The following is a 103,768-nucleotide window of genomic DNA, read 5'->3' on the forward strand; positions in this document are numbered from 1 at the left end:
CTGAAGGGCCGGACGTTTTCCGGCGGCGGACAGAAGGAGCGAGACCATGAGCGAGACCTTCAAGGCGATCCTGATCTCGCGCGACGCCGACAAGCGGCAGCGCGTCGAGACCGTGGACATGACGCCGGACCAGCTGATGGACGGCGACGTCGACATCGCGGTCGAGGCGACGACGGTGAACTACAAGGACGGCCTGGCGATCACCGGCAGGGGGCCCGTGGTGCGCCGCTGGCCCATGATCCCGGGCGTCGACCTTGCCGGCACGGTGCTGACGTCGACGCATGCAAGCTGGCGGGCCGGCGACAAGGTGGTGCTGAACGGCTGGGGCGTCGGTGAGGTGCATTATGGCGCCTTTGCCGGCCGGGCCCGCGTCAGCGGCGACTGGCTCGTGCCCCTGCCGGACGCTTTTTCGGCGAAGGACGCCATGGCCATCGGCACCGCCGGCTACACCGCGATGCTGAGCGTGATGGCGATCGAGGCGGCGGGCGTCACGCCGGCCGACGGCCCGGTGATCGTCACGGGCGCTGCCGGCGGCGTCGGCTCGGTCGCGGTGTCCCTCCTTGCCAGCCTTGGCTGGCACGTCGTCGCCTCGACCGGACGGACGGAGGAGACCGACTATCTGAAGCGTCTCGGCGCCGCCGAGATCATCGACCGGGCCGAACTGTCCGGTCCCGGCAAGCCGCTCGCCAGGGAGCGCTGGGCCGCAGGGGTCGACGCCGTCGGCAGCCACACGCTCGCCAATGTTCTTGCGCAGACGAAATATCACGGCGCCGTCGCCTGTTGCGGCCTCGCTCAGGGCATGGACCTGCCGGCCTCCGTCGCGCCCTTCATCCTGCGCGGCGTATCGCTGATCGGCATCGATTCGGTGATGGCGCCGAAGCCGCGCCGGCTGGGCGCCTGGCAGCGCCTGGCGACGGATCTCGATCTGGACAGGCTGCGGGCGCTCACGACCGAGATCGGATTTGACGATATCGTCGCCGCCGCGGCCCAGATCGTCGACGGCAAGGTGCGCGGCCGTCTGGTCGTCACCATGTGACGGTGTGGCAGGCTTGAAAACGCATTGCCGGCTGGCGGAGCCGTCAGCGGCCGCCACGAGGCAGGGTGCTCGTCACGAAAGCGTCGCGCAAAGATTATAATTCCGGTAAGATGATGACGTGTCGCACGCGTCTGACGCGGGGAGGGTTCATGAACCTATCGAGGATGGCGGAAGAGGCACCGGTCGTCCGCGCGCCCAATCCCTTCGGTGCCGCGGTGAAGGCGTTCGTTCCCGCGCCGGTTCGCCGGATGAAGGGCCGCTTCGACGTCAACGGGCAGGTGCTCGGCCGTCTCGGACAGCTCGAAGTGCGTCTGGCCCGCTCGCGCGACGAGGTGAAGGCGGCCCAGCAGCTGCGCTACCGCGTGTTCTACGAGGAGATGTCGGCGCAGCCGTCGCGGCTGCAGAAGCTGACGCGCCGCGACAAGGACGGGTTCGACCGCTACTGCGACCATCTCCTGGTGATCGATCGCGCCCGCGGCGGCTCGCTCGGCAACCAGATCGTCGGCACCTACCGCCTGATGCGGCAGGAGGGCGCCGAGATGGCCGGCAGCTTCTACACCGCCCAGGAATTCGATATCGCCTCGCTGCTGGCGCGCCATCCCCGCAAGCGCTTTCTCGAGCTCGGCCGCTCCTGCGTCCTCAAGGAGTATCGCGGCAAGCGCAGCGTCGAGCTGCTCTGGCAGGGGATCTGGGCCTATGTCCAGCAGCACCGCATCGACGTCCTGTTCGGCTGCGCCTCGCTCGCCGGCACCGATCTCAAGGCCGTCGAACTGCCGTTGGCCTTCCTGAAGACGCACGCCGCCGCTCCCGCCGAATGGCAGGTGAGGGCGCAGCCGCGCAGGGGCGTCCTGCGCGGCGAGAACGTCACCGGCGAGGCCGATCCCCGCCGCGCGCTCGCAGCCCTGCCGCCGCTCCTGAAAGGGTATCTGCGCATCGGCGGCTATATCGGCGCGGACGCGGTCGTCGACTACCAGTTCGGCACGACGGACGTGCTCGTGGTCCTTCCGGTGAGCAACATCCACCCGCGCTACGTCGAATATTACGGCGCGGACTCGCGCTTCGTCGCCTGAAAGGCGTATCCGGCGCATCGCGAGGCTTCGAGGAGGCGTTGCCGTTTCGGGACACAATAGCCCGGAACGGCATCAAGCGGGCCGCAGGAGTGTGACTTGGCGCCCTACTTCCCGACGCGCACGACGCTGCGGGTGCTCGTGTCGACGATCACCGGGTGGCCATTGTAGTAAAAGTAGGCGTAGGTCGCCTCGCCCTGGAGGGGCACGAGACTGATCGACTGCGGCACGGTCTCGCCGAGTGTGGGCGCGACGGGGAGCCGGGAATCGTCGACGGGATTGTCGACGGCGAACTGATAGACGTTCACCGGCGTATCCGCGGCCGTTGCGAGGCCCGGAGCGAGGCTGGCGGCAATCAGGAGCGCCGCCGTGAAGAGGGGCCGCGACCGACGATGGTTCATGCAATCCTCGCATTTGGACATCCGGCCAGGCTGGCCGTCCGTGTCCACCGCAGACATGGGTATGCGATCCTTGCAATGTAATGCCAAATTTTTGGCCGGGCCGCAATCCTCATGCTGCAGTGCGAATCGTCGCCGGCCTGTTGCAGGTCCGCATCTGCCGGAGGGCCAAAGCGCCGGTGGACAGGCGGTCCAAGCCCCTTTTCCCCGGCCGTCGCTGCCGCTATGCCGATAGGCTGAAGGGGCGGCCTCGCATCAGCGGGCCGGCCGAATGCGGGAGACGATCGATCGCTGTGACGAGGGGAGAACCGGAGAGCGGCCCGACGCCGATGATGGCGCAATATATCGAGATCAAGGCGGCCAATCCCGATTGCCTCCTGTTCTACCGGATGGGCGACTTCTACGAGCTGTTCTTCGACGACGCGGCCATCGCCTCGCGCGCCCTGGGCATCACGCTGACGAAGCGCGGCAAGCATCTGGGCGACGACATTCCGATGGCCGGCGTGCCGGTGGTGGCCGCCGACGACTATCTGCAGAAGCTGATCGGCCTGGGCCACCGGGTCGCCGTCTGCGAGCAGATCGAGGATCCCGCCGAGGCTAAGAAGCGCGGCGGCAAGTCGGTGGTGCGACGCGACGTCGTGCGCCTCGTCACCCCCGGCACGATCACCGAGGAGCGGCTGCTCGATCCCGGCCGCCCGAATTTTCTGATGAGCCTGTCCCGCCTTGGCGGCTCGGGTCTGCAGGCGGAGTTTGCGCTGGCCTGGGCGGATCTCTCGACCGGTCAATTCTCTGTCAAGACGACGTCGGCCGGCCAGCTCCTCACCGACATCCAGGCGATCGAGCCCTCCGAGATCGTCGTCGCCGACACGGTGTTTCACGACGCCGTGCTGAAGCCCGTCTTCCAGCGGCTGGGGCCCCTCGCGCGGCCCGAGCCGGCCGTGCTCTTCGACGGCGCGACGGCGGCAGCCCGGCTCTGCCGCTTCTACGACGTCGCCACTCTCGAAGGCTTTGGCGGATTCGGCCGGGCGGAGCTCTCCGCTGCCGCGGCCCTCCTCTCCTATCTGACCAAGACGCAGTTCGCCGCGCGGCCGGCCCTTGCTCGTCCGACACGCCTGGAGAGCGGCGCGATCATGCTGATCGACCCGGCGACGCGGGCAAGCCTCGAACTCACGCGCACCGGCGATGGCCAGCGCAAGGGCAGCCTCCTCGCCACCATCGACCGCACGGCCACGGGCGCCGGCTCGCGCCTCCTCGCCCAGCGCCTCGCCAGCCCTTTGACCCAGCCTGCCGCGATCCGGCGGCGGCACGATGGGGTCGCCTGCTTCGTCGCCGACGGCGCCCTGCGCGAAAACTTGCGCCAGCGCCTGAAACGACTGCCCGACACCGAGCGGGCGCTGTCGCGGCTGTCGCTGGGGCGCGCCGGTCCGCGCGACCTCGCCGCCGTCCGCGACGGCCTGATGGTGGCGGCCGAGATCGAGGCGCTCCTCGCCGGTACCGAATTGCCGGCGGAACTCCTGGAGGCCGTCGCCGGCCTGCGATCCCTGCCCATGGCGATGGCGGCGGATCTGACGGCGATGCTGGCCGATCCCGCGCCCCTCCAGAAACGCGATGGCGGATTCGTGCGCGACGGCGCGATCGAGGCGCTGGATGCCGCCCGCGCCCTGCGCGACCATTCGCGTCAGGTCATCGCCGAACTGCAGGCGCGGTATGCCGGCGAGACCGGGGTCCGCAATCTCCGGATCAAGCACAACAACGTCCTTGGCTACTTCGTCGAGGTGGCCGAGGGCCAGGCGGCGGCGCTGCAGGGAAGCGATGCCCTCAGGGCCGAATTCCAGCACCGCCAGACCATGGCCAACTGCATGCGCTTCTCGACGCTGGAGCTGTCGGATCTCGAAAGCCGCATCGCCGGGGCGGCGAGCGACGCGCTGGCGCTGGAACTCGGCGCCTTCGAGGCTGCGGCGGGCGCCGTCGTGGCGGCGGCCGGGGCGCTGCAGGCGGGCGCTGCGGCGCTGGCCGTCATCGACGTCGCGGCAGCACTGGCGGAACTGGCGGTCGCCGAGAACTGGTCGCGGCCCGAGGTCGACGACAGCCTCGCCTTCGTCATCGAGGGCGGCCGCCATCCCGTGGTGGAAGCTGCGCTGAAGGCCGGCTCGGGCACGCCTTTCGTCGCCAACGACTGCGATCTCTCGCCGCCGACCGGCGCCGGCAAGGCCGGCGCGATCTGGCTCCTGACCGGCCCGAACATGGGCGGCAAGTCGACCTTTCTGCGCCAGAACGCACTGATCGCGGTGCTCGCCCAGGCCGGCGCCTACGTGCCGGCGGCATCGGCCCATATCGGCGTCGTCGAGCGCCTCTTTTCGCGCGTCGGCGCCTCCGACGATCTGGCCGAGGGGCGCTCGACCTTCATGGTCGAGATGGTCGAGACGGCGGCGATCCTCAATCAGGCCGGACCGACGACGCTCGTCATCCTCGACGAGATCGGTCGGGGCACCGCGACCTATGACGGCCTGTCGATCGCCTTCGCCTCGGTCGAGCACCTGCACGAGGTCAACCGCTGCCGGGCGCTGTTTGCCACGCACTTTCACGAGATGACGGCGCTCTCGGCGCGCCTTAGCCGCTTGAAGAACGCCACCATGCGGGTGAAGGAATGGGAGGGAGAGGTGATCTTTCTGCACGAGGTGCGGCCCGGCGTCGCCGATCGCTCCTACGGCGTGCAGGTTGCCAAGCTCGCCGGCCTGCCCGCCTCGGTGATCGAACGCGCCCGGCAGGTCCTGGCCGAACTGGAAAAGGGCGAGCAGGGCGAGAAGCGCACCGCCTTCATCGACGACCTGCCGCTGTTTGCCGCGCTCGCCCGGCGCCCGGCGGACAAGCCGGCGGAGGCGTCGCCCGCGCTGGCGATGCTGGCCGAGATCCATCCCGACGAGATGAGCCCGCGCGAGGCGCTCGAGGTGCTCTACCGCCTGAAATCGCTCGCTTGACGCCGATCCGGCGACGTCAGGCCTCGCAAAGTCTGCCCCTTCATCCTTTGCCCGGTCGCGCTTAGCGCGGTATTTCCGCTTTCGGGAGTCCCCGATGCTGACGCAGGCTGATTCCGCCGGGGATCGAATCGACGAAGCCGGACGTTAGGGCACCGCTGCCCGTCCCGGCTCTGCGACCCATCAGCCTTCGGCATCTCGCCGTGTCTTTGGCCGGGACCCGAGATGCGACGGGGGGCCGTTTTCGACCTTCTGCCACCGGAGACCTCGGCTGATGGACGCCTATAGGCTTGACCGCTTCGTCGCGGCACAGGATCCGATCTTCGATCGGGTGCGAGAGGAACTCGCGCGAGGAAGGAAGCAAAGCCACTGGATGTGGTTCGTCTTCCCGCAAATCGCCGGCCTCGGCCGGAGCGAGATGGCGAGGGCCTACGCGCTCGGCTCGCTCGACGAGGCGCATGCCTACCTTTCTCACGAGGTGCTCGGCCCCCGGTTGCTGGAATGCACCCGGCTGGTCAACCGGATCGACGGGCGGAGTGTCGACGAGATCTTCGGCTCGCCGGACAACATGAAGTTCCACTCGTCGATGACGCTGTTTGCCAGGGTGCCCGGCGCCGGCCCCGACTTCTCCGCCGCTCTTGCAGAATATTTCGCGGGCATCGAGGATGAGGCAACGGTGGAGAGGCTGGCGTAAGACGCCCGGACTATCCCTCCCGACGCTCCGGGCGCTCGCCGGGGCCGCTGCTTCGACGACTTTCGGACACTGGGTTCCCAACGCTCCCCGCCTGCTTCGGACGGCGTTTCGGGCCGAGGGCGAATGCCCCGACCGCCGCGTCGCATCCGCTTCCCACCCTGCTGCCCGAAATCGGGCGGCGCGATTTGATCGACCCGGTAACCGTGCCGTGAACGTCTCCCCAATCCTTGCCCGCGCCGCCGGAGAATTTGCATGAGCAGCATTGCCCTGGAACCGGGCGGGCGTGTCGAACGTCCCAAAGCATCGCGGTCGGTGAAGGCGCTCAGCGCCGTGAACTTCTTCCTCGCCGACGTTCGCGACGGGCTCGGACCGTTCCTCGGCGTCTTCCTGATCGGGCAGGGCTGGGGCACCGATACGATCGGCTATGTCCTCACCATCGGCGGCCTCGCCGGCATGCTGGCGACGACCCCGCTTGGCATTCTCGCCGATGTCAGCCGCGCCAAGCGCTTCATTGTCGCCTTCTGCGCCGTCCTCGTGATCGTCGCCTCGCTGGTGATCCTGTTTCTTCCCAGCGTGCCGCTGGTCGCCGCCTCCCAGATCGCCACCGGTGTCGCGGGCGCAGCGATCGGCCCGGCCATCGCCAGCCTGACGCTCGGTATCGTCGGACAGAAGGGCCTCGCCCACCAGCTCGGCCGGAACGAGGCCTGGAACCATGGCGGCAACGTCTTCGCCGCGGCAGGCGCCGGCTTCTTTGCCTATGAATACGGGCTGACCGCCGTCTTCGTCCTGATGACGGTCATGGCCGCCTTCTCGATCCTTGCCGTCCTGATGATCCGTCCGGGGGACATCGACCACGACGCCGCCCGCGGCCTCGAGCGCAAGGCGGACGAGAGGCGGGAGGAGCCGTCGAGCTTCGCCATCCTCTTCCGCTCGGCGCCGCTGCTCATCCTCGCGGCAACGCTGCTGCTCTTTCATTTTGGCAACGGGGCGCTGCTGCCGCTGCTTGGCCAGCAGGTCGCTGCCGCCGGCATTGCGGACACCGGAGAGGCGTCCTTCCTGATGAACCCGGCCGTCTACACCTCGATGACGATCATCATCGCCCAGCTGACGATGATCCCGATGGCGCTATTGGCCGCCAGTATTGCCGGCAAGCGCGGCTACTATCTCCTTCTCGTCGCCGCGCTGGTCGCCATGCCCGTCCGTGCGCTGATCGCCGGGCTCTGGGTCCACCCTTATGCGGTGCTGCCGATCCAGATGCTCGACGGCGTCGGGGCAGGCCTCCTCGGCGTCGCGGTCCCCGGCCTCGTCGCGCGGATCCTGCGCGGCACCGGCCACGTCAATGCGGGCCTCGGCGCGGTGATGACGGTGCAGGGAATCGGCGCATCGCTGAGCCCCTCGCTGGCCGGCTATGTCGCGGCGACCTGGGGCTTTTCCGCCGCCTACCTCGTCCTCGGTGCCATCGCGGCGATGGGCCTTGTCCTCTGGCTCGTTTCGGCCGCACGCGTCTCCAAGGCCTGCGCCCCGGATGGCGGGACGGCGTAGGATCCCGCCGTGGCGGTGCCACCCTGCCGCGGGCACGCGGATTTCTCTCCTGACAGAAATGCTCTATAGCCGCGGACTCACGCCACAGACCGCGCGCCGCCGCCCCTTGAGGCCACCGGTGCCGGGAGGACAGACATGCCGCTCGACGCCCGCCGGATCGCCTTCAAGGCAAGGACCCCCTTCGAGGGCCCCGCCGCCTTGCGGCTCGGGGAGATCATCGACACCGCGGCGCTGGAGCGCGATCTTTCGGCGCTTGCCGGCAAGGCCCCCGGCGACGGCGCGCCGGCGAAGGTCCGCGATGCGGTGCTGGCACTGCTGAAGGAGCGGATCGGGGCCGGGCGCAAGTCGGCCGAGACGATGCTGTTCGAGGATGGCAGCGGGCTTCTCTGCGCCGCCCGTCTCTCCGCGCTGCAGGACGAGGTGATCCGCGCGGTCTACCGCTTCGCCCTCGACCACGTCTTCGCCGCCGCCAATCTCTCGACCGGCGAGCGCATGTCGGTCATCGCGGTCGGCGGTTACGGTCGCGGCACGCTGGCGCCGGGCTCCGACATCGATCTGCTGTTCCTCCTTCCCTACAAGCAGACGGTGCTGGGCGAGCAACTGGTGGAATATCTCCTCTATCTGCTCTGGGATCTCGGCTTCAAGGTCGGCCACGCCACCCGCTCGGTCGAGGAGTGCGTGCGCCTTGCGGGCGAGGATTTCACCATCCGCACGGCGCTGCTCGAGCGCCGGCTGATCGTCGGCGAGCCCCGGCTCTTCGAGGAGCTGTCGGCCCGCTTCGACAAGGAAGTGGTGGAGGGCACCGGCCAGGAATTCATCGCCGCCAAGCTTGCCGAGCGCGACCTCCGCCACACCAAGAGCGGCGACACACGCTATCTCGTCGAGCCCAACGTCAAGGAAGGCAAGGGCGGCCTGCGTGATCTCAACACCCTGTTCTGGATCGCCAAGTACCACTACCGGGTCGAGACTTCCGAGCAGCTCGTCGCCGCCAGCGTGTTCTCGCGGCGCGAGGCGCGGCTCTTCCACAAGGCCGAGGACTTTCTCTGGGCCGTTCGTTGCCAGATGCATTTCCTCACCGGCAAGGCCGAGGAGCGGCTGTCCTTCGACCTGCAGCCGGAGATCGCCGCCCGTCTCGGCTACAACGCCCATCCCGGCATGAAGGACGTCGAGCGCTTCATGAAGCACTACTTCCTGATCGCCAAGGACGTCGGCGATCTCACCGGCATCTTCTGCGCGGCGCTGGAGGAAGAGCAGGCCAAGGACATGCCCGGGCTGAAGGGTTTTGTCCGCGGCCTTCGACACCGTGCCAAGAAGATTGCCGGGACGCTCGATTTCCACGTCGACAACAACCGCATCAACATCACCGGCAAGGACGTCTTCCAGAAGGACCCGGTCAATCTCCTGAGGATCTTCAAGCTCGCGGCGTCGCTGAACCTCGAATACCATCCCGATGCGCTGAAGATGATCCGCCGCTCGCTGCGCCTCGTCGATGCCGAGCTGCGCGCCAATCCCGAGGCGAACAGCCTGTTCATCGACGTCCTGACCGATCGGGCCGATCCGGAACTGCATCTCAGGCGCATGAACGAGGCGGGCGTGCTCGGGCGCTTCATCCCCGAATTTGGCCGCATCGTCGCGATGATGCAGTTCAACATGTACCATCATTACACCGTCGACGAGCATCTCCTGCGCTCGATCGCCATCCTGTCGCGGATCGAGCGCGGCGAACTCGTGGAAGACCATCCGGCCTCGAGCGACCTCGTGAAGGCGCTGAACGACCGCGTGCCGCTCTATGTCGCGCTGCTCCTCCACGATATCGCCAAGGGCCGCCCCGAGGACCATTCCGTCGCCGGCGCCCGCATCGCGCGCACGCTCTGTCCGCGGCTCGGGCTCGACGAGCGCCAGACCGATCTCGTCGCCTGGCTGGTCGAGGATCACCTGGTGATGTCGCTGACGGCGCAACAGCGTGATCTCAACGACCGCAAGACCATCCTCGACTTTGCCGACAAGGTTCAGACGCTGGAGCGGCTGCGGCTTCTCACCATCCTCACCGTCTGCGACATCCGGGCCGTCGGCCCCGGCGTCTGGAACGGCTGGAAGGGCCAGCTCATTCGCAACCTCTATTACGAGACCGAGCCGGTGATCACGGGCGGCTTCTCGCAGTCCTCGCGCAAGCAGCGCTTCACTGAGGCCCGCGCACACCTCGCCGAGCGCCTGTCGGATTGGCCGGAGGCCGATCGCGACGCCTACATCGACCTCCACTACCAGAACTATTTCCTCACCGTGCCGCTCGAGGAGCAGCGCCGCCACGCCGACTTCATTCGCAAGGCTTCGGCCGGCGGCGAGTCCCTGGCGACCATGGTCCTCACCGACGCTTTCCAGGCGATCACGGAGATCACCATCCTGGCGCCCGACCATCCCCGGCTCCTGTCGATGATCGCCGGGGGCTGCGCCGCGACGGGGGCGAACATCGCCGATGCGCAGATCTTCACCATGGCCGACGGCCGGGCGCTCGACATCGTCACCATCAACCGGGAATTTGCCAGCGACGACGACGAACGGCGGCGCGCCGAGCGCATCGGCCGCCACATCCGCGATCTCCTGCAGGGGCGCCAGCACATGCCGGACATGATGGCGCAGCGAAAGCTCGGGCGCAGCGCGAAAATGTTCTCGTTCCGGCCGCGCGTCTTCGTCGACAACGCGCTGTCGAACCAGTTCACCGTGGTCGAGGTCGAGGGCCTCGATCGGCCGGGGCTTCTCTCCGATCTCACCGGCGCCCTGTCGGATCTCAGCCTCGACATCCGCTCGGCCCACATCGCCACCTATGGCGAGCGCGCCGTCGACGTCTTCTACGTCACCGATCTCACCGGCATGAAGATCGTCAGCCCGAGCCGAACCGAGCGCATCGAGAGCCGGCTGATCTCGGTCTTCGACAGCCCCGAGGGCGAGATCTCGTCGCGTGGGACGATGCCCTCGCCACAGGCTTTCGGCATTCCCGCCAAATGAGCCTCATCGGGAAGTTTGCCACCGTCGGCGGCGCGACGCTGTTCTCGCGCATCTTCGGTTTCGGCCGCGAAATGATGATGGCCTCGGCGCTCGGCATCGGCCCGGTGGCCGACGCCTTCAATCTCGCCTTTCGCTTTCCCAACCTGTTCCGCCGGCTGTTCGCCGAGGGCGCCTTCAACGCGGCCTTCATTCCGCTGTTCTCCCGCTCGCTGGAGGAGGATGGCGAGGAGGGCGCGCGGGCCTTTGCGACGGAGGTGTTCTCGACGCTGCTCGTCGTCCTGACCGGGCTGACGATCCTCGCTTTGGTCTTCATGCCCTTCCTGGTGTCGACGATCATCGCGCCGGGCCTGGCCGCCTGCGTCGACGATGCGGCGGCGGCGCAGGCGATCTCCTGTGCCGATCGCTTCGACATCACCGTCGCCTTCTCGCGCATCATGTTCCCCTACCTCGCCTCGATGTCGCTGATGGCGATGGTCTCGGGCATCCTCAACGCCTACCGCCGCTTCTTCGCCGCGGCCGTCGCGCCGACGATCCTCAATTTCGTCCTCATCGGCGTGCTCGCCTGGTGTTTCTGGACGAAGGCCGACACGACGACGATCGGCTTCTGGATGAGCTGGGGCGTGCTGTTTGCCGGCGTCGCGCAGCTCGCCATGGTGACGATCGCGATGCGGATGGCGGGCTTCGGCGTGTCGCTGCAGCGGCCGCGCTGGACCAAGGGGTTGAAGCGGCTCCTGATTCTCGCCGGTCCCGCGGCGCTGATCGGCGGCATCACCCAGATCAACCTCTTCGTCGGCCAGGCCATCGCCTCCTACAAGCCGGGCGCGGTGTCGATCCTGCAATATGCCGACCGGCCCTACCAGCTGCCGCTCGGCATGGTGGGCGTGGCCATCGGCGTCGTGCTCCTGCCCGAACTCTCCCGCGCGCTGAAGGCCGGGCGCCTCGCCGAGGCGCAGCACACCCAGAACCGCAGCCTGGAATTCGCGCTGTTCCTGACGGTGCCGGCCGCCGTCGCGCTTTTCCTCATCCCCGAGCCGATCATCCGCCTGATCTACGAGCGCGGCGCCTTCGACGCCGCGACGACGACGGCGGTGGCGGCGGTTCTCGGCCTCTACGCCCTGGGACTGCCGGCCTTCGTCCTCATCAAGGTGTTCTCGCCCGGCTATTTCGCCCGCGAGGACACGCGCACGCCGATGCTGATCACAGGCGCGTCGGCACTCGCCAACATCGTCCTCTCGGTGATCCTCTTCAACTTCTATGCTGAACAGGGCATTGCGCTGGCAACGACGCTCGCCGGCTGGCTGAACGCGCTGCTTCTCTTCGAAGGGCTTCGCCGCAAAGGACTCTGGCAACTCGACCGGCCGCTGGTGAAGCGCGGCCTCCTCGTCTTCGTCTCGGCCGGACTGATGGGCGGCGCGCTGATTTTCCTGGAACTCTGGCTCTCCCCCTGGATGCAGCCGGGATCTGGTCTCCTCCTGCAGATCCTGGCGATCCTCGTCCTCGTCGGCGTCGCCATGGCGGTCTATTTCGTCCTTGCTGTCGCGACCGGCGCGGTCGATCGAAGTCTCGTCATGCGCCTCGTTCGGCGGAAGGGCGCCTGACGATAGAATTTTAGCGAATTTCACCGTCCTTCGGTAACCTCTCATCGCAGCCGTTTCTTCAGATCTTCGTGCTTTCCTCTTGGGAACAAGAGGGAGGCGGTCGTGCAGGAGAAGACGAGGCTGCATTACATCGACGCGCTCAGGGTGTCTGCCTTCGGCCTGTTGATCCTCTATCACGCCTCCGTCGCCTTCTTCCCCGGCATGCACTGGCTGATCGAAAGCGCGGTCACGAGTTCCGCCCTCGAGACGGCGATGAACCATCCGCGCGCCTGGCGTCTCGCCCTCCTCTTCTTCGTCTCCGGCATGGGAGTCGCCTTCGCCTTCCGCACCGCTCCCCTCGGCGACCTTATCCGGCAACGGTTGATCAGGCTCGGTCTGCCGCTCGCCGCCGCGATGGCGTTGTTCATCGTGCCGCAGGTCTGGTGCGAGCGGGTGATGGAGGACGGCTACGAGGGGTCGCTCTGGACCTTCTGGCTGACGCGCTACTTCACGGAAGGCAAATATCCCGACGGGAACATCACCTGGGCGCACATGTGGTTCGTCGCCTATCTGATCGCGCTCGTCCTCACCGTCCTTCCGGTCCTGAAGCTTCTCGACCGCCCCGCCTTCACCTGGATGTCGCGGGGGATCGAGAGACTGGCGGGGACAGCCTGGATCTACGCCCTCTTCCTGATTCCCCTCGGCGCCAATCTGGCGCTGTCGCCCTGGTTTCCGCGCGAGACGAATGCGCTCTACAACGACGGCGCCTGGTTCGCGGTCTGGGCGAGCTGGTTCGCCTTCGGCTATCTCTTCGCGCGCTCGCACCAGACGCTGATCGGCGGCGTCATCGCCCGTCGCTGGACGAGCGCTGCCCTCGCCGCCGGGCTCTCCGCACTGCTCGCCACCATCGCCTGGGGCCCGGGTACCGGCTGGTCGATCGGCGGGTACGAGGAGATGACCATTTCGTTCAAGGGACTGACGCTGGCACTGGCCTGGACCATGATCCTGACCCTCGTCGGCTTTGCCGCCCGCCATATCGGCGCACCAAGCCGTCTCGTCCGCTATCTCAGCGATGGCGTTTTCGCCTTCTACATCGTCCACCAGACCCTCGTCGTCGCGGCCCTGTTCTATCTGCTGCCGCAGGGCCTCGGGCTCTGGACGACCTATGCGCTCGTGATCGCGGCGACGGTGGCCGGCTGCCTCCTGTTCTTCGAGCTTGCCCGGCGCCTTCCCGCGCCGCTCGCTCTGGTCTGCGGCGTCCAGCATCGCCGACCCGTCGCGGCTCCCGTCCCCATTCCGGCACAGGCGACGCCGGCCGTGGAAATGCCGCTCGAGCCGTTCCGCATCGCCGCCTGAGGGCAGGGGCCATGCCGCCTCGTCGCCCGCGCCGCTTGATCGTCGCCGGAGCGCCGTGCATATAGCCCGCGATTCCCGGCCCTTCGCCGGGGCGCGACGAAGGGCGAGCAGCATGCCGGGTGAGGGTCAGAACGGTTTCGAGCCGCGTGTGTTTTCCGGCGTGCAGCCGACAGGCAACCTGCATCTCGGCAACTATCTCGGCGCCATCCGCCGCTTCGTCGAGCTGCAGGAAACGCACCCTTGCGTCTTCTGCGTCGTCGACATGCACGCCATCACCGTCTGGCAGGATCCGGTCGAGCTCGAGCGCTCGACGCGCGAGGTGACGGCCGCCTTCATCGCCGCCGGTATCGACCCCGAGCGCCACATCGTCTTCAACCAGAGCCGCGTCGCCGAGCACGCCGAACTCGCCTGGGTGTTCAACTGCACGGCGCGCATGGGCTGGCTGAGCCGGATGACGCAGTTCAAGGACAAGGCCGGCAAGGACCGCGAGAACGCCTCGGCCGGCCTCTTCGTCTATCCCGCGCTGATGGCCGCCGACATCCTCCTCTACCGCGCGACGCACGTGCCGGTCGGCGAGGACCAGAAGCAGCATCTCGAGCTGACGCGCGACATCGCGGCGAAATTCAACAACGATTTCGCCGACAGGATTTCAGCGCTCGGCTTCGGCGTCCCCGGCGTCGGGGCTGACGGCGAGGCCGGCGCGTCGCAGGGGTATTTCCCGATGACGGAGCCCCTGATCGACGGCCCGGCGACGCGGGTGATGAGCCTGAAGGACGGCACCAAGAAGATGTCGAAGTCCGATCCGTCGGACCTCTCGCGCATCAACCTCACCGACGACGCCGACGCCATCGCCCGCAAGATCCGCAAGGCCAAGACCGACCCCGACGCTCTGCCGTCCGAGGTTTCTGGCCTCGCCGGCCGGGCCGAGGCCGACAACCTCGTCGGCATCTTCGCGGCACTGTCCGGACGCACGAAGGTCGAGGTCCTCCGCGACCACGGCGGCCAGCAGTTCTCGGCCTTCAAGCCGGCGCTGGCGGAACTTGCGGTCGAAAAGCTCGGGCCGATCACCTCGGAAATGCGCCGCATCCTCGCCGATCCCGGCGCGATCGACCAGGTCCTGTCGAAGGGCGGCGCGCGTGCCCGCGAGATCGCGGCGAAGAACATGGCCGACGTCAAGAAGATCATCGGCTGGCTCGCCGACTGACTGGCACTCATCTCTGTCGCGCGATAGGATGAGCCGCGTGATGGAGGCAGCCATGGCGAAAGCAAAGACCACGGTGACGATCGAGGGCAGGGCGGCGCAAAAGCTCGCCGAACTCGCCGCCGCGTCCGGCCGCAGCGAAGACTTCTACGCGGCCTACATGATCGAGGAATATGCCGCACGGGAAATGCAGCTCATCGCCTCGATCAAGGAGGCGCAGGCCAGCATCGACCGTGGCGAAGGTATTCCGCACGAGGAGGCCCGACGCCGCTTTCAAGCGACGATCGACCGCGCCAAGCGGCCTGCTGCCGAGTGAGCCGGGAGGTCGTCTGGCAGCCTGACGCGCTGGACGACTTCGATGCGGTGCTTGGCTTTCTGACGGACGGAAGCCCGGCCGCCGCAGCCGCCTTCGAGCGAAAAGTCAGTGATACGCTTATCCGTCTCGCCCATTACTCGATCGGCCGACCCGGCCGCGTCGGTCAGACCTTTGAGAAGCCTCTGACCGGAACCTGCTACACCCTCGTTTACGGACTGAGTGACACGACGGTGAGTGTCCTTCGCATCATCCACCAACGCCGCCAGTGGCCGGAGGACGGCTGGCCGCAGGGCTGACGCTTGCCCTTGGCAAAGCTCCCTGCCATGGTCCCGCGATGGTTTCCAAACGAATTGGCCGCGACGCCGGCGGCAAGCGAAAATTCCTCGCGATCATCGACGCGACGCCGGAATGCGGGCGGGCGGCGTCCTACGCCGCGCGTCGCGCGAAGGCCAGCGGCGGCGGCGCGGTCCTGCTCTACATCATCGAGCCCGCCGACTTCCAGCACTGGCTCGGCGTCGAGAAGATCATGCGCGCCGAGGCCGAGGCGGAGGCGCATTCGCGGCTGTCGAAGGTCGCCGAGGAGATCCGTGAATCGGTCGGCATCGAGCCGGAACTCGTCGTGCGCGAGGGCAAGACCATCGAACAGATCACCGCGCTGATCGAGGCCGACCGCGAGATCGCGATCCTGGTTCTCGCCTCTGGGGATTCCAGCGAGGGCCCAGGCCCCCTCGTCTCCTCGATCGCCGGCAAGGGCGCTGCCTTCCCGATTCCCGTGACGATCGTGCCGGCCACGCTGACGGACGACGAGATCGAAAGCCTCTGCTGAAGGTTTCGTTCGTTCCTGCGCCCCTTTCGCTGCGATGCCGTCATCGCTAGATAGGGAGGGACGCCCGACCGCTCGCATTTCAGGCGACCGTCGGCAAACAGTCTCATACCCGGCAGGGGCCGTCCGCAGTCTGCGGACGGCGAGCATCCCGAAAGGACGCGCCATGTTCATCCAGACCGAAGTCACGCCGAACCCCGCAACGCTGAAATTCCTGCCGGGCCGGGTCGTCCTGGCGGAGGGAACGGCGGAGTTCGTCAGCCGTGAGGACGCCGCGGAGCGCTCGCCGCTCGCCGCCAGGCTCATGGATGTGCCGGGCGTCACCGCCGTCTTCTTCGGCTACGACTTCGTCACCGTGTCCAAGGACGGGCCGGAATGGCAGCACCTCAAGCCGGCGATCCTCGCCGGGCTGATGGAGCATTTCATGTCGGAGCAGCCGACGATGGCGCAGGCCGGCGCCGTGTCGGACAGCGGCGAGGAGTTCTTCGAAGAGGGCGACGCCGATCTCGTCTCGACCATCAAGGAGCTTCTCGAGACGCGCGTCCGCCCGGCCGTCGCCCAGGATGGGGGAGACATCACCTTTCGCGGATTTCGCGAGGGCACGGTCTACCTCAACATGCGCGGCTCCTGTGCCGGCTGCCCATCGTCGACGGCGACGCTGAAGCATGGCATCCAGAACCTCTTGCGCCACTTCGTTCCGGAGGTCGAATCCGTCGAGGCGGTGTGACCGCTCTCGACTCGTCGCCCGCCAGCCGATAACCGGCTGACATGAGCGATCTTCTCCTGTGCATCGATACCTCGGGCGGGCGCTGCGCGGCGGCGCTGTATGACGGCGGCGGCACGCGGCTTCTCGGCATGGCCGCGCCCGACATCGGCCGCGGCCATGCCGAGGTGCTGATGGGCCTCGTGGCCGACATTCTCGCCGGGGCCGGAGCCACCTACGCGGCCCTCGGCAAGATCGCCGTCGTCGTCGGCCCCGGTTCTTTTACCGGCCTTCGCGTCGGCGTTGCCGCGGCGAAGGGCCTTGCGCTCGCGCTGGCGATACCGCTCGTCGGCGCCTCGACCCTCGAAATCCTTGCCGAACCGCATTGGCACGGGAATGGCGCCGTGCTCGCCGTCAACGACGCCAAGCGGGGCGAGGTCTATGCCGCGCTCTACGGCTTAGGCGGGATCGTGCTGGCAGAACCGCAGGCCGTTCGGCCCGAAAGCCTTGCGGCCCTCGTCGCCACTTCAGCCGGAAGCGGGCCGCTCGTGGCCGTCGGCACCGGCGCTGCCATCGCCCGCGAAATTCTCGCCGGGACGCTTGCCTGCATCGCCAATCCAGAGGGGCTTGTCGACATGGACGCCTTCGCCCGCCTTGCCGCGCCCCGGGCGCCGGAGGGGTCCTTGCGCCTCCTCTATCTCCGCGGTGCCGATGCCAAGCCGTCCGCTCCGACCGGGATCTTGCGCGCCACCGAGCCGTCCGCGGTTTCGTGACCGGCAAGCTTGTCGCAACACCTGTTTGATACGATCTTCGACGAGGACAGCGGGCGCAAAGACCCGCAGGCTGCACGACCGGTTCGGGAAGCAGGGGAGGAAGGGCGATGTACTGGTATCTGCCATGGGTCTGGACGGCCGCCTTCTGGAACGAATGGGCCGGAACCCTGCCGCTGGTCGTCGTGAGGATGCAGCCCGAGGACCTCGATTTCGCCGCCGACATCCACAGTGAAGCCTTCGACCGTTCCTGGTCGGGCGACGAGTTCGCGTCGCTCCTGTCTCAGTCCGGCGGCTTCGGCTTCGTCGCGCGGCGGGTCGGCACGCCGCGGGACGCGCCGGCCGGTTTCGTCCTGGCGCGGCTCGTCGCCGGCGAGGCGGAAATCCTCACCATCGCCGTGTCGCGCAAGTTCAGGGGGCGCGGCATCGGCCGCATGCTGATGGACCAGGTGCTGCAGCACCTGCACCAGGAGAGGGCCGCCTCGCTGTTCCTTGAGGTCGACGAGGAGAACGCCGCCGCGCTCGCCCTGTACAAGCGCCTGCGCTTTGCCGAAGTTGGCCGGCGTCCCGCCTATTACAGCGACGGGAAGGGCCGCAGGACCAGTGCGCTTGTCCTGAAGCGGACGCTTCGGTAAGCATCACGGACATTCCTCTGGCGAGGCCGACCGGCTCCATGCCCTTGCTCAATCCCATCATGCGGCGATTGCGGACGAGGCCCCCGTTCGCTCCACCCAAGTCCGGGGTCTCGCTCGGCATGGATCCGTTCGCTTGATGGCCTGGCTGAGGATTGCCCTCCTCGTCGTCGTGCTGACATTGACGACGCTGGTCCTGTTGCCCCTGCAGGCGCTGGCGATCTGGCTGAAATGGCCGGTCGCCCGCTACCTGCCGCTCGTCTGGCACCGAATCGCCTGTCCCCTGGCGGGACTGAGGGTCATCGTCCATGGCGTGCCGGCCAAGGGCCGCCCGATGCTGGTCGTGGCCAACCACCAGTCCTGGGCCGATATCATCGCGCTCGGCGGCGTGCTGCCGCTCTCCTTCATCGCCAAGTCCGAGGTCCGCTCCTGGCCGGCCTTCGGCCAGCTCGCGCGCCTCCAGCGCACCGTCTTTGTCGCCCGCGACGAGCGCCGGCGCACCGGCGAGCAGGCCGATGCCATTGCCGACCGGCTGAGCCACGGCGACGCGATGGTGCTGTTCGCCGAGGGAACGACTTCTGACGGCAACATGGTGCTGCCATTCAAGACGGCACTGTTCGGGGCCGCACAAGCCGCGCTGAAGCGCTCGGGGGCCGATGCCGTCGTCGTCCAGCCCGTCTCCATCGCCTATGTCCGCGCCCACGGCCTGCCGCTCGGTCGGTTCCACAGGCCGCTGGCCGCCTGGCCGGGCGACGTGACGCTGGGCCCGCATCTGGTCCGCTTTCTGCAGGAGGGGGCGATCGACGTCGAGATCTCGTTCGGAACGCCGATTCCGTTCACGCCCGAGAGCGACCGCAAGGCCGTCGCCCGGGACGCGGAGGTCGAGGTGCGCCGGCTGATGGGGCAGAGTCTCGCCGGACACACTCTCCATGCCGATCCCGCATCTTTGCCCGCAAACGTCAATCACCGCTTGCGTCCGATGCCTGCCGAGCCGATATAGGAGATTGGCAGACAGGTCTTCCAGAAGGGCGCATGACTTCAAGTCACGACGATGGTATCGCGGGGGAAGACAGCACCCCGGCTCTCCGGCCGGTCGCGGCCGAAACCCGCAAGGTCTTCATCAAGACCTATGGCTGCCAGATGAACGTCTACGATTCGCAGCGCATGGGCGACGCCCTGGCCAGCGACGGCTATGCGCCGACGGAGACGATCGAGGATGCCGACCTCATTCTTCTCAACACCTGCCATATTCGCGAGCGGGCTGCTGAGAAGATCTACTCCGAGCTCGGGCGCATCAGCGTCCTGAAGCGTGAGCGCGCGGCCGTCGGCAAGTCGCTGAACGTGGCCGTTGCCGGTTGCGTGGCGCAGGCCGAGGGGCGCGAGATCCTTCACAGGGCGAAGGTCGTCGACCTCGTCATCGGTCCGCAGACCTATCACCGCCTGCCCCAGGCGCTGGCGCGCGTCGCCGGCGGCGAGCGCGTCGTCGACACCGACTACGCCGTCGAAGACAAGTTCGCCCATCTTCCCGCGCCCTTGCCCCGGCAGATCCTCGCCCGTGGCGTCGCCGCCTTCCTGACCGTGCAGGAGGGCTGCGACAAGTTCTGCACCTTCTGTGTCGTCCCCTATACCCGCGGTTCCGAGGTGTCCCGGCCGACGGCCCAGATCATCGACGAAGCCCGGCGCCTTGCCGAGGCCGGCGTGCGCGAGATCACGCTGCTCGGCCAGAACGTCAACGCCTGGTCGGGCGAGGACGGCGGCGGTGCCATCGGACTCGGCGATCTCCTGCGCCGGTTGGCGGACATCCCCGGCATCGCCCGGCTGCGCTACACGACCTCGCATCCGCGCGACATGGGCGACGACCTGATCGAGGCGCACCAGACTCTGCCGGCGCTGATGCCTTACCTGCATCTGCCGGTGCAATCGGGTTCGGACCGCATCCTGAAGGCGATGAACCGCCGCCACAAGGCCGAGGACTATGTCAGCCTCGTCGAGAAAATCCGCCGCAGCCGTCCGGGCATCGCCCTCTCGGGCGACTTCATCGTCGGCTTTCCCGGCGAGACCGAGGAAGATTTCCAGGCGACGCTCGATCTCGTGCGCACCGTCTTCTACGCCTCCGCCTATTCGTTCAAGTATTCGCCGCGCCCGGGAACGCCGGGTGCCGACATGCCGGACCATGTGCCGGAGGCCGTGATGTCGGAGCGGCTGGAGCGGCTGCAGGCGCTTTTGCGCGAACAGAATCTCGCCTTCATGGGCTCGCTCGTCGGCGAGGAGATCGAGGTTCTGATCGAAAAGCCCGGCCGCTATCCCCATCAGCTCGTCGGACGCTCACCCTATCTCCAGCCCGTCGTCCTTCCCCTTTCGGCCGGCGCCATCGGCGACGTCGTCAGGGTCAGGATCGACAGCCTCGTCGCGAATTCGCTGGTGGCCGTGGGGGCCAATCCCCCGGACAGGCAGCCTGTAAGGATGATCGCATGAAGGCCATTCGCGGAGCGGTTCCCTCGTCCGGTGCGTCCGACATGGCGCATATCGTTCTCAGCTACGAGGACAATCGGCTGGCGAGTTCGCTTTTCGGACAGTTCGACGAGCATCTGGCGGTCATCGAGCAGAAGCTCGGCGTCGATGCCCGCACGCGCGGCAACCAGGTCGAGCTCCGGGGTGATCCCATGGCGAGCGAGCAGGCGCGCCGCACGCTCGACCATCTCTACGGCCGCCTCCAGGGCGGCGCCGAGATCCAGAAGTCGGATGTCGAGGGCGCGATCCGCATGGCGATCGCCCAGGACGACCAGCTGGTGCTGCCGACGCTGGAAAAGAAGGGCCGCATGTCGCTGGCGCAGATCTCGACGCGCAAGAAGACCATTCACGCCCGCACATCGACGCAGGACGCCTACATGCGCGCGCTGGAACGGGCCGAGCTGGTGCTCGGCGTCGGCCCGGCCGGCACCGGCAAGACCTATCTCGCCGTCGCCCATGCCGCCATGCTGCTCGAACGCGGCCAGGTCGACCGCATCGTCCTGTCGCGGCCGGCGGTCGAGGCCGGCGAGCGGCTCGGCTTCCTGCCGGGCGATCTGAAGGAGAAGGTCGATCCCTATCTGCGTCCCCTCTACGACGCGCTCTACGACATGATGCCGGCCGAGAAGGTCGAGCGGGCGCTGGCCGCCGGTGCGATCGAGATCGCGCCGCTCGCCTTCATGCGCGGCCGCACGCTGTCCAACTGCTGCGTCATCCTCGACGAGGCGCAGAACACCACGTCGATGCAGATGAAGATGTTCCTGACCCGGCTCGGCGAGAACGCCCGCATGGTCGTCACCGGCGATCCCTCGCAGATCGACCTGCCGCCCGGCCAGAAGTCCGGTCTCGTCGAGGCCATGCGGGTACTCGGCGACATTCCGAACGTCGTGACCGTGCGCTTCGAGTCGAAGGATGTCGTGCGCCATCATCTGGTGCAGGCGATCGTCGAGGCCTACGAAGCCGACAGCACGCGCAGCCGCATCCCCGTTTTGCCCAGCGAACGACAATGAGCCAGCCCGCTACCCAGCCTGCGATCTCGGCCGCTTCAGAGGACGAAGCGCCTTCCGGGCGACCCTATGCCGGTTTGACCCTTGCTCTGGCCATCGAGGACGAGGCCTGGCTGGAGCAGGGGCTCGGGGACCTCGAACTGCTCGTCTTCGATTGCCTGACGGCGACAGCCTTCCATCTCGCTTTGCCCGGGGATGTCGCCACCGAACTTGGCGCGACCTTTGCCGACGATGCTGCCGTCAAGCTCCTCAATGCCGAGTGGCGCGGCATCGACAAGCCGACCAACGTCCTGTCCTTCCCGCTGGTCGATCTCGCGCCGGGCGCCCTTCCGGGACCGATGCTCGGCGACGTGATCTTCGCCCGCGAGACGCTGCTGCGCGAGGCGGAGGCGGAGGACAAGGCGCTGCGCGACCATCTCTGCCATCTCGTTGTGCACGGCTTCCTGCATTGTCTCGGGTATGACCATGTCGGGAGCGACGAAGCGGAGGCGATGGAGCGCCTGGAGACGGCGATCCTCGCCGATCTCGGCATTGCCGATCCCTATGCCATGATGGTCCCCGCCACCCCGGCGGACAGCTTTGAAGCGACGCGGTGACAATGAGCCAGATGAAGACACCCCGAGACCAAGACGGGCCATCCGTGACGAGTTTCGAGACGCTCGGCGAGCGAACGCCGGACGACCGAAGTCCCGGCGCCCGGCAGAAGCCGCTGGCGCCCCCGCGGCAGAGTTTCCTTTCCGGATTCCTGGCGCGCCTGAAGCCGAGGGTCCCGGCGATGCTCCGCCAGGATCTCACCGACGCCCTGCAGGGGACCGGTGACGGCGTGTTTTCCACCGAAGAGCGCGCGATGCTCAACAACATCCTGCGCCTGCGCGAAGTGCGCGTCGAGGACGTGATGGTGCCGCGGGCCGATGTCGAGGCGGTCGAGATAACCGCGACGCTCGGCCAGCTGATGCGGGAATTCGAGGCCAGCGGCCATTCCCGCATGCCCGTCTACGGCGAGGATCTCGACGATCCGCGTGGCATGATCCATCTTCGCGACGTTCTCGCGCACATCACCCGCTGCGCCCAGACCGGCAATCCGGCGCCGGCGGCGCCGGGCTCGGCGGTGACACAAGGCGCCGCCGCCGATGCGCCGCTCGACCTCGGGCATATCGATCTCGACCGCAGCATCGAGGACCTGGGGCTCCTGCGCGATGTCCTGTTCGTGCCGCCGTCGATGCTCGCCTCCAACCTCATGGCGCGCATGCAGGCGACGCGCACGCAGATGGCGCTGGTGATCGACGAGTATGGCGGCACCGACGGTCTGGTCTCGCTCGAGGACATCATCGAGATGGTCGTCGGCAATATCGAGGACGAGCACGACGATGAGGCGGCGATGATCGTCGCCCGCGGCGACGGCAACTATGTCGCCGATGCCCGCGCCGATCTCGACCATGTCAGGACGATGATCGGCGACGACTTCGACTTTTCCGACTACGAGGAGGAGGCTGAGACCGTCGGCGGCCTTCTGTTCTCGAGGCTCGGCCGCGTTCCGGCGCAGGGCGAAGTGATCGAAGCCGTCAAGGGCTTCGAATTCCATGTCCTTGCCGCCGATCCGCGCCGGGTTCTGCGCGTGCGGATCCTGCGTCTGGCGCAGGGCGACGCGATGGCCGACGGCACGGCTCTGTCCTGACAAGGACGATCACCCGTGACGGGGTGGATGTCCTCCCGCGCGTCGTCTTGCGCGGGCTTCCCGGCCTGCGCCGAAGGACGCTCGCCAAGCCTGAGGAAAGCTTGCGGCCGGATGGGTAAAGCGGCAGGGTCCGCTCCGTTCGGTGTGCGGGTCGACGAGGTTCATGGAATGCGAGAGCTTGCCGCAAGGGTCGTGCTGATGGACGGCTGGCGCCGCGCGGTGCTGGCGATGCTGGCCGGTGCCATCACCGCTCTCGGACTGGCGCCTGTCGATTTCTTCGCCGCGGGCTTCGTCGGCTTTCCGCTTCTTGTCTGGATGCTCGACGGAGCGGCGGGCAATCCGGCGGCCGGCGCGCTTCGCCGTCTCGCGCCTGCCTTCCGCATCGGCTGGTCCTTCGGCTTCGGCTATTTCGTCGCCGGCCTGTGGTGGCTCGGTGCGGCCATGCTCAACGACGGCAATGCCTTCCTCTGGGCCATCCCCCTCGCCGTTCTGGTTTTGCCCGCGATCCTCGCCGTCTACTACGGGCTTGCCGCCGCCCTGGCGCGAGCCTTCTGGGTCGACGGGCCGTGGCGGATTCTCGCGCTCGCCGTCAGCTTTTCCCTCGTCGAAATCCTGAGGGGCATGCTCTTCACCGGCTTTCCCTGGAACGAGATCGGCGTCATGGCCGCGCCCGTTCCGCTGCTGATGCAGTCGGTCTCCGTGGTCGGCCTGCATGGCATGACGCTTGCCGCCGTCTTCGTCTTCGCCGCGCCGGCGCTCTGGGTGGCGCCGCGCGATCGCGCGCCCGCCCTTGTCCTCGCGGCGCTTTTGGCTGTTGCGCATGCGGGCTTCGGCGCCTACCGCCTGGCAACCGCCGAAAATCCGACCGATGCCGGGGTGGCCGTGCGGGTCGTGCAGCCCAACATCGCGCAGACCGAGAAGTGGGACGCCGCCGAAGCCGACCGCAACTTCGCGCGGCTCGTGCAACTGACCGAGACCCGTCCGGAGACGCCGCTGGCGGCGAAGACGCTGATCATCTGGCCGGAATCCTCGGTGCCGTTCCTCCTGACGGAGAGGCCGGACGCGATCGCCCGCCTGGCGACGGCCCTGCAGCCGGGGGAGACGCTGATCGCCGGTGCCGCCCGGGCGGAGCGGCGCGACGACGCTGCGCCGCGCTATTATAATTCAGTCTATGTCATCGACGAGGAAGGTGTCATCGTCGATGCCCGGGACAAGACCCATCTTGTTCCCTTCGGCGAATACCTGCCCTTCCAGAGCTTTCTGGAGGGTCTCGGCTTGCGCCAACTCGCCTCCCTGCCCGGCGGGTTTTCCGCGGGTGCGGACCGCTCGCCGGTAATGCTGGCCGGTATTCCCGCCTTCCTGCCGCTCATCTGCTACGAGATCATTTTCCAGGACGAGATCGATCGCTCCGCAGCGAAGCGACCCGGTTTCATCGTCAATGTCACCAATGACGCATGGTATGGAAACACCCCCGGGCCCTATCAGCATCTGCGCCAGTCAGGACTGACCGCCGTCGCGCTCGGGCTCCCGCTGGTGCGCAGTGCCAATACCGGGGTCTCCGTCGTCACGGACGCCTATGGCCGGACGATCGATGGATTGGCGCTCGGTTCGGCGGGGACGCTTGAAGTAAAGCTGCCGGTAGTGGCACCGTTCACAGTCTTTTCACGAGTTGGAAACCTTCCGTATTGGATTTTGATCGCGATGAGTTCACTCCTGCTATGCTGGCTTTCCGTAAAAAATGCCCGGCGGGATTGATTGACGCGTGTTGTCGCAAAGCATAACGAGCACACGGATGTTGCTGTTGCAAAATTTCCATATTGCACCTGCTGGGGCCAGGGGAGGCCGGCCATTGCCCGGAGGCGGAAAACGGGCGTTGTGGAAGGCGAAGGTTGAACGATGACCGAAAACAAGAAAAAGCCCAACCCCGTCGATACCCATGTCGGTTCGAGGGTGCGCCTTCGCCGGACCATGCTCGGCATGAGCCAGGAAAAACTCGGCGAGGCTCTGGGCATCACCTTCCAGCAGATCCAGAAGTATGAGAAGGGCTCCAACCGCATCGGCGCCAGTCGCCTGCAGCGGATCACCGAGGTCCTGAATGTCCCCGTCTCGTTTTTCTTCGAGGATGTTCCCGGCGCGCTGACGGACGGAGCAGGCGGGCTCGGCGAGCCTTCGGGCCCCGATTACGTCGTCGATTTCCTGTCGACGGCGGAGGGCCTGCAGTTGAACCGCGCTTTCGTGAAGATCAGCGATCCGAAGGTGCGGCGTCGGATCATCGATCTGGTTCGGTCGCTCGGCGACAGCGCTGACGGTGAGGTCACGAGCTAGACACCCGGCCCGTAACGGCATCGAACGCCGGTTTTGCGGTCGACCCTTGCCGTTTTCGCTTGACGTAAGAGTATTCCGCCTGCAAACCCGGCCGCCGACACGGTGTTGTCCAGGGGCGGGCGACCTGTGCGCGGCATCGTTTGACTGAATTCACCCGACAGATGACTGAATCCACCCTATAGACGAGATGCACTGGGCTTCCAGCGGCTGCAAGAGGCGGCCTGCGGCCCGTAGACTGGGGACAAACATGGCACGCGACGCATATCTTTTCACGAGCGAAAGCGTCTCGGAAGGACATCCCGATAAGGTCTGCGACCGGATTTCGGACGAGATCGTCGACCTGTTCTTCAAGGAAGCTAAGAAGGCGGGAATGGATCCCACCCTGGTGCGGGTTGCTTGCGAGACCCTGGCGACGACGAACCGGATCGTCATCGCCGGTGAAGTCCGCTGCTCGATGAGCGAGAAGGCCATGCGCTCGAAGGTCAAGGCGGCCGCCCGCAAGGCCGTCAAGGCGATCGGCTACGAGCAGGATGGTTTTCACTGGAAGAACGCCAAGATCGACGTCCTTCTTCATGCCCAGTCTGCTGACATCGCTCAGGGCGTCGACGCCTCCGGCAACAAGGACGAGGGCGCGGGCGATCAGGGCATCATGTTCGGCTACGCCTGCCGCGAGACTGCCGACCTGATGCCGGCCCCCATCTACTACGCCCACAAGATCCTCGAGCGCCTTGCCGGCGCCCGCAAGGCTGGCGAGGGTGACGCCGGCAAGCTCGGCCCCGACGCCAAGAGCCAGGTGACCGTGCGCTACGAGAAGGGCGTGCCGACCGAGGTGGTCTCGATCGTCCTGTCGACCCAGCATCTCGACGAGGAGCTTTCCTCCGCCGACGTGCGCGCCATCGTCGAGCCCTTCATCCGCGAGCAGCTCTCCGGGATCAGCATCGCCGAGGACTGCGCCTGGCACGTCAACCCGACCGGCAAGTTCGTCATCGGCGGCCCGGACGGCGATGCCGGCCTGACCGGCCGCAAGATCATCGTCGACACCTACGGCGGTGCGGCGCCCCACGGCGGCGGTGCCTTCTCCGGCAAGGACCCGACCAAGGTCGATCGTTCGGCGGCCTATGCCGCGCGCTATCTCGCCAAGAACGTCGTCGCTGCCGGTTATGCCGACCGCTGCACGATCCAGTTGTCCTATGCCATCGGCGTCGCCGAGCCGCTGTCGGTCTATGTCGACCTGCATGGAACCGGCACGGTCGACGAGGACAAGCTCGAGATGGCGCTGCGCCAGGTCATGAGCCTGACCCCGCGCGGCATCCGCGAACACCTGGAGCTGTCCAAGCCGATCTACGCGCAGAGCGCCGCCTACGGCCATTTCGGCCGCAAGCCCGGCCGTGACGGCTCCTTCTCCTGGGAGAAGACGGACCTCGCGCCGAAGCTCAAGGCCGCCCTTGCCGGTTGACGAACAGGGCCTGCCGCGGCCGGCTTTGGCCGACGCGGCAGCGCCATCCGAAGCCTTGCGCCCGGCGCGGCTCCGCGAGGCCTTCTATGGGAGGCTCCACGGCAAGACGTTGCGTCCGGGTCAGGCATCGACGCTCAGGACGTTGCTGCCGCAACTTTCCCTCGATCTGGCGCAGCCGGCGCCTGCCGACATCCGGCAGCTTTTCCCCGGCCCCATCGACGCGGTCCGCCTGGAGATCGGCTTCGGCGGCGGGGAGCATCTCCTGTCGATGCTGGGCCGCCACCCTCGCTCCGGCTTCCTCGGCGCCGAACCCTTCGTCAACGGCATGGCCAAGATGCTGGCGGCACTGGAGGCTGAGCCCTCCGACCGGATCCGGCTGTTTTCCGACGATGCCACCCTCCTTCTCGACTGGTTGCCGGACGGCTCGCTCGGCGGCATAGATCTCCTGTATCCCGATCCCTGGCCAAAACCGCGACACTGGAAGCGCCGCTTCGTCAGCGCGGCCAATCTCGATCGCTTCGCCCGCGTTCTCGCCCCCGGTTCCCTGTTTCGTTTCGCCTCCGATATCGATTCCTACGTCGCCTGGACGCTGAAGCACTGCGCGGCGCACGCCGCGTTTGACGAGCTGGCGCCATCGCCCGCGGACCGCCTTATTCCCTATGAGGGCTGGCCGGGAACGCGCTACGAAGCGAAGGCGCTGCGCGAGGGCCGGCAGCCGCGCTATCTCGTCTTTCGCCGCCTGCCGCACGCGGCGGGTTGATGCCGCGGCCAAATTGGCCTATATCGCATTCAAATTCTCAGCGATGCAGTCGTGAGAGTGGGTCCTGCCGGTCCCGCTCTTTTTTGTTACCGGGGTCCGGTTCCGCGCGCGGCATCGACGAGACGAAACGATCCTTCGTTTCGCCATGACCCTGTGCGGCAGCGCGACCAACGGGACTGCGACAGCGGTCCGCAACGCCGGAGAGCGCGTGACGAACGACGACGGGAAGTCCGAAGCTGATGCCGCCGATGCCCGCCTCATTGTCGAGGAGGGGCTCGAGGGAGCGATCGCGGCTATCGTGGAGCCGGTCATCGCGCAGCTCGGCTATCGGCTGGTGCGCGTCCGGATCTCGCAGCTGAACGGCATGACGCTGCAGATCATGGCCGAGCGTGCCGATGGCACGATGGCGGTCGAGGATTGCGAGGCGGTCAGCCGGGCGGTTTCGCCGGTGCTGGATGTCGAGGACCCGATCGAGCAGGAATATCATCTCGAAGTGTCGTCTCCCGGAATCGACCGCCCGCTGGTGCGCCATGCGGACTTTGCCACCTGGACGCATCACCTGATCAAGCTCGAGACCTCGCGCCTGGTTTCCGGGCGCAAGCGGTTTCGTGGTAAGATCGTCGAAGTGCTGCGCGACGCGATCCGCTTCGAGCGTGACCAGGCGCATCCGGAGGAGGAACTCGTCGTCGAGATCGCGCTCGATGCGATCACCGATGCGAGGCTGATCCTGACGGACGAGCTGATCGACGCGGCATTGAAGGCTGACAAGGCGGCCCGCAAGGGGCATGGCGAGAACGACAACGATCCGGCCACCGGGCAGGACCAGTAGACACAGCGGGCGCGCGGCGCCTGTCACGAACGAAAATCGCGGCGGCGCGAACGGGCCTGACCCGCAAGCGCCCGAACGCGGCTTTGGTTGAGGAGAGATTTGATGGCAGTCAGTGCGAACCGGCTCGAGCTTCTGCAGATTGCAGATGCCGTCGCGCGCGAGAAGTCGATCGACCGCGAAATCGTCATCGAGGCGATGGCCGAGGCCATCCAGAAGGCTGCCCGGTCAAAGTATGGCCAGGAGACGAACATCCGCGTCGACATCAACACCAAGACCGGTGAGATGAAGCTGCAGCGGCTCCTGGAAGTGGTGGAGGAGGTCGAGGACCCCAACACCCAGATCTACCTCGACCTGGCCCGCGACAAGAATCCCGACGCAGAGCCCGGCGACTTCATCGCCGAGCAGCTGCCGCCGATGGATTTCGGCCGCATCGCCGCCCAGTCGGCCAAGCAGGTGATCGTCCAGAAGGTTCGCGACGCCGAGCGCGACAAGCAGTTCGAGGAATACAAGGACCGGCTCGGCGAGATCGTCAACGGGACCGTCAAGCGCGTCGAGTATGGCAATGTCATCGTCGATCTCGGCAAGGGCGAGGGCATCATCCGCCGCGACGAGCAGATTCCGCGCGAGCTCTTCCGCTATGGCGACCGCGTCCGCGCCTTTGTCTACGACGTCCGACGCGAGCCGCGCGGGCCGCAGATCTTCCTGTCGCGCACGCATCCGCAGTTCATGGCGAAACTCTTCACCATGGAAGTGCCGGAGATCTACGACGGCATCATCGAGATCAAGTCGGTTGCCCGCGATCCCGGCTCGCGTGCCAAGATCGCCGTGGTGAGCCGCGATTCCTCGGTCGACCCGGTCGGTGCCTGCGTCGGCATGCGCGGCTCTCGCGTCCAGGCCGTCGTCGCCGAATTGCAGGGCGAAAAGATCGACATCATTCCCTGGTCGCCGGACGCCGCTTCCTTCCTCGTCAATGCGCTGCAGCCGGCGGAAGTGTCGAAGGTCGTCCTCGACGAAGATGCCGAGCGTATTGAAGTTGTCGTTCCCGATGACCAATTGTCTCTTGCGATCGGCCGTCGCGGCCAGAACGTCCGCCTTGCTTCGCAGCTGACCGGCTGGGATATCGACATCCTGACCGAGCAGGAAGAGTCGGAGCGTCGGCAGAAGGAATTCGCCGAGCGTTCGGATCTGTTCATGAACGCGCTCAACGTCGACGAGATGGTCGGCCAGTTGCTGGCCTCGGAAGGCTTCACCTCGGTCGAGGAAGTCGCCTTCGTCGGTCGCGACGAAGTGGCGTCGATCGAAGGCTTCGACGACGATACGGCGGAAGAGATCCAGTCGCGGGCGCAGGAATATCTGGAGCGCCGCGAAAGCGAGTTCGACACCAAGCGCAAGGATCTGGGTGTCGAGGACGCGCTGCGCGGAATCGACGGGCTGACGACGCCGATGCTCGTCGCACTTGGCGAGGACGGCATCAAGACGATGGAAGATTTCGCCGGCTGCGCCGCCGACGACCTCATCGGCTGGACCGAGCGCAAGGACGGCGAGACCAAGCGCTTTCCCGGGGCGCTTTCGGCCTTCGAGATCAGCCGCGTGGATGCTGACCGCATGGTCATGCAGGCCCGCGTCAAGGCCGGCTGGGTGACCGAAGAAGAATTGGCCGGACCGGCCGTGGACGAAGAAGAGGGTGTCGAAGCGGTTGCGGGCTGAGGAGGACGGAGAGAACCTCTTGGTGTCCGGTGACGAATCGGCGAACGAGACCGGCTCCGGCTCTGAAGTGCCGGAAGCCGGTGACGGGCTGGAGGGCGAGGTGAACACGCGCATGTGCATCGTGTCGCGCCGGACCTTCGAGCCCGAGGAACTGATCCGCTTCGTCGCGGCGCCCGACGGCTCCGTCGTTGCGGATTTCCGTCGGCGACTGCCGGGCCGAGGCGCACATGTCGAGGCCAACCGCGCGGCGGTGGATCTCGCCGTCAAGCGCAAGCTCTTCGGGCGGGCGCTGAAGAAAGACGTCAAGGCGGCCGAGACCCTGGGGGCCGAGGTCGATGAATTGCTCCGGCGCGGCGCGCTCGGCTTTTTCGGGCTCGCCCGCAAAGCCGGCGAGTTCGTCACCGGCGCGGCCAAGGTGGATATCGCCATCCGCACGGGCCGCGCGATCGCCGTCGTGCATGCGACGGATGCGGCGGCCGACGGCATCCGCAAACTGGACAATGCCCGCACCGCCGCCGTGGCGTTGGGGGACGCCGATCCCATCCCGGTTTTTCGTCCGTTTACCTCGGATGAAATGGGTTTGGCCTTCGGCGGCGAGAATGTGATACATGCTGCCGTCCTTGCCGGCGATGCGGGCGCAGCCCTTCTGAAGCGTTTGGAAGCGCTGTCGACATATCGGGGTCCCCGGACCCAAGCGAACTCCCCGGAGGCGGATGCGCCGACAGGCGGGGAGGACGCCACGAAGAAGAATTCGGATCATCCGCAGGCGGATGGTCCCGGCATGGATGGTGGGTGTGGGGTCGAACCTGCACAGGAAGCGGAAGTCTAGATGAGCGACACGAAATCCGGCGACGACAAGACGCTGAGCGTGAACACGAAGAAGACCCTGACGCTGAAGCGCCCGGGTGTCGAGCAGTCGACGGTCCGCCAGAGCTTCTCGCATGGCCGGACGAACAACGTCGTCGTGGAAACGAAGAAGCGCCGTATCGTCGGCCCGCAGGATGCCAAGGACGGGCCGACCCCGCCGTTGTCGGCCGACCGCGCCGCGGCGCTGGCCGCCTCGCTGCAGGCGGCTGCCCAGGCGCCCGTCGCCGAGGCGCCGAAGCCGGCTGCGCCGATCTCTGAGGCCGTCGTGCCGCCGACACCGGCATCGACCGCGCCGGTCGCGGCCGAGCCCGCCGCTGCATCGCCGGCGCCCGAGCCAGTTGCCAAGGTCGTCGAGCCGAAGGCCGAGGCGGCGCCCCTCGCCGCCACGGTCGAGGCACCCGTCGCCGAGACGCCCGCAGCACAAGCGCCGGCTCCGGCCGTCGTGGAGGCGAAGGCGCCCGCTGCGAGCCCGCCTGCTGCGCAGTCCGCGCCGGCTGCTGCCGTTTCGCCAGCCCCGGCAAAGCCGGCAGCGCCGTCGTCTTCCGCGCCGGCTCGTCCGGCAACGGGTTACCAGGGTGCGGGCCGCACCGGCGCGCCGCAGCCTTCGGGTCGCACGGGCCAGTCGCAGGGGCCGAACGCCAATCGGTCCGGTCCGTCCGCCCAACCCGTGCGCCCCGCGGCGCCGACGCCGCGGCCGGCGGCCGCCACGCCGGGCCGTCAGCCGCGCGGTGCCGTCCTCAACGACCTGTCGTCGCGCGAGATGGACGCCCGCCGCCGGGCGCTCGAACTCGCCAAGCAGCGCGAAGCGGAAGAGCGTCGCCTCTTCCTTGCCGATGAGGCGCGCCGCGTTGCCGACGACGAGCGTCGCCGCGCCGAGCGCGAGGAGAGCGAGCGTCGCCAGGCCGAGGAGGCCGCGCGTCTCGAAGCCGAGCAGGCCGCCCGCCGCAAGGCCGAGGAGGAGGCCTCGCGCCGTCCTGCCAATATCGCCCAGCCGCCGGTCAGCAATGTCCCCGGCGAGGATCCGCTGGTCCGTCCGGCGCGCGGCGAAGTCGTCAAGGGCACGCGCCGTGCCGATGGCGAACTCGAGGAAGTCGCCGGCCGTTCGCGCGGCGGCCCTGCCGGCGCACGCCGCTCGGTCAAGGTCGAGGTCGCCAAGCCGACCCGTGCCCGCACCGAGGAAGATCGCCGCAAGGGCAAGCTGACGCTCGACAAGGCGTTGACGTCGGAAGAGGGCGCCCGTGGCCGGTCGCTGTCGTCGATGCGTCGCCGCCAGGACAAGCTGAAGCGCTCGCAAATGAATCAACAGCGTGAGAAGATCGCGCGTGAGGTCACCATCCCAGAAACGATTACCATCCAGGAACTCGCCAACCGCATGTCGGAGCGGGCCGTCGACGTCATCAAGTTCCTGATGGCGCAGGGCCAGATGATGAAGCCGGGCGACGTCATCGACGCCGATCTGGCCGAGCTCATCGCGTCGGAATTCGGCCATACACCGAAGCGCGTCGCCGCCTCCGACATCGAGGAAGGCATCTTCAACGTCGCCGACAATGTCGAGAACCTCGTGTCGCGGCCGCCGGTCGTCACCATCATGGGCCATGTCGACCACGGCAAGACCTCGCTGCTCGACGCGATCCGCCACACCAAGGTCGTCACCGGCGAGGCCGGCGGCATCACCCAGCACATCGGTGCCTATCAGGTGGTCCACGAGGGCTACCCGATCACCTTCATCGACACGCCGGGCCATGCCGCCTTCACCGCCATGCGGGCCCGCGGCGCGCAGGCGACCGACATCGCGATTCTCGTGGTCGCGGCCGACGACAGCGTGATGCCGCAGACGATCGAATCGATCAAGCATGCCAAGGCGGCGGGCGTTCCGATCATCGTGGCGATCAACAAGATCGACAAGCCGGCGGCCGATGCCCAGAAGGTGCGCACGCAGCTTCTGCAGCACGAGGTCTTCGTCGAATCCATGGGCGGCGAGGTGCTCGACGTCGAGGTTTCGGCCACGACGGGGCTCGGGCTCGACAAGCTCCTGGAGGCCATCCAGCTCCAGGCCGAACTCCTCGAACTCCAGGCCGATCCGAACCGCACCGCCGAGGGCGTCGTCATCGAGGCACAGCTCGACAAGGGTCGCGGCCCGGTCGCGACCGTGCTCGTCCAGTCCGGCACGCTTGCCATCGGCGACATCGTCGTGGCCGGCGACATGTGGGGCAAGGTCCGCGCCATCGTCAACGACAAGGGCGCGCAGCTGAAGAAGGCCGAGCCGTCGATGCCGATCGAGGTGCTCGGCATGCAGGGCACCCCGCAGGCCGGCGATCGCTTCGCCGTCGTCAACGACGAGGCCCGCGCCCGCGAGATCTCGGAATACCGTCAGCGCCTGACGCGCGAGAAGCAGGTGGCGAAGTCCGCCGGCCAGCGCGGCTCGCTCGAGCAGATGATGTCGCAGTTGCAGGATACGGGGCTCAAGGAGTTCCCGCTCCTGATCAAGGGCGACGTGCAGGGTTCGGTCGAGGCGATCATCTCCGCCCTCGACAAGCTCGGCACCGACGAGGTCAGGGCGCGGATCATCCATTCGGGTGCCGGCGCGATCACCGAGTCGGACATCACGCTGGCCTCCTCGTCCAACGCCGCGATCATCGGCTTCAACGTCCGGGCCAATGCCCAGGCGCGGACGGCCTCGGAGCGCGAGGGCATCGAGATCCGCTACTACAACATCATCTACGACCTCGTGGACGATGTGAAACAGGCGATGTCGGGCCTCCTGTCGCCGGAGCGTCGCGAGACCTTCCTCGGCAACGCGCAGATCCTCGAGGTCTTCCACATCACCAAGGTCGGCAAGGTCGCCGGCTGCCGGATCACCGAAGGCAAGGTCGAGCGCGGTGCGGGCGTGCGCCTCATCCGCGACGGCGTCGTCATCCACGAGGGCAAGCTGTCGACGCTCAAGCGCTTCAAGGACGAAGTGTCGGAAGTGCCGTCGGGCCAGGAATGCGGCATGGCCTTCGAGAAATATGAGGACATGCGCCAGGGCGACGTCATCGAGTGCTTCCGCGTCGAGCATTTCGCCCGCACGCTCTAGGCGACCTTCGACGTTGCAGTCAGGCGGCCCGGATCAACCATCCGGGCCGTTGCCTATTTGGAAAAAGGCCGGATCGGCAGATCCTCGGGGCGCCGCCGCCCGGTGACATCGGCTTGCCGCTCGATCGTGGTACACTTCCGATGCGCATGGCTTCGAGCGGAGCCACAGCGCTGCATGACAGCGCCCGCGCGAAACGGGGATGACCTGCCCGCGAGATGCGAGGGCAGGCTGTCCGCCAGATCGCATGGAACCGGTCGACAGGCGCGGCGGGACTGCCGGAAACGGCAGTGCAGGCTTTTCGTCTCCGCCGCAGGCCCCACGTCTCGGCAGACGGGACACAACAGAAAAGACGAACACCATGGGACGCAGCCAGAATGGCCGGTAGGAAAGATGCCGGCCCGACAAACCGCCAGCTCGGCATCGGCGAGAAGGTCCGTCACGCCGTGACGGAGGTGCTGGCGCGCGAGTCGTTCAACGACCCGCTGCTCGACCGCGCGGTGATCTCGGTCACCGAGGTGCGCATGGCGACCGACCTGAAGCTGGCGACGGCCTATATCACCGTTCTCGGCCAGGCCGACGTCGAGCCCTATGTCGAGGCACTGAACCGCCACTCGAAGTTTGTCCGCGGCCGGATCACACCGGCGTTGCGGACGATGAAGTACATGCCGGATATCCGGTTCAAGACCGATACGTCCTTCGACAACTACGCCCGCATCGACGCGCTGCTGCGCTCGCCGGAAGTCGCCAGGGACCTTGCTGCAGAGACACGAGAAAAGGACGACGACCATGATTTGGACAGATGAGAAACTGGGCGCGAAATCCCCCGGCGAACGCTACCAGCTGTACGTGAATGCCCGCTCCATGGACTCCGACGACGCCCGCGCGCTCGTCACCATGATCGAGGAATCGGGCCTGCCCTATTCGCTCGACCGCTCGCTGCGCACGCCTGATCCGATCTCGACCAAGGTCGCCGAGATCGCCTATTCCGCCGAAGCCACGAAGGCGATGGAAGAGGCGATCCGCAACGAGCTGCCGCCGATGGCCGCTCTCGATCCGATGCTGATCCAGGCGCTCGGCGACGATTACGGCCCGCACAATTCCTCCACCACCTTTGCCGGCCGGATCTCGGCCGAGCGCATGATGCAGCGCGGCTATCAGAAGGTCGGGCGCAAGCAGAAGCTGCCCGCCGATTGCCGCGCCAAGACCGCGGAAGTCATGGTGAAGCGCTCGGAGGCGACCGAGTAGCATGACACCACGACGCGGCAAGAAGCCGAAGGGCCGGCCGGTTTCCGGCTGGGTGATCTTCGACAAGCCGAGAGGCATGGGATCGACCGAGGCGGTCTCGAAGATCAAATGGCTGTACTTCGCCCAGAAGGCGGGTCACGCGGGAACGCTGGACCCGCTGGCCTCCGGCATGCTGCCGATCGCGCTCGGCGATGCGACGAAGACCGTTCCCTACGTGATGGATGGCCGCAAGGTCTATCAGTTCACGGTGAAATGGGGCGTCGAGACGACCACCGACGACACCGAGGGCACGGCCGTGAACGTTTCCGACGCAAGGCCCAGCCGGGCCGACGTCGACGCGATCATGGCACGCTATACCGGCGAGATCAGTCAGGTGCCGCCGCAGTTTTCGGCGATCAAGATCGACGGCAACCGGGCCTATGACTTGGCCCGCGAGGGCGAGGTGTTCGAGATCGCCGCCCGCACCGTCACGGTCCACAGTCTCGATCTCGTCGAGATGGCCGAGGACACGACGGTCTTCGAGGCCGAATGCGGCAAGGGCACCTATGTCCGCTCGATCGCCCGCGACATGGGACGCGATCTCGGCTGCTTCGGCCACATCGTCGATCTCCGGCGCATCGTCGTCGGCTCCTTCGACGAAGAGGACATGGTGACGCTCGCCGATCTCGAAATGGCGGCCGACGAAGGCCGCGAGACGCTGACAGAGGAAGAGGTCGAGGCCGGTGCCAAGCCGCGCGTCGTCGATTTCTCCGGCCTCGACGAATATGTTCTCGATCCCGCGCTCGCCCTCGGCGATCTCTACGAGGTGCCGCTCACCGACGAGCAGGCGGGCAGGGTGCGCTCCGGCAATCCCGTGCTGCTGCGCGGCCGCGACGCACCCGCCTCCTGCGAGGAAGCCTACGCCACCGGCGGCGGTCGCCTCGTGGCGCTCGGCGCCGTCGAGGAGGGCGAGTTTCGGCCGAAGCGGGTGTTCGGCGGCCGGGGCTGATCGCAAGGCGGCCGTTGAAGCCGGCTGACTTCGCGGCATCAGCGGTATAGGCGGGTGTCAGCCAAGCTTGGCAACCGCCCGAGCGGGCGACCAGGGTTGGTCACTCGAAGGTGCGTTGCGCGAAGGCTCCGCGAATGGCCTCGGCCATGCCGTCGACGACCGCTCCGGTAGCCATGGAGTTGCGCAACAATCCGACCGATGAGCTGTCGACGATGCCGAAACCGTCGCCTTCGGTCAGCTCGCGGCACTTCGGCGGAATCTGGCTGCGACAGAGCGGCGCAATGGCAAGGCCCGACGTGACCGCAGCCTGCAGGGGGCTGCATGTGTCGGCGGTATAGGCCGCGCGAAACCGGATGCCGGCGCGGTCGAGCGAGTTGAGCGCGACCGCCCGGCACCAGCCCTGCGTCGCGTTCAGCGCCACCGGCACCGGGTCCTGTTCGTGAACACAGTGGACGGTGGAGGTGACCCAGACGGTCGGGTCAGTGGCGAGCCATTCCGCAGATCCTGTGCCGGCTTCTTCGAAGACCACGGCCAGTTCGAGCCCCTCCGCCGCGACGGCCTGGCGGTTGGCGGCCGAACTGGCATAGCTGACCGTCACTTCGACCAGCGGATGGCGCTTGGCGAAGGCGCCGAGCGCCTGCGGCAGGATGGTGTGGCTGTACTCTTCCGGCATGCCGATCCGCACCGGCCCGTTGAGCGGGCGGCTGCGCATGGCCGCGGACGTCTCGTCGAGAAGGGCGATGATGCGCCGGGCGTTGGGCAGCAGATATTCCGCCGCCGCCGTGCCGACCACGCCGCGCGGTCCGCGGGTGAAGAGCGGCGCTCCGACAAGTCCCTCGAGGCGTTTGACCTGCAGGCTGACGGCTGACTGCGTTCGACCGACGGCCTCGCCCGCCTTGGTGAAATTTCCCGCATCGTTGATGGCGAGGAAGGTGCGCAGAAGTTCGCTGTCCAGCGTCACGGCATGTCTCGCGATCGGCATGAGGAATTCTCATAGAAAATGGCGGAATAACTCGTTTGTCAAATGTTGGCTTCGGATCGAAGAAAGGGCGGTGCTCACAGGAGATGCCGAGATGTCCGAAATCCCCCCGAAGCGCCGCCTGGGCTGGTCGAAAAGCCTGTGGATCGCCATCGGCCGGCGATGGGCGACCAGACGGATGGAACGCGCGCGGCGAGCCGCCTTCGCGCAGTTGCTGGCGCGGCGGGACGACCGGATGCTGCGCGATATCGGAATCGATCGCTGCGGCGTGGAGCGACTTTCCTGCGGCTGTTGGACGGGAGACCGGCGGGAGGGCGATCCGTGGTGGGAGTGAAGGGTGCCTGCCGATTGTGAGGGGATCGGTCCCTTCCGGCACCAGACTGGCATTCCCCGCAAAATTGGACTATACCCCGCCCAGCGCCGACGGGCTTTTGGCCCTGTCCACGCGCTTCCATGGCCCAGGCTGGACGACATCCCTGCCTCGGGCGACCCAGAACCCATCATCAGAAAGGGCTAGACGATGTCGATCACGCCTGAGCGTAAAGCTGAAGTCATCAAGGAATTCGCGACCAAGGAAGGCGACAGCGGCTCGCCGGAAGTCCAGGTCGCGCTGCTCTCCGAGCGCATCAACAACCTGACCGACCATTTCAAGTCGCACAAGAAGGACAACCACTCGCGTCGTGGCCTTCTGCGCATGGTCGCCACCCGCCGCAGCCTGCTCGATTACCTGAAGCGCGTGGAAGAGCCGCGCTACACCGCGCTCGTCGCGCGCCTCGGCCTGCGCCGCTAGTATCCACTGCCCGGCGGGCGTCCCGAGGACGATCCCGCCGGTTCTCTATCAGGAGCTTCGCCTTTTCGGGCGAGGCCCTGCCCCGTCCGGCGGCCGAAAGGCGGCCGGGATGAACCGAAACGGTCATGGGGCAGGATTGCCGGAGGCTTCCCGGCATGGTCCGCGACGGCAAAGCCGTTCGGGCGCGATCGTGCCGAGAGGGACAGCCCTTTCCCGAAGCCTCCCGTCGTCTTGCCCATGACACGCTTCTGACAAGCGAATGCGACCGCGCAAGGCCCTCCGGCCGGCCGCGGCGCCCACCAAAGGCACACATCCAATGTTCAATACGCACAAAGTCGAGATCGAGTGGGCGGGCCGTACCCTCACTCTGGAAACCGGCAAGATCGCCCGCCAGGCCGACGGCGCGGTGCTCGCCACCTACGGCGAGACCGTCGTTCTGGCCACTGTCGTGTCCGAGAAGAAGCCCAAGGTCGGCTTCGACTTCTTCCCGCTGACCGTCAACTACCAGGAAAAGACCTTTGCCGCCGGCAAGATCCCGGGCGGCTTCTTCAAGCGCGAGGGCCGTCCGTCCGAGAAGGAGACGCTGACCTCGCGCCTCATCGACCGGCCGATCCGTCCGCTGTTCGCCGCCGGCTACAAGAACGACACCCAGGTCGTCCTCACCGTCCTGCAGCATGACCTCGAGAACGATCCCGACATGGTCGCGCTCGTCGCCGCCTCGGCCGCGCTGACGCTGTCGGGCGTGCCCTTCATGGGCCCGATCGGCGGCGCCCGCGTCGGCTACATCAACGGCGAGTTCAAGCTGAACCCGCATGTCGACGAAATGCCGGAGTCCGAGCTCGACCTCGTCGTCGCCGGCACGCACGACGCCGTCCTCATGGTGGAATCGGAAGCCCATGAGCTGTCCGAGGACATCATGCTCGGCGCCGTCATGTTCGGCCACCGTGGCCTGCAGCCGGTGATCGACGCGATCATCCAGCTGGCCGAGCACGCCGCCAAGGAGCCGCGCGAGCACGTCACCGCCGACAATTCCGGCCTCGAGAAGGACATGCTCGCCCTCGTCGAAGGCGAGCTGCGCGATGCGTACAAGAACACCGACAAGATGGCCCGCTACGCCGCCGTCGACGCGGTGAAGGCGAAGGTGATGGCGCATTTCCTGCCCGAGGGCCAGGATCCGAAGGCGCCGAAGGAAGTCGTCGGCGCGGTGTTCAAGGACCTGCAGGCGAAGATCGTCCGCTGGAACATCCTCGACACCGGCAGCCGCATCGACGGCCGTGATCTCTCGACGGTCCGCCAGATCGTCGCCGAGGCCGGCATCCTGCCGCGCACCCACGGCTCGGCGCTGTTCACCCGCGGCGAGACCCAGGCGCTCGTCGTCGCCACGCTCGGCACCGGCGAGGACGAGCAGTTCGTCGACGCCCTGACCGGGACCTACAAGGAGAGCTTCCTCCTCCACTACAACTTTCCTCCCTATTCGGTCGGCGAGACCGGCCGCATGGGTTCGCCCGGCCGCCGCGAAATCGGCCATGGCAAGCTCGCCTGGCGCGCCATTCGCCCGATGCTGCCCGGCAAGGAAGCCTTCCCCTACACGATCCGCGCCGTCTCCGAGGTGACCGAGTCCAACGGCTCGTCCTCGATGGCGACCGTCTGCGGCACGTCGCTGGCGCTGATGGACGCGGGCGTGCCGCTCGGCCGTCCGGTCGCGGGCATCGCCATGGGCCTGATCAAGGAAGACGAGCGCTTCGCCGTCCTCTCGGACATCCTCGGTGACGAGGATCATCTCGGCGACATGGACTTCAAGGTCGCCGGTACCTCCGAAGGCATCACCTCGCTGCAGATGGACATCAAGATCCAGGGCATCACCGAGGAGATCATGAAGGTCGCCCTCAACCAGGCCAAGGGCGGTCGCCTGACCATCCTCGACGAGATGGCCAAGGCCCTGTCGACCAACCGCGCCGAGCTCGGCGAGTTCGCGCCGCGCATCGAGGTGATGATGGTGCCGACCGACAAGATCCGCGACGTCATCGGCTCGGGCGGCAAGGTCATCCGCGAGATCGTCGAGAAGACGGGCGCCAAGATCAACATCGAGGACGACGGCACCGTCAAGATCGCCTCGTCCTCGGCCAAGGAGATCGAAGCGGCGCGGAAGTGGATCCACTCCATCGTCGCCGAGCCGGAAGTCGGCGTGATCTACGAGGGCACGGTGGTGAAGACCGTCGAGTTCGGCGCCTTCGTCAACTTCTTCGGCTCGCGCGACGGTCTCGTGCACATCTCGCAGCTGGGCGCCGAGCGCGTCTCCAAGACGACCGACGTCGTCAAGGAAGGCCAGAAGGTCTGGGTCAAGCTGATGGGCTTCGACGAGCGCGGCAAGGTCCGCCTGTCGATGAAGGTCGTCGACCAGGCCACCGGCGAAGAGATCAAGGGCGGCGAAGAGGCCGCGTAAGCGTCCTTTCTCCCGCATGTTCGATCGAGGCGCGCTCCGCAAGGGGCGCGCCTTTTTTCATGCGCCCGCTGGACGCGGGGCCCCCGGGCACGGCATGAAGGGCACGCGCTGCGGAAGCTTCGGGCGCAAGGGGAGGAACACATTGATTTACTTGATCGCGACACTGAAGATCCGGCCCGGCTCGCAGGCGGCCGTCGTCGCCGCGGCGACGCCATGCATTCACGCCACCCGGCTGGAACCGGGATGCCTGCGCTACGATCTTCTCGCCAGCGTGCTGGACCCGGAGACCCTCGTCTTCGTCGAGCAATGGGAGACGCGCGAAGCGCTGGCGAAGCACTTCACCATGCCGCATCTGCTCGCCTGGCGCGAAGGCCTTGCCCCACACAAGCTGGAGGGGCGGATCGAGGTCGTCCATCCCGAGCGCGTGGAGCAGCTCTGAAGCCCCTGGGGAGCGATATCGATGGCGGCGGCCGTCCGGCGGTGAGCGTTATCGCACGGGGCCACCGCCTTTCTTCCGTCCCGTCGACATGCCAGGCTGACGGGGCCAGGCTGACGGGGATCGAGAAGGACGGGGCATGATGATCCCGGATGAAACCGTGCGCCTCCGCGAGAAGACGACCTTCTGCCCTAAACCGACACCGTCGCAAGCATGGACACGGCCGGCATGAGCGCGCTGCTGATCCGCGTCGTCGCGGCACTTTTCTTCGGCGGTCTGGTGAGCCAGGCCAGCGAACTGACCCAGCAATATCTGCAGCGCCTGGGTGGGGCCGTGGATGCCCTGGCGAGCGTCGTCGAGCGTTTCGATGCGAGCGCGGCGACGGCGGGACTGTCGCGGGAGTCGGCCGTGGCCCGTTTGCGCGAGGCTTCAGACAGCTTCGTCGCGCGCCAGGGAGAGGATGCTGCGACGACCATCGCTCGGTATGCACAGTTGCGGCAGCGCTACGACATCCTGACGCGCAATCCGCCGCTGCTGCGGCCGTTCCTGGCGCTCGGCGACCCGGACGGGGCTCTGCTGCGCCGGACTCTCGGTGATTTTCGCCCGGCACTGCCGGTGACGGGCGACGGTCTGTTCCTCACCATTGCCGGCTTTGCCGGTGGCTGGGCGGCCGGTGCCGGAATCGCCGGGGCTATCGGCATGCGCCGCCGCCGCGCCGCACGCCGGGGGCCTTCGGCCTAGGGCGCCCGGCTAAAAAGCCGGACCCGGTTTTCGCACTATCCGGCGCGGCAGACTGAATCCCAGCCTCTCGGGTGATCTCGGCAATCGCCCGAACTCTCGCGGCAGTGATTATCCAGCGATATGCGGGGCATGACTGCCCAAGCGATATGCGGGGCATGACTGCCCCACGGGCACAGGAAGGCCGGCGGCGCGGCGCTGCCCGCTATTTCGCCGCCTGCGCTGCCGTCTCGTCGTCGACGATCGCGGCGCGGCGCTCCTGGATCTTCAACTCGTCGAGCGAGGGCATCGACATGATGCTGTAGCCGGAATCGACGTAGTGGATCTCGCCGGTGACGCCATTGGCGAGGTCCGACAGGAGATAGAGGATCGAGCCGCCGACCTCGTCGACCGAGACGCTGCGTCGGAGCGGCGCGTTCTTGCGCTGGTAGTTCAGCATCAGCCGCGCATCCGAGACGCCGGCGCCGGCAAGCGTCCTCACCGGGCCCGCCGAGACGGCATTGACGCGGATGTTGCGCGGGCCGTAGTCGGCGGCGAGATAGCGCACCGAGGCCTCCAGCGCCGCCTTGGCGACGCCCATGACGTTATAGTTCGGCATGACGCGGGTGGCGCCGCCATAGGTCAGCGTCAAAAGCGAGCCGCCCGAGGTCATAATGTCGGTGGCCCGCCGGGTGATCTCGGTAAAGGAGAAGCAGGAGATCAGCATGGTGCGGGCGAAGTTGTCGCGGCTCGTGTCGGCGTAGAGGCCCTTCAGCTCGTTCTTGTCGGAGAAAGCGAGGGCGTGGACGAGGAAGTCGATCGTGCCCCATTCGGCCTTCAGCGTCTCGAACACCCTGTCGACCGAGGCGATGTCCTCGACGTCGCAGTCGAGGAGGATCGTCGAGCCGATCTCCGCGGCGAGCGGTCTCACCCGCTTGCCGAACGCCTCGCCCTGATAGGTCAGCGCGATTTCCGCGCCTTGGGCGGACAGCGCCTTGGCGGCGCCCCAGGCGATGGAATTGTGGTTGGCGACACCCATAACGAGGCCGCGCTTGCCCTTCATCAGATCGCCCATCGAGCATTCCCTTCGCTAGTCTCGTCCGTCACATCGCCGTGTCTTGGCGACAGGCGATAGCATATCGGGCAAGCTGCTGATGACACGTGATGTTTCGCCCTATTACAGTCAGGGACGCGATCAGTCGTCCACTTTGCGGAAAACCAGCGTTGCATTCGTGCCGCCGAATCCGAACGAATTGGAGAGGACGGTCCGAAGACCGGCCTTGTCGACGCGCTCCCTGACGATCGGAAGGTCGGCAAATTCCGGATCGATCTCGTCGATATGCGCCGACTTCACGATGAAGTCGTTCTGCATCATCAGGATCGAGTAGATCGCCTCCTGCACGCCGGTGGCCCCGAGCGAATGGCCGGTCAGGGATTTTGTCGCCGAGATCTTTGGGATCTTGGCCCCGAAAACCTCGCGGATGGCCTGGATCTCCATCTTGTCGCCGACCGGCGTCGAGGTGGCGTGCGGGTTGATGTAGTCGATCTCGGTGTCGACGGTCTCGAGCGCCATGCGCATGCAGCGCGCCGCGCCCTCGCCGGACGGGGCGACCATGTCGTGGCCGTCCGAGGTCGCGCCGTAGCCGACGATCTCGGCGAGGATCTTGGCGCCGCGCGCCTTGGCGTGCTCGTATTCCTCGAGCACCAGGACGCCCGCACCGCCGGCGATGACGAAGCCGTCGCGGTCCTTGTCATAGGCGCGGCTGGCCTCGCTCGGCTTGTCGTTGAAGTCCGACGACATGGCACCCATCGCGTCGAAGAGGTTCGACATGGTCCAGTCGAGATCCTCCGACCCGCCGGCGAAGATGATGTCCTGCTTGCCGATCTGGATCGTCTCGTAGGCATTGCCGATGCAGTGGTTCGACGTCGCGCAGGCCGAAGAGATCGAGTAGTTGACGCCCTTGATCTTGAACTGGGTGGCGAGCACGGCCGAGGCGGTCGAGCTCATCGCCTTCGGCACGGCTGTCGGACCGATGCGCCGGGGGCCACTTTTCTCGGTGATCGCGGCAGCCTCGACGATCATGCGGGTCGACGGTCCGCCCGAGCCCATGATGATGCCGGTGCGCGGATTGACGATGTCGGACTCTTCGAGGCCGGAATCCTTGATCGCCTGCTCCATGGCGATGTAGTTCCAGGCCGTGCCCTTGCTCATGAAGCGCGCGGTGCGCCGGTCGAGCACGGCGAAGGGATCGAGCTTCGGCTCGCCCTGCACCTGGCATTTGAAGCCATGGCTGGCATAGTCCTCGGCGAAGGAGACGCCGGAGCGGGCCTCCATCAGCGACTCCAGGACCTCTTCGATATCGTTGCCGATCGACGACACGATCCCCATTCCGGTGACCACGACACGTCTCATCGCATTTCCTCCAAACTTGTCCTGCCCCGCATCCGCCGCCGGCGGGGCTCGGCACGCCAGAAGCCTATTCGCTGACGGGCTCTTCGTCCGAGAACAGCCCGACGCGCAGGCTGCTGGCGGTGTAGATGACCTCGCCGTCGGCCTTCATCCAGCCCTCGGCGATGCCGAGCTTCAGGCGCGAGCGCATGACGCGCTTGAACTCGACGCCGTATTCCACGAGCTTGACCTTCGGTGTCACCTGGCCGGTGAACTTCACCTCGCCGACGCCGAGTGCCCGGCCGCGGCCGGGCTCGCCGAGCCAGCCGAGATAGAAGCCGGTGAGCTGCCAGAGCGCGTCGAGCCCGAGACAGCCCGGCATCACCGGATCGCCCTCGAAATGGCATTTGAAGAACCAGAGATCGGGATCGACGTCGAACTCGGCCTTGATCGACCCCTTGCCGAACTGGCCGCCATCGGTGGTCACTTCGGTGATGCGGTCGAACATCAGCATCGGCGGCAGCGGAAGCTGCGCGTTGCCGGGGCCGAACAGCTGGCCGTGGCCGCAACTGATCAGTTCGTCGTAATCGTAATGCGCTTTGCCAGGTGCCATGATCATCCCAACCCGTCCGGTCCCCGCCGGTTTCGGCGTCGCCCTTAGCACGGGTCGAGCCCGAGACAAACCCGTGCCATGCCGATCGTCCGCCGTCGCTTGTCGCCCATTCCTGGCCAAGCTAAGGATTTTGCGGCAGGATTGTAAGCGCCCGGCAGCCGGGACGCGAATTTGCCGGGGAGCGCGAATGCCGATCAGCCGCCGCTTCGCACCGATCCTGGCACTCTGCCTCGCCGGTCCCGTCGTCCAGCCCGCCATGGCGGCGGAGGGGTGGACGGGCCAGGCCGTCGGCGGCTCCGGCCGTTCGGCCGGCTATCTCCTCGGCGACGCGACGCCGGCCCTCCTGTTTCGCTGTGCGGGGGCCGGGCGTCTGGCACTTGTCGTCTCGGGCGGAGCGGGACTGCCGCGCGATGCCGACTACACCGTCGTCGTCTCGGTCGACGGCGTCGCCTTCATCGCGGCGGCGCGATCCGGCGCCACGGCGTCGGGCGAGCTTGTCCGGATCGCTCCTTTCGAGGCGTTCTCGCCTCTCATCGCGGCGCTGAAGGCCGGCAAGGCAGCGGAGGTGTCGACCCCCCGCGGGCGTTACGTCTTGCCGCTGCGCGGCTCGGGCAAGGCGCTTGCCGTCCTTGGCGACGGATGCGACGTGTAGCCGCCGCCATCGGTTGCCGTCGCTGCCGACAATCACCAGGTCTTGCACCAGGTCTTGCATGGACCTTCGTCCTTCCGTTAAAGAAGGAGCGACAAGCTTTGATATCGAAAGCGTGGGAATATCGATGGAAAGTCGGGCCCGGATGAATTCATTTTGTGTGTTCGAGCGTCTTCGCGCCGCCGGCCTGCGGCCGACACGCCAGCGCGTGGCGCTCTGCAACCTGATTTTCGGATCCGGCGACCGCCATCTGTCGGCCGAGGAGCTCTACGCCGAAGCGCACAAGGCCGGTGAACCCGTATCGCTGGCGACCGTCTACAATACGCTGCACCAGTTCACCGACGTCGGCATCATCCGGCCGCTGACCGGCGAGGGCCAGCGGACCTATTTCGACACCAATACCTCCGATCACCATCACTTCTTCCTCGAGGAAGAAAATCAGATGATCGACATTCCCGGTGAAGGCCTCAGGCTCGATCGCCTGCCGGAGCCGCCGGAGGGGATGGAGATCGTCAATGTCGACGTCGTCGTCCGCCTGCGCCGCAAGGCTGCCGCGCCGGCGACCTGATCGCACCGACGGCCGGACCGGTATCCTCGGCCTTGCTTCTAGAAGCCAGGGCGCTGGGAGACGGGGGTGGGGGCAGGGCGCTGGAAGACACTCTTTAAGACAAGACGACACGCTGGAAGACAAAAGGACGAGAGGCATTCAGCCTCTTCGTCCTTTTTCGTTGCCCGATGAGCCGAAGTGCTGTTCGGGCGTCGCGGGGCGCCGGAAGAGCCTCGTCCGGCGGCGCCGCCGCTAGAGCATGATCCCGAAAGGTGGCTTCCGGCTTTCGGAAAGAGATCATGCGGAAACAAAGGACGAAAGCGGGACGGCGATTCGAAGAAAAGCCATTCCGCTTTAGAAGCGCTCGTCCGGATAGACGCCCCAGATCTCGCGCTGGCGCAGGTAGCCCTTGCGGCCGGACACCTCGACCGCGCACCAGCCGAGGCCGCATTCGTCGACCTTGGTGACGACGCCGGGCTCGAGCTGGGCGACGAGGGCGGCGTCTTCGGTCGCCGACCTGTGCATGTCGATCGTCGTGCTCTTGCCTTTCAGCCAGGGAGCGGCGATCGCCGTGCGGTCGCCTGACAGGAGCGAGTGATAGACCCAGCCCTCGGTGCCCTCGCTATCGCGCACGCGGCGCCACAGCTCGTATTCCTGCACGACTTCCACCGGCAGGCCGGGCTTCAGATACAGCCACGTCACCGCGTAGTCGCGGCCGGGTCCCACGCGCAGATTGACCCGCGCGGACTTCAGCGAGACGAAGCGCGGCAGCGCAAGCTTGGAATAGGCGCCGGTGATCGAGCCGGTTTCCTGCGCCACGGCCGGCACGGACAGGCTGGCGAAGATCGATGCGATGCCGGCAAGGGCGAGGCCACGGAATGCACGACGCACGGGTTACTCCAGACTAAGATTCCAGGGCCGAGGCCAGGATTGCAAGGGGCGAGCGTCGGTACGGCGCCGGCCGTGACCGGGACGCTTTGTTTTTCGGATCGCTGCTTGCTATGGACGGGCTTCTCGATGCGCCGATCATCGCGCGTTGAGGTTAACAAGCCCTTGAGGCCGGGGTCGGGGAGACGGAAGCGTGACCGAGAGGAAAATGCCTGTCGTCGCCATCACGCGCCGGTTGCCCGAGCCGATCGAGCAGCGCATGGGCGAGCTTTTCGACGTCAGCTTCAACGCCACCGACGCGCCGATGAGCCAGCCCGAGCTGGTGGCGGCGATGCGGCGCGTCGACGTTCTGGTGCCGACCGTGACGGATCGCATCGACCGCTCGATGATCGCCCAGGCCGGCGAGCGGCTGAAGCTCATCGCCAACTACGGCAACGGTGTCGACAACATCGACGTCGAGGCGGCGCACGCCCGCGGCATCTTCGTCACCAACACGCCGAACGTCCTCAACGAGGACACCGCCGACATGACCATGGCGCTGATCCTCGCCGTGCCCCGTCGTCTCGTCGAGGGCGGCAGCCGCCTCATCTCCGGCGAGCGCTGGGCCGGCTGGTCGCCGACCTGGATGCTCGGCCGCCGCATCACCGGCAAGAAGCTCGGCATCGTCGGCATGGGCCGCATCGGCACCGCCGTCGCCCGGCGGGCAAGAGCCTTCGGGCTCGAGATCCACTATCACAACCGGCACCGCGTCAGCCCCAAGACGGAGACCGAGCTCGGCGCGACCTACTGGGAGAGCCTCGACCAGATGCTCGCCCGCATGGACATCGTCTCGGTCAATTGTCCCTCGACGCCGGCGACCTTCCATCTCCTGTCGGCGCGTCGGCTGGCGCTGATGCCGGCGCACGCCTTCATCGTCAACATCGCCCGCGGCGAGATCATCGACCAGCAGGCGCTGGTCAAGCTGATCGAGGAGGGGCGCATCGCCGGCGCCGGCCTCGACGTCTTCGAGGGCGAGCCGGCCATCGACAAGCGCCTGATGAAGCTCGCCGAGGAGCACCGCGTCGTCCTCCTGCCGCATATGGGCTCGGCGACGATCGAGGCGCGGATCGACATGGGCGAGAAGGTCATCATCAACATCCGCACCCTGATGGACGGGCACCGTCCGCCGGACCGGATCTTGCCGGGGCAGGGATAGGCGGCGGCGCCGCTGTTTGCAAACAGCGCGCGGTGTTCCTTCCGGACCCGGAAGCGGCCGGGACAAACCGCATCGGGAATGCGTCCCGCCGCAGCCCGGGGCTGGCCCAAAATGCGCCTCCGCCGCTGCCCATGCTGCATCCGCGTTTCGCACCTGCATGATGGACAAGCCGCCGTCGCCCGGCAATCCTTCTCCCGGCACCGACCTCGGGGAGACACGGGATGAGCGAGACGCTGGAACGACCGCCGACCACGGACCGGGGCACGGTGGAGACCTGGCTGAGACGCTTCGAGGCGGTGCTTGCCGCCGGCGAGGCGGGCGCGGCGGCGGCCCTGTTCGGCGAGGAGAGTTTCTGGCGCGACCTCGTCAGCTTCACCTGGAACATCAAGACGCTGGAGGGGCCCGACGAGATCCGCGCCATGCTGCAGACGGTGCTCACCAGCGTCCGGCCGCACAATTTTCGCATCGAGGAAGAGCCGTCGGAAGCCGGCGGCGTCACCGAGAGCTGGTTCACCTTCGAGACCGAGGTCGCGCGCGGCCGCGGGCATCTCAGGCTGAAGGACGGCAAGGCCTGGACCTTTCTCACCACCATGACCGAGCTGAAGGGTTTCGAGGAGCCCATGGCCGAGCGCCGGCCGATGGGCGCCGAGCACGGCGCGGCGAAGGACAGGCTGAGCTGGCTGGAAAAACGGCAGAAGGAGGCCGAGGAGCTCGGCCATACCACACAGCCCGAGGTGGTCATCATCGGCGGCGGCCAGGGCGGCATCGCGCTTGGCGCGCGGCTGCGCCAGCTTGGCGTGCCGACCATCATCGTCGAGAAGAACGAGCGGGCCGGCGACAGCTGGCGCAAGCGCTACAAGTCGCTCTGCCTGCACGACCCCGTCTGGTACGACCATCTCCCCTATCTCGATTTCCCGAAGAACTGGCCGGTCTTCGCCCCGAAGGACAAGATCGGCGACTGGCTGGAAATGTACACCAAGGTGATGGAGCTCAACTACTGGAGCTCGACCACGGCCAAAAGCGCCAAATTCGACGAGGGCACGAAGACCTGGGCCGTCACCGTCGAGAAGGACGGCCGGGAGATCGTCTTGCAACCGAGGCAGCTGGTCTTCGCCACCGGCATGTCGGCCAAGGCGAACTGGCCGTCATTCCCCGGCATGGAGCGGTTCAAGGGCGAGCAGCATCATTCCTCGCAGCATCCCGGCCCCGACGCCTGGAAGGACAAGCGCGCGGTGGTCGTCGGCTCCAACAATTCCGCCCACGACATCTGTGCGGCGCTCTGGGAGGCCGGGGCCGACGTCACCATGGTGCAGCGCTCCTCGACCCACATCGTCAAATCGGACTCGCTGATGGAGCTCGGCCTCGGCTCGCTCTATTCGGAAGAGGCTGTCGCCAACGGCGTGACGACCGCCAAGGCCGACCTCGTCTTCGCCTCGCTCCCCTACCGCATCCTCCACACCTTCCAGATCCCGGTCTACGAGGCCATCCGCGAGCGTGACGCGAAATTCTACGAGGACCTGGAAAAGGCCGGCTTCATGCTCGACTGGGGCGCTGACGGCTCCGGCCTGTTCATGAAGTATCTCCGGCGGGGCTCGGGCTACTACATCGACGTCGGCGCGAGCCAGCTGATCATCGACGGCAAGATCAAGCTGAAGAGCGGCAGCGACATCGCGGAGATCACCGAGGACGGCGTCCTCCTGAAGGACGGAACGCATCTTCCCGCCGACCTCATCGTCTATGCCACCGGCTATGGCTCGATGAACGGCTGGGTCGCCGACCTCGTCGACCGCGAGACCGCCGACAGGGTCGGGAAATGCTGGGGCCTCGGCTCGGATACGCCCAAGGATCCCGGTCCCTGGGAGGGCGAGCAGCGCAATATGTGGAAGCCGACGCAGGTGGAGAACCTCTGGTTCCACGGCGGCAATCTCCACCAGTCCCGCCACTACTCGCAGTTCCTGGCCCTGCAGCTGAAGGCACGCCACGAGGGGATTCCGACGCCCGTCTACGGGCTGCAGGAGAGCTTTCACAAGAGCTGAGATCGGGGCGCCGTCGGTATCGCGGCGGAGCCGATCGGGCTATTGCAACGCCCGCCCGGCGGCGGCGAGGGATGGGGCGGGTCCTTGGCCGCAGCGCCACGGCGAAGCTGATCGGCCTCAGGCGGGCAGTCCTATCGTCCGGACTTCGTCGCGGAGTGGAAGTCGGCGGGCTTGCCCGCGACCCATCTCACGAAGCGGGCGACCGTCTCGTTGTCGGTGAGGGGCGTTCCGCTTTCGGCATGGCGAACGAGTTCGCTTGCCGAGAAATTGGCGTCGATGGTCTCGCGGCAGATCGGATGGACCGGCACGGTGTCGCGGCCGCCCCGGCTTTTGGGAACAGGGTGAAACCGGTCGACCGTCTTTCCCAAGTCACGCCCGCACAGCCAGCAGGGAACGGCCGGCGCGCTCTCGGCCGCCTCGTCCACCAGCCAGGACGCGTCCCTGATCTTGCGTGCCATGTCTCAACTCCCACTCCGCCGGCACGGCATGCCAGAGGCCATCCGACATGCGCCGGCTTTCGAACGCATCTTCTAAGACGAGCAATTTCAGATTTTTGCAAGAATGTCAGCGGCTGCGCCAAAGCCGGAAGCGCAGGGAGCGCAGAACGAGGGGGCAAAAGTGATGGCGGGCATCCACGCAAGACAGCCTCGGCAACTCACAAGCCAGGTCATGACGAGCGCCCGGTTTTCGCAACCCGTGCAAGGTGAAGGCGGCAGTTCAAATCTGCTCGCCCTTGTTGAACGCGCGCACCGTCCTGCGAAGGAAAGGACCTCCGATACCGCCGCCAGGCTCGCACCCGGATGCCGCCGCGCACGCTTCAGCGGCGCCCTGCATCCTGGCCGCAACCGCAAGCCGGGGCGCCGTTTGGGGCCCTTGTGGAAGAGGTGGCCAAAGGCATGCGCCGCCGCCGGGTTCCACCGCACGATTGTCTCTTGCCGGCTTTGCGAAACTCATATCCTAGTTAGCGATCTGCGTGCTTTCGCAAGGTTGCTGGGAGGCTGCCGCGAAGCCGGATCCGGGATCTGCGACAGGCCGCGCCCGACGGGCGTGACCCGGCCGCAGCCTCTCGGCAGAGGACTGACGCTGTCCCTCAGACGGGGGCTGCGCAGATGATCGTATCCTGGGGAGGAAACAGCATGACATTCCAGCCGACATCACCGAAGCGGCGTCGCGGCCCTTTCATTGCCGGGCTTGCCGTGACGGCCGCCGTGCTCGCCATGACGGCCGGCGCGAAGGCTGCGGGACCGGAGATCGTTTCCGGTCCGAGCGCCGATCCCGAATGCTACAAGCCGCTGACCGCCGAGACGAAGTTCTTCCAGTATCCGAAGAAGGAAGGTCCCTACCGCGTCGCGCTGGCCAACGGCTTCATCGGCAACACCTGGCGAATCCAGATGGTGCAGACGGCAAAGGCCTATGCCGAGCAGCCCGAGGTGAAGGCGAAGCTGAAGGAATTCAAGGTGGTCTCGACGGGCGACGACGTCGCGGCGCAGATCGCCGCCGTCGATAACTTCATCAACTCCGGTTACGACGCGGTCATCGTCAACGCGCAGAACCCGACCGCCTTCAAGCCGGTGATCAAGCGCGCCAGGGCCGCGGGCGTCGTGCTCGTGGCATTCGACAATACGCTGGACACCGACGAGGCGATCAATGTCAACGTCGACCAGAAGGGCCTCGGCAAGCTCTGGGGCGAGTGGCTCGTCAAGAACGTTCCCGGCGGCAAGGGCAAGCTCCTGGAAGTACGCGGTGTCACCGGCACCTCGGTCGATCGCGACCGCCATGACGGCATCCAGGAAGTTCTGGCCGCCTCTCCGGGCCCCTGGGAGACGGTCGAGGTCGTCGGGCGCTGGGATGACGGCACCGCGCAGAAGGTCGTGGCCGATGCCATTGCGGTGCACAAGGCGTTCGACGGCGTCTCCGTGCAGGGCGGCTCGACCGGAACGGTGCGCGCCATGATCGACGCCGGGCACCCCTTCGTTCCCGTCGGTGGCGAGACGGAAAACGGCTTCCGCAAGCTTTGCTCCGAGCATTCCAAGGATGGGCTGAAATGCACCTCGGCGGGCAGCGGTCCGGCGCAGGTGGCCGTCGCCATGAAGACGGCGCTGGCCGCCCTGGAGGGCGAGGTGGTGCCGCAGTCGATCGCGCTGCCGCTCTCGATCGTGTCCGATCCCGACTTCAAGGACGGCGAGAGCTTCTACGCCAAGGAGACCGACAACTTCTTCGTCGGCAATTCCTTCCCGACCTGCGGAATCAACTTCACCGCGCAGGAAATCATGGGCCAGACCGAGGTCAACCAGTAGACCGCGATCTCTTCATTCCGGCCCGGGGACGGCACGTCGCCGCCTCCGGGCCCCGGATCCCATGGCCTTTGCCGGAAAGGGCGTTCTGACCCGTGCGCGATTTCTCTTCCCCGTCGAGGCCATTGCCCGGCCAGGCGTCGAACCCGTCCGTGACGCGGCAGATCTCCGGCGTGGACGGCGGCCTCGCGCCGGTCCTCGAGCTTCGCGGCGTTTCCAAGCGCTATGGCGGCGTCGCGGCGCTGACGGATGTCGATTTCGCCGCCCGGCCCGGCACGATTCACGCCGTGCTCGGCGAAAACGGGGCCGGAAAGTCGACGCTGATCAAGATCGCATCGGGCGTCACGGATCCCAGCGACGGCGACGTCTATGTCGACGGCCACAAGGTCGTCTTCCGCAACCCGGTCCAGGCGATGGCCGCCGGCGTCGTCTGCGTCTTCCAGGAACTGTCGCTGATCCCGGACATGACGGTGGCCGACAACCTGTCCATCGTCGATCCGCCCCGTCGTTTCGGCCTGATCGACGGTCGGGCGCAGCGGCGCCGGGCGAGCGAGCTCCTCGCCCTCGTCGGTTGCGAGGACGTGCATCCGAGCGAACTGGTGAAGAACCTGCCGCTCTCGCGGCGCCAGATGGTGGAGATCGCCAAGGCGCTCGCCAAGAAGCCGAAGGTGCTGATCCTCGACGAGGCGACGTCGGCCCTGACCGCCGAGGACGTGAAGCGTGTCTACGCGATCATCCGTCGCCTGCGCGGCGAAGGGGTGGCGATTCTCTACGTGTCGCATCGCATGCAGGAGATCGAGGACCTTGCCGATGTCGCGAGCGTCTTTCGCAACGGCCGGCACATCGAGACTTTCCGCAAAGGCGCCCGCTCGGTCGACGAGATCGTGCAGATGATGATCGGACGGGAGGTGACCCATCCCTATCCCGAAAAGCCGGCGCCATCGCCGGACGCGCCGGTCGCTCTCTCGGCCCGCGATCTGACCTGGGGGCGCGAACTTCGCGGCATATCGCTGGAGGTGAGGAAGGGCGAGATCGTCGGGCTTGGCGGGCTCGACGGCCAGGGTCAGCGCGAACTTCTCCTGGCGCTCTTCGGCGTCCTGAAGAACGTGTCGGGGACGATCGACGTCGGCGGCCGGCCGGTCAAGATCGACGGTCCGCGCGCGGCCATGCGCTGCGACCTGCCGCTCGCGCTAATCCCCGAGGACCGCAAGACCGAGGGGCTGATGCTGGCGATGAGCGTCGAGGACAATATGAGCCTTGCCGCCCTGTCGCGCTTCAAGTCCGGCCTGTCGATCGACCGAAGCCGCGAGGCGGCCGCGATCGGGGACATGGTACAGAGCCTGAAGGTGAAGGCGGGGGACCTCTCGGCGCCGGTCTCGAACCTGTCCGGCGGCAACCAGCAGAAGGTCGTGCTGGCCAAATGGCTGATGACCCGCCCTGGGATCATTCTCTTGAACGATCCGACCCGGGGAATCGACGTCGGCACGAAGCAGGAGATCTACCGCCTGCTGCGCGACCTGGCCGGGCAGGGTCTGGCCGTCCTCTATTACTCCACCGACTATGCCGAACTGATCGGCTGCTGCGACCGCGTCCTCGTGATGTACGGCGGGAAGGTCGCGCGCGAACTCGCCGGCGAGACGCTGAACGAGACGACCATGATCGAGACCGCCTTCAACGTCGGGGAGCATGCTGCGTGAGAGATCTCGGCTTCTTCGTCCGCCATCACCGCGGCCTTCTCGGCGCCATCTTGCTCTTCGCCGCCATGTTCGCCCTCTACATCTCCAACCACTCCGCAGGTCTGACGCCGGCGGTGGCGACGACGGCCACGAACAAGGCGGTTCTCCTGGCGCTGGTGGCGATGGCTCAGACCTTGCCCGTCCTGACGCGCGGTCTCGACCTGTCGGTCGGCATGGTCTTCGTCCTGGCCAATTGCGTCGCCTCGTCCATCGTCGTCGGGACGCCGGGCGAGGGGGCGCTCGGCATCGTCGTGGTGCTCGGCATCGGCGCACTCGCCGGGTTCCTCAATGGCGCCATCGTCGTCTGGGGACGGCTGCAGCCGATCATCACGACGCTGGCGACGGGCGCGATCTTCTACGGTCTAGCGCTCATCGTGCGGCCGGGCCCCGGCGGAGACGTCCAGTCCGACATCGCCGACATGCTGACGGGTCAGATGTTCGGGACGGTTCCGGCCGCCCTCGCGGTGCTCCTCGCCGTCGTCGTCTTCGTCTGGGTCCCGTTCCGCCGTTCGGTCCTCGGGCGCGCGGCCTATGCGACGGGCTCGAACGAGCAGGCCGCCTACATGTCGGGAGTGCCGGTCCAGCGGGCAAAACTCCTGGCCTACACGCTGTCGGGCTTTCTCGCCTCGATCGGCGGCCTGATGCTGACCTTCAACACCTATTCGGGCGAAGCCTCCGCGCCGATCGCCGGCACCTACACGCTGAATTCGATCGCCGCCGTCGTCATTGGCGGAACCTCGCTCTTCGGCGGCTGGGGCTCGGCCATCGGCTCGATCTTCGGCGCTTTCGTGCTGCGGACGATCGAGGATCTCCTCTTCGTCTTCGATTTCGATCCGCTCTGGCAGCCGCTGTTCCAGGGCGTCGTGCTCCTGGCCGCGGTCTCGCTCGGCGCCATTCGCATGCTGCGCATCCGCAACCGGCTGGAAGTCCTGGCGTGACCGATCTTCTCTCCCCTCCCGTCTCGCCGGCGCGGCTTGCCCGCTTCGGTCTCGATCGCTCCGTCATGATCGCCTTTGGCTGCATCGCCGTTCTTCTGGCCGGCGGCGCGATGTATTCACGCGAGTTCCTGTCGCCGGAATATCTTCTCCAACAGCTGCAGATCAGCGCCTTCCTCGGTGTCATCGCCTCGGGCGCGATGCTGGTGATCCTGATCGGGCATATCGATCTCTCGATCCCCTGGACGGTGACGCTCGGCGCGATGATGGCGACGGCGGTGGCGGGCTGGTACGGCACCCCCGGCGAGATCCTCGCCATTCCGGCCGGCATACTCTGCGGCGCGCTGGTCGGTCTCGTGAACGGGCTCGGCGTCGCCTATCTCCGGCTGCCGTCGATGATCTTCACCCTCGGGATGAACGCGGTGGTGCAGGGATTGATGGTGCTTCACACGGGCGGCTCGGCCCCGCAGGATCATGCGACCGACGCCATGCACTTTCTGGCGGTCGCCCGGCCGATCCTCGGCATTCCGAATGCGCTCTTCATGTGGATCATCGTCGGCGCGGCGGTGATCTTCCTCCTCAACCGGACCGCCTTCGGCCGGCGGGTCTATGCGGTCGGCAACCGGGAACAGGCGGCTTATCTTTCCGGCGTCAACACCAATGCCGTCATCATCGGCTGCTTCGTTCTCTCCGGGGCCGCGGCGGCTTTCGCCGGGGTGCTCCTGGCGGGCTATTCGACCAAGGCCTACCAGGCCATGGGCGACAGCTATCTCCTGCCAGCCATCGCGGCCGTTGTTCTCGGCGGCACGAACGTCCTCGGCGGCCGCGGCAATTATCTCGGCACGATCGCCGGCGTCATCCTGATCACCCTCCTGCAATCGATCCTCGCCGTGATGCAGATGGAGGAAGCCGGCCGTCAGATCATCTACGGAACCGTCATCATCGTGATGCTGCTCGCCTACGGCCGCGGTGATGTCGCGAGGCGGTAGTTCCGACCGCCCACCGGCGGCCCCCGCTGCCATGAGCCGGCGGCCCCGGCAGTTCCTCATTCCCGAGCGGTCCTGCCGCTCCCAGCGCACAAAGCAGCAAAAGCAGCCGTTCACTTTCCTCAGACTAAAGCGGGATGGCTTTTCTTCGAATCGAACCCTCGGCCTATCGAAGCGGTCTCAGTTGATGCGACGGCCATCACTCGAATTGAAGAGATGAACCCGTTCTCCCCGCCCCGCCACCGAAATGCGCTCGCCGACGTGGACCGTGCTGGTCCGAGGGAACTCCACCGTCATCATCCGGTCTCGGCCGATGTCGATATAGCCAAAGATCTGGCTGCCCAGCCGCTCGACGACCGACAACTCGCCTGTGAACCACGCCGCCTCGGAAGAGCAGACTTCGAGATCTTCCGAGCGAATGCCGAGCGTGACGCGCTCGAGGGCGCGAGGGGCATCGGGAAGCGGCACATCGACCTCGCCGATGGGCAAACGGAGCCGAAGGTGGCCGTCCCCACCAGCCACGACATCGCAATCGAGCGTGTTCATTGTCGGACTGCCGATGAACTTCGCCACGAAGAGTGTCTGAGGTCGGTGATAGAGGTCGAGCGGCGCTCCGACCTGCTCCATGTTTCCCCCGTTCATCACCACGATCCGATCTGCCAGGGTCATGGCCTCGACCTGATCATGCGTGACGTAGACGGTCGTCGCCTTGATGCGCCGATGAAGCTTGGCAATCTCCAATCGCATCTCGACACGCAGCGCCGCGTCGAGATTGGACAGAGGCTCGTCGAAGAGGAAGGCATCGGGATCGCGCACGATGGCGCGCCCCATGGCGACGCGCTGGCGCTGGCCACCAGAGAGTTGCGCGGGAAGTCGAGCAAGAAACGGATCCAGCTTCAGGATGGCGGAAGCCGCCTTGACCTTCTCGGCGATGGCGGAGGGATCGGCGTTTCGCATCTTCAGGCCGAAGGCCATGTTGTCCTCGACGCTCATGTGCGGATAGAGCGCGTAATCCTGGAACACCATCGCGATGTTGCGCTCGGCCGGGGGCAGGTGCCCGACGGAGCGTCCGCCGATCACGAGATCGCCGGCGGTAATTTCCTCCAGTCCCGCAATCATCCTCAGGAGCGTGGACTTGCCGCAGCCGGACGGGCCGACGAGGACGACGAACTCGCCGCTCGCGATCTCGAGGTCGATCCGCTTGATCACATTCACTGAGCCGTAGTCCTTGCGGATGGCCTTCAAGGCGATGGCTGACATGGGTCTCCTTCCGACCGCTTGATCTTTCGTCTATTATCAATAATGATATCGATAATGACTGGCAAGGGAGGTCGGATTGAACGAGCCGCATGGTCTGATCGGGCGCCGCAACGGAGCGGGAAAGCGCGTCGCGACGGGCAAGTCCGCCGCAGCCTTCACCTCCCTGAAGCGCGAGATCATGCTCGGCGAGCTCGCCGCGGGGCACGCCCTGGTCGAGCTGGACCTTGCGATGCGCTTCGGCTGCAGCCAGGGCACGGTGCGCGAAGCGCTGCTCCAGCTTCAGGACGAAGGCCTCGTCCAGCGCAACGGGTATCGTGGCACCCAGGTCTCCGATTGTACGCTGGAGGAGGCGGTCGAGCTCTTCCGCATCCGCCAGTCCATCGAATGCCGGGGCATTGTCCATGTCCTGCGCCATCCCAGCCGCACGCTGACGGCGGACTTGAAGGCCCTCCAGGAAGCCATGGTGGAGGCTGCCAAGGCGGGTGACGAGCTGGAACTCGCCTCCATCGACCGGGAGTTCCACAGTCGAATCTTTGCCGATGCCAAGCTCGGCGCACTCGACCCGATCCTGCGGCGCTGCCTCCTTCACAATCACCGCTTCAAGATCTCGCGCTCGGCGGAGGCGCGCGATCTCGTGCAGACGGCCCAGCGTCACGAACCCATCGTCGCCGCGATCGAAGCCCGGGACCTCGCCGCCGCTTCGGCCGCGCTTTTTCACCATATCGCGACGATCGTGGATTTCGGCCCGAACGTCTTTCCGGACCAGATCCAATGAGCACCGTCGAAGCTCCCCCGGCCTTCGCGACCGAGCTTGCGCCCGAGATGGCTGCGTTGATGGCTCGGATGGCTGCGGAAGACGGACCGCAGCCGGATCCGACGCTCCTGCAGCCGGCGGAAGGAAGGCGCGTCGCGGAAGAGGGAAACAGGCGCTGGAACGTCGACCTGCCGCCGATGGAGCGCGTGGGGACGGCCGTCGTGTCCGCGGATGCCGTCCTCGGCTCGGCCGATACCCGTCTCCTGGCGATCGTTCCCCCGAACGCCGGAGCGGGTGCGATTCTCTTCGTCCATGGCGGCGGTTTCGCCTTCTGCAGCCCGGAAAGTCACGAGCGCTGCGCGCGGGTTCTCGCCACCGAAGCCGGCTTGCCTGTGATCCTGCCGGATTACCGACTGGCGCCCGAGCATCCCTATCCCGCGGGGCTGCTCGACGTCGTCGCCGCCTGGCGCTCGGCGTTTGCGGCAACGGCACGCTTCGGCGTTCGTCCCGGGCCGCTGGTGCTGGCGGGCGACAGCGCCGGCGCCGGCCTTTGCGTCTCGGCGATGCTCCACGAGGCCGGGCGGCTTCGGGCCGATGCAGCCCTTCTCTTCTACGGCGTCTATGCCGCCGATTTCGAGACGCCGTCCTATCGGATCTTCGCGGACGGGCCGGGCCTCACGCGCGCGAAGATGCAGCGCTACTGGGCCTACTACCTCGCGGACGAAACGGCGCGTCGGTCGCCGCTCGTATCGCCGCTTCTGGCCGAAGATTCGGCGCTCGCCGCCCTTCCGCCGCTGCATCTGATGGCGGCCGGCATCGACCCGCTTCTCAGCGACACGCTGGGTCTGGAGGCGCGGCTTGCCGCTTGCGGCCGGACGGAGCGCACGACGATCGTACCGGGAGTCGTGCACGGCTTCCTGCAGATGAGCAACGAACTACCCCAGGCGCGGGAGGCGCTGGGGCGGGCGGCGGATTTTGTCCGCGGCCTTTCCTGAAAAACGAATGGGAGGAATGATTATGAAAAGTCTGAAACTTCTTGCCGGGGCGCTTGCCCTCTTCACATCGCTCGGCGCCTCGATGGCGCAAGCGGAGACGGTGCGCTTCTGGTACCATTTCGACAATCCCGAGAACCCGATGTCGGCTCTCGTCACGAAGTTCCAGACGGCCAACCCCGATATCCAGATCGAGGCCGAGAACGTCCCCTGGAACAGCTATTACGACAATCTCTACACCGCGCTCGTCGGCGGCAACGCCCCGGACGCGGCGATGGTGAAGCTCTTTGCCCAGCCGCGCCTGATCGAGATGGGCGCGCTGGAGCCTCTGGGCGGGCGCATCGACGCCTGGCCCGGCAAGGCCGAGCTTCTCGACAATCTGTTGCCCCTCAACGCCGGACCGGACGGCAGCGCCTACTATCTCCCCATCCAGTACGTCGTCCTTTACCTCTACTACCGCACCGACCTCTTCGAGGCAGCCGGCCTGCAGCCCCCGAAAACCTGCGAGGAGTTCCGTACCGCCGCCAGGACCCTGACCAAGGCGCCCGACACTTACGGCTTCGGCTTTCGCGGCGGAAAGGGCGGCTGGGATCAGTGGGGCTCGTTCGTCCTTTCGCGGGGCGCCGAGCTGAAGCCAGGCGGGCTCGACAATCCTCAGGCGATCGCCGCCAACGAGTGGCTGGTCGACATGTTCACCAAGGACAAGTCGATCCCGCCCTCCTCGCCGAACGACGGCTTCCAGGAGATCATCGGCGCCTTCAAGTCCGGCAAGACGGCCATGACGATCCACCATATCGGCTCGTCCAAGGATCTCGTCGCGGCGCTCGGCGACAAGGTATCGGCGGTGCCGGTACCCCAGTGCGACGGGAAGGCCTGGACATCCTATGGCGACGAGTCGCTGGCAATCTTCGCCGATTCGCAAGTGAAGGACGCGGCCTGGAAGTGGATCTCTTTCCTGGCCGAGCCGGAGAACAACGTTGAGTTCGTCAAGGCGACCAACCAGCTGCCGGTGACGAAGACGGGTTCTGCCGGCTGGGCCGGACACGAGAAGCGCTTCGTGGATGCCACGCTCGCCTCGCTGCCCTTCGCGGCGGTCCTGCCGCAGTCTTCCGCGACGGCCGATTTCGTCAACACCGAATGGCAGGCCTCGATGCAGCAGGCGATGACCGGCCAGATCACCCCGGCCGAGATGATGAAGAAGCTGCAGGCGCTCTTCGCCGAATAGCCGCTTCCCAACCTGGGCGCCGGAGCCTCCGGTGCCCATCCTCTCGGTCGATCCGAAGGCGCATCTCCATGTCCACGCTTCAAGACATATCCGCGTTGGAAGGCGCGCCGCGACGGCGCTTCTCGCGCGAGGGGCTGACGCCCTACGCGCTTCTGGCGCCGGCGGTCCTCGTCGTTCTCGTCGTCGTCTTCCTGCCGATGGCGGAAGCGGTGATGACGAGCTTCTACGAACTGATCCTGTTTCGCCCCAATGCGAGCCACTTCGTCGGGCTCGCCAATTACCTCAAGCTCTATGCCGATCCCGTCTTCTGGGAAGCGCTCGGCAACACCGCGCTTTGGATCGGCCTCACCGTGCCGCTGCAGATGGGGCTGGGGCTCCTCGCGGCCATTCTCCTGAATCGCGAGTTCGCCTGGCGGGGTCTCGCCCGCGCGCTCGTCATCATTCCCTGGGCGCTGCCGAGCGTGGTGATCGCGTTGATGTGGCGCTGGATCTACGATCCCAATATCGGCGTCCTCAACGATCTTCTCCTCTATCTCTCCGTCATCACCGCGGCCGTGCCATGGCTCGCCGATCCCGACATCGCGATCTATGCCATCATCGCCACGCTGACCTGGCAGGGCTTTCCGTTCTTCGCCGTGATGATCCTTGCGGCCCTCCAGGGCATCCCGAAGAGCCAGTACGAAGCCGCCTCGATCGACGGCGCCAGCGCCTGGCGTCAGTTCCGCCACATCACCTTGCCCGGCATCGCCCCCGTACTCGCCACCGCCGGACTGCTCCGGGTCATCTGGGTGGCGAACTCGATGGACGTCATCTTTGTCATGACCGGCGGCGGCCCCGGCTACGCTACGACGACGCTGCCGCTCTACGCCTTCGTGAAGGCGCGCCAGAACCTCGACTTCGGCTACGGCTCCGCGATCGCAGTGACCTTCACGCTCATTCTTGGCTCCGTCGTCGCGATCTACATCGCCCGCACGATGCGGGAGGTCGAACGATGAACCGCCAGAGCTTCCTGAAGCGTCTCCTGACGACGCACATTCCGGTCGCGCTGATCGTCCTTCTGGCACTCGGTCCCTTTGCCTGGATGATCCTGACCTCGCTGACCCCCTCGGCCGAAATCGTCTCGCAGGGCGTCTCGGTCGGTCCGTCCGGCTGGAGCACGGACAATTACGTGCGGCTGCTCAGGCAGACGTCCTTCCTGGACAATATGGGCCACAGCTTCATCGTCGCGTTCGGAACGGTGGTTCTCGGTCTTCTCGTATCGGTAACGGCGGCCTATGCCTTTTCGCGCTTCCGCTTCGCAGGGCGAAAGGCGCTGATGCTGCAGTTCCTCCTCGTCAACATGTTCCCGATCGTCCTCCTCATCCTGCCGCTCTTCATCATGATGCGGCGGCTCGGCATTCTCGACACGCATATCGGGCTCATCATCGCGAATGCGACGACGGCCATTCCCTTCGCGGTCTGGATGCTGACGAGCTATATCGGGGCGATTCCCAAAAGCCTCGACGAGGCCGCGATGATCGACGGCTGCTCGCGCCTCACCGCCCTTCGGCGGGTGGTCCTGCCGCTGGCGCTGCCCGGCATCATCTCGACGGGCATCTATATCTTCATCACGGCCTGGAACGAGTATCTCTACGCGCTGACGCTGGGCGGGCGAAACGTGCGCACCGTCACCGTCGCCATCCAGACGCTGATCGGCGAGTTCCAGATCGAATGGGGCCTGCTCGCGGCTGGCGGCGTCGTCGGCGCCCTTCCCGTCACGATCCTCTTCCTCCTCGTCCAACGCCGACTCGTCGGCGGCCTCACGCAAGGCGCGGTCAAGGGCTGACCGCACGCCGCCATCCGAACTTCCCGTCCCTCCGCCAAGGAAAGATTGCCTCATGAACCCGGTCGGGTTGATCTCCATGCAATATGCGAGGCCTTTCACGGCCGAGCATTTCCCGCTTTTTGTCAGGATGAAGAAGCTCGGCTTCGATTTCGTCGAACTGCTCGTTCCCGAGCCCGGCGAACTCGACACGCGCGAGACGGCCAAGGCGCTTTCCGATGCCGGCCTCGGCGTCGTGCTCGCCGCGCGCGTCAATCTCCAGCGCAACCTTTCCTCGGCCGAGCCGGACGCCCATCGGGGCGGTGTCGACTATCTGCGCTACACCGTCGACTGCGCCATCGAGCTCGGCGCCACGATCGTCGGCGGGCCGCTCACGGGGAATCCCCTCGTCTTTGCCGGACGCCCGCCCGCACCGGTGACGGAAGAGGAGCGGCTGGCCCGCAAGGCCCGCTGCGTCGAAGGCCTGAAAGCCGCCGGCGCCCATGCGGCCGGAACGGGCGTGACGCTTGCCGTCGAGCCGCTGAACCGCTTCGAAAGCGATGTCCTCTGCACGACGCAGCAGGCGATCGAGTTGCTCGACGCCGTCGATCACCCGTCCGTCCAGCTGATGCTCGACACCTTCCACATGGCGATGGAGGAAGCGTCCATCGCCGAGGCGATTCTCCTTGGCGGGGCGCGCATCCGGCACTTCCAGGCCAACGAGAACCATCGCGGCTTTCCCGGAACCGGCTCGGTCGACTGGGTGTCTGTCTTCCGCGCTCTCCACGAGGTCGGCTATCGCGGTCCCATCTCGCTGGAACCGTTCCGCCGGAACGACGACCGCTTCGGCGTGCCGTTCGCGCAGTGGCGCCCGCCGCACGAAGACGAAAGCGAGCGGCTCGCCGCCAGCGCGGCGTTCATAAAGTCTCACCTCGCACTGACGGAATTCAGACGATGACACTTCGGATCGGTTGGATCGGCTGCGGCCTTCATGCAACGCAGATGCTGCTGCCGCAGCTCCTGCGTCACGACGTGGAGATCGCCGCGCTCTGCGATATCGACGCCGATCGCCTGAAGGTGGCGGGGCGTCAGTTCGGCGTCTCCACGTTGACCTCGGATGCGCATGCGCTCATCGCCACGAGCGGCCTCGACGCGATCGGAATGGCCGTCGGCCCGGACCAGCATCTCACCTTCGGCAAGGCGGCACTGCAGAAGGGCCTTCCCGTCTTCATGGAAAAGCCGCCCTCCGGCTCGGCCGCGGGGGCGCGCGAGCTCGCGGAGGCTTCGCGGCGCTCGGGCAAGCCGCTCCTGGTCGGCTTCATGAAACGCTATTCTGTCGGCAACAAGATTGCCCACAACGTATTGAAGTCCGGCCGCTTCGGCGATGTGCTCGGCCTGACCGGCTACTACATGACAGCGCCCGGCTACTTCACCGGCAACGTCGACTATACCGGGTTCCTGTTGCACCATTGCGTCCACTACATGGACCTGGTCTCGCATCTCGTTTCGCCGGTCACGAAGATCACGGCCCGCAAGGTCGAGAAAACCCCTGGCCACATCCTCTTCCATGTCGGCTTTGACTTCGAATGCGGGGCGATTGGCACGGTCGTCATGGGCACGGTCCAGTCTCGCGGCACACCCGTCGAGCGCATCGAGATCATGGGAGACCATCAGCGCCTCGAGATCGATGACGTGGTCGAGGTGCGCTGGCACCGCAATCCGCCCTTCAAGGTGTCCGATCCCGCCGCGACGCTTCTCGACGCGGAAGACTCGCTCACATGGAAGCCGAACTTCACCGCCGCCGCCAACGAGGATTACAAGGGCTATCATGCTCTCCTGGCGGACGTGGTCCCCGGCCTCCTGGGCGAGGCGACACCGGCGCCGACGATTCATGACGGTGTCATTGCCATGGAACGTCTGGAGGAAATGCGGCGCCAGCTTGCAATCTAGGTCCAAAAGCACAGGGGAAGCCATCGCTGGACCAGCATTTCGCTGAAGGCCTCGACGCTCATCCGGGCGCGCATGCTCTCGCGGCGCAGCCGGGCGATCTCGTCGGATACCTTCTCGGAGGTGACGATCTGCACCACCTCAGAAGCGCTTCGGCAGCGTCGGCATAGGCTGGAAGCAGGCCCGCGGGATCGCGGTGTACCGGTTCCAGCGTAATGCCGAGCGCCGGATCCGCCGACAGTTCGCGACAGGCGAGCAGGGCACCGTTCAGCATTGACTGACCGAGCGCCCCGTAGGAGCCGGCCGTCGACAGGATCAAGCCGATCTGGTGCGTGCGCCTTGTCATCGTCGTCCAAACCCAAAAAGCCCCCTCAGCTTGGATGCTGGGTGGCGACGGTGCCGATGTGAGTGAAAGCTTGTCGAATTCCGTGGCGCGATGTGGCAGCTCTGCCCGACGCCTAGGATTTAAGCCGACGCGCGTTGCCGGGGGTGTCAATCGCCCATTCGGATGCCCGGCGCCGTTTTTCGCAAGGTGGATCCTTCCCGATGTTCTGCCGCTTGCCAAGCTGGCGCAAATGCGAAAACTTGTGCTGGCTTGCTGCCTCGATCATCTGAAGCGGGCGAAGATCGCACGCCCCCACCCGCGCCACGTCCCGCCCGCGCCACGTCCCACCCGCGCCACGTAAGGTATCTGCCATGGATCTCGGCTTGAAGGGCCTCAAAGCACTCGTCACCGGCGGCACCAAAGGGATTGGCTGGGCCATTGCCGAAACGCTTGCCCGGGAAGGCTGCGACGTCGCAATCTGCGCGCGCAATGCCGGGGAGGTGGCGGCCGCGGCCGACAGGCTGGGAGCTTTCGGCGGCCGGGCCACCGGCGCCGTGGTGGACGTGTCCGACGGGCCGGCTCTGAAGGCGTGGGTCGCCGAGGTTGGTGCGGACTTCGGCGGCGTCGACATTGTCGTCGCAAATGTCAGCGCTCTTTCCATCGGGGCTGAAGAAGAGAGCTGGAACAAGGAATTCCAGACCGATCTGATGGGCACCGTTCGCCTCGTCGAAGCCGCGATGCCCTTTCTAGAGAAGAGCGGGAAGGGGTCGATCGTCACAGTTTCCAGCGTGTCCGGCCGCGAGATCGACTTCACCGCCGGGCCATACGGCACGATGAAGGCGGCCATAATCCATTACACCCAAGGGTTGGCCTACCAGCTTGCCGCCAAGGGTATCCGCGCGAATACGGCCTCGCCCGGCAATACCAAATTTCCCGGCGGCATCTGGGATCAGATCGAGACGGGCAACCCGAAACTCTTCGCAGAGTCGCTCGCCCTCAACCCCACGGGACGGATGGCGACGCCGCAGGAAATCGCCAACGGCGTCGTGTTTCTCGCTTCGCCTGCGGCCAGCTTCGTCAGCGGCACGAACCTCGTCATCGACGGCGCGCTGACGCGTGGGGTCCAGTTCTGAAGTGCGCCTTTGCCGGGGCCGATTCCGGTGCGACAGAACGTCTCCGAGCGACCCAGAAGAGCCAAGGCGGGCACTCTGCGATCGGCTGTGACGAATGTCAGCGATGAGGTGTGAGCCCACTCACGTCGAGCGCCCGAAATGGGCGCAGCGCGGTCCCTTGTTTCTGTTTCCTGCACTGGAGTTCGGGGCCGGCGATCAAGTTTTGAGACCCACCCGGTTGGGGACGCCAGCCGAGCCCACGGTTGGAGTCTACGGCCCGTTCCCCAGAATTCCAGCAAGCTCGAAAAACTTCACGGCGTCGTTGATGTCGGCCTGGATGGCGGTATCGGCCGCGTCGCCGTCCCCCTCCTCGATCGCCCGCAGGATGTCGTAGTGGTGACGGATCATCGCCTCCCCGCCGAGTTCGTAGACTGACGCGATCAGGGGACCCATGCGAAGCCAGAGGCTCTGGATCATGCCACGCAGCACCGGCAGGCCGGCGGCTTCGCAGATGCTGAAGTGGAATTCGCGGTTCAGGCGCACCGCCGCGGCAATATTTCCGGCCGATCGTGCCCGCTCGTTGTCTGCAACGACCCCGGCAAGGGCGAGGAGGCCCGGCCGATCGATGTTCTGGGCCGCCAGCCGCGCTGCCAGCCCTTCGAGCCGCAACCGGATCAATCGGACCTCGTCCAGCTGCCGCGCCGTCATTCGCGGCACCCGGATATCTTTCGGGCCACGCCACTCCAGCGCATGTGCCTCGACCAGGCGCAGGATCGCGTCCCGTACCGGTGTGACGCTGACGCCGAACTGGTCCGACAGCGTCCGGATGCGCAGCTTGTCGTCCGGTTTCAGCGCCCCCTCGGTCAGCGCGAGCGCAAGCCTGGCGTAGACGCCTTCGTACAGGCTGCTGCGGTCGATTGGCTGAAAGTCACTCATTGCTCGGCTCCACGACCATCCCTGCCCACATCGTCGACAAATGGGAAGCCTGCCCCATCGTCCGTTCGCTGCCGTTCTTGACGCATCATGCATCAAAAGACTATCGTCGTCATGGTCTCGCATGGCGCACGCAGTCGCTTGTTTTCTGGAATCCCTATGGCTCAGCCGCCTCATGCCCCCGAGAATGATGTTCTCAACGCACATTGGGAGCCTTGCGCGATTGCGCAGGTCGAGGAGCTGGCCCTGACGGTGTTCGGCAAGGTCGGCGTCGCGAAACGCCTGTCGAGCGAGCGCGACGAGACGTTCCAGCTGGCGACCGACGACGGGAATTTCACCCTCAAGATCGCGAACCCGGTCGAGGACGTACTATCCCTGGCGTTTCAGGCGGACGTGCTCCTGCATCTGGCAAAGACAACCCTCCTCGTTCCCGTGCCGCGCCTGGTGCCGACCCTCGACGGTCAGGCGAGCTTTGCGCTTCCGGTGCCGGATGGCAGCCGGGTGGTGCAGCTCCTGACCTATCTCGAGGGAGAGCTGATGGGGGCGACCCCGGCCAGTGCGAAGCAGTGCCACGCGCTGGGTCTGGCGCTTGGCAGCCTGTCGGCCGGACTGGCCGGCGCCACGGCGCGACCGCCCGCGGGCAAGCTCCTGTGGGACCTGTCGCATTTCGCGGATCTCGCCTCGCTGCTCGGCTTCGTCGATGCCGCGCGACGGCCGGTCATCCAGCGGGTCCTCGACGACTTTTCCGGCCGCGTCCTGCCCGGCCTCGGCGATCTGCCGGCGCAGGTGATCCACAACGACTTCAATCCCTACAACATCCTCGTCGACCCCCAGCGGCCGGACGCGGTCGTCGGCATCATCGACTTCGGCGACATGGTTCACGGCCCGAGGGTGAACGATCTGGCGGTGGCGGCCGCCTACCATCTCAGCGGCGAGGATTGGGCGGAAAAGCTGTCCGCCCTGCTGCGCGGCTTCGGCGCCGTGGTGCCGCTGACGCCTGCCGAGACCGAGGTTCTGCCGACGCTCATCGCCGCGCGGCTGGCGATGACCATGATCATCACCGAATGGCGCGCCTCGCTGCGGCCGGACGAGAGCGCTTACATCCTGCGCAACCACCGGTCCGCCTGTCTCGGCCTCGCGCACCTGTCCGAGGCGCCCGAAGCCGATCTCCGCCAGCTCATTCACGACAGTTGCAAGGCCTGAACCCATGACCATGGTCAACGCTTTCGGCGCCGACGACTTCGCCCGACTCAGCCCGGCCGAGCAGGCGCTCATCGCGCGGCGGGAGAAGGTCATGGGTCCAGCCTACCGGCTCTTCTACGAGCGCCCCATCCACATCGTCCGGGGCGACGGCGTCTGGCTGTACGACCATGACGGCAAGGCCTATCTCGACGCCTACAACAACGTCGCCTCGCTCGGCCATTGCCATCCCGCCGTCGTCGAGGCGATCACCCGGCAGACCGCCATCCTCAACACCCACACCCGCTATCTCCACGAGAGCGTCATCGACTACGCCGAGCAGCTGACGGCGACGTTTCCCACCGCTCTCAGCCAGGCGATGCTGACCTGCACCGGCAGCGAGGCGAACGACCTCGCGGTCCGGGTGGCGCGCTCCGTCACCGGCGGCACCGGCATCATCGTCACCAGCCTCGCCTATCACGGCGTCACCGCGACAGTGTCCGAGTTCTCCCCCTCGCTTGGCGAGTCCGTCGCTCTCGGGCCGCATGTGCGCACGGTCGCGCCGCCCGACCCCTACCGCCAGTCGCCGGAAGAGGCGCGCGACCGGTTTGGCCGCGACGTCCGCGGAGCGATCGACGATCTCCGGCGGCACGGCATCAAGCCGGCCCTGCTCATCGTCGACACGATCTTCTCCAGCGATGGCGTCGTTCCCGAGCCCCGAGGCTTCCTCAAGCCGGCGGTCGAGGCGATCCACCATGCGGGCGGCCTGTTCGTCGCCGACGAGGTGCAGCCGGGCTTCGGGCGCACCGGCGACACGATGTGGGGTTTCGAGCGCCACGGCGTCGAGCCGGACATGGTCACGCTCGGCAAGCCGATGGGCAACGGATATCCGATGGCCGGCGTCGTCGTGAAGCCGGAGGTGATCGCCGAGTTCGGCCGCCGCAGCCGTTACTTCAATACTTTCGGCGGCAATCCGGTCGCGGCGGCCGCCGGCATCGCCGTGCTCCACGCGCTCTCGTCCGAGCGGTTGCAGGAAAATGCCCTGAACGTCGGCGCCTATATCCGCGCCGGCCTGTCCAGGCTCGCCGAGGCGTTTCCCTGCATCGGCGACGTGCGCGGGGTGGGCCTGTTCATCGGCGTCGAGATGGTAAGCGATGCCCGGGCGAAGACGCCCGACGCCGCGATCACGACGCGCCTCGTCAACGGTCTGCGGGAACGACGGGTGCTGATCAGCGCCTCGGGCCCGCACGCCAACGTCCTGAAGATCCGCCCGCCCATGGTATTCTCGCGCGACAATGCCGACACGCTGATCGAGGCCATGCGGGACACGCTCGCGGCCCTGTAACCCGGCGGCATCGCGTCAAAAGCCCGGCGCCGCCGGGCCGCCCGTCCCAGATCTCAGTCGGGCCGCCCATGCGGGCGCAGGAGGTTGTCGCTCCAGCGCGGCGCGATGTGCGGGAAGGCGAGCGCCGGCTTGCGGTCGAGGAGCATTTCCAGCACCCGCGGCGGCGTCAGCGGCAGTTCCTCGACGCGCCGGCCAGTGGCGTTGGCCACGGCGCAGGCGATCGTCGCCCCGACATTGAGAATCGGTACTTCGCCCGCGCCCTTGGTGCCGAGCGGGCCCATCGAGGGCGCCCCCTCGTGCAGCGCGATCGTGACCGGCACCACGTCCTCGGCGAGCGGCAGGCGGTAGGTCTCGAAGCCGCCCTGGCAGATCCGGCCGCCGGCATCGATGGAGGCTTCCTCGTGCAGCGCGTAGCCGAGGCCCTGCACGACGCCGCCCTGGATCTGGCCATGGATGGCGCTCGGGTTCAGCGCCCGGCCCACATCCTGGACGACGCGATAGGCCAGCACCTCGACATGGCCGGTCTCGGGGTCGACGGCGACGTCGCAGTCATGCACGGCGAAGACCGGGATATCGAGCGCCTCGATGAAATGCCCGGCGGCGCAGCCCGACATCGCCGGCGTTCCCCGTCCGGTGAAGGCGCCGGTACCGGCGACGGGTCCGTGCTTGGCCTGCGCCCGCGCCGCGACCTCGGCAATCGTGTAACCGAACCCGTTCGCCCCGGCGATCTCGATCCGGCCCTCCGTCATCACGAGATCCTCAGGGTCGGCCTCCAGCATCTCGCCCGCCATCCTCAGAAGCGTCGTGCGCACCGCCTCGGCCGCCGAAAGGCTGGCGGCCCCGAGCGAGACCGTGGTGCGGCCGCCGCCGACGCCGACGTCGAAGCCGGCCGCATCGGTATCGGCGGTGCGCACGATCACCTGGTCGGGCCTCAGGCCGAGCGCGCCGGCGACGATCTGCGGCAGCGCCTGCATCATCGAGCCCGACCCGATCTCGACGCCGGAGGTGACCAGCGTCGCGCTGCCGTCGGCATTCATGTTGACGGTGGCCGCGGAGGGGCCGGTGAAGACGAACCAGGTGCCGACAGTCGTCGCATGCCCGTAGAGGCGCCCATCGTTCGGCACGGCGACCGGGCTCTGCGCGCGCAGGGCCTGCATCTTGTCCAGCATCGGACGCAGCACCGCACCCTCGAAGACCTGGCCGGTGGCGCCGAGATCGCCGTCGCCGAGCACGTTGCGGCGCCGGAATTCCAGCCGGTCCATGCCGATCGCCGCTGCGATCTCGTCGGTATGCCGCTCCAGCGCGAAGGTGTTGTAGACGCCGTTGCAGGCGCGAAAGGCGCCATTCGGCGGCGAGTGCGTATAGACGGCGCGCGAAACGAGGCGCGCCGCGCCGAGCCGGTAGTTTCCGCCGAGCGTATGGGCGGTCATGGTGGTGAGAAAGATCTGCTCCCCGCCATAGGCGCCGCAGTCCATCAGCACCACGGCCTCGCGCCCGGCGATCTCGCCGTCCGCCGTCACCGCCGAGCGGATGAGAATCTCGGCGTTTTCGCGAAACAGGCAGGTCAGCATCTCCTCCTGCCGCGTGTTGACGAGGCGCACCGGGCGCCTTGCCTTGCGTGCGAGCAGCGCGGCGAAGGGCTCCATCGCCCAGTCGAACTTCAGGCCGAAGGCGCCGCCGACGGCCGGGACCGTCACCCGCACGTCCGAGGCCGGCACCCCGATCAGCCGTGCCGTGGTATTGCGGACCGTCCACGGCACCTGCGTCGACGTCTCGATGTGGAACCGCCCATCCTCGAAGTGCGCCAGCACCGCACGCGGCTCGAACGAGACGTGGTTCTGGCGACCGACGCGAAAAGAGCTCTCGACCACGGTGACGTCGTCGCGCGCGAAGGCTGCATCGACGTCGCCGCGCACCGAGCTCGCCTCCCAGGCGATGTTGCCGCCATGCGCGCCGCCCTCGAACAGAACATCGTAGTCCGCCCAGTCCGGGTGGACGAGCGGCGCGCCCGGCGCGAGCGCGGCTTCCATGTCGACGACCGCAGGAAGCGGCGCGATCTCCACCTCGATCGCCCGCATCGCCGCCTCGGCCTCGGCCAGCGTCTCGGCGGCGACGGCGGCGAGCGGCTCGCCGTCGTAGCGCACGACGTCGCGGGCAAACAGCGGGTGGTCGGCAATGCCGATGCCCGCCTGTCCCGGCGCATCCGCCGCCGTGACGATCGCCCTGACACCCGGCATCGCCTCCGCCTTCGCGGTATCGAGGCTGAGGATGCGGCCGGACGGAACGGCGGCGCGCAGCACCACGGCGTGCAGCATGCCGGCGCTTTTGCGGTCGATCGTATAGCGCGTGAGGCCCATCAGCTTGTCCAGGGCATCGCGCCGGCGGAAATCCATGACCGAGGCGTCGGGCGAGGTGTCCATGCCGTGCTCCTATCGACCGGTGGCGACGGACAGAGCGGCATCGACGATGCGCTCATAGCCCGTGCAGCGACAGATGTTGCCGGACAGCGCGGCACGCACCGCCTCGCGGCTCGGCTGCTGGGTGCGCGCCAGGAAATCCGTCAGCGCGACGACCATGCCGGGAAAGCACATGCCGCACTGGACGGCGTCGTGCGCCTCGAAGGCGGCCTGCAGCGGTGAGGGAACGCCGCCGGCGGACAGTCCCTCGACGGTGACGATGTCGGTTCCTTCGGCGAGCGCTGCGGGCGTCAGGCAGGACAGGACCGGCGTGCCGTCGACGAGCACCATGCAGGCGCCGCAGAAACCTTCGCGGCAGACGGGCTTGGCGCCGGTGAGGTGGAACTCGTCGCGCAGCACGTCGACGAGCGGCACCAGGGCAGCGGCGGTGGAAGAGCGTCTTTCTCCGTTGATCGTCATCTCGATCGGCATGGTATGTCCTCCAGTCAGGCGGCGGCGAGAAGCAAAGTGGCGGCGCGCCGCACCAGCGCCGGCAGGACCCTGACGCGGTACCAGCCGGGTGCCTCGACGCCGTCGCGGCCGGTGAAGTCGGCACTGTGCGTCTCGGCGAGCCGCGCGAGGGTGTCGGGGTCGAGCGCCTGTCCGGCCAGCGCGGCTTCGAGCGATGTCCAGCGGCGGGCGACCGCCTCGACCGAGCCGACGGCGATGTCGGCGATCGCGATCCGCCCCGCCCCATCCAGGGTCACGGCAAGGCTCACCACCGCCACCGGATAGTCGCCGGCCTTGCGCAGCGGCAACCGCGCATGCGCGGACCGCGCCGCGGAGCGCGGCAGGACGATTTTTGTCAGAAGCCGCCCCGGGCCGAGCGCGGTGCGCCGGTGCAGGAAAGTCTCGATCGCCATCCGCTCCTCGCCGCGGCGGCCGGCGATCTCCACCTCGGCGCCGAGCGCCAGCAGCGCCGGGACGAGATCGGCGGCGGCAAAATCATGCGCCGCGAGATTGCCGCCGACCGTCGCCATGTGGCGCACCGCCGGATTGGCGGATTTGCCGGCAGCCGTCGCCAGGGCTTCGAGGCCGGACAGACCGTCGAGAGCCTTCGCCAGTGCCGCATGGGTGGCGCCGGCGCCAATCTCGATGCGTGCCTCGCCGACCGCGATCGTCTTCAGCGCTGCGATCCGCGAGAGAGCGACATAAGCGGGCTTGAACGCCGCGCCGCGCAAGGGCGCGCGCATGATCCAGGTGCCGCCCGCCAGCGGTGCGCCGGCCTCGCCACGCTCGTCGAGCGCATCGACCGCGGCGGGCAGCGACGGGGCGAGGTAGATATCGGGGGGCATGGCGGCGATCTCCGGATTGGCTTTCGCGTGGCCGCCGATATGTCAGCCGCGCCGTCGTTGAGATCCAGCGAAGGGCTGGCCTTCAGCGCGTCTTCAGGCGGGCCCGGTCGAGGACCACGCCGATGATGACGATCGCCCCCAGCACGACCATCTGCACGTAGCCGTCGATGCGCGTCAGGTTCATGCCGTTGGACAGGATGGTGATGAACAGCGCGCCGAGGACGGCCGTGCCGACGCCGCCGCGCCCGCCGGCGAGGCTCGTGCCGCCGACGACGGCCGCGGCGATCGCCTGGAGGGACAGCGAGCCGCCGAGATTGGGCTCGCCCGAGCCGGTGCGGGCCGTCAGCATCAGGGCGCCGAGTGCGGCGAGACAGGAGCAGAGCACATAGGCGGAGACGAGGACGCGCCTCACCGGGATGCCGGCAACCGCCGCCGCGCGCGGATTGGTGCCGACGAGGTAGAGCGAGCGGCCGAACACGGTGCGGGTCAGGGCGAAATGCAGGACCAGGCCGGCGAGGACGGCGATGACGATCGCCGCCGGGACGCCGAACACGTCGCCGCGATAGAGCAGCGTCGAGAACAGGTCCGGCATGCCCTGCACCGGCTTGCCGGCCGACAGCGTCGTGGCGATGCCGATGGCGATGTTGTAGCTGCCGAGCGTGGCGACGAAGGGGCTGACGCCGAGCAGCGCGATCACCACGCCGTTGAACAGGCCCGTGGCGGCACCGAGGCCTATGCCCGCGACGAGGCCGATCAGCAACACCGTGACGGGATCGCTGCCACCACCGACGGCCGCCGTCATCGCCACGGCCGCACCGACGCTGACCATCGATACCGCCGGTCCGAGCGAGAGGTCGAAGCCGCGGGTGATGATGACCACGGCCTGCGCCATGGCGAACAGCGCGATGTAGCTCGTCTGCTGGGCGATGTTGACGAGGTTGGCGGCGGAGAGAACGCGGCTGTCGGCGATCGAGAAGGCGAGAAAGAGGACGACGAGGGCGATCGGCAGCGCCCACTGCCAGAGCTGCGCGCTCCAGGACGGGGAGGAAGCCGTGTCGGCGACGGCGAGCGGGGGAGACAGGTCAGACACGAGTCTTCCTCCTGCGGCCCTGTTCCTCGGCCGCCACCGCCGCCACCATGATGACGCCGAGGAAGACCGGCTGCAGCCGCGAGTCGATCTGCAGAAGGTTGAGGGCATTGCTGAGAATGGTCAGGAACAGCGCGCTGACGGTGACGATCTCGATCCGGCCGATGCCGCCGCGAAGGCTGACGCCGCCAATCACCGCTGCGGCGATCGACTGCAGCATCATCCGGTCGCCGCCGAAACTCGCCTGGCCGGAGCCGACCTGGGCGGTCAGGAGAATGCCGGTGGCCGCTGCCAAAACGCCGGACAGGGCGTAGGTGCCGACAAGGTGGCGGTTGACCGATACGCCGGAAATCGTCGCCGCCTCGGCATTGCCGCCGATGGCGAAGACATAGCGCCCGAACAGCGTCCGCCGCTGCACGAAGATCATCACCAGCACGACCGCGATGGCGACGTAGATCGCCGTCGGCAGGCCGAGGAACTGGGCCCGGCCAAATTCCTTCACGAAGCTTTCCGGCATGCCGTAGACAGGGATGCCGCTGGTGATCATCAGGCCGACGCCGGCCGCAGCCGACATGGTGCCGAGCGTCACCACGAAGCCCGAGACCTTCAGCCGGGCGACGCAGATGCCGTTGACCAGCCCGATCGCGAGGCCCGAGCCGAGGCCGGCGAGCACGCCGCAGGCGATGATCGCCGCGTCGTTGCCGGGAAAGGCGAGAGCGGCCATGCCCATCACCTTGGCGGTGACGACGCTGGCCAGTGCGATCACCGCGCCGACGGAGAGGTCGAAGCCGCCGGCGATGATGACGATCGCCTGGCCGCAGGCGACGATGGTGAGCAGGGATGCGTTGCGCAGAATGTTGATGATGTTGATCGGGCCGTAGAACTGCGGCGAGACCAGCGACATGCCGATGACGACGACGATAAGGAGAACGGGCAGGAAACCGAGCCGGAGCGCAAAGCCCGATCGCGCGGGGGCGCCCGATTGGCGCGCGGCGGCGGCGCTCATGCCGCGGCCTCGGCGAGATGGTCCTTGAAGAAGCTCGACAGGACGTTCTGCTCCGTCTTCGCCGCGCCTTCGAGCTCGGCGGCGATGCGGCCGTGGTGCATCACGTAGAGACGGTTCGACAAGGCCAGCACCTCCGGGAGTTCAGACGAGACGACGATCACCGCCGCGCCCGCCTCGACGAGCCGCTTCATGAATTCGTAGACCTCGACCTTGGCGCCGACGTCGATCCCGACGCTCGGCTCGTCGAACAGGAAGATCGAGAGGTCGCGCGTCAGCGCCCGCCCGAGCATCACCTTCTGGCGGTTGCCGCCGGAGAGGTTGCCGACGGCGCGCTCGATGTTGGGCGGGCGCAGATTCAGCTGTTCCATGATCGGGTTGATCAGCAGCTTCTCGGCACCCTGGCGCAGCATGCCGAAGGTGACGAACCGCTTGAGGTCGAGCGCCGTCATCGAGGCGTTCTCGCGGATCGGCCGCGACAGCGCGAGCCCTTCGGCGACGCGGTTGGCCGGAAAATACGCCACGCCCTTGCGCAGGCTGGCGCGCGGATCGGCCGATTCATAGGGCATGCCGTGCAGGCGGACGGTGCCGCCTGTCACCGGCTCGAGCCCGTAGATGGCACGCACCAGCTCGGACTTGCCGCAGCCGACCAGACCGGCAATGCCGGTGATCTCCCCGGTGCGGGCGTAGAAATTGACATCCGAGACGATGCCGCCGGCGACGGAGAGATTTTCGACGTCGACGGCCACCGTACCGGGCACGTGGGCGATGGCTGGAAACAGCACGTCGATCTTGCGGCCGGTCATCAATTCGACCAGTTCACCGTCGGTGACGGCAGCGGCGTCGAGCGTGCGGATCAGCTTTCCATCGCGCAGCACGGTGACGCGGTCGGCGAGCGCCCGGATTTCCCGCATGCGGTGCGAGACGTAGATGATGCCGACGCCTTGGGCCTTCAGCTTGGCGATCAGTTCGAACAGCCGGCCGGTCTCCCTTTCGGTGAGCGAGGCCGTCGGCTCGTCGAGGATCAGAAGGCGCGCTCTGCCGAGCAGGGCCTTGGCGATTTCGACCATCTGCTGGTGCGCCCGTGACAGGTCGTCGACGCGGGCGGCGGGATCGAGATCGAAACCAAGCTCGTCGATCAGCGCCCGCGCTTGCTTGCGCATGTCGCCGGCGCGCAGCACGCCGCCGGCGGACAGCTCGCGGCCGAGGAAGAGGTTCTCCTCGACGGTCATGGTCGGCACCAGCGAGAATTCCTGGAAGACCGGGCTGATGCCGATGGCGCGGGCACGCTGCGGCGTGAGGTGGCGGATCTCCTCGCCGCCGAAGCGAAACTCGCCACCATCGGGCGGGAAGGTGCCGGCGATGACGTTGATCAGCGTCGACTTCCCCGCCCCGTTTTCGCCGAAGAGCACATGAAGCTCGCCGGCGCGCACGTCGAAATCGACCCGGTCGAGGGCCAGAACGCCCGTGAACCGCTTCGAGATGCCCGCCAGGTGGAGCAGAGGCTCCGTCTCCCGGCAGTGCGTTCCGACTTCGCCGGTCTGCCCCATGTCGTCTCCTTCGCTTCGGGTTTCCGCCGGGGACTACTTGGCCTTGACGCTGTAGACCGGCGTCCAGTCGCCCGGTGCCAGGATCAGGTCCATCTGCAGGTTCGGCACGGTGGTCTTGTCGACCACCGCCGCCACCGGCTGGACGAGGCTCATCACCGGCTTCTTCTCGAGCAGCCGGACCGCCTGGTCGATGGCGATGGCGCCCTCGCCAACCGGATACTGCGTCGCGAAGGCCAGGATGTCACCGCGGTTCAGCGCGTCGAGCATGGCCTGGTTCTCGTAGGACGACATGATCTTGATGTCGGTGCGCCCGGCTTCGGCCACGGCACCGATCGCCGCTTCCGCCGTCGGGGCCGATCCCCAGATCACGTTCATCTCGGGATGCGCCTGCAGCGCATCCTGGATGAGCTGCAGCTGCACGGCGACGCCGCTGTCGCCGAACTTCTCGTCGAGGATCGTCACGTCCGGGTTCTTGGAAACCGCCGTCTTGAATCCTTCGTTGAAGGATTCGGCCCAGCCCGAGCCTGCCGGGCCCGGGAAGGTCACGACATTGGCCTTTTCGCCGGCCGGCAGCTGCGCGAGCAGGCCCTCGCCGGTCACCGCGCCCATGGCGACGAAGTCGACGGCATTGGCGGCGGGCGTCGCATTGGCCGGAATGGGGTTGGTGACGCCGACGACCGGAATGTTCTTGGCCGCGGCTTCCTTGAATTTCTGCTCGAGGCCCGCGCCCGAGATCGCGCCGACGATGATCGCGTCCGAACCGCTCGCCAGGCAGTCGTCGAACTGCGAGAGCTGCTTGGGCAGGTTCTCGTAGCCGCCGGCCTCGTAGAGCGTCATGTTGACGTTCATCGCCTCGGCCTGCTTGACGATGCCGTAGGCGACCGCGACCCAGAAGCTGTCCTTCATGTGCGGGAACAGAACGCACAGATTGTAGGGCTTCTCTGCCTTTTCCAGCGGCGTGTACTCGGCATCCACCGGCGTGCCGGAGGAGGAGTCGTAGATCTTCATCGGCCACCAGGCGGCGTCGGCGGCGAGACTGGGCGACACCGCACCGGCGACCATGCCGAGACAGGTGGCGGCAGCGAGGCTGTGGCGGAGGCGAGAGCGAAGAAACATGGCTGCAATCCTTCTTGCTTGAGGGGGAAGCGGACGGGAGGCGCGGGTTTGCGCCCCGTCCGACGGCACTGCTTCGCGCTGCCTACACGGCAGCCCAGTTGGCGACGGATCGCCGCTCGAAGGTCTCGCGGAACTGCCGCGTGGATTCGGGAAGAAGCTCGCCCGTGCCCCAGTCGAGGATCACCGCATGCTGGCGGATCGCGTCGAGCGCATCGATCTCGCCACGTCGGAATTGCGCCGCGACGCCTTCCGGATCGGTGCGGGCCCAGGCGACCCGCTTTTGGCGGATCTCGGCGCGCAGGGCCTCGGTCGCAGCCGAGTCGAGCGCGTAATCGCAGAGCTCGGGGTCGATGGCGCGGATGACGACGCCGTAGTCCTTGGCGGCGCGCTCGATCGAGACATAGTCGTCGATGACGTCTTCCAGGACATGCGCGGGATCGCGGTCGAGCGGGTCGCCGAATCCGCCGCCGCCGGCCGTCGGCCGCGAGAACACGTCGCCCTCGCCGATCTTGACGTCGGAGAAGATGGTGCCGAGCCGTTCCGTGTGCTCGGCGCCGGCCCGCTTCAGCGTCAGGCCGTGCGGGCTGGAGGGAAGCCCGCCTTCGATGCCCCAGACGATCGCGCATTCGCGGTCGCAGATGTAGGAGATCACGGTGTCCTCGGCCGCGAGCATCAGCGATGTCTTGCGCACGCCGACGCCGCCACGCCATTTGCCGGGACCGGCCGTATCGCGCAGGATCTCGCATTCGGTGGTGAGGATCGGGTTGGCGCGCTCCTGCCCCTCGACCGGCTGGGCCATCATGCCGGTGCCGAAGCAGGCGGTGGTGACGTTGGCGCCGTCCTTGCCGTTGCGCCCGCCCCAGCCGCCCGGCAGCCAGTCGTAGAACATGAAGATGGGCTTGTCGTCGCTGCGGGCGTCGCGCCCGCCGGTCAGGAGATATTCGAGGTTGAAGGCGCAGGCCAGCGCCCGTTCCGGCATCAGCTGCGACCACATCTCGTAGATCGAGTTCATGATCTTCTCGAACGGCATCAGGAAGCCGGTCACCGCCACCGGCCACTTCGCATCGACGATCGAGCCTTCCGGCGCGATGATCTCGAAGGCCCGGTAGAAGCCGGAATTCAGCGGCAGGTCGGGGAAGAAGGTCTTCATCCCGGCGGCGACGGCCGAAAACGTGGTGCCGAAGGCGGAGTTGTAGATCGTGCCGATCACCGGATGGCTGCCGGTGAAATCGTAGATCGCCTTGTCGCCCTTGATCGTCATCTTGATGCGGATCGGGATCATGCCTTCGCCGCCCGACGGGTCGCGGTCGATGAAGTCGACCGTCTCCCACTCGCCGTCCGGCAGCGCGGCGATGCGCTGGCGCACGGCGCGCTCGACATAGTCCTGCACCTCGGAAAGGCCGGTCTCGACCGTATCGCGGCCATACTTGCCGACGAGGCGCAGGATCTCGCGCTCGCAGACGGCCGTCGCCTCGGCCTGGGACTGGATGTCGCCGATGATCGACGCGGGATCGCGGGTGTTGGACGCGATCAGATTGGCCACGTCCTTGCGGAATACGCCCTTGTCGAACAGCCGAACCGGCGTGATGCGCAGGCCCTCGCGGAACATGTCCTTGGCCGAGACGTCGAAGGAGCCGGGCACGCTGCCGCCGACATCCGACCAGTGGCCGTTCGACTGGGAAAAGGCGATGATCTTGCCCTCGGAGAAGATCGGCCTGACCAGGCGCACGTCGGAGAAGTGGGTGCCGCCGGCATAGGGGTCGTTGATGGCGAAGACGTCGCCCTCGTGCATGTCGCCCTCGAAGGCGCGCATCACGTCCTTGCAGGTGAAATGCAGCGTGCCGACGTGGACGGCGATGTCCTGATTGCCTTGCGCGGCGCATTCTCCGTTGGCGTCATGCAGGCCGCTGGAGAAGTCGTGGTTGTAGATCACGAAGGAGTAGCAGGTCCGAAGGATCTGCTCGCCCATCTGGTCGACGCTGGTGATGAAGGAGTTCTTCAGGACCTCGAAGGTCACGGGATCGAGAGTCTGTTCGCTGGCCATGGGTGTCAGCCCTTCACGCGGATGATGAGGTTCAGATACTTGTCGACCTCGGCCCGGGCGCCGGGCGGCACGACCGTGGTGCTGTCGACCTGGTCGACGATCGCGGGACCCGCCAAGACGAAGCCGCAGGGAAGATCGTCGCGCTGGTAGACGGGCGTGTCGTGCGCCTGATTCTCGAACCAGACTTCCCGTCGACCGACCGGATCGGGAACCACCCCGGTCGGAGCGTGCACCGCCAGTTCCGCCTTCGGCACGACGCCGATCGCCTTGACGTTGACGCGGAAGAAGCTGACCGGCGCATCGTCGCGGCGGAAATTGTATTCGCGGTGGTGCTCGCGGTGGAAGTCGGCGACGAGGTCGGCGATCGAGCCGATCGGGCTCGGCGTCGAGACGGCGAGCGAGCGCCACTGGCCGCGATACATCATGTCGATCGTCCGCTGCAGCACGATGTCGCCCTCGGCGACGCCCTCGTGGATCAGCCGGTCCAGCGCCTCGCGCTCGATGCGGGCGAACTGCGCCTCGATGGTGGCGGGATCGGCCGCCTCGGCATCGACCATGCAGTTTTCGGAGAAATCGTGCTGCATGTCGACGAGGAGGCAGCCCAGCGCCGAGGTGACGCCGGGGTTCGGCGGCACGATCACCACCGGGATCGACAGTTCGCGGGCGACGTCGACGCCGTGCAGGGCGCCTGCCCCGCCGAAGGCAACGAGGGCGAAATCACGCGGATCATAGCCGCGGCTGATCGAGATCAGCCGCACGGCGTCGGACATGTTGGCATTGGCGACGCGCAGGATCGCATCGGCCGCCGCCTCGGTGGAGAGGGAGAAGCCCTTGGCGACGCCCTCCTCGACGGCGGTGCGGGCGAGCACCGGGTCGAGCGTCACCTTGCCGCCGGCAAGGCTGGTGCCGAGACGGCCGAGCGTGACATTGGCGTCGGTATTGGTCGGCTGCGCATTGCCGTTGCCGTAGCAGGCCGGCCCCGGGAACGCGCCGGCCGACTGCGGGCCATTGCGCAGCGAGCCTGCATCGTCCGTCCAGGCGAGCGAGCCACCGCCGGCGCCGATCGTCAGCACCTCGATCGACGAGAAGCGGATGGGATAGCCGAACTCGATGTACCAGTCCTTGGTCACCCGCGACTGGCCCTCATAGGCGAGCGAGACGTCGGTCGAGGTGCCGCCCATGTCGAGGCCGATCGAATTGGGATAGCCGCACAGACCGGCGATATGGCGGCTGGCGATGGCGCCGGCGGCAATGCCCGAGCCGGCGAGACGGGCGGCGAAATCCTTGACGCTCGCCGGTGTCATCACGCCGCCGCCGGTGTGCAGGAGGAGAAGATCGCGGGTGTAGCCCTCGGCGGCGAGACGGTCGCCAAGTCTTGTGGTGTAGCTGACGACGACCGGGCTCAGCGCGGCGTTGACGACGGTGGTCGAGAAGCGCTCGTGCTCGAAGATTTCCGGCAGCACCTGCGAGGAGATCGACACCGGCACGTCCGGCATCGCTTCGAGGAGGATCTCGCGCATGCGGCGCTCGTTCTCGCCGTTCAGATAGGCGTTCATGAAGCAGACGGCGATCGCCGCGACGCCGCGCTTCTTCAGGATGCGGGCGACGTCCCGTGCCTTCTCCTCGTCCAGCGCCTCGACCACATTGCCGGCGCTGTCGATGCGCTCGGGCACGGTCAGCCGGTCGCGGCGCGGAATGTAGGGTTTGACGACGTCCTTGTAGACGTCCCAGAGGTCTTCCTTGTTGGCGCGGCGGATCTCGATCACGTCGCGAAAGCCTTCCGTCGAGACCATGGCGGTGCGCGGCAGGCGGCGGGTGATCAGCGCGTTGGTCGCCACCGTCGTGCCGTGCGAGAACAGCGCCACCCTGGCCAGGTCGATGCCGGCCTTGGCCACGCCACCCATGATCCCGTCGATCGGATCGGGTGTGGAGGAGGTCTTCTCGATCCGGATGAAACCGGTGTCCTCGTCCATGATGCAGATGTCGGTGAAGGTGCCCCCGACATCGACGGCTACGCGAAGATTCTGCACGGTGAGCGTTTCCCTTTCCGGTCTCCTGGCGGTTGCGCGGGGTCTCCCGCCGCCCGGTCGCACGATGACGATCGCGTCCGGCCTCTGGCGGCAGCAGGATGGTGCCCGCGCTCTCGGGAGGGATTAAACGGCCTTTTCCGCTGCTTCTCTTGGTCCCCAGCGCATCAAACTTTGATCCTCTGTGCACTTCGGCACAAATTTTGGGCCGCGGTCCGTTCTGCCCGTTTACCAACCATGCAGTGCAGCATCGCGCGGCGTTGCCCTGTGCAGCGCAGGCACGCTCAGACGGGCTGGCTCGCCTCACGCGCGGCGGCGCGGACCTCGCTCGGCGTGCAGCCAAACCGCGCCCGGTAGCTGCGGCTGAACTGCGCCTGGTCGCCGAACCCCCAGTCATAGGCGATCTCAGCGATCGCCTTGCGGCAGTGCGGGTCCTTCAGCGCCGCGTCGCACATCAACAGCCGCCGGTTCCGGACATGCGCCGAAACCGTCGTTCCCTCGGCCTCGAACAGCTGGTGCAGATAGCGCAGCGAGATGCCGCAGCCGTCGGCGATGGCCTGCGGTGCCAAGTGCGGATCGCGCAGGTGGCTGCCAATGAAGTGCTCGGCGCGGTGAAGATGGGCGTTGCGCACCGAGGACGAGCGGCCGACGAGAACCCTCTGGTCGGCCTCGATCGCCATGGCCAGGAGATCGACGAGATGGCGTCCCATCCGCGCGCGCTCATCTGCCTCCATCTCGTCGAGCCGTGGCGCCGTGAGGCGCAGCATGTCGACGAACAGCGCGCCGACGCTGCGGCTGGCGTCGAACTGCAGCGTCGCCAGGCGCTCCGGTCGGGCGATGCGGGCGCGCAGAACGTCGCTCGGGATCTTCAGCACCCAGAGTGCGGCGCGCTCGCGGTGGCTGAAATCATAGGGCAGATGGCTGCGCTCTATCAGGAACTGGCCGGGACGGCACTGCACCTCCTTGCCGTCCTGGGCGAAGCGGATCTCCGCCACCTCCGGCACCGTGATGAGAAAGCTCTCTTCCCGTTCGTTCAGAAGGTGGCGCTCATGACGCCGGTAGAGGAGCCCATCGCATCGGTTGCGCGAGAGCGCGATCGACCCGAGCGTCCAGGCGTCGAGCGTGCCGTCGAACGCGCCGACCGACTGGAAGCGCAGATCGAGCGGGAAATAGGTCTGTGAGACGGCCTGCTGCCAAAACGCCTTGCTGCCGCCCTTGGGACTGCTGCTGGTCGAGAAGGTGGCTCGCATCGCACGCAACTCCTATCCCTGTGAACGGCCCTGCGGGCGGAACACCCCCAAGCGTTTTGTCCGAGCGAGGGGCGGGCCCTCGCCTTGTACGGCAACGCGCGTCAGCCAATTGCTTCCGACGCTGGCGGTCAACCGAACCAGGGGCGCAGGGCCGCGTTGACGGCGCGTGCCAGCTGATCGGCCCCCGGCGTATCGGAATGGATGCAGACCGTGTCGGCGCGCATCGGCAGGTCGCCGCCCTCGATGGTCGTCGCCAGGCCCTCACTCATCACCCGCACGGCCCGGCGCGCCGCTTCCGCGGCGTCCTTGGCGGCGTGCTGGCGGGTGATGATGAGCTTGCCCTCGGCGTCGTAGTCGAGGTCGGCATAGTATTCGGCGATGAAGGGGATCGTACGCCTGGTGTAGACGGTTTCCTGGAGCGTACCGGCCATGCCGAGCAGCGGCACGCCAAAAATCTCGGCGGCGTCGGCAATGGCTTCCGCCACCTCCTCGCTGCGGATGGCGGCGCCGTAGAGCGCCCCATGCGGCTTGATGTGGTTGAGCGGCATTCCCGCCTCGTCGAGAAAGGCCTTCAGCGCGCCGACCTGATAGACGATGCAGGCCGAGAGTTCGTCGCGGCCCATCTTCATCTCGCGCCGGCCAAAACCCTGCAGGTCGGGAAAGGACGGATGCGCCCCGACGGCGACGCCGTGCTCGCCGGCCAGCTTCACCGCGGCGCGCATGATCGAGGGGTCGGAGGCATGGAAGCCGCAGGCGACGTTGGCGATGTGGATATGCGGCATGATGGCGGCATCGTCGCCGCAACGGTAGAGGCTGAACCCCTCTCCCATGTCGCAATTGATGGTGACACCCATTCAGCACCTCGCTTCGCCGGTCCGGGATCGGCCGTTGGTGTCAAACGTGGATAACAGCGGGCCCGCCCGTCAAATCGTATTAAGCGGGCGACGACATCTGAAAATCCGATGGCCTTCGGACGAGCCCTTCGCTTTCCCCGGCCGCAACAGTGCGACTGACGCCGACGCCGGTCACGGCGAAGCGCATGAAGTTGCGGAACGCCTCGGTGGCGCTGCCTAGATCGGCCTCGCGGCTCCAGGCGAGGCCGACGTCCATGCTCGGCACCTCGTCCTCGATGATGCGCGTCTCGATCCGCTGGCCCTCCAAGGACCATGGCCGGTAAATCAGTTCCGACAGGACGGTGATCCCCATTCCGCCGGCCACCATCGACCGCACGGCCTCCACCGAGGAGGTGCGGAAGATGGTGCGCGGCTCGAGATCCGCGGCGCTCCAGTAGCGCATCGCCGTGTGTTTCGCCTCGTCGACCGTCAGCATGACATAGGGGTGCTGCGCGATGTCGGCGAGCCGCACCCGCTCGGCCGCGGTCAGGGGATGGCCCGGCGCGAGCCAGAGCCGGCGCGGCGACCGGGTGAGGATTTCGCTGGCGATCCGGGCCTCGTCGCGCAGGTTGGAGACCAGCAGCACCGCGATGTCGAGCACCCCGTCGGCCAGCGCCTGCTCCAGAACGTCGCGCGGCGCCTCGAACAGTTCCAGCGTGACGCCGGGAAAATTGGACTGGAACCGCATCTGGTGGCGCGGCAGGAAATAACCCGCAACGGTGTAGGTGACGCCGACGCGGACCTTGCCGGTGATGGCGCCGCCCGAGACATGCGGGCTGTGCACGGCCTCGGCGACCGCCGCCAGAATCTGCCGTCCCTGCGACAGGAAGCGGCTGCCCTCGAGCGTGACGGTGACGCCGGAGGGCGTGCGCTCCAGAAGCTTCGTGCCGAGCAGCGCCTCGAGCTGCTGGATGGCGGCGGTGACCGCCGACTGCGAAACATTCAGCGCGACCGCCGCCTGGCCGATCCGCCCGGCCTCGGCGGCGGCGACGAAATAGCGGATCTGCTTGAGCGAAACGGACATGGTGCGTCTCCCTGGCGAAGGGTCTGACCGCACCATATCGAATTTTCCGATGGCCTGGATTTTAATTTGCGATTTTACCGCCTGCCCGAGTTTTGCAAGTCTCTTCGGAGTGTCGACGCAACCAGGATCCGGCCCAGCATGACCGTCAAGACCATTCAGGCCCCCCTCCCGGGCACCTTCTACCGCTCGGCTTCGCCCGGCGAGCCCGTGTTCAAGACCGAGGGCGACGCCGTCGCGGTCGGCGACACGATCGGGCTGATCGAGGTGATGAAGTCCTTCACCCCGGTCGTCGCCGAAGAGGCCGGCACGCTGAAGGCCTTCCATGTCGACAACGAGGACGCGGTGATGGCGGGCCAGCCGCTCTACGACCTCGACGCCTGAGACGATGGCGATCTCCAAGGTCTTCGTCGCCAATCGCGGCGAGATCGCCGTCCGCATCATCCGCGCCGCCCGCGAGCTCGGCCTTGCCACCGTCCAGGCGGTGAGCGCGGTGGACGGCGCGATGCTGGCCGCCCGGCTCGCCGACGAGACGATGCCGGTCGGCCCGGCGCATGCGACGAAATCCTATCTGAACAAGGCGGTCATGGTGCAGGCTGCGATCGACAGCGGCTGCGATGCGGTGCATCCCGGCTACGGCTTTCTGTCGGAGAATGCCGAGTTCGCCGAGATGGTGGAGGCGGCCGGCCTCGTCTTCATCGGCCCGCGGCCGGAGACGATCCGCAAGATGGGCGACAAGGCCCGCGCCCGGCAGGAAGCGATGGAAGCCGGCGTGCCGACGGTACCGGGCAGCGACGGCGTGGTGGAGAGCGTCGAGGTGGCGATCCTCGCCGCCCGCGACATCGGCTACCCCGTGATGATCAAGGCTTCGGCCGGCGGCGGCGGGCGCGGCATCCGTGTCGCCCGCGACGAGACCGAGCTCGCGGCCCTGATCCCGCAGGCGAGCGGCGAGGCGAAGGCCGCCTTCGGCAACGGCGGGCTCTATCTCGAGCGCTTCATCGCCAAGGCGCGGCATGTCGAGGTGCAGATTCTGGGCGACGGCACCCGCGCCATCCACCTGTTCGAGCGCGAATGCTCGCTGCAGCGCCGCCGCCAGAAGGTCTGGGAGGAGGCTCCCGCCGCCTGCCTCAGGCCCGACCAGCGCGACGCGCTGTGCACATCGGCTGTGCGCCTCGCCGAGCGGGTCGGCTATCGCGGCGCCGGGACGCTCGAATATCTTTTCGACGAGACCACCGGCGAGTTCTTCTTCATCGAGATGAACACCCGCATCCAGGTCGAGCATCCCGTCACCGAGATGGTCACCGGCATCGACCTTGTTCGCTGGATGATCCGCATCGCCCATGGCGAGGCGCTGACGATCCGGCAGGAGGACGTGCACCTGCGCGGTCATGCCGTGGAGGCGCGGATCTGCGCCGAGGATCCGGCGCTCGACTTCCGCCCGGCCCCCGGCACCGTCATCGCGCTGGAAATTCCCGGCGGCATGGGCGTGCGCTTCGACACCCTCCTCTATCCCGGCTATGCCGTGCCGCCCTTCTACGATTCCCTCCTCGGCAAGCTCGTCGTCCATGACGAGACGCGCGACGCCGCCATCACCCGGATGGCCCGGGCCCTGACGGAGCTGCGCGTCGAGGGTCTGCCGACCACGACGCCGCTGCACGTGGCGCTGGCCGCCGATCCGCAGGTGCGGGCCGGGAATTTCCACACCCGCTGGCTGGAGGATTGGCTCACCGCCCATCCCCTCGGCTCTCCCTCATCTCCCGAAGCGGAAACCAGCCGATGACGACACGCTATTCCTTCGGCGGCGACGAGCACATCTTCGTCGAGGTGGACGAGGAAATGTCGCTCGAGGCCTTCTTCAAGAGCCTCTCGATGACCAATGCCGTGCGCGACAGCGGCATTGCCGGCATCACCGAGATCTGCCCGGCCAACGCCTCGTTCCAGATCAAGTTCGATCCCGACGTGATCGCGCCGGAGGCGCTGATGGAGAGGCTGAAGGACTTCGAAGCGGCGGCGGAGAGCGCGGACAAGACGATCGAGACCCGGATCATCGAGATCCCCGTCCTCTACAACGACCCCTGGACGCACGAGACCCTGATGCGGTTTCGCGAGCGGCATCAGGACCCGGACTCGACCGATCTTGAATATGGCGCCCGGATCAATGGCTACGACAGCGTCGAGGCATTCATATCGGCGCATGCGGGCGCGCCGTGGTTCGTCTCGATGGTCGGCTTCGTCGCCGGCCTGCCGTTCATCTACCAGCTGGTGGAGCGCTCGAAGCAGATCGAGGTGCCGAAATACCTGCGTCCCCGCACCGACACGCCAAAACTGACGGTCGGTCATGGCGGCTGCTTCGGCTGTATCTATTCGGTGCGCGGCGCCGGCGGCTACCAGATGTTCGGGGTGACGCCGATGCCGATCTACGATCCGAAGGGGGAGATCAGCTATCTCAAGGAGCTGATGATCTTCCGACCCGGCGACATCATCAAGTTCAAGCCGATCGACCGCGCCGCCTACGATGCCGCGGTGGAAGCCGTGGAGGCCGGCCGCTTCGAACCAAGGATCGTCCCCGTCCGCTTCTCCCTCGACGCCTTCACCGCCGATCCCGAAGGCACCAACGCCAAGCTCCTGGAGGCCCTGGATGGCTGATGTCAGCATGTTCGATGTCGTCAAGCCGGGCCTCGCCACGACGGTGCAGGACCTCGGCCGTCCCGGCTACTACCATCTCGGCCTGCCGATCTCCGGCGCGATGGACCGCTTCGCGCTGATCGCCGCCAACCGCCTCGTCGGCAACGAGGACGGGGCCGCCGGGCTCGAGGCGGTGTTCCTCGGGCCGGAGCTGCGTTTTGCCAGCGACGCGCTCGTCGCGGTCACCGGCGCCGACCTGCCGCCCAAGGTCGACGGCGTCGAGCAGCCCGGCTGGACAGCGTTCAAGGTCGCAGCGGGCCAGGTTCTGTCCTTCGGTTTCCTGAAGGGCGGCGCCCGCGCCTACATCGCCGTCGCCGGCGGCATCGACGTGCCGGCGGTGCTCGGATCGCGCTCGACCTACGCGCTCGGCGCGCTTGGCGGCTTCGAGGGACGTGCCCTGAAGGCGGGTGATCAGGTCAAGCTCGGCACGCCGACCGGACCGGGCCGCGAAGGCATTGCTCTCGCAGCGGACATCCGCCGCGCTGTCAGCGCGACGGGAACCACCGTGCGCGTCCTGCCAGGGCTCTACTGGCACCGCCTCACCGAGGGCGCGCAGGCGACCTTCTTCGAGGACAGCTGGAAGGTCGCGCCCGAGGCCGACCGCATCGGCTACCGCTTCCGCGGCGGCCAGAAGCTCGACTTCGTGCCGCGCGAGCAGCCCTTCGGCGCCGGCTCCGATCCCTCCAACATCGTCGACAGCTGCTATCCCTACGGCTCCATCCAGGTGCCGGGCGGCACCGAGCCGATCATCCTCCACCGCGACGCCGTCTCCGGCGGCGGATATTTCATGCTCGGCACGGTGATCTCGGCCGACATGGACCTGATCGGTCAGCTGCAGCCGCACCAGAGCGTGCGATTCGAATCCGTCGACATGGCGCAGGCGCTGGCGGCCCGCCAGGAAGAGAAGGCCCGGCTTTCCCGTCTCGAAACGGCGCTGGCGGACTGAGGCAGGGACGGGAGAGGCTCCAAAGGGAGGCCGACCATCCGCTTCGACATGGGCGAGGGTTTCAGCCTCCAAAACTTCGGCGACGACGAAAGAGCCATGCCTTTCGTGCCGCCATGATCCGGACTTGCGCCACCGTCCGCCCACACCGCCACAGCAGGTATCAGATGTCGAGATTGGCGACCTGGAGGGCGTTGTCCTGGATGAACTCGCGGCGGGGCTCGACCTCGTCGCCCATCAGGCGGGAGAACAGCAGGTCGGCTTCCGTCGCGTCCTGGATCCTGACCTGCAGGAGGGAGCGCACTTCCGGGTCGAGCGTCGTCTCCCACAGCTGCTCCGGATCCATCTCGCCGAGGCCCTTGTAGCGCTGCAGCGACAGGCCCTTGCGGCCGACCTCGAAGACGGCGTTCAGAAGTTCCAGCGGGCCGGAAATGCGGCGCTCGGTGTCCTTGCGCTTCAGCACCGGCGAGCCGGTATAGACCTCGCCGAGACGGGCCGAGAGCCGGTGAAGGGCAATGGCGTCGCCCGAATTGACGAGGGGCGCGTCGACATTGCGCACCTCGAGAACGCCGCGCACGGTGCGGGTGAAGCGGTAGCCCCCGCCGTCGACCTCGCCGGCCCAGGGACCGTCGCCTTCCTCGGCGATCTCGTCGAGCCGGCTGGCGATCGCGGCGACGATGGCGGTGGCCCTCTCCTTGTCGTCGGCGACGTCCGGATTGAGCGCGCCGGCAATCGCCGTCTGCTCGACGACGGCGCGGTCGTAGCGGCTGTGAAGACCCGACAGCACCGAGCGGACGGCGAGCGCATCGTCGACGGCGGCACGCAGATCGCGGCCGACGCGCACTTCGCCGCTGGAGAGCGTCAGCGTCGCATCCTCGAGGCCACCCTCGATCAGGTAGTTCTCCATCGCCTTCTCGTTCTTGAGATATTGCGACTGCTTGCCGCGCGTGACTTTGAACAGCGGCGGCTGGGCGATGTAGATGTAGCCGCGCTCGATCAGCGCCGGCATCTGCCGGAAGAAGAAGGTGAGGAGGAGGGTGCGGATATGGGCGCCGTCGACGTCGGCGTCCGTCATGATGATGATCTTGTGGTAGCGCGCCTTGTCGGCGTTGAACTCGTCCTTGCCGATCGAGGTGCCGAGCGCCGTGATCAGCGTGCCGACCTGGTCTGACGCCAGCATGCGGTCGAAGCGGGCGCGCTCGACGTTGAGGATCTTGCCGCGGAGCGGCAGGATCGCCTGGTTCTGGCGCGAGCGGGCTCCCTTGGCCGAGCCGCCGGCGGAATCACCCTCGACGATGAAGATTTCCGATTTTGCCGGATCGCGCTCCTGGCAGTCGGCGAGCTTGCCGGGGAGGGACGAGATGTCGAGCGCGCCCTTGCGCCGGGTCAGTTCGCGCGCCTTGCGCGCCGCCTCGCGGGCGGCCGCCGCCTCGACGACCTTGGCCATGACGACCTTGCCCTCGGCGGGGTGCTCCTCGAACCACTCCTTCAGCTTGTCGTTGACGAGGCTTTCCACCACCGGGCGAACCTCGGAGGAGACGAGCTTGTCCTTCGTCTGCGAAGAGAATTTCGGATCCGGCACCTTCACCGAGAGGACGCAGGTCAGCCCCTCGCGGCAGTCGTCGCCGGTCGGCTGGACCTTTTCGCGCTTCAAGGTGCCCGAGCTCTCGGCATAGCCCGTCACCTGCCGCGTCAGGCCGCCGCGAAAGCCCGCCATATGCGTGCCGCCGTCGCGCTGCGGGATGTTGTTGGTGAAGCAGAGGACCGTGTCCTGGTAGCTGTCGTTCCACCACATCGCGACCTCGACGACGATGCCGTCCTTCTCGCCGTGCAGCACGATCGGGTCCGATATCAGCGGCTTGCGGGCACGGTCGAGATAACGCACGAAGGCCTCGAGGCCGCCCTCGTAGAAGAGCTCGACGCGCTTTTCGTCGACGTGCCGGCGGTCGGTGAGAACGATCATCACGCCGGAATTCAGGAAGGCGAGTTCGCGCAGCCGGTGTTCCAGTGTCGCGATGTCGAACTCGACCTTGGTGAAGGTCTCCTGCGAGGGCTGGAACGTGATCTCGGTGCCGGTGTCGGTGCCCGCATCGCCCGTGGCGATCAGCGGCGAGTCCGGCACGCCGTGGGTGAAGCTCATCTCGAAGATCTGGCCCTTGCGGCGGATCTTCATCTTCAGCCAGGCCGACAGCGCGTTGACGACGGAGACGCCGACGCCGTGCAGGCCGCCCGAGACCTTGTAGGAGTTCTGATCGAATTTTCCGCCGGCATGCAGCTGGGTCATGATGACCTCGGCCGCCGAGACGCCTTCGCCGGTGTGGATGTCGGTCGGAATGCCGCGGCCATTGTCGGTCACGGTGCAGGAACCGTCCGGATTGAGCGTCACGGTGACGAGCGTCGCGTGCCCGCCCAGCGCCTCATCGATGGCATTGTCGACGACCTCGTAGACCATGTGGTGCAGGCCCGACCCGTCGTCGGTATCGCCGATATACATGCCCGGACGCTTGCGCACGGCGTCCAGTCCCTTCAGTACCTTGATCGAGTCGGCGCCATATTCGGCGGTGGCGCCGGTGTCGGCCTGGGTCGCGTCTGACATGAAATTCCCTGGGGCTCGGGCGAGCGCGCGTGTCTGCAGCGAATCGCCGATATGTGTCAGTTCAATATAGGGGGTCGGGTCCTCCAATCCAAGCGCGGTGGACGGTCCGGGGAGACATGGCCGACCCGGCGGCATGCAGGCTCAGCGATCCCGGCGGAACCGCCGGTTCGGCGTCTGGTTGCTGTGTCAGTTCACAGTCTCCGGGAGATCGTCATGCATCGCCTTGCTCCACTTCTCGTCCTGTCCCTTCTCGCTGGCTGTACCAGCGGCGGCACCGACGGCACGCGCTATCCCTCTGCCTCGCCGATCTACGGGGCGCGTGTTTCCGCCAATCCCGAGGCGCGCGGCAGCGAAGCCTTCTGCCGCACCTATGCCCGCCAGACCGCGGGGAACCAGTATGAAGGGAGCCGCGATTCGGGCGAAGGCTTCAGTTCGAACGCTGCGGCACGTCGCCAGGCGGAGCTGGCCGGCGAACGCGCCTACCGCCGCTGCCTTTCCGGTCGCCGCAACTGAATCGGCATTGTGTGCCGGCGCGGGGGGCAATGGGCGTGGTCCTGCCCATATCGGGGTGAGTTGAGAGGAAAACCCGCTTATGGATACCCGCCCCCTGCCGTTTCGTGCCCCGGCACCGATACCTCCGGAAAAGACGCTGAGCTTTGCCCGCTTCGTCTACACCGCCGCGCGCAACCCGCTGCGGATCTGGGCAGAGCGCGCCTATCGCGAGCCGCATGTCCGTTCCGACTGGCTGAAAACGCCGACCATCATCGTCAACGATCCCGCCGCGATCCGCTACCTCATGGTGGAGAATGCCGGCAACTACGTCATGCAGCCGCTGCGCCAGCGCATCCTGAGGCCCATGCTGCGCGACGGGTTGCTCACCGCCGAGGGCGAACTCTGGCGCCGGACCCGCCGGGCGCTCGCGCCGGTGTTCACGCCCAGGAACATCCAGGGGTTCGCGCCGATCATGCAGCGCCGGACGGCGCTCTTCGCCGAGAGGCTGGCGGCCTTGCCCGATGGACGCGCCGAGATCGCCCACCAGATGACGCTCCTCACCTACGACATCCTGCAGGCGACGCTTTTCACGGACGACATCGCCAGCCCACCGGAGGAGTTTGCCCGCTCCATGGAGGGCTTTCTCGGCCGGATGGGGCGGGTCGATCCGCTCGATCTCCTCGACGCGCCGGCCTTCCTGCCGCGCATCGCCCGGATCATGGCCGGACGCTCCCAGGCCTATTTCCGCAAGCTGATCGGGGCGACCATCGACCGCCGCCAGGCACTCGTCGCCAGCGACCCCGGCGCTGCCCCGCGCGATTTCCTGACGCTTCTGCTGGAGGCCGAGGGGCTCTCGCGGTCGGAGATCGAGGACAACATCATCACCTTCATCGGGGCCGGCCACGAGACCACGGCGCGGGCGCTCGGCTGGACGCTCTATCTCCTCAGCCAGGCGCCGGAGGAGCGGGCAAAGGTCGAGGCCGAGCTCGACGCGCTGCTGCCGGGGCTGGAGGGCGAACCCGCCGGCTGGGTCGACCGGCTGGTCTATACAAGGGCCGCCTTCGAGGAGGCGATGCGCCTCTATCCGCCGGCTCCCTCTCTGAACCGCACGGCGGTCGCAGACGACCGCTTCGGCGACCTCGAAATTCCCGCCGGCGCCTCGGTGCTGGTCCTGCCCTGGCTGGTCCACCGGCATGAGAGCCTGTGGAAGAACCCCGCCTGCTTCCTGCCGGAGCGCTTCCTGCCGGAGAGCCGGGCATCGATCGACCGCTACCAGTACCTGCCCTTCGGCATCGGCCCGCGCGTCTGCATCGGCCAGAGCTTTGCCATGCAGGAGGGCGTGATCCTGCTCGCCGAACTGATGCGGCACCTGCGTTTCGACTTCGTCGGGACGCGGCATCCTGTTCCGGTGCAGAAGATCACCGTCCAACCCGATCGGGGATTTCCGATGCGGGTATCCCGCAGATAGCCGCGTTTCTGCTGTGGCGCCCGCACAAGACCATCGCCGGCGTGGCGGGTGGGGCTGCGGGCACCCGGCTTCGGCAAGAAGCGCTCGCAGCGCGTCAGATCGACGGCGCGCCTTTGGGGGGCTCCACCGGCTCGTCGTCGACAAGGCCCTCGAACAGCGCCGTCGACAGGTAGCGTTCGGCAAAGGAGGGGATGATGACGACGATGTTCTTGCCCTCGTTCTCCGGCCGAAGACCGACCTTGATGGCGGCGGCGAGCGCGGCGCCGGACGAGATCCCGACCGGCACGCCCTCGAGCCGGGCGACGAGACGGGCATAGTCGAAGGCCGTGTCGTTGCCGACCGTCACCACTTCGTCGTAGATGCCGCGGTCGAGGATGGCGGGCGCAAAGCCTGCACCGATGCCCTGGATCTTGTGCGGTCCCGGCGTGCCGCCCGACAGGATGGGCGAGGCCTCCGGCTCGACGGCGATGATCTGGAGCTGGGGGTTGCGGGCCTTCAGGACCTGGCCGGCCCCGGTGATCGTGCCGCCGGTGCCGATGCCGGAAACGAAGATGTCGACCTTGCCGTCCGTATCGTTCCAGATTTCCTCGGCGGTCGTCACGCGGTGGATCTCGGGATTGGCGGCGTTCTCGAACTGCTGCGGGATGACGGCGTTCGGAATGCTCTTCTGGAGCTCTTCGGCCTTGGCGATGGCGCCCTTCATGCCCTTGGCACCCTCGGTGAGCACGAGTTCCGCACCCAGCAGGCGCAGCATCTTGCGCCGCTCGACCGACATCGTCTCGGGCATCGTCAGGATCAGCTGATAGCCTTTGGAGGCGGCGGCAAACGCCAGGCCGATGCCGGTATTGCCCGAAGTCGGCTCGATCAGCGTGGTCTTGCCCGGAGTGATCGTGCCCGAGGCCTCCAGCGCCTCGATCATCGCCACGCCGATCCGGTCCTTGACGCTCGACGTCGGGTTGAAGAATTCGAGCTTGGCAAGGAGGTTCGCCTTGACGCCCTTTTCGCGGGCCAGCTTGTCGAGCCGGACGATCGGCGTGTCACCGATCGTGTCGACGATGGAGTCGTAGATCCTGCCGCGACCGTGCGTGCGGGCCTTGCCCTCGTTCACTGCCTTGTCCATCGATATCGCTCCTGTTGGAATGGACGGAAGGAATCTCGGGCCGATGCGACCCGGTACGCCAAACTCCCGCTTCGACCCGATACAATAGGCTAAACCAGGCCATTCGCGAGAGCCAAGCCGTCCGCCTGCACGCGAAAAGGCGAAAGTTCTTTTCCTGGAACGGCCAGATGGCGGCATTGCGGTTCGCTGAAGGGCGCAATGCCGCCGGTGTTCCTGTCTGGAAAACGCGGCGCATCTGGCGAGAATACAGCCTTTCCGACGACGCCGCGGTCGAAGGGCGCAGAGGCTGAACGCCCCCCGCGCCCTGCCGCGGACACCTAATGCGCCGACGTGCAAAACTTGCCCACTCCCCTTCACACTTCGGCAAGGCCGCACCGCCACAGTCAGCCACTCCGACCCATGAGGCGAAGTCCTTGCAGCAGCAACTCGATTCGATAAAGCGCATCTGCCTGGAGACGTTCGGGCTGACGGTGGTGATGGGCGTCGTGACGGTCATCGCCGCCTACCACTATTTCGATGGTTTCGGTTTCGAGTCCGCCCGGTCGGCGGCCTTCTTCTCGCTCGGCGCGATTTTCGTCAGCGCCGTGCCGATCCAGATCTACATCATCGCCCGCATCTCGGCCCTGCGCGCCGACAATACGCAGCTTTTCGACAGGGCGACACGGGACGGCCTGACGCGGGTCCTGAACAAGACGACCTTCCAGGCGAAGGTGGAAAGCGAACTTCGCCATTTGGGCCGCCGCCAGGGAGACGGCCAGTTCTTCACGCTGCTGATCCTCGACGCCGACCACTTCAAACGCATCAACGACCGGCTCGGCCATGCCACCGGCGACCAGGCCTTGATCGCGATCGCCGCGACGTTGCGGCGTTCGCTGCGCCAGGACGATATTGTCGGTCGCATCGGCGGCGAGGAGTTCGCCATCCTCCTGCGCAATGCCGGATATGAGGAGGCGCGTCTCGTCGCCGAGCGGCTGCGGCTGGCGATCCACGGCCTGACGGTCGGCCCCAGTGCCCAGCCGACACGTCTGTCCGTCAGCCTCGGCGGCGTGACGTTCCAGAACGCCTTGCCCTACGACATGCTCTACCGCGCCGCCGACGCCAATCTCTACAAGGCCAAGAAGAATGGCCGCAACCGCGTCGACATCGCCAACCTCGTCCGGCTGGTCCGCCAGACCGGCGATAACCGCGGCGCCACCGGCGCGCTGACGCGGGAGACCAGTGGGATCGTCGTGCGCGACGGGGGACGGCAAAGGCTGGACGCCGCCCCCACCGCTTCCGAGATCAGGATGGTCGCCGCAGGCCGGGATCGCTGACACCGCAGCGGAGCCGTCCTCGCCAGAAGTACGAGGCCGCCGTCTGCTAAGCCCAGGCGACAACGTGCTTCAACGGCCCGTCGAGCCGAAACCGGCAGCGCCGCGGTCGGTCTCGTCGAGGTCGCCGACCTCCTCGAACGCCGCCGCCGTCACCGGCGCGATGACGATCTGCGCGATGCGGTCGCCGTGCCGGATCGTGAAGGCGGCATCGCCGTGGTTGACGAGGATCGCCATGACCTCGCCGCGATAGTCGCTGTCGACGGTGCCGGGCGCGTTGAGAACCGTCACCCCGTGCTTGGCGGCAAGCCCCGAGCGCGGCCGCACCTGCATCTCGAAACCGGCGGGCACGGCTACCATGAAGCCGGAGGGCACCAGCGCCCGGGTGCCCGGCGCCATCACCAGTGGTGTGTCCAGCGCCGCCATCAGGTCGGCCCCGGCTGCGCCGGGGCTCTGATAGGCGGGCAGCGGCAGGTCGCCCGCATGGGAGAGGCGCACGAATCGGACGATGGGGCGGGTCACGGGGCGGTCTCCTTCATGTCGGCCTCCAGCATGTCGGCAAGGCGGTCGGCCAGACGCTCGGCGACCGCCTCCTTCGTCATCTGCGGCCAGGCTTCGCTGCCGGCCCGGGTGACGAGGTGGACGGTGTTCGTCGCCCCGCCCATGACGCCCTGGTCGGCGCCGCCCTTGGAGACGTCATTGGCGAGGATGAGGTCGGCGCCCTTGCGGTCGAGCTTGGCGACGGCGTTGGCGAGGAGGTCGTTGGTCTCGGCGGCAAAGCCGACGACGAGCCGCGGCCGCTGGCGATGATGGCCGGTGGCGGCGAGGATGTCCGGATTTTCGACCAGCGCCAGCGCCGGCGGACCGTCCGGCCCCTTCTTGATCTTGGCATCCGCGGCGTCCGCGGTCCGCCAGTCCGCGACGGCGGCGACGAAGACGGCGATGTCCGCGGGCAGAGCGTTTTCCACCGCCGCCAACATGTCGCGCGCCGTCTCGACCGCGACGACATCGACGCCGGCCGGCGCCGGGATCGTGACGGGCCCGCAGACGAGGGTCACCCGCGCACCGCGCCGGGCGAGCGCGGCGGCGATGGCATGGCCCTGGCGGCCGGATGAGCGGTTGGCGATGTAGCGCACGGGATCGATCGGCTCGTGCGTCGGCCCCGACGTGACCACCGCGTGCCGTCCCCTGAGGCTCTGCGTGACGGGCGCGAGAAGCGCCGCCAGCGCGGCGACGATCTCGAGCGGCTCGGCCATGCGGCCAAGGCCGGACTCGTTCGTCTCCGCCATCTCGCCGGCGTTCGGCCCGACGACGTGGACGCCGTCGGCCTTGAGCTGCGCGAGATTTCGGCGCGTCGCCGGATGGTCCCACATCGCCGGGTTCATCGCCGGGGCGAGAAGCACCGGCACGCGGGCGGCGAGCAGCACGGCACCGGCGAGATCGTCCGCCCGTCCGGTCGCCAGCATCGCCATGCGGTCCGCCGTCGCCGGCGCAACGACGATCGCGTCACACTCGCGCGCCAGCCGGATATGGCCGACATCCTGCTCGTCCTCGCGGTCGAACAGGTCGCCATACACGCGGCCCCCGGCCAGCGCGCCGACCGACAGTGCCGTCACGAACTCGCCCGCCGCCCGCGTCATCACCGGGATCACCGTCGCGCCGCGCTCGCGCAGCCGCCGGATGAGATCGAGCGCCTTGTAGGCCGCGATGCCGCCGCCGACGATGAGGAGGATGCGCTTGGAAGAGAGCGTCATGCGCGGTCAAGCGCCGACACGAGGTCCGTGTGCACGAAATCGTCTCCCACAAAAAGCAGCGGCAGACCGCGCGCCTTGGCCAAGGCATAGGCAAAGCAGTCGCCGAAATTCAGACGGGCAGGACTACCGGTCCCGCGGCCATATGTCGAATAGGCCGCGACGGCGATCCGCGCTTCTTCGGCAGTAAGGTCCACGGTATCGATCTGCAGTCGCCGCACGATGAGATCGAGGCGCTGCAGGCCGCTCGGGCCCCATTTGGAGAAGACGACGATGCCAAGTTCGACTGCCGTGCCGCTGGAGAGGAAGATCCGCTCGGCATCCAGTGCCCGGCGGACAACGCGCTCGGCCGACGGCTCTTCGTTCAGTACCGCGACGAGGGCCGAGGTGTCGACGACGATCACCCGACTCCGTCCGACAATTCGTCGCTGAACTGCTTGAGGTCGAAATCCTTGGGGAGTCGCTGACCCAGAGCGAGAATGTCCCGGACGTCATTCTCGACCGCTAGACGATCACGTTTTAACGCGCGCCCTTTTTTTCCCGGTGCTAGCGCCAGGCCGAGGATGCTCTCCGCCTCGCGCTCGACGCTGCGTCCGGTACGCTGCGCGCGAAGCTCGAGCAGACGCTCGATCTCTGGGTCAAGCTGATCAAGGATCATGCGGGCCATCGGCTAAACCTTCCCTGAGGAAGATATCAGCCGTCCCTGAGGGCTACAACACCGTCCTCACGTCAACAGCCCCACCGCGATCCCGACCAGCGCCAGGGCCGTCACCCACTGCGCGATATGCCCGGAGATGATGCCGACTTTGGTGTCCTGGGCGAGTTCCACCAGCGTGTCGTCGTTGATCCTGATGCCGTTCTCGATCAGCTCGGGCAACTGATGGGCGAGGATTTCGATGCCGTCGGCGAACTGCGGCAGGCGCTTGGCGATGCGCATCAGCGCTTCGAGGCCGTCGCGGGCGTCGCGCAGTTTTGCCGCGGGGCCGAGCTCGGACAGGATGTATTCCGACACGACCGGCTCGGCCGCAACCCACATGTTGAATTTCGGATCGAAGGAGCGGGCGACACCCTCGACGACGACCATGGTCTTCTGCAGAAGGATCAGTTCGGGGCGCGTGCGCATCTCGAACAGTTCGGTCACCTCGAACAGGAGGGTCAGCAGATGGCCCATCGAGATCGTCTCGGCCGGCTGGCCGTGGATCGGCTCGCCGATCGCCCGCAGCGCCTGCGCAAACGACAGGACGTCCTGGTGGCGCGGCACGTAGCCCGCCTCGAAATGCACTTCGGCGACGCGTTTGTAGTCGCGGCGGATGAAGCCGTAGAGGATTTCGGCCAGAAACCGCCGGGAATCGGCGCTGAGCCGGCCGACGATGCCGAGATCGACGGCGACGATGGTGCCGTCCGGCGCGACGAAGAGATTGCCGGGGTGCATGTCGGCGTGGAAGAAGCCGTCGCGCATCGAATGGCGGAGAAAGGACTGCACGACGTTGACGCCGAGCGCCGGCAGGTCGTGACCGGCCGCCGTCACCGCGGCGACGTCGTTCATCTTGATGCCGTCGATCCATTCCATCGTCAGCACGTCGCGGCCGGTGCGCTCCCAGTCGATCGTCGGGACCCGGAATTTCGGATCGTTCGCGACGTTCTCGGCCATTTCCGACGAGGCGGCGGCCTCGAGCCTCAGATCCATCTCGATCCGGGTCGACTGTGCCAGCGTCTCCACCACGGCAACCGGCCGCAGCCGACGCGACGATTTGACGAAGCGCTCGAGAAAGCGGGCGATGAAGCTGAAGGCCTCGAGCTCGCGCAGGAATCGCAGGCGAACGCCCGGACGGATGACCTTGACGGCCACGTCATGTTCGCGCCCCTCGCGGTCGCGCACCCGCGCCCGATGGACCTGGGCGATCGAGGCGGCGCCGACGACATCGCCGAATTCCAGGAAGAGATCGTCGATGCGCCGGCCGAGCGAGACCTCGATCTCCGCGATCGCCTCGGCCCGCGGAAAGGGCGGCACGCTGTCCTGAAGGCTTGCCAGCTCGCCGGCGATCTTCACCCCGACGATGTCCGGCCGCGTCGCCAGGAACTGGCCGAGCTTGACATAAGAGGGCCCGAGCCGGTTCAGCGCCCGCGACAGCTTGATCGACCGCTCCGCCTCGTCGGCGGATTTTCGCGCCATCAGGCCGGCAAGGCGATAGGCCAAGAGCGGGCCGGCCGTCAGGCCGTCGGCGGGCAGCGACGTGACAACGCCTTCGCGCGCCAGAACATAGGCAGCGCGCAGCAGCGCCAGGATGCCGAGGACGGGATTGGCCACCTCGAGCTACAGCTTCCAGCCGGAATGCATCGCCGCAATGCCGCCCGACAGGTTGCGGTGCGTGACGCGCTCGAAGCCCGCCTGCCGGATCGCCGTCTCGAAATTTGCCTGGTTGGGGAAACGGCGGATCGATTCCACGAGATACTCGTAGGACTCCCGGTCGCCGGCGACGACCTTGCCGATCGCCGGAATCGCCTTGAACGACCAGGCCTCGTAGAGCTTGTCGAGCACCGGCAGGTCGACCTCGGAAAACTCCAGGCACAGGAACCGCCCGCCCGGCTTCAGCACGCGAAACGCCTCGGCGAGCGCGAGGTCGATGCGCGGCACGTTGCGGATGCCGAAGGCGATCGTATAGGCGTCGAAGACCCCGTCCGGCAGGTCGAGCTTTTCCGCATTGCCCTCGACGAAGGTCAGATTGTCCGAGAGCTTGCGCTTTTCCGCGCGTTCGGCACCGACGGCGAGCATGGAGCCGTTGATGTCGAGCACCGTGCCCGTCGCCGCGCCGCCCGAGGCCTCGACGATGCGAAAGGCGATGTCGCCCGTGCCGCCGGCGACGTCGACAAAGCGCCAGCCGGGACGCTTGGAGGGCGCGAGCCAGGACACCATGGCCGACTTCCAGATCCGGTGCAGGCCGCCCGACATCAGATCGTTCATCAGGTCGTAACGCTCGGCGACGCGGTGGAACACCTCGTTCACGCGCGCCTGCTTCTCGCTCGCTCCACCGACGGACTCAAAGCCGTAGGTCGTTTCCATCCCCTCGGCACCGGTAACGCGGCTTCGCGACATCTGAGCTGGACCTTCTGACAAGCTTTCGGGCCCTCGGCCCGGGAATGGATCGGCGCCCGGCAGCCTCTGCCTCGCCCGGCGAATGCTTCCTCTAGCGGAACGAACGTGGACAGGCCATGTCTGGATTCCACAACACCGTGATGGCGACAGCGATTGCGGCACGCGCTTTTCCCAGGGACTTAAGCTGCCATGCCCGAATTGCCAGAGGTGGAGACGGTTCGCCGCGGCCTGCAGCCCTTCATGGAAGGCGCGCTGATCCGCCGCGTCGAGTTGAAGCGCCCGGATCTGCGCTTTCCCCTCCCGGCGGGCTTTGCTTCGCGACTGGAGGGCAGGCGCATCGAAAGCCTCGGGCGGCGAGCCAAATATCTCCTTGCGCATGTCGCGGACGACCGGGCAGGGCTGATGCTCGCCATGCATCTCGGCATGTCCGGCTCGTTCCGGATGGAATCGCCGGAGGCCTCGATCCTGCCCGGCGCCTTCCACCATCCGCGCTCGCAGGCGCGCACCCACGACCACGTGCTGTTCCATCTCGATTCGCCGGAATGGGGGGACCTCACCGTCGTCTTCAACGATCCCCGCCGCTTCGGCTACATGACGCTGCATGATGCCGGCGACATGGAAAACCACCCCCATCTCGGCGCCCTCGGCATCGAGCCGACCGGCAACGCCCTCGACGGCGGCGCGCTGGCGCCGCTCTTTGCCGGCAAGACCGCGCCGCTGAAGGCCGCGCTCCTCGACCAGAAACTCATCGCCGGTCTCGGCAACATCTACGTCTGCGAGGCGCTGTGGCGGGCAAAACTGTCGCCGCGCCGCGCCGCCGGCAGCCTGGTGCGCAAGGACGGCAAGCCGACGGCGCGTCTCGGCGTCCTGGCGACCGAAATCCGCCAGACCATCGCCGACGCGATCGAGGCCGGCGGCTCTTCGTTGCGCGATTACCGCCAGGCCGACGGCTCCCTCGGCTACTTCCAGCACTCCTTCGCCGTCTACGACCGCGAGGACGCGCCCTGCCGCCATCCCGGCTGCCGCGGCATCGTCGCGCGCATCGTCCAGTCCGGCCGCTCGACCTTCTTCTGCCCGGCCTGCCAGCGCTGAGCCCGTCGCGGTCGCCTTGCCCTCCTTCGGCTCCTGCCTATTCTACGCTCCGGCAGACACCCGGCGGGAGGCGACACTCATGACCTACGAGACGATCAGGCTGGAGACGCGGGGCCGTGTCGCGCTGGTGACGCTCGACCGACCGAAGGCGTTGAATGCCCTCAACATGGCGCTGCTCGCCGAACTCTCGGACGCGCTGTCCACCATCTCCCGCGACGAGGGCATCGGCGCCATCGTCATCACCGGATCCGAAAAGGCCTTCGCCGCCGGCGCCGACATCAAGGAGATGCAGGCGCTCGGCTTTGCCGAGGCGTTTCTCGGCGACTTCGCCGGTGGCTGGGACGCGGTGGCGGCGACGCGCAAGCCGATGATCGCCGCCGTCGCGGGCTTTGCGCTCGGCGGCGGCTGTGAGCTCGCCATGATGTGCGACTTCATCATCGCCGCCGACACGGCCAGGTTCGGCCAGCCGGAGATCACACTCGGCGTTCTGCCCGGCATGGGCGGCACGCAGCGCATGGCACGCTCGATCGGCAAGGCCAAGACCATGGATCTCTGTCTCACCGGCCGGATGATGGATGCCGAGGAGGCCGAGAGAGCAGGTCTCGTCGCGCGGGTCGTCCCGGCGGCGGAGCTTATCGAGACGGCGATGGCCGCAGCCGGGAAGATCGCCGGCTTTTCCCTGCCGGCGACGATGATGGTGAAGGAGGCGGTGAACCGCGCCTTCGAGACGGGCCTTTCCGAAGGGCTGAGGTTCGAGCGGCGGCAGTTCCACTCGACCTTCGCCTTGGACGACCAGAGTGAGGGAATGGGGGCTTTCGTCGAAAAGCGGCCGGCGAACTTCCGCCACCGCTGAACCGTCCCGAGGCGGCGAAGTCTGTTTCGATCCGACACGGCTTCCAGGTTGACGGCGGCGAGGGGCGGGCCTATAAGCACCTTCGATATTCGGCGGCGTCAGGGCGACGTCGTTTTTTGTCGTGGCCTCGGGCGCTTGTTTGCGTTCGTCAGGCCCGACACGATCACCAACGACGAGAGAGACCCCGCATGGCCAATACGCCGTCGGCCAAGAAGGCCACCCGCAAGATCGAGACCCGCACCGCGGTGAACAAGAACCGGCGCTCGCGCGTCCGGGGGTTTCTGCGCAAAGTCGAGGAAGCGATCCTGACCGGCGACAAGGATGCCGCCCAGCTCGCCTTCAAGGCGGCCGAGCCCGAACTGATGCGCGCTGTCTCCCGCGGCGTGTGGCACAAGAACACTGCCTCTCGCAAGGTTTCGCGGCTTTCGAGCCGGGTCAAGGCTGTCGGCGCCGCTGCCGCCGTCTGATCGAAAGTCTTCATATATATACTGTCAAGGCCCGGCATTGCCGGGCTTTTTGATTCCTGGCTCAAGGAATTCTGTGCGCGTCCGCGGCAATAAATGCCCGATTCTGGGGCATGTCACTGTCCTGTCACAGTGCATTGCGCATTCCTTGGTCCGATATTCGGCGTAGCAGATTAAGGCTATGATTTTCAATGACTTGCGGAAGGTCGCGAGAATCTGCTGTTCTGCCGGCTAAGCAAATTTTGGTAAACCCTTGAGTCAAGCGGACCGCCACGAAAATTTCCAAATTTAAAGGTAGGCTTTATCCAGTTCAGTGGATGCTTGCCGAATTTATAGCCTTTTCAATGCGTTGTAAGGCGTACGCTGCATTCCGGCATGGCGAGTCAGCCACAGGTGGCGGCTGCCGCTGCTGATTCAGCCTGGAGTCCGCTTGCTCCCACCCCGCGCCTTGCGTATTTTCAAAACTGAGACAAGAGAACGAGAAGATTAAGTGTGGGGATAAGGCGTTCTATCCAAGTGTTTTTGGGCAGGCTGCATGTTTCGACGGCAAAATCTTTTGATCGCATTGTCAGAGTTTAGGTTCTCGGCAACTATTTCCAGGGCTTAGACGCTTCATAAATGAATATGGCATTTGACCGCGCGGGCTCCCTCGGGACCGGGCGAGGTGAGGATTTATCATGGCCGATGCCTATGCGGGGGATGTCACCGTCGCGACATGCTGGGACGTCCTCAGTCAGGATGCCGGAGCCTATCTCGTCGATGTCCGGACCCGGGCAGAGTGGACCTATGTCGGTTTCCCGCTGCTGCCGGACGGACGTCCACCCCTGTTCCAGGAATGGCAGACCTTTCCCTCGATGAGCGTCGATGCGGATTTCGCCGTGACACTCGCCGCGCACCTTGCCGAAGCCGGGGCGACCAAGGAGTCGAAGGTCTACTTCCTGTGCCGCTCGGGCGTGCGCAGCATCGCCAGCGCCACGGCCCTCACGGCAGCCGGTTTCACCCAGTGTTTCAATGTCCTCGACGGCTTCGAGGGGCCACCCGATGGCGAGGGCCATCGCGGGACGGCAGCGGGCTGGAAGGCCGAAGGCCTGCCCTGGACGCAGCGATGAGCGTCAC

96 protein-coding genes (1 of these 96 running past the window's edge) are annotated in these 103,768 nt (G+C 66.9%); 66 read left to right on the forward strand and 30 right to left on the reverse strand.

Translation table 11 applies throughout. From position 1 onward, the window contains the following. The 3 genes from lspA to Sa4125_RS23010 form a co-directional block, all read left to right on the forward strand. On the forward strand, positions 1 to 4 hold the 3' portion of the coding sequence (gene lspA / locus Sa4125_RS23000; protein ID WP_224002106.1) for a signal peptidase II. 503 nt of this gene lie to the left of the window's left edge; 4 of the gene's 507 nt are visible here — the last part of the coding sequence; the start codon falls outside the window, past its left edge; the stop codon is at positions 2 to 4. A 42-nt stretch (positions 5 to 46) separates the two neighbouring features. Then, a complete protein-coding gene (locus tag Sa4125_RS23005) occupies positions 47 to 1,036 on the forward strand; it encodes an MDR family oxidoreductase (protein ID WP_224002108.1) in 990 nt (329 codons plus the stop codon). A 149-nt stretch (positions 1,037 to 1,185) separates the two neighbouring features. Continuing rightward, positions 1,186 to 2,106 carry a GNAT family N-acyltransferase gene (locus Sa4125_RS23010; protein ID WP_224002109.1) on the forward strand — a complete coding sequence of 307 codons (921 nt, stop codon included), beginning with the start codon at positions 1,186 to 1,188 and terminating at the stop codon, positions 2,104 to 2,106. Between the two features lie 104 nt (positions 2,107 to 2,210). Here Sa4125_RS23010 and Sa4125_RS23015 read toward each other — a convergent pair whose 3' ends face one another. Continuing rightward, a complete protein-coding gene (locus tag Sa4125_RS23015; protein ID WP_224002111.1) occupies positions 2,211 to 2,504 on the reverse strand; it encodes a DUF1236 domain-containing protein in 294 nt (97 codons plus the stop codon). 326 nt (positions 2,505 to 2,830) lie between these two features. Here Sa4125_RS23015 and mutS point away from each other — a divergent pair, with 326 nt between their 5' ends. The 29 genes from mutS (at position 2,831) to truB (ending at position 36,536) form a co-directional block, all read left to right on the forward strand. Then, positions 2,831 to 5,479: a DNA mismatch repair protein MutS gene (gene mutS, locus Sa4125_RS23020; protein ID WP_224002113.1), complete on the forward strand. Its 2,649-nt coding sequence runs from the start codon at positions 2,831 to 2,833 to the stop codon at positions 5,477 to 5,479. Positions 5,480 to 5,747: 268 nt separating this feature from the next. Continuing rightward, entirely contained in the window at positions 5,748 to 6,170 is a 423-nt protein-coding gene (locus tag Sa4125_RS23025) for a DUF1810 domain-containing protein (RefSeq protein ID WP_345944345.1), read from the forward strand. A gap of 252 nt (positions 6,171 to 6,422) precedes the next feature. Beyond that, entirely contained in the window at positions 6,423 to 7,712 is a 1,290-nt protein-coding gene (locus Sa4125_RS23030; RefSeq protein WP_224002117.1) for an MFS transporter, read from the forward strand. A 135-nt stretch (positions 7,713 to 7,847) separates the two neighbouring features. Beyond that, positions 7,848 to 10,715, forward strand: a complete 2,868-nt coding sequence (locus Sa4125_RS23035; RefSeq protein WP_224002119.1) for a [protein-PII] uridylyltransferase — start codon at positions 7,848 to 7,850, stop codon at positions 10,713 to 10,715. Continuing rightward, positions 10,712 to 12,313, forward strand: coding sequence for a murein biosynthesis integral membrane protein MurJ (murJ, locus tag Sa4125_RS23040; RefSeq protein ID WP_224002121.1), 1,602 nt, complete (start codon positions 10,712 to 10,714; stop codon positions 12,311 to 12,313). The genes Sa4125_RS23035 and murJ overlap by 4 nt, the downstream gene beginning before the upstream one ends. A 102-nt stretch (positions 12,314 to 12,415) precedes the next feature. Then, complete coding sequence (locus tag Sa4125_RS23045; RefSeq protein ID WP_224002123.1) at positions 12,416 to 13,648, forward strand: acyltransferase family protein; 1,233 nt, start codon at positions 12,416 to 12,418, stop codon at positions 13,646 to 13,648. Between the two features lie 112 nt (positions 13,649 to 13,760). Beyond that, on the forward strand, positions 13,761 to 14,852 hold the full coding sequence (trpS, locus tag Sa4125_RS23050; RefSeq protein ID WP_224002125.1) for a tryptophan--tRNA ligase: 1,092 nt from the start codon (positions 13,761 to 13,763) through the stop codon (positions 14,850 to 14,852). Positions 14,853 to 14,904: 52 nt separating this feature from the next. Continuing rightward, positions 14,905 to 15,165 (forward strand): hypothetical protein, encoded by a 261-nt coding sequence (locus Sa4125_RS23055; RefSeq protein ID WP_224002127.1) that lies wholly within the window; start codon positions 14,905 to 14,907, stop codon positions 15,163 to 15,165. Further along, on the forward strand, positions 15,162 to 15,461 hold the full coding sequence (locus Sa4125_RS23060; RefSeq protein ID WP_224002129.1) for a type II toxin-antitoxin system RelE/ParE family toxin: 300 nt from the start codon (positions 15,162 to 15,164) through the stop codon (positions 15,459 to 15,461). Before Sa4125_RS23055 ends, Sa4125_RS23060 begins: the two co-directional genes overlap by 4 nt. 38 nt (positions 15,462 to 15,499) lie before the next feature. Continuing rightward, complete coding sequence (locus Sa4125_RS23065; protein ID WP_224002131.1) at positions 15,500 to 15,991, forward strand: universal stress protein; 492 nt, start codon at positions 15,500 to 15,502, stop codon at positions 15,989 to 15,991. Positions 15,992 to 16,154: 163 nt separating this feature from the next. Then, a complete protein-coding gene (locus Sa4125_RS23070; RefSeq protein ID WP_224002133.1) occupies positions 16,155 to 16,715 on the forward strand; it encodes a NifU family protein in 561 nt (186 codons plus the stop codon). 41 nt (positions 16,716 to 16,756) lie between these two features. Next, a complete protein-coding gene (gene tsaB / locus Sa4125_RS23075) occupies positions 16,757 to 17,464 on the forward strand; it encodes a tRNA (adenosine(37)-N6)-threonylcarbamoyltransferase complex dimerization subunit type 1 TsaB (RefSeq protein ID WP_224002135.1) in 708 nt (235 codons plus the stop codon). A gap of 188 nt (positions 17,465 to 17,652) precedes the next feature. Beyond that, complete coding sequence (gene rimI / locus Sa4125_RS23080; protein WP_224008178.1) at positions 17,653 to 18,096, forward strand: ribosomal protein S18-alanine N-acetyltransferase; 444 nt, start codon at positions 17,653 to 17,655, stop codon at positions 18,094 to 18,096. A gap of 133 nt (positions 18,097 to 18,229) precedes the next feature. Beyond that, positions 18,230 to 19,093, forward strand: coding sequence for a lysophospholipid acyltransferase family protein (locus Sa4125_RS23085; RefSeq protein WP_224002137.1), 864 nt, complete (start codon positions 18,230 to 18,232; stop codon positions 19,091 to 19,093). A gap of 32 nt (positions 19,094 to 19,125) precedes the next feature. Then, positions 19,126 to 20,568 carry a tRNA (N6-isopentenyl adenosine(37)-C2)-methylthiotransferase MiaB gene (gene miaB / locus Sa4125_RS23090; RefSeq protein WP_224002139.1) on the forward strand — a complete coding sequence of 481 codons (1,443 nt, stop codon included), beginning with the start codon at positions 19,126 to 19,128 and terminating at the stop codon, positions 20,566 to 20,568. Next, a complete protein-coding gene (locus Sa4125_RS23095; protein WP_224002141.1) occupies positions 20,565 to 21,611 on the forward strand; it encodes a PhoH family protein in 1,047 nt (348 codons plus the stop codon). The genes miaB and Sa4125_RS23095 overlap by 4 nt, the downstream gene beginning before the upstream one ends. After that, complete coding sequence (gene ybeY / locus Sa4125_RS23100; protein WP_224002143.1) at positions 21,608 to 22,204, forward strand: rRNA maturation RNase YbeY; 597 nt, start codon at positions 21,608 to 21,610, stop codon at positions 22,202 to 22,204. Before Sa4125_RS23095 ends, ybeY begins: the two co-directional genes overlap by 4 nt. Positions 22,205 to 22,383: 179 nt before the next feature. Continuing rightward, on the forward strand, positions 22,384 to 23,283 hold the full coding sequence (locus Sa4125_RS23105; protein ID WP_224008181.1) for a hemolysin family protein: 900 nt from the start codon (positions 22,384 to 22,386) through the stop codon (positions 23,281 to 23,283). Positions 23,284 to 23,451: 168 nt separating this feature from the next. Continuing rightward, a complete protein-coding gene (gene lnt / locus Sa4125_RS23110; protein WP_224002145.1) occupies positions 23,452 to 25,038 on the forward strand; it encodes an apolipoprotein N-acyltransferase in 1,587 nt (528 codons plus the stop codon). 141 nt (positions 25,039 to 25,179) lie between these two features. Beyond that, on the forward strand, positions 25,180 to 25,608 hold the full coding sequence (locus tag Sa4125_RS23115) for a helix-turn-helix domain-containing protein (protein WP_224002147.1): 429 nt from the start codon (positions 25,180 to 25,182) through the stop codon (positions 25,606 to 25,608). Positions 25,609 to 25,855: 247 nt separating this feature from the next. Then, positions 25,856 to 27,064: a methionine adenosyltransferase gene (metK, locus tag Sa4125_RS23120; protein WP_224002149.1), complete on the forward strand. Its 1,209-nt coding sequence runs from the start codon at positions 25,856 to 25,858 to the stop codon at positions 27,062 to 27,064. A gap of 55 nt (positions 27,065 to 27,119) precedes the next feature. Further along, positions 27,120 to 27,824 (forward strand): tRNA (guanosine(46)-N(7))-methyltransferase TrmB, encoded by a 705-nt coding sequence (locus Sa4125_RS23125; RefSeq protein ID WP_224008183.1) that lies wholly within the window; start codon positions 27,120 to 27,122, stop codon positions 27,822 to 27,824. Positions 27,825 to 28,032: 208 nt separating this feature from the next. Continuing rightward, on the forward strand, positions 28,033 to 28,653 hold the full coding sequence (gene rimP, locus Sa4125_RS23130; protein ID WP_224002151.1) for a ribosome maturation factor RimP: 621 nt from the start codon (positions 28,033 to 28,035) through the stop codon (positions 28,651 to 28,653). A gap of 102 nt (positions 28,654 to 28,755) precedes the next feature. Further along, positions 28,756 to 30,360, forward strand: a complete 1,605-nt coding sequence (gene nusA, locus Sa4125_RS23135; RefSeq protein ID WP_224002153.1) for a transcription termination factor NusA — start codon at positions 28,756 to 28,758, stop codon at positions 30,358 to 30,360. Between the two features lie 67 nt (positions 30,361 to 30,427). Beyond that, positions 30,428 to 31,189, forward strand: a complete 762-nt coding sequence (locus Sa4125_RS23140; protein WP_267461383.1) for an RNA-binding protein — start codon at positions 30,428 to 30,430, stop codon at positions 31,187 to 31,189. After that, on the forward strand, positions 31,190 to 34,303 hold the full coding sequence (infB, locus tag Sa4125_RS23145) for a translation initiation factor IF-2 (RefSeq protein WP_224002164.1): 3,114 nt from the start codon (positions 31,190 to 31,192) through the stop codon (positions 34,301 to 34,303). It begins immediately after the preceding gene. A gap of 374 nt (positions 34,304 to 34,677) precedes the next feature. Beyond that, a complete protein-coding gene (gene rbfA, locus Sa4125_RS23150; protein ID WP_224002166.1) occupies positions 34,678 to 35,106 on the forward strand; it encodes a 30S ribosome-binding factor RbfA in 429 nt (142 codons plus the stop codon). Further along, positions 35,090 to 35,548 (forward strand): hypothetical protein, encoded by a 459-nt coding sequence (locus Sa4125_RS23155; protein WP_224002168.1) that lies wholly within the window; start codon positions 35,090 to 35,092, stop codon positions 35,546 to 35,548. Before rbfA ends, Sa4125_RS23155 begins: the two co-directional genes overlap by 17 nt. 1 nt (position 35,549) lies before the next feature. Continuing rightward, positions 35,550 to 36,536, forward strand: coding sequence for a tRNA pseudouridine(55) synthase TruB (truB, locus tag Sa4125_RS23160; protein ID WP_224002178.1), 987 nt, complete (start codon positions 35,550 to 35,552; stop codon positions 36,534 to 36,536). Positions 36,537 to 36,636: 100 nt separating this feature from the next. Here truB and Sa4125_RS23165 read toward each other — a convergent pair whose 3' ends face one another. Continuing rightward, positions 36,637 to 37,518 carry a LysR family transcriptional regulator gene (locus tag Sa4125_RS23165; RefSeq protein ID WP_224002180.1) on the reverse strand — a complete coding sequence of 294 codons (882 nt, stop codon included), beginning with the start codon at positions 37,516 to 37,518 and terminating at the stop codon, positions 36,637 to 36,639. A 91-nt stretch (positions 37,519 to 37,609) separates the two neighbouring features. On the opposite strand from Sa4125_RS23165, the gene Sa4125_RS23170 reads away from it, so the two are divergent. From Sa4125_RS23170 to Sa4125_RS23190, 5 genes are all read left to right on the forward strand, one after another. Then, complete coding sequence (locus tag Sa4125_RS23170; RefSeq protein WP_224002182.1) at positions 37,610 to 37,849, forward strand: hypothetical protein; 240 nt, start codon at positions 37,610 to 37,612, stop codon at positions 37,847 to 37,849. A gap of 186 nt (positions 37,850 to 38,035) precedes the next feature. Further along, positions 38,036 to 38,305, forward strand: a complete 270-nt coding sequence (gene rpsO, locus Sa4125_RS23175; RefSeq protein ID WP_224002184.1) for a 30S ribosomal protein S15 — start codon at positions 38,036 to 38,038, stop codon at positions 38,303 to 38,305. A 316-nt stretch (positions 38,306 to 38,621) separates the two neighbouring features. After that, complete coding sequence (gene pnp, locus Sa4125_RS23180) at positions 38,622 to 40,748, forward strand: polyribonucleotide nucleotidyltransferase (protein ID WP_224002193.1); 2,127 nt, start codon at positions 38,622 to 38,624, stop codon at positions 40,746 to 40,748. A 142-nt stretch (positions 40,749 to 40,890) separates the two neighbouring features. Then, positions 40,891 to 41,187, forward strand: coding sequence for a putative quinol monooxygenase (locus tag Sa4125_RS23185; protein WP_224002195.1), 297 nt, complete (start codon positions 40,891 to 40,893; stop codon positions 41,185 to 41,187). A gap of 225 nt (positions 41,188 to 41,412) precedes the next feature. Further along, positions 41,413 to 41,925: a DUF2937 family protein gene (locus tag Sa4125_RS23190; RefSeq protein WP_224002197.1), complete on the forward strand. Its 513-nt coding sequence runs from the start codon at positions 41,413 to 41,415 to the stop codon at positions 41,923 to 41,925. Positions 41,926 to 42,127: 202 nt separating this feature from the next. On the opposite strand, the gene fabI is transcribed toward Sa4125_RS23190, so the two are convergent. The 3 genes from fabI to fabA form a co-directional block, all read right to left on the reverse strand. Next, a complete protein-coding gene (fabI, locus tag Sa4125_RS23195) occupies positions 42,128 to 42,976 on the reverse strand; it encodes an enoyl-ACP reductase FabI (RefSeq protein ID WP_224002198.1) in 849 nt (282 codons plus the stop codon). Between the two features lie 120 nt (positions 42,977 to 43,096). Continuing rightward, a complete protein-coding gene (gene fabB, locus Sa4125_RS23200; protein WP_224002199.1) occupies positions 43,097 to 44,314 on the reverse strand; it encodes a beta-ketoacyl-ACP synthase I in 1,218 nt (405 codons plus the stop codon). 64 nt (positions 44,315 to 44,378) lie between these two features. Next, the gene (gene fabA / locus Sa4125_RS23205; RefSeq protein ID WP_224002200.1) at positions 44,379 to 44,903 is read right to left on the reverse strand and encodes a 3-hydroxyacyl-[acyl-carrier-protein] dehydratase FabA; all 525 of its coding nucleotides are present in this window, start codon (positions 44,901 to 44,903) and stop codon (positions 44,379 to 44,381) included. A gap of 187 nt (positions 44,904 to 45,090) precedes the next feature. On the opposite strand from fabA, the gene Sa4125_RS23210 reads away from it, so the two are divergent. Next, positions 45,091 to 45,555 (forward strand): hypothetical protein, encoded by a 465-nt coding sequence (locus Sa4125_RS23210; RefSeq protein ID WP_224002202.1) that lies wholly within the window; start codon positions 45,091 to 45,093, stop codon positions 45,553 to 45,555. Between the two features lie 142 nt (positions 45,556 to 45,697). Next, positions 45,698 to 46,120: an iron response transcriptional regulator IrrA gene (irrA, locus tag Sa4125_RS23215; protein ID WP_224002204.1), complete on the forward strand. Its 423-nt coding sequence runs from the start codon at positions 45,698 to 45,700 to the stop codon at positions 46,118 to 46,120. Between the two features lie 333 nt (positions 46,121 to 46,453). Here irrA and Sa4125_RS23220 read toward each other — a convergent pair whose 3' ends face one another. Continuing rightward, entirely contained in the window at positions 46,454 to 46,927 is a 474-nt protein-coding gene (locus Sa4125_RS23220; RefSeq protein ID WP_224008186.1) for an SH3 domain-containing protein, read from the reverse strand. Between the two features lie 253 nt (positions 46,928 to 47,180). On the opposite strand from Sa4125_RS23220, the gene Sa4125_RS23225 reads away from it, so the two are divergent. Both Sa4125_RS23225 and Sa4125_RS23230 read left to right on the forward strand, forming a co-directional pair. Then, the gene (locus Sa4125_RS23225; RefSeq protein ID WP_224002206.1) at positions 47,181 to 48,182 is read left to right on the forward strand and encodes a D-glycerate dehydrogenase; all 1,002 of its coding nucleotides are present in this window, start codon (positions 47,181 to 47,183) and stop codon (positions 48,180 to 48,182) included. Between the two features lie 221 nt (positions 48,183 to 48,403). Further along, complete coding sequence (locus tag Sa4125_RS23230; protein WP_224002208.1) at positions 48,404 to 50,218, forward strand: NAD(P)/FAD-dependent oxidoreductase; 1,815 nt, start codon at positions 48,404 to 48,406, stop codon at positions 50,216 to 50,218. Positions 50,219 to 50,349: 131 nt separating this feature from the next. Here the strand turns inward: Sa4125_RS23230 and Sa4125_RS23235 are convergent, their stop codons facing one another. Continuing rightward, on the reverse strand, positions 50,350 to 50,676 hold the full coding sequence (locus Sa4125_RS23235; RefSeq protein WP_224002210.1) for a hypothetical protein: 327 nt from the start codon (positions 50,674 to 50,676) through the stop codon (positions 50,350 to 50,352). Between the two features lie 759 nt (positions 50,677 to 51,435). Here Sa4125_RS23235 and Sa4125_RS23240 point away from each other — a divergent pair. The 4 genes from Sa4125_RS23240 to Sa4125_RS23255 all read left to right on the forward strand — a co-directional run bounded on the left by Sa4125_RS23240 (position 51,436) and on the right by Sa4125_RS23255 (position 56,172). Then, positions 51,436 to 52,515 (forward strand): sugar ABC transporter substrate-binding protein, encoded by a 1,080-nt coding sequence (locus Sa4125_RS23240; RefSeq protein WP_224008187.1) that lies wholly within the window; start codon positions 51,436 to 51,438, stop codon positions 52,513 to 52,515. Between the two features lie 170 nt (positions 52,516 to 52,685). Next, positions 52,686 to 54,209 (forward strand): sugar ABC transporter ATP-binding protein, encoded by a 1,524-nt coding sequence (locus tag Sa4125_RS23245; RefSeq protein WP_224008189.1) that lies wholly within the window; start codon positions 52,686 to 52,688, stop codon positions 54,207 to 54,209. Beyond that, the gene (locus Sa4125_RS23250) at positions 54,206 to 55,186 is read left to right on the forward strand and encodes an ABC transporter permease (RefSeq protein WP_224002212.1); all 981 of its coding nucleotides are present in this window, start codon (positions 54,206 to 54,208) and stop codon (positions 55,184 to 55,186) included. Before Sa4125_RS23245 ends, Sa4125_RS23250 begins: the two co-directional genes overlap by 4 nt. Positions 55,187 to 55,251: 65 nt before the next feature. Further along, the gene (locus tag Sa4125_RS23255; RefSeq protein WP_224008190.1) at positions 55,252 to 56,172 is read left to right on the forward strand and encodes an ABC transporter permease; all 921 of its coding nucleotides are present in this window, start codon (positions 55,252 to 55,254) and stop codon (positions 56,170 to 56,172) included. Between the two features lie 177 nt (positions 56,173 to 56,349). Here the strand turns inward: Sa4125_RS23255 and ugpC are convergent, their stop codons facing one another. Further along, on the reverse strand, positions 56,350 to 57,429 hold the full coding sequence (gene ugpC / locus Sa4125_RS23260) for a sn-glycerol-3-phosphate ABC transporter ATP-binding protein UgpC (protein ID WP_224002214.1): 1,080 nt from the start codon (positions 57,427 to 57,429) through the stop codon (positions 56,350 to 56,352). Positions 57,430 to 57,505: 76 nt separating this feature from the next. Here ugpC and Sa4125_RS23265 point away from each other — a divergent pair, with 76 nt between their 5' ends. The 7 genes from Sa4125_RS23265 to Sa4125_RS23295 all read left to right on the forward strand — a co-directional run bounded on the left by Sa4125_RS23265 (position 57,506) and on the right by Sa4125_RS23295 (position 64,151). Then, a complete protein-coding gene (locus Sa4125_RS23265; protein WP_224002216.1) occupies positions 57,506 to 58,204 on the forward strand; it encodes a GntR family transcriptional regulator in 699 nt (232 codons plus the stop codon). Further along, positions 58,201 to 59,178 (forward strand): alpha/beta hydrolase, encoded by a 978-nt coding sequence (locus Sa4125_RS23270; protein WP_224002218.1) that lies wholly within the window; start codon positions 58,201 to 58,203, stop codon positions 59,176 to 59,178. Before Sa4125_RS23265 ends, Sa4125_RS23270 begins: the two co-directional genes overlap by 4 nt. A gap of 22 nt (positions 59,179 to 59,200) precedes the next feature. After that, positions 59,201 to 60,400 carry a sugar ABC transporter substrate-binding protein gene (locus Sa4125_RS23275; RefSeq protein ID WP_224002220.1) on the forward strand — a complete coding sequence of 400 codons (1,200 nt, stop codon included), beginning with the start codon at positions 59,201 to 59,203 and terminating at the stop codon, positions 60,398 to 60,400. Between the two features lie 68 nt (positions 60,401 to 60,468). After that, a complete protein-coding gene (locus tag Sa4125_RS23280; RefSeq protein WP_224002222.1) occupies positions 60,469 to 61,395 on the forward strand; it encodes a sugar ABC transporter permease in 927 nt (308 codons plus the stop codon). Next, complete coding sequence (locus Sa4125_RS23285) at positions 61,392 to 62,225, forward strand: carbohydrate ABC transporter permease (protein WP_224002224.1); 834 nt, start codon at positions 61,392 to 61,394, stop codon at positions 62,223 to 62,225. Before Sa4125_RS23280 ends, Sa4125_RS23285 begins: the two co-directional genes overlap by 4 nt. A 52-nt stretch (positions 62,226 to 62,277) precedes the next feature. Next, entirely contained in the window at positions 62,278 to 63,159 is an 882-nt protein-coding gene (locus Sa4125_RS23290) for a sugar phosphate isomerase/epimerase family protein (RefSeq protein ID WP_224002226.1), read from the forward strand. Then, the gene (locus tag Sa4125_RS23295) at positions 63,156 to 64,151 is read left to right on the forward strand and encodes a Gfo/Idh/MocA family oxidoreductase (protein WP_224002228.1); all 996 of its coding nucleotides are present in this window, start codon (positions 63,156 to 63,158) and stop codon (positions 64,149 to 64,151) included. The genes Sa4125_RS23290 and Sa4125_RS23295 overlap by 4 nt, the downstream gene beginning before the upstream one ends. Here Sa4125_RS23295 and Sa4125_RS23300 read toward each other — a convergent pair. Beyond that, the gene (locus tag Sa4125_RS23300) at positions 64,148 to 64,288 is read right to left on the reverse strand and encodes a hypothetical protein (protein WP_224008205.1); all 141 of its coding nucleotides are present in this window, start codon (positions 64,286 to 64,288) and stop codon (positions 64,148 to 64,150) included. The genes Sa4125_RS23295 and Sa4125_RS23300 overlap by 4 nt on opposite strands. 556 nt (positions 64,289 to 64,844) lie before the next feature. On the opposite strand from Sa4125_RS23300, the gene Sa4125_RS23310 reads away from it, so the two are divergent. Further along, on the forward strand, positions 64,845 to 65,606 hold the full coding sequence (locus tag Sa4125_RS23310; protein WP_224002230.1) for an SDR family NAD(P)-dependent oxidoreductase: 762 nt from the start codon (positions 64,845 to 64,847) through the stop codon (positions 65,604 to 65,606). Positions 65,607 to 65,855: 249 nt separating this feature from the next. Here the strand turns inward: Sa4125_RS23310 and Sa4125_RS23315 are convergent, their stop codons facing one another. Further along, positions 65,856 to 66,521 carry a GntR family transcriptional regulator gene (locus tag Sa4125_RS23315; RefSeq protein WP_224002232.1) on the reverse strand — a complete coding sequence of 222 codons (666 nt, stop codon included), beginning with the start codon at positions 66,519 to 66,521 and terminating at the stop codon, positions 65,856 to 65,858. 156 nt (positions 66,522 to 66,677) lie between these two features. On the opposite strand from Sa4125_RS23315, the gene Sa4125_RS23320 reads away from it, so the two are divergent. Both Sa4125_RS23320 and Sa4125_RS23325 read left to right on the forward strand, forming a co-directional pair. Continuing rightward, positions 66,678 to 67,721 (forward strand): phosphotransferase, encoded by a 1,044-nt coding sequence (locus Sa4125_RS23320; protein ID WP_224002240.1) that lies wholly within the window; start codon positions 66,678 to 66,680, stop codon positions 67,719 to 67,721. A gap of 4 nt (positions 67,722 to 67,725) precedes the next feature. Beyond that, a complete protein-coding gene (locus tag Sa4125_RS23325; RefSeq protein WP_224002242.1) occupies positions 67,726 to 69,042 on the forward strand; it encodes an aspartate aminotransferase family protein in 1,317 nt (438 codons plus the stop codon). A 53-nt stretch (positions 69,043 to 69,095) separates the two neighbouring features. Here the strand turns inward: Sa4125_RS23325 and Sa4125_RS23330 are convergent, their stop codons facing one another. The 12 genes from Sa4125_RS23330 to Sa4125_RS23385 form a co-directional block, all read right to left on the reverse strand. Then, a complete protein-coding gene (locus Sa4125_RS23330) occupies positions 69,096 to 71,462 on the reverse strand; it encodes a xanthine dehydrogenase family protein molybdopterin-binding subunit (protein WP_224002244.1) in 2,367 nt (788 codons plus the stop codon). Between the two features lie 9 nt (positions 71,463 to 71,471). Further along, entirely contained in the window at positions 71,472 to 71,930 is a 459-nt protein-coding gene (locus tag Sa4125_RS23335) for a (2Fe-2S)-binding protein (protein ID WP_224002246.1), read from the reverse strand. A 14-nt stretch (positions 71,931 to 71,944) separates the two neighbouring features. After that, a complete protein-coding gene (locus tag Sa4125_RS23340; protein ID WP_224002248.1) occupies positions 71,945 to 72,793 on the reverse strand; it encodes an FAD binding domain-containing protein in 849 nt (282 codons plus the stop codon). An 82-nt stretch (positions 72,794 to 72,875) separates the two neighbouring features. Beyond that, complete coding sequence (locus tag Sa4125_RS23345; RefSeq protein WP_224002249.1) at positions 72,876 to 73,883, reverse strand: ABC transporter permease; 1,008 nt, start codon at positions 73,881 to 73,883, stop codon at positions 72,876 to 72,878. Continuing rightward, on the reverse strand, positions 73,876 to 74,886 hold the full coding sequence (locus Sa4125_RS23350) for an ABC transporter permease (RefSeq protein WP_224002251.1): 1,011 nt from the start codon (positions 74,884 to 74,886) through the stop codon (positions 73,876 to 73,878). The genes Sa4125_RS23345 and Sa4125_RS23350 overlap by 8 nt, the downstream gene beginning before the upstream one ends. Beyond that, entirely contained in the window at positions 74,883 to 76,433 is a 1,551-nt protein-coding gene (locus tag Sa4125_RS23355) for a sugar ABC transporter ATP-binding protein (RefSeq protein WP_224002253.1), read from the reverse strand. The genes Sa4125_RS23350 and Sa4125_RS23355 overlap by 4 nt, the downstream gene beginning before the upstream one ends. A 33-nt stretch (positions 76,434 to 76,466) precedes the next feature. Continuing rightward, complete coding sequence (torT, locus tag Sa4125_RS23360) at positions 76,467 to 77,549, reverse strand: TMAO reductase system periplasmic protein TorT (RefSeq protein WP_224002255.1); 1,083 nt, start codon at positions 77,547 to 77,549, stop codon at positions 76,467 to 76,469. A gap of 82 nt (positions 77,550 to 77,631) precedes the next feature. After that, the gene (locus Sa4125_RS23365; RefSeq protein WP_224002257.1) at positions 77,632 to 79,593 is read right to left on the reverse strand and encodes a hydantoinase B/oxoprolinase family protein; all 1,962 of its coding nucleotides are present in this window, start codon (positions 79,591 to 79,593) and stop codon (positions 77,632 to 77,634) included. Positions 79,594 to 79,598: 5 nt separating this feature from the next. Continuing rightward, the gene (locus Sa4125_RS23370) at positions 79,599 to 81,623 is read right to left on the reverse strand and encodes a hydantoinase/oxoprolinase family protein (protein ID WP_224002259.1); all 2,025 of its coding nucleotides are present in this window, start codon (positions 81,621 to 81,623) and stop codon (positions 79,599 to 79,601) included. A 281-nt stretch (positions 81,624 to 81,904) separates the two neighbouring features. Further along, positions 81,905 to 82,870 carry a helix-turn-helix domain-containing protein gene (locus tag Sa4125_RS23375; RefSeq protein ID WP_224002260.1) on the reverse strand — a complete coding sequence of 322 codons (966 nt, stop codon included), beginning with the start codon at positions 82,868 to 82,870 and terminating at the stop codon, positions 81,905 to 81,907. 128 nt (positions 82,871 to 82,998) lie between these two features. Continuing rightward, on the reverse strand, positions 82,999 to 83,724 hold the full coding sequence (gene pxpA, locus Sa4125_RS23380) for a 5-oxoprolinase subunit PxpA (protein WP_224002268.1): 726 nt from the start codon (positions 83,722 to 83,724) through the stop codon (positions 82,999 to 83,001). A 79-nt stretch (positions 83,725 to 83,803) separates the two neighbouring features. Continuing rightward, on the reverse strand, positions 83,804 to 84,787 hold the full coding sequence (locus Sa4125_RS23385; protein ID WP_224002270.1) for a LysR family transcriptional regulator: 984 nt from the start codon (positions 84,785 to 84,787) through the stop codon (positions 83,804 to 83,806). A 138-nt stretch (positions 84,788 to 84,925) separates the two neighbouring features. Here Sa4125_RS23385 and Sa4125_RS23390 point away from each other — a divergent pair, with 138 nt between their 5' ends. The 4 genes from Sa4125_RS23390 to Sa4125_RS23405 are packed head-to-tail and all read left to right on the forward strand — an operon-like array spanning position 84,926 to position 88,415. After that, entirely contained in the window at positions 84,926 to 85,168 is a 243-nt protein-coding gene (locus tag Sa4125_RS23390; RefSeq protein ID WP_224002272.1) for an acetyl-CoA carboxylase, read from the forward strand. A gap of 4 nt (positions 85,169 to 85,172) precedes the next feature. Then, entirely contained in the window at positions 85,173 to 86,564 is a 1,392-nt protein-coding gene (locus Sa4125_RS23395) for an acetyl-CoA carboxylase biotin carboxylase subunit (protein WP_224002274.1), read from the forward strand. Next, positions 86,561 to 87,430 carry a carboxyltransferase domain-containing protein gene (locus Sa4125_RS23400; RefSeq protein WP_224002276.1) on the forward strand — a complete coding sequence of 290 codons (870 nt, stop codon included), beginning with the start codon at positions 86,561 to 86,563 and terminating at the stop codon, positions 87,428 to 87,430. The genes Sa4125_RS23395 and Sa4125_RS23400 overlap by 4 nt, the downstream gene beginning before the upstream one ends. Continuing rightward, the gene (locus tag Sa4125_RS23405) at positions 87,423 to 88,415 is read left to right on the forward strand and encodes a biotin-dependent carboxyltransferase family protein (protein ID WP_224002278.1); all 993 of its coding nucleotides are present in this window, start codon (positions 87,423 to 87,425) and stop codon (positions 88,413 to 88,415) included. Before Sa4125_RS23400 ends, Sa4125_RS23405 begins: the two co-directional genes overlap by 8 nt. 160 nt (positions 88,416 to 88,575) lie before the next feature. On the opposite strand, the gene gyrB is transcribed toward Sa4125_RS23405, so the two are convergent. Next, a complete protein-coding gene (gene gyrB, locus Sa4125_RS23410) occupies positions 88,576 to 91,008 on the reverse strand; it encodes a DNA topoisomerase (ATP-hydrolyzing) subunit B (protein WP_224002280.1) in 2,433 nt (810 codons plus the stop codon). A gap of 213 nt (positions 91,009 to 91,221) precedes the next feature. On the opposite strand from gyrB, the gene Sa4125_RS23415 reads away from it, so the two are divergent. Together Sa4125_RS23415 and Sa4125_RS23420 are read left to right on the forward strand one after the other, a co-directional pair. After that, positions 91,222 to 91,521: a hypothetical protein gene (locus Sa4125_RS23415; RefSeq protein WP_224002282.1), complete on the forward strand. Its 300-nt coding sequence runs from the start codon at positions 91,222 to 91,224 to the stop codon at positions 91,519 to 91,521. A gap of 79 nt (positions 91,522 to 91,600) precedes the next feature. Continuing rightward, positions 91,601 to 92,968, forward strand: coding sequence for a cytochrome P450 (locus Sa4125_RS23420; RefSeq protein ID WP_224002284.1), 1,368 nt, complete (start codon positions 91,601 to 91,603; stop codon positions 92,966 to 92,968). 94 nt (positions 92,969 to 93,062) lie between these two features. Here the strand turns inward: Sa4125_RS23420 and cysK are convergent, their stop codons facing one another. Then, on the reverse strand, positions 93,063 to 94,088 hold the full coding sequence (cysK, locus tag Sa4125_RS23425; protein WP_224002286.1) for a cysteine synthase A: 1,026 nt from the start codon (positions 94,086 to 94,088) through the stop codon (positions 93,063 to 93,065). A gap of 413 nt (positions 94,089 to 94,501) precedes the next feature. On the opposite strand from cysK, the gene Sa4125_RS23430 reads away from it, so the two are divergent. Next, the gene (locus Sa4125_RS23430; RefSeq protein ID WP_224002288.1) at positions 94,502 to 95,401 is read left to right on the forward strand and encodes a GGDEF domain-containing protein; all 900 of its coding nucleotides are present in this window, start codon (positions 94,502 to 94,504) and stop codon (positions 95,399 to 95,401) included. Between the two features lie 69 nt (positions 95,402 to 95,470). Here Sa4125_RS23430 and dut read toward each other — a convergent pair whose 3' ends face one another. The 6 genes from dut to ubiE are packed head-to-tail and all read right to left on the reverse strand — an operon-like array spanning position 95,471 to position 100,243. After that, positions 95,471 to 95,920 (reverse strand): dUTP diphosphatase, encoded by a 450-nt coding sequence (gene dut / locus Sa4125_RS23435; protein ID WP_224002290.1) that lies wholly within the window; start codon positions 95,918 to 95,920, stop codon positions 95,471 to 95,473. After that, positions 95,917 to 97,152 carry a bifunctional phosphopantothenoylcysteine decarboxylase/phosphopantothenate--cysteine ligase CoaBC gene (gene coaBC, locus Sa4125_RS23440; RefSeq protein WP_224002292.1) on the reverse strand — a complete coding sequence of 412 codons (1,236 nt, stop codon included), beginning with the start codon at positions 97,150 to 97,152 and terminating at the stop codon, positions 95,917 to 95,919. The genes dut and coaBC overlap by 4 nt, the downstream gene beginning before the upstream one ends. Continuing rightward, the gene (locus tag Sa4125_RS23445) at positions 97,149 to 97,553 is read right to left on the reverse strand and encodes a type II toxin-antitoxin system VapC family toxin (protein ID WP_224002294.1); all 405 of its coding nucleotides are present in this window, start codon (positions 97,551 to 97,553) and stop codon (positions 97,149 to 97,151) included. Before Sa4125_RS23445 ends, coaBC begins: the two co-directional genes overlap by 4 nt. Next, positions 97,550 to 97,816: a TraY domain-containing protein gene (locus tag Sa4125_RS23450; RefSeq protein ID WP_224002296.1), complete on the reverse strand. Its 267-nt coding sequence runs from the start codon at positions 97,814 to 97,816 to the stop codon at positions 97,550 to 97,552. The genes Sa4125_RS23445 and Sa4125_RS23450 overlap by 4 nt, the downstream gene beginning before the upstream one ends. Positions 97,817 to 97,873: 57 nt before the next feature. After that, positions 97,874 to 99,457, reverse strand: coding sequence for a 2-polyprenylphenol 6-hydroxylase (ubiB, locus tag Sa4125_RS23455; protein ID WP_224002298.1), 1,584 nt, complete (start codon positions 99,455 to 99,457; stop codon positions 97,874 to 97,876). A gap of 6 nt (positions 99,458 to 99,463) precedes the next feature. Next, positions 99,464 to 100,243, reverse strand: coding sequence for a bifunctional demethylmenaquinone methyltransferase/2-methoxy-6-polyprenyl-1,4-benzoquinol methylase UbiE (gene ubiE / locus Sa4125_RS23460; protein WP_224002300.1), 780 nt, complete (start codon positions 100,241 to 100,243; stop codon positions 99,464 to 99,466). A gap of 189 nt (positions 100,244 to 100,432) precedes the next feature. Between ubiE and mutM the strand changes: the two genes are divergently transcribed. The 4 genes from mutM to Sa4125_RS23480 all read left to right on the forward strand — a co-directional run bounded on the left by mutM (position 100,433) and on the right by Sa4125_RS23480 (position 103,761). Further along, positions 100,433 to 101,335 (forward strand): bifunctional DNA-formamidopyrimidine glycosylase/DNA-(apurinic or apyrimidinic site) lyase, encoded by a 903-nt coding sequence (gene mutM / locus Sa4125_RS23465; RefSeq protein WP_224002302.1) that lies wholly within the window; start codon positions 100,433 to 100,435, stop codon positions 101,333 to 101,335. 79 nt (positions 101,336 to 101,414) lie between these two features. Beyond that, positions 101,415 to 102,188, forward strand: a complete 774-nt coding sequence (locus tag Sa4125_RS23470; protein WP_224002304.1) for an enoyl-CoA hydratase — start codon at positions 101,415 to 101,417, stop codon at positions 102,186 to 102,188. A gap of 188 nt (positions 102,189 to 102,376) precedes the next feature. Continuing rightward, positions 102,377 to 102,655 (forward strand): 30S ribosomal protein S20, encoded by a 279-nt coding sequence (gene rpsT / locus Sa4125_RS23475; RefSeq protein WP_224002306.1) that lies wholly within the window; start codon positions 102,377 to 102,379, stop codon positions 102,653 to 102,655. 674 nt (positions 102,656 to 103,329) lie between these two features. Then, the gene (locus Sa4125_RS23480) at positions 103,330 to 103,761 is read left to right on the forward strand and encodes a rhodanese-like domain-containing protein (RefSeq protein WP_224002308.1); all 432 of its coding nucleotides are present in this window, start codon (positions 103,330 to 103,332) and stop codon (positions 103,759 to 103,761) included. The last annotated feature ends 7 nt before the right edge of the window (positions 103,762 to 103,768 follow it).

The organism is Aureimonas sp. SA4125 (genome assembly GCF_019973775.1).
Lineage (GTDB): Bacteria > Pseudomonadota > Alphaproteobacteria > Rhizobiales > Rhizobiaceae > Plantimonas.

What these genes read in the sequence shown, in the direction of transcription:
- Sa4125_RS23005 (WP_224002108.1), top strand. Translation starts at nt 47, where the DNA reads ATGAGCGAGACCTTCAAGGCGATCCTGATCTCGCGCGACGCCGACAAG.
- Sa4125_RS23010 (WP_224002109.1), top strand. Translation starts at nt 1,186, where the DNA reads ATGAACCTATCGAGGATGGCGGAAGAGGCACCGGTCGTCCGCGCGCCC.
- Sa4125_RS23015 (WP_224002111.1), bottom strand. Translation starts at nt 2,504, where the DNA reads ATGAACCATCGTCGGTCGCGGCCCCTCTTCACGGCGGCGCTCCTGATT.
- mutS (WP_224002113.1), top strand. Translation starts at nt 2,831, where the DNA reads ATGATGGCGCAATATATCGAGATCAAGGCGGCCAATCCCGATTGCCTC.
- Sa4125_RS23030 (WP_224002117.1), top strand. Translation starts at nt 6,423, where the DNA reads ATGAGCAGCATTGCCCTGGAACCGGGCGGGCGTGTCGAACGTCCCAAA.
- Sa4125_RS23035 (WP_224002119.1), top strand. Translation starts at nt 7,848, where the DNA reads ATGCCGCTCGACGCCCGCCGGATCGCCTTCAAGGCAAGGACCCCCTTC.
- murJ (WP_224002121.1), top strand. Translation starts at nt 10,712, where the DNA reads ATGAGCCTCATCGGGAAGTTTGCCACCGTCGGCGGCGCGACGCTGTTC.
- trpS (WP_224002125.1), top strand. Translation starts at nt 13,761, where the DNA reads ATGCCGGGTGAGGGTCAGAACGGTTTCGAGCCGCGTGTGTTTTCCGGC.
- Sa4125_RS23055 (WP_224002127.1), top strand. Translation starts at nt 14,905, where the DNA reads ATGGCGAAAGCAAAGACCACGGTGACGATCGAGGGCAGGGCGGCGCAA.
- Sa4125_RS23065 (WP_224002131.1), top strand. Translation starts at nt 15,500, where the DNA reads ATGGTTTCCAAACGAATTGGCCGCGACGCCGGCGGCAAGCGAAAATTC.
- Sa4125_RS23070 (WP_224002133.1), top strand. Translation starts at nt 16,155, where the DNA reads ATGTTCATCCAGACCGAAGTCACGCCGAACCCCGCAACGCTGAAATTC.
- tsaB (WP_224002135.1), top strand. Translation starts at nt 16,757, where the DNA reads ATGAGCGATCTTCTCCTGTGCATCGATACCTCGGGCGGGCGCTGCGCG.
- rimI (WP_224008178.1), top strand. Translation starts at nt 17,653, where the DNA reads ATGCAGCCCGAGGACCTCGATTTCGCCGCCGACATCCACAGTGAAGCC.
- miaB (WP_224002139.1), top strand. Translation starts at nt 19,126, where the DNA reads ATGACTTCAAGTCACGACGATGGTATCGCGGGGGAAGACAGCACCCCG.
- Sa4125_RS23095 (WP_224002141.1), top strand. Translation starts at nt 20,565, where the DNA reads ATGAAGGCCATTCGCGGAGCGGTTCCCTCGTCCGGTGCGTCCGACATG.
- ybeY (WP_224002143.1), top strand. Translation starts at nt 21,608, where the DNA reads ATGAGCCAGCCCGCTACCCAGCCTGCGATCTCGGCCGCTTCAGAGGAC.
- Sa4125_RS23105 (WP_224008181.1), top strand. Translation starts at nt 22,384, where the DNA reads ATGCTCCGCCAGGATCTCACCGACGCCCTGCAGGGGACCGGTGACGGC.
- lnt (WP_224002145.1), top strand. Translation starts at nt 23,452, where the DNA reads ATGCGAGAGCTTGCCGCAAGGGTCGTGCTGATGGACGGCTGGCGCCGC.
- Sa4125_RS23115 (WP_224002147.1), top strand. Translation starts at nt 25,180, where the DNA reads ATGACCGAAAACAAGAAAAAGCCCAACCCCGTCGATACCCATGTCGGT.
- metK (WP_224002149.1), top strand. Translation starts at nt 25,856, where the DNA reads ATGGCACGCGACGCATATCTTTTCACGAGCGAAAGCGTCTCGGAAGGA.
- nusA (WP_224002153.1), top strand. Translation starts at nt 28,756, where the DNA reads ATGGCAGTCAGTGCGAACCGGCTCGAGCTTCTGCAGATTGCAGATGCC.
- infB (WP_224002164.1), top strand. Translation starts at nt 31,190, where the DNA reads ATGAGCGACACGAAATCCGGCGACGACAAGACGCTGAGCGTGAACACG.
- rbfA (WP_224002166.1), top strand. Translation starts at nt 34,678, where the DNA reads ATGGCCGGTAGGAAAGATGCCGGCCCGACAAACCGCCAGCTCGGCATC.
- Sa4125_RS23155 (WP_224002168.1), top strand. Translation starts at nt 35,090, where the DNA reads ATGATTTGGACAGATGAGAAACTGGGCGCGAAATCCCCCGGCGAACGC.
- truB (WP_224002178.1), top strand. Translation starts at nt 35,550, where the DNA reads ATGACACCACGACGCGGCAAGAAGCCGAAGGGCCGGCCGGTTTCCGGC.
- Sa4125_RS23165 (WP_224002180.1), bottom strand. Translation starts at nt 37,518, where the DNA reads ATGCCGATCGCGAGACATGCCGTGACGCTGGACAGCGAACTTCTGCGC.
- Sa4125_RS23170 (WP_224002182.1), top strand. Translation starts at nt 37,610, where the DNA reads ATGTCCGAAATCCCCCCGAAGCGCCGCCTGGGCTGGTCGAAAAGCCTG.
- rpsO (WP_224002184.1), top strand. Translation starts at nt 38,036, where the DNA reads ATGTCGATCACGCCTGAGCGTAAAGCTGAAGTCATCAAGGAATTCGCG.
- pnp (WP_224002193.1), top strand. Translation starts at nt 38,622, where the DNA reads ATGTTCAATACGCACAAAGTCGAGATCGAGTGGGCGGGCCGTACCCTC.
- Sa4125_RS23190 (WP_224002197.1), top strand. Translation starts at nt 41,413, where the DNA reads ATGAGCGCGCTGCTGATCCGCGTCGTCGCGGCACTTTTCTTCGGCGGT.
- fabI (WP_224002198.1), bottom strand. Translation starts at nt 42,976, where the DNA reads ATGGGCGATCTGATGAAGGGCAAGCGCGGCCTCGTTATGGGTGTCGCC.
- fabB (WP_224002199.1), bottom strand. Translation starts at nt 44,314, where the DNA reads ATGAGACGTGTCGTGGTCACCGGAATGGGGATCGTGTCGTCGATCGGC.
- fabA (WP_224002200.1), bottom strand. Translation starts at nt 44,903, where the DNA reads ATGGCACCTGGCAAAGCGCATTACGATTACGACGAACTGATCAGTTGC.
- Sa4125_RS23210 (WP_224002202.1), top strand. Translation starts at nt 45,091, where the DNA reads ATGCCGATCAGCCGCCGCTTCGCACCGATCCTGGCACTCTGCCTCGCC.
- irrA (WP_224002204.1), top strand. Translation starts at nt 45,698, where the DNA reads ATGAATTCATTTTGTGTGTTCGAGCGTCTTCGCGCCGCCGGCCTGCGG.
- Sa4125_RS23230 (WP_224002208.1), top strand. Translation starts at nt 48,404, where the DNA reads ATGAGCGAGACGCTGGAACGACCGCCGACCACGGACCGGGGCACGGTG.
- Sa4125_RS23235 (WP_224002210.1), bottom strand. Translation starts at nt 50,676, where the DNA reads ATGGCACGCAAGATCAGGGACGCGTCCTGGCTGGTGGACGAGGCGGCC.
- Sa4125_RS23240 (WP_224008187.1), top strand. Translation starts at nt 51,436, where the DNA reads ATGACGGCCGGCGCGAAGGCTGCGGGACCGGAGATCGTTTCCGGTCCG.
- Sa4125_RS23255 (WP_224008190.1), top strand. Translation starts at nt 55,252, where the DNA reads ATGATCGCCTTTGGCTGCATCGCCGTTCTTCTGGCCGGCGGCGCGATG.
- ugpC (WP_224002214.1), bottom strand. Translation starts at nt 57,429, where the DNA reads ATGTCAGCCATCGCCTTGAAGGCCATCCGCAAGGACTACGGCTCAGTG.
- Sa4125_RS23270 (WP_224002218.1), top strand. Translation starts at nt 58,201, where the DNA reads ATGAGCACCGTCGAAGCTCCCCCGGCCTTCGCGACCGAGCTTGCGCCC.
- Sa4125_RS23275 (WP_224002220.1), top strand. Translation starts at nt 59,201, where the DNA reads ATGAAAAGTCTGAAACTTCTTGCCGGGGCGCTTGCCCTCTTCACATCG.
- Sa4125_RS23280 (WP_224002222.1), top strand. Translation starts at nt 60,469, where the DNA reads ATGTCCACGCTTCAAGACATATCCGCGTTGGAAGGCGCGCCGCGACGG.
- Sa4125_RS23285 (WP_224002224.1), top strand. Translation starts at nt 61,392, where the DNA reads ATGAACCGCCAGAGCTTCCTGAAGCGTCTCCTGACGACGCACATTCCG.
- Sa4125_RS23290 (WP_224002226.1), top strand. Translation starts at nt 62,278, where the DNA reads ATGAACCCGGTCGGGTTGATCTCCATGCAATATGCGAGGCCTTTCACG.
- Sa4125_RS23295 (WP_224002228.1), top strand. Translation starts at nt 63,156, where the DNA reads ATGACACTTCGGATCGGTTGGATCGGCTGCGGCCTTCATGCAACGCAG.
- Sa4125_RS23310 (WP_224002230.1), top strand. Translation starts at nt 64,845, where the DNA reads ATGGATCTCGGCTTGAAGGGCCTCAAAGCACTCGTCACCGGCGGCACC.
- Sa4125_RS23315 (WP_224002232.1), bottom strand. Translation starts at nt 66,521, where the DNA reads ATGAGTGACTTTCAGCCAATCGACCGCAGCAGCCTGTACGAAGGCGTC.
- Sa4125_RS23320 (WP_224002240.1), top strand. Translation starts at nt 66,678, where the DNA reads ATGGCTCAGCCGCCTCATGCCCCCGAGAATGATGTTCTCAACGCACAT.
- Sa4125_RS23325 (WP_224002242.1), top strand. Translation starts at nt 67,726, where the DNA reads ATGACCATGGTCAACGCTTTCGGCGCCGACGACTTCGCCCGACTCAGC.
- Sa4125_RS23330 (WP_224002244.1), bottom strand. Translation starts at nt 71,462, where the DNA reads ATGGACACCTCGCCCGACGCCTCGGTCATGGATTTCCGCCGGCGCGAT.
- Sa4125_RS23335 (WP_224002246.1), bottom strand. Translation starts at nt 71,930, where the DNA reads ATGCCGATCGAGATGACGATCAACGGAGAAAGACGCTCTTCCACCGCC.
- Sa4125_RS23340 (WP_224002248.1), bottom strand. Translation starts at nt 72,793, where the DNA reads ATGCCCCCCGATATCTACCTCGCCCCGTCGCTGCCCGCCGCGGTCGAT.
- Sa4125_RS23350 (WP_224002251.1), bottom strand. Translation starts at nt 74,886, where the DNA reads ATGAGCGCCGCCGCCGCGCGCCAATCGGGCGCCCCCGCGCGATCGGGC.
- Sa4125_RS23355 (WP_224002253.1), bottom strand. Translation starts at nt 76,433, where the DNA reads ATGGGGCAGACCGGCGAAGTCGGAACGCACTGCCGGGAGACGGAGCCT.
- torT (WP_224002255.1), bottom strand. Translation starts at nt 77,549, where the DNA reads ATGTTTCTTCGCTCTCGCCTCCGCCACAGCCTCGCTGCCGCCACCTGT.
- Sa4125_RS23365 (WP_224002257.1), bottom strand. Translation starts at nt 79,593, where the DNA reads ATGGCCAGCGAACAGACTCTCGATCCCGTGACCTTCGAGGTCCTGAAG.
- Sa4125_RS23375 (WP_224002260.1), bottom strand. Translation starts at nt 82,870, where the DNA reads ATGCGAGCCACCTTCTCGACCAGCAGCAGTCCCAAGGGCGGCAGCAAG.
- pxpA (WP_224002268.1), bottom strand. Translation starts at nt 83,724, where the DNA reads ATGGGTGTCACCATCAATTGCGACATGGGAGAGGGGTTCAGCCTCTAC.
- Sa4125_RS23385 (WP_224002270.1), bottom strand. Translation starts at nt 84,787, where the DNA reads ATGTCCGTTTCGCTCAAGCAGATCCGCTATTTCGTCGCCGCCGCCGAG.
- Sa4125_RS23390 (WP_224002272.1), top strand. Translation starts at nt 84,926, where the DNA reads ATGACCGTCAAGACCATTCAGGCCCCCCTCCCGGGCACCTTCTACCGC.
- Sa4125_RS23395 (WP_224002274.1), top strand. Translation starts at nt 85,173, where the DNA reads ATGGCGATCTCCAAGGTCTTCGTCGCCAATCGCGGCGAGATCGCCGTC.
- Sa4125_RS23400 (WP_224002276.1), top strand. Translation starts at nt 86,561, where the DNA reads ATGACGACACGCTATTCCTTCGGCGGCGACGAGCACATCTTCGTCGAG.
- Sa4125_RS23405 (WP_224002278.1), top strand. Translation starts at nt 87,423, where the DNA reads ATGGCTGATGTCAGCATGTTCGATGTCGTCAAGCCGGGCCTCGCCACG.
- gyrB (WP_224002280.1), bottom strand. Translation starts at nt 91,008, where the DNA reads ATGTCAGACGCGACCCAGGCCGACACCGGCGCCACCGCCGAATATGGC.
- Sa4125_RS23415 (WP_224002282.1), top strand. Translation starts at nt 91,222, where the DNA reads ATGCATCGCCTTGCTCCACTTCTCGTCCTGTCCCTTCTCGCTGGCTGT.
- Sa4125_RS23420 (WP_224002284.1), top strand. Translation starts at nt 91,601, where the DNA reads ATGGATACCCGCCCCCTGCCGTTTCGTGCCCCGGCACCGATACCTCCG.
- cysK (WP_224002286.1), bottom strand. Translation starts at nt 94,088, where the DNA reads ATGGACAAGGCAGTGAACGAGGGCAAGGCCCGCACGCACGGTCGCGGC.
- coaBC (WP_224002292.1), bottom strand. Translation starts at nt 97,152, where the DNA reads ATGACGCTCTCTTCCAAGCGCATCCTCCTCATCGTCGGCGGCGGCATC.
- Sa4125_RS23450 (WP_224002296.1), bottom strand. Translation starts at nt 97,816, where the DNA reads ATGGCCCGCATGATCCTTGATCAGCTTGACCCAGAGATCGAGCGTCTG.
- ubiE (WP_224002300.1), bottom strand. Translation starts at nt 100,243, where the DNA reads ATGTCGCGAAGCCGCGTTACCGGTGCCGAGGGGATGGAAACGACCTAC.
- mutM (WP_224002302.1), top strand. Translation starts at nt 100,433, where the DNA reads ATGCCCGAATTGCCAGAGGTGGAGACGGTTCGCCGCGGCCTGCAGCCC.
- Sa4125_RS23470 (WP_224002304.1), top strand. Translation starts at nt 101,415, where the DNA reads ATGACCTACGAGACGATCAGGCTGGAGACGCGGGGCCGTGTCGCGCTG.
- rpsT (WP_224002306.1), top strand. Translation starts at nt 102,377, where the DNA reads ATGGCCAATACGCCGTCGGCCAAGAAGGCCACCCGCAAGATCGAGACC.
- Sa4125_RS23480 (WP_224002308.1), top strand. Translation starts at nt 103,330, where the DNA reads ATGGCCGATGCCTATGCGGGGGATGTCACCGTCGCGACATGCTGGGAC.